Raw genomic sequence first — 115,343 nt, forward strand, 5'->3', positions numbered from 1 at the left:
ACGGCTGTTTGCTCAAGGCCGAAGTGTTTTCTACCCCCTCTGGAGAAGAGCGCCAGACGCCGAGGCACGAATACCAGACTTGTTCACCTCCTCAGGAGGACTATGCCGATGACACGCCGGAAAATGGGGAGACCCTAGTAAATTGCTTGTTTGACAAGCGCGCAGCGATGCGTATATTTCGGCCTCGAGTCGAGCGGGAATAGCTCAGTGGTAGAGCATCGCCTTGCCAAGGCGAGGGTCGAGAGTTCGAATCTCTTTTCCCGCTCCATTTGATGACTTGTTAGGCTGGATGGCAGAGTGGTTATGCAGCGGACTGCAACTCCGTGTACGCCGGTTCGATTCCGACTCCAGCCTCCATTGTCAGTGTAGCGATTGCTGCTAAAGCGCCGATACACTGCCCGGATGGCGAAATTGGTAGACGCAAGAGACTTAAAATCTCTCGGAGGCAACTCCGTGCCGGTTCAAGTCCGGCTCCGGGCACCATGAATTGTTAGTAAGAACATGACGCTGCGAGATCTTCTGATCTACGCGGCTTTTTTGTGTTTAACGCCCACCCGATCAGTTACCTTTCACTTTTTTGCCTGCACCATCGCTAAGCGCCAGTGGTCACGCTATGATGCCATCCTCCCTGTGAAAGCGTGTTGCGCGCGGCTTTTGATAGCAAAAAGAAGGAGCGGGCCCCTATGAGCACGCCAACAACCGACCTACTTATTATCGGCGGCGGCGTCGCCGGCCTCACCCTAGCGCTAGAAGTTGCTGACCACTTGTCAGTCACGCTGGTACGTCCGGCACTGGATGATCAAGGAGCCAGCCGCTGGGCACAGGGCGGCATTGCGGCAGTGCTCTCTCCGGATGACAATCTCGACGACCATGTACGCGATACCCTCATCGCTGGCGATGGACTATGCGATGAAGACGCCGTTCGTTTTACCGTCACCCATGGTCCTGAGGCGATTCAATGGCTCATTGACAACGGTGTGCCGTTTACGCCCGACCCGGACCCAAGTGCCCGCTACCCCTACCACCTGACCCGAGAAGGTGGGCACAACGCGCGACGCATTATTCATGCCGATGACGCCACCGGTCGTGCGGTAGTTGAAACCTTGGTCAATAAAGTCTCCGCCCACCCTGGCATTACTCAGCGCAGCGACCTGACCATTCTCACCCTGCTGAGCAACGCTGAGGGCCACTGCATTGGCGCCCAAGGTGTCGATAGCGAGCAGCGCCGACAAGCGTTTTATGCCCATCACACCGTTCTCGCTACCGGCGGCGCAAGCGGGTTATACCGGCACACCACCACCCCAGCACCCAGCAGTGGCGAAGGTATGATGATGGCGGCTGAGCTGGGAGCAACGCTTGCCAATCTTGAGTTTCAGCAGTTTCACCCTACCTGCCTATTCGACCCGGATGGCCCAGCCTTTCTGATTAGCGAGGCGGTGCGCGGTGAAGGCGGCCACCTGCTTAACGAAGCTGGCCATCGTTTTATGCCCGACCTCGATCCACGTGCCGAGCTAGCGCCTAGAGATGTGGTGGCCAGAGCCATTGATGCACAGATTCAGCAAGGCACGCTGGGGCACGTCTGGCTAGATATACGCCACTTAGGAGAAGTCTCTATACGCCATCACTTCCCTACAATTTTGGCTCATTGCGCCTCGCGGGGAATGGATATTACGCGCCAACCGATCCCCGTTGTGCCCGCCGCCCATTATAGCTGTGGCGGCGTCGCTACCGACCACGCTGGCGCTACCGACGTTGCCAACCTTTATGCCATTGGCGAAACGGCCTACACCGGCCTCCACGGCGCAAACCGTATGGCTAGCAATTCGCTGCTTGAGTGTTTGGTTTATGCGCGTAGCTGCGCCCGGCATCTGCTCTCCTTGCCCTCGCCACCCAATGAGCCGCTGAATACAGGGGATGATCATCAAGCACCTATCATCCAGCCCAACATTAACGTGGAACTAGAGGCACTTAGAAAGCTCCGCTTTAAGATGCGCAGCGTCATGAGTCAATACGTATCGATAGTAAGAAGCGACCAAGGCCTTGCTACCGCCAGTGAAGCACTGGCAGAAATCAAAAAAGAATTGGAAAAGCTAGATAAAGCGATGTCGCACCCAGAAAGTATGCGACTAAGGCAAGCCATTATGCTTGCTCAACTCACTGTGCTGGCCGCCTCTCAACGCCACGAGTCTCGGGGCTTGCATTACTCTATTGACTGGCCAGAACATCAGGCCACCTCCGCCCCTTCTCAACTGACACTAGATAGTTTGCGTTTAGCAGGGCTTCCGCACTAACGTCCTGCCAAACTATCGACCAGGCCGATGGAAACATCGGCGCAGGGCGCGCTGACTGTCACCTGGGAGACTGTCTGGCCATAACCAGAGACGCTGTGATCCCATACGAAGCCCTACTAGCCAAGGCCCTAGATAGTCACAGCTAACTCCTAATGTCGGCCCCGCCTCTCCAGTGGCTAGCAACCAGCATCCCTCTATCTGGCTGCCGTTCTTGGTGAGCTGCAGCGCCCCACATGGCTGCGCACTATAGGAGCAATACACCAGCGCCATCCCAATGCTTAGCGTTAATCCCCCTAACCAATGGCCTATCGCCCAACCTGCTAATATCGCCAGCCCCAGCACCAACGCCCCGCAAAGCCCGCCTGCCAGCTTAGAGCGTGCGATAAGCAGTGTTATCGGTGGTTTCAGCATGCTCAACGATCATTTGCACAAGATGGCGCAAGTCAGGGTCTTCAGGCCACTCACGATGCATCAGCCAAACGAACAAATCTTGATCCTCTTCTTCAATCAAACGCTGATACGTCAACTGCTCCTCTTCGCTCAGCGTGTCGAAGCGTTTTTCTAAAAAGGGAATTAACAGCAGATCCAGCTCCCACATACCGCGCCGGGAGTGCCAGTAAAGCCGCTTACGAAGCACAGCGGCGGGGGAAGTATCGTCGCTCAACGTCAGCCTCTCCGAGTAGATGAAAATGAAAAGCCAGTATACCGAAGCTGTGGGGTCGCGCCAGGGCCAAGCTTCGCCTATGCTGTTAATCAGCTTCGTACTAACTTGCCTAGTACCTTGTTTTATCTGAATTGTTTTATGCGGTTATGCGCAGTATGCTGATTTCAAAGTTATCGAGGTCGCATGTGCATTACGGCCTTTAAACGCAAGGAGCCAACCGATGACCAAGTCTGAACTAATCGAACAAATTGCGATGCGTCAACCGGAGCTATCCGCCAAGGATGTCGAAACAGCGGTGCGTATTATCCTAGATGATATGACCGATGCTCTCGCCACTGGAGGACGAGTAGAGATCCGTGGTTTTGGCAGCTTTTCGCTTCATTATCGCAAGCCGCGCACGGGGCGTAATCCTAAAACCGGCGACCCGGTAGATTTAGACGGCAAATACGTACCGCACTTTAAACCGGGCAAGGAGCTGCGCGAACAAGTCGATGCGAGCCGCGCTTTAGGTTACTAAAGCGAGTTAATAGCGCCATCCGACCTTCTGCGGGATGACGTCGCGCCCAGACTCAGACACAATAGCATCATCGTGAACGTCACTGATTAGGAAACTCTCATGCGTTGGATCAAAGGGCTGATTCTGGCCGTCATTTTATTGGTAGTGATGCTGGTGGGCATTCTGTTTGCTGTGAATAACCAGCAAGCCATTGCCTTAAACCTAATTTGGGCTGAACTGCCTGCCGTATCACTCTCCGTATGGCTACTAGCCACCCTAGCGGTGGGCGTCATTGTCGGCATGCTGGCCATGCTGGGTGTTTATGTTCGCCTGAAAGCACGGCTTACCCGCAGTGAGCGTCACAATAAACAGCAGCGCAAAGAGCTAGACCGGTTACGCACTCAGGGGTTGAAGGAACTGGCGTAAATGCATGATGCTGTGCTGCTAGGCGTACTCTTGGCAGCCATTGCCATCGGCTTTGGCCTAGGCATCCGTTACGCCTACCGCCGCCAGCAGCACTCCCCCGCCTCGCGTACTCCCGGCTTATCACGGGAATACTTCGTCGGGCTGAACTATCTGCTGAACGAGCAGCCCGACGAAGCGATTAACACCTTTATCCATGCATTGGATGTTAATAGCGACACCATTGATACTCATATTGCCCTTGGCAAGCTTTTCCGTGCCCGCGGTGAAGCAGATAAAGCCGTTAGCATTCATCAAAACCTGCTAGCCCGCCCAGCACTCTCTACCACGACTAATGAAATCATTCAGCTTGAGCTCGCCCGCGACTTTATCGCCTTGGGTGTGCACGACCGAGCCCAGCGGCTACTGCGCAGCCTGCTAGAACACTCGGTGAACGAAGCGCTCCGTCTAGAAGCGAAGCGGCTGCTGATTGATTTACTTGAGCGAGAAAAAGAGTGGCAAGACGCGCTAGACGTTGTTCAACCGCTGATTAAGCAGCAACCCGCCATGCGCCGCCCTGCATCACACTGGCTCTGTGAACTTGCCCAACAGGAAATTGATCAATCTAGCCGCGCAATGGCGCGTAAGCACCTCAAAAAAGCGCTCCAGTTAGATGAGCGCTGTATTCGCGCCACCTTAATGCTGGCTGAATTAGAGATGGATAATGGTCACTATGCAAAAGCTATCGAGCGGCTTAATCATATACCCCAGCAGGATATCGCTCACGTACCGACCATGCTACCAGCGCTCCAGCGCGCTTATACCCGCAATAACAACTTACCCGGTCTGGAAAGCCACCTGTATAAACTACTAGGCCAAGCGCCGTATACCAGCGTCATTGTGACGCTAGGGGAACTCGTTCATCAAAGAGATGGAGTAGACAGCGCTATCGAGCGAACCGGCAAGTGGCTGAGTGAAGCACCCAGCCTAGGAGGGCTTGATTACCTAGTTGATCTCTACCTGGAAAGTGAACGGCTCGCTGGTAAAGCCACACCGGATACCCGACTCCTCTTACTAAAACACCATACCGATGCCCTGCTGAAGGGACGCCCCCGCCATCGCTGCCGCCGCTGTGGGTTTAGTAGCGACAGCCTGGCTTGGCAGTGCCCCAGCTGCCGCCGCTGGGGCACTATTAAACCAATTACCGGCGTCGAGGGCGAATAGCTATTGCCCACCTACCAGCTCGGCCTCAATAGCCGCTAATGCTGCCATAGGGTCTTCTGCTTGCGTGACCGGACGACCTACCACTAAATGCGTGCTACCCGCCTGCATTGCGTCAGCAGGCGTCATGATGCGCTGTTGATCGTTCGCCGCCGCAAAGCTAGGACGAATACCGGGCGTTACTTTTAAGAATGCGCTGCCGCACTGCGCCTCGATCTGCGCCGCCTCCTGCGCCGAGCACACCACGCCGTCTAATCCGCTTTGCTGGGCCAGGGCTGCCAAGCGCATGACGTGCTCAGCAGGGCTTGCAGTAATGCCCACATCCGCCAAGTCTTCCGCCTGCATGCTAGTCAGCACCGTGACCGCAATTAAGTGCGTAGTAAGCTGATGGTCGGATAAGCGCTTTGCCGCTGCCTCCATCATTTTGCGCCCGCCAGAGGCGTGAACGTTTACCATCCAAACACCCTGCTCTGCCGCCGCCTGAACAGCACTGGCCACGGTATTAGGAATATCGTGAAATTTAAGATCCAGGAACACATCGAAACCACGTCCATGGAGCGCTTCCAGTACGGCAGGGCCACTTCGCGTAAACAGCTCTTTACCGACTTTGAGACGGCACCGAGTAGGGTCAAGCTGGTCTGCCATGCACAGAGCTGCATCAAGCGAAGGGTAATCCAGGGCAATAATCAGTGGGGAATCGGTGGACACGCGCTTACTCCGTGTTCGTGAACGCTTAAAGGGAAATTGCGCCATTGACGCGATGGGTATTGATTAGTGTACCAGCCCCACAGAGCTTGCAGTGTAAGCGATTGGCCATTTCCCTGTAGCAAAAGGCTTACAAAAACCATCGTCGATGACTTACAGCATTCACTGTTCTAAATGCTAATTTCAACTAAGGCGGCGAATAAAGCTTCACTCCTATCGCTGCGCTCATGGCCTTTCGTGCTGAGTACGCGACTGGCTCAATGGAAAAAACAGAAGGATGTTAACGATGCAGACAACGTTTAAGCGTATCGCAGCCGCACTACTTATTAGCCTCAGCCTTGGCCTATCAGGAACAGCGATGGCTCAAGCCATTGCGCCGATTAACGTCAACAGTGCCGATGAGGAACTGCTTGCTGAGCTGCCCGGTATTGGCCCAAGCCGCGCGACAGCGATTATTGAAGAGCGCGAAGCCAACGGTGCCTTTGAAAATGCCGATGACCTGACCCGCGTGAACGGCATTGGGCCAGCCACCGTTGACCGTATGCGTGATCAAATCAAATTTGAAGAGTAAATTTAAAAAGCAACCCACCACATGCCACCGCACGGTTACACATCGGCGGTGGCGGTGCTGACAAGCCGCTTAAATTGTATCGCCGGGCACTCGCACTCGCCCTTCCATTAACACTCGTGCACTGCGGCTCATTACCGCCTGATCAATCTGCCAGCGCCCGTCTACCAGGCTGGCTTTCGCCCCAACCCGAAGTGACCCTGAAGGATGGCCAAACGTCACCGCTTCACGCTCAATGCCACCGGCCGCTAAATTCACCAACGTACCCTGAATCGCCGCTGCCGCGCCAATAGCGACCGCCGCCGTGCCCATCATGGCGTGGTGTAGCTTGCCCATCGAGAGCGCCCGCACCACTAGGTCAATATCTTCAGCATTGACGGCTTTCCCACTCGATGCCATATAGCTAGCTGCGGGGGCCACAAAGGCCACTTTGGGAGTATGCTGACGGCTGGCAGCCTCCTCCACATGGCTAATCAGCCCCATGCGGACGGCCCCGTGGGCGCGAATCGTTTCAAACATCTCCAGCGCCTTGGCATCCCCGTTAATCGCCTCTTGCAGCTCACACCCGGTGTAGCCCAGCGCCTCAGCATTGACGAACACCGTTGGAATACCGGCATTAATCAACGTTGCTTTCAGCACACCAACACCCGGCACCTCTAGGTCATCGACCACGTTACCGGTGGGAAAAATCGCGCCCTCACCATCGGCAGGGTCTATAAACGCGACGGGGATTTCTGCCGCCGGAAAGGTCACGCCATCCAGCTCGAAATCACCGGTCTCTTGCACTTCACCCTCCGCCATGGGTACTTGGGCAACAATGGTTTTCTGAATATTGACCTGCCAAATACGTACTTCTGCGATGCCGTTTTGCGGCACCTTGGCAGGGTCAACTAAACCATTGGCGATAGCGTAAGGCCCCACCGCCGCGGATAGGTTGCCGCAGTTGCCGCTCCAATCCACAAAGGGCTTATCGATGGAGACTTGGCCGAATAGGTAATCCACATCGTGATCGGGCGAGTCACTCTTCGAGAGAATCACCGTTTTGCTGGTACTGGAAGTGGCGCCCCCCATGCCATCAATTTGTTTTTCATAAGGGTCGGGGCTGCCTATCACCCGCAGCAGTAGCTTATCCCGCGCCTCACCGGGCACCTGAGCGGCGGGGGGTAGGTCGCCCAGAGTGAAAAACACCCCCTTACTGGTGCCGCCCCGCATATAGGTGGCGGGAATACCGATTTGTGCTTTATGAGCCATGACGCACCTCTTAAAAAATAGCCTGGCAACTGCCAGGCTATTCACTATCAATCACACCCTTACCATTGCGCTGAGACCACTAGGCAACGGAGGATTCCAAAAAGTCCTGGGCAAACCGCTGCAGCACGCCACCGGCTGAATAGATGGTCACTTCTTCGGCCGTATCCAATCGGCAAACCACTGGCACGCGCTCGGTGCTGCCGCTAGTGCGGTGGATAACCAGCGTGAGCATGGCGCGGGGTTCAGGCGTGCCTTCCACATCGAAGACCTCCGTGCCGTCCAACTCTAGGGTTTTCCGCGTGGTCCCTTCCTCGAACTGCAGCGGCATAACACCCATACCGATCAGGTTCGTGCGGTGAATGCGCTCGAAGCCTTCGGCGACAATGGCTTCCACCCCTGCGAGCGCGACGCCTTTGGCGGCCCAGTCACGAGACGAGCCTTGGCCATAATCCGCACCGGCGATAATGATCAGCGGCTGCTTGCGGGCCATGTAGGTCTCGATGGCTTCCCACATGCGGGTCACCTTGCCCTCCGGCTCGATCCGCGCCAGCGACCCCTGCAGCACCTTGCCCTGCTCGTCGTGGACCATTTCGTTGAACAGTTTCGGGTTCGCCAACGTTGCCCGCTGGGCGGTCAGGTGATCCCCGCGATGGGTGGCGTAGGAGTTAAAGTCCTCCTCCGGCAGGCCCATTTTGTGCAGGTACTCCCCCGCCGCGCTATCGAGCATGATGGCATTGGAAGGCGAAAGGTGGTCGGTGGTGATGTTGTCCGGCAGAATCGCCAGCGGGCGCATGCCCTTCAGCCCACGCTCTTTAGCCATGTTGCCTTCCCAGTAGGGCGGGCGGCGAATGTAGGTGCTCTGGGGCCGCCATTCGTAGAGCGGGCTTACCTGCGTACGCGCACTTTTATCCAGATCGAACATCGGGATATAGGTTTGGCGGAACTGCTCGGGCTTCACCGCCGACTTCACGATAGCATCGATTTCGCTATCGTCGGGCCAGATATCCTTGAGGGTGACCGGATTACCCTGCGTGTCATACCCCAGCACGTCTTTTTCGATATCAAAGCGAATGGTGCCCGCAATGGCATACGCCACAACCAACGGCGGTGAGGCCAAAAATGCCTGCTTGGCGTAGGGGTGAATACGCCCATCGAAGTTACGGTTGCCGGACAGCACCGCTGTGGCGTACAGGTCGCGGTCAATGATTTCCTGCTGGATGTGCGGCTCCAGCGCGCCAGACATCCCGTTACAGGTGGTACAGGCGTAGGCCACCACACCAAAGCCGAGGTTTTCCAACTCATCCATCAAGTGCGCTTCTTCTAAGTACATCTTGACGGTTTTGGAGCCAGGGGCCAGCGACGACTTCACCCACGGTTTGCGGGTCAGCCCTAACCGGTTGGCGTTGCGAGCAATCAACCCAGCCGCCACCATATTGCGCGGGTTAGACGTGTTGGTGCAGCTGGTGATGGCGGCAATAATCACCGCACCATCCGGCATTCTGCCTGCCTGCTCATCGGCCTGGGCTTTATCCAAGTCGATGGCGATACCCCGCTTTGCCAGCTCGGAAGTAGGCAGGTGGGCATGGGGGTTAGAAGGGCCAGCCAACGTGCGCTCCACGCTTGAGAGATCAAACGTCAATACCCGTTCGTAATAGGCACTCTTGAGATCATCTGCCCATAGCCCAGTATGCTTGGCATACGCTTCCACCAGCGCGACTTGCTCATCTTCACGCCCAGTGAGCTTGAGATACTCAATGGTTTGGTTATCGATGTAGAACATCGCCGCCGTAGCACCATACTCCGGCGTCATATTGGAAATCGTGGCGCGGTCGCCCACGGTCAGCGCGTCAGCGCCTTCGCCGTAGAACTCTAAGTAAGCGCCCACTACGCGCTCTTTACGCAGAAACTCGGTAATCGCCAGCACCATATCCGTGCCGGTAATCCCCGGCTGTAGTTTGCCGGTAAGCTCGACCCCGACAATATCCGGCAGGCGCATCATCGAGGCGCGGCCCAGCATCACGCTTTCCGCCTCCAGGCCACCGACACCTACGGAGATCACCCCTAGCGCATCCACCATCGGCGTATGGCTGTCGGTACCCACACATGTATCTGGATAGGCAATACGCACGCCGTGCTCATCAGGGCGGCACTGCACCACTGGGGACATCTTCTCCAGGTTGATCTGGTGCATGATGCCGTTGCCAGGAGGAATCACGTCGACGTTTTCAAACGCCAGCTTGGTCCAGTTAATAAAGTGGAAGCGGTCGTCGTTACGACGATCTTCCACTTGGCGGTTTTTCTCGAAAGCGTCCTTCTCAAAGCCCGCATGTTCGACGGCCAGCGAGTGGTCGACGATAAGCTGAGTGGGCACAACCGGGTTGACCTTGGCCGGGTCACCGCCTTTATCGGCAATGGCATCACGCAGGCCAGCTAAATCTACCAGCGCGGTTTGGCCAAGAATGTCGTGACATACCACCCGCGCCGGGTACCAGGGAAAATCTAAATCCTGCTTGCGCTCAATGAGCTGTTTTAGAGCATCAGTGAGCAGCTCCGGGTCACAGCGACGTACCAGCTGTTCGGCCAATACGCGCGAGGTGTAGGGCAGTTTGGCATAGGCACCGTGCTGGATATCCTCGACCGCTTGGCGTGCATCGAAGAACTCTACCGGCTCGCCCTCTACCAGAACGCCCGGTAGCGGCTTGCGATAATTCGTGTTCATAACGCCTCTCACTTAGTCACCACGCAACCGATCAGTCACGCGCTTCGATGGGTACCCATTCGCTCTTCTCAGGACCGATATAATCGGCGCTGGGGCGAATAATGCGGTTGTTGGCACGCTGCTCGAACACATGCGCTGCCCAGCCAGTCACCCGGGACATGACGAAAATCGGTGTAAACAGCTTGGTCGGGATATCCATGAAGTGGTAAGCGCTGGCATGGAAGAAGTCCGCATTACAGAACAGCTTCTTCTCCCGCCACATTACCTCTTCACAGCGTACCGACACCGGATAGAGCACCGTGTCGCCTACATCTTCAGCTAACTTTTTGGACCACTCTTTGATAATAGCGTTGCGCGGGTCCGACTCACGATAGATGGCGTGACCAAAGCCCATGATCTTCTCTTTACGCTCCAACATACCGAGCATTTCCCGCTCTGCTTCCTCTGGCGATGCCCAGTTCTCGATCATCGCCATGGCAGCTTCGTTGGCACCGCCATGCAAAGGGCCGCGCAGCGAGCCAATCGCGCCGGTGATACAAGAGTGCATATCGGAAAGCGTAGAAGCGCATACCCGAGCGGTGAAAGTTGAAGCATTGAACTCGTGCTCGGCATAGAGAATCAGCGAGACGTTCATCACGTGAGCATGAAGCTCAGAGGCTGGCTCGCCGCGCAGCATATGTAGGAAGTGGCCACCTACCGAGGCATCATCGGTTTCGGTATCAATACGCACGCCGTCATGGCTGAAGCGATACCAGTAGCAAATAATCGAGGGCAGCACCGCCAGCAGACGATCCGCCACATCCTGCTGCTCGTCAAAACTCTCCTCGGTTTCCAGGTTACCCAGCATGGAGGCCCCCGTACGCATCACGTCCATCGGGTGAGCGTCTTTAGGAATCTGCTCCAGCACGGTTTTCAGCGCATCAGGCAGGCCACGCAGGCCTTTTAGCTTGGCAATGTAGTGGTCAAGCTCCGCCTGGTTGGGCAGTTTGCCTTTCAACAGCAGGTAGGCGACTTCTTCAAATTTGGCTTTTTCAGCCAGCTCCTTAATATCAAAGCCGCGATAGGTGAGGCCGGAACCGGTTTTACCCACGGTACATAGGGCCGTCGCACCTGCGCTCTGCCCCCGAAGTCCTGCGCCTGCTAGCGGTTTATCAGCCATGTTATCTCTCCTGACGTACTTATTAGTTTTATAAGTGTTGTTAGTAAATTAGCGCTGTTAGCTAAAGAGCTCGCTTTCGTTAAACGTCTTTTTGCTCGGCAAACAGCGCGTCAAGCTTTTGCTCAAAGTCGTGGTAATTCAAAAAGTCGTACAGCTCATCGCGGGTCTGCATGGTGTCGACCACCTCACGTTGATGACCGTTATCTAGAATGCTCTGGTACACCTTCAACGCGGCGGCATTCATGGCCCGGAACGCCGAGAGCGGGTAGAGCACCATGCGGCAACCCACTTCACCCAGCTCCTGCTGGCTAAACAGCGGCGTCGCGCCGAACTCGGTAATGTTGGCCAAAATGGGAGCATTTACTCGCTGGCAGAATGCCTTATAGTCATCCAGCGTATGTACCGCTTCGGCAAAGATAGCGTCGGCACCTGCTTCCACGCAGGCGTTCGCCCGCTCGATGGCAGCGTCCAGCCCCTCTTTTTGGAACGCATCGGTGCGTGCGATGAGGTAGAAATCGGGGTCCAGCTTGGCATCGGCGGCGGCTTTGATGCGGTCTACCATTTCCTGCTGCGAGACAATGGCTTTGTTCGGCCGGTGGCCGCAGCGCTTTTGCGCTACTTGGTCTTCCAAGTGAACAGCCGCCACGCCTGCCCGCTGCATCTCTTTCACAGTGCGGGCAATATTAAACGCACCGCCCCACCCTGTATCGATATCCACCAGCAGCGGCAACTCAGTGGCGCCACAGATGCGGTGTGCATCTTCCACTACGTCGTTCATGGTGGTCATACCTAGATCCGGCAGGCCAAACGATGCATTCGCCACACCACCACCCGAAAGATAAATGGCTTGATGGCCTACACGCTCAGCCATCATGGCCGTATAGGCGTTGATGGTGCCTAAAATCGGCAGCGGGCGATTGGCTTCAAGCGCGGCACGAAACCGTGCCCCAGGGGTAAGCTTGGATGATGGTGTGGTAGACATGGGCGTTAGCTCCTTTAGTCGGCAGATGTTGTTGATTGTTGTTCGAGAATGGCGGCATAGCGGTCAGCGACATTGGCACGAGAAGCGCTGACATGGCGGCGCATCAATAGCTCGGCAAGCTCAGCGTCACCGGCTTCAATAGCGTCCACAATACGGTGGTGTTCTACAAATGCCCGCTGGGGGCGCGTACCGCTGGCGCTAAACTGGGTACGATAGAGGCGCACTAGGTAGTAAAGGTCATCGCAAAGCAGGTTCATCAGCATCTTGTTGTGGCTGCCTTGAACAATGCAATAATGGAAATCCAGGTCGCCTTCACGCTGGTAATAGGCTTCACCGCGCTTTAAGTCGCCCTGGCTTTCATGCACCGCCAGTACATCGCGTAAGCCCTGAATCTCCTCAGGCGACATATGCTCGGCGGCCAAGCGGGCAGCCATGCTCTCTAAGGCTTCGCGTACGTCGAAGAGCTCCAGCAGCTCTTTCATGGAGAGTTTGACCACCCGCGCGCCCACGTGGGGCACGCGTTCAATCAAGCGGTGAGCTTCCAGGCGTCGCATGGCTTCACGCAGCGGCCCACGGGAGATACCGTAGGTTTTGGATAGCCCTGGCTCGGTAATTTTACTGCCTGGCGCTAGCTCGCCGCGCACAATGGCGCTTTGCAGCTGATGAAACACGCGCTCTGCGAGCGTACGCACCTCAGGTGAGACCGGCTCGGACGAGGCTTCATCGGAAGGCGAGGAGGTTGTAGCAAGTAACGTCATGGCTTATTGTCGACAATCAAGGAATAGAGGAACTTTATCCCTCTCTATTTCCCTCGTCAACCATGCAAAATAGGCGTTTTTATACGTCTTTCGTTGCAAGCGGGTATGGACCCGGGAAGCAACTGTCAACAATCAAATAAATTAGAATAGCTCGCACCTCAAGCGTGAGAAAGTCGTCGATGGCTTCTGCTGGTGCGATGGTGGTACGACCTATAAAATATGGCGCCCTCACTGGCCTGGCGTTTGCTTCATGACAACGGCGTTGACGATTACAGCCCTGCCCTACTCTTCCGACCCTTTGGCACTGTTTGCCAAACTCAGGCAACGCCCCGGTGCGGTGTTGCTCGATAGCGGCCGTCCGAAGGCCACAACCGGGCGTTACGACATCCTTAGCAGTGACCCCCTCGCTACGCTAAAAATATCGCCAGATGGCCACACAGCGTTTGAGTCTGACACGCTGACACTCCCCCCATCGTTGATGGGCAACAGCCATGCACAGCAGCAGTGGCTTTTAGAGCAGCTACCCACAGCCAACCTCAAGAGCGAGCTCCCCTTTTTAGGTGGCCTGATGGGTTACTGGAGCTATGACCTTGGCCGCAACCATGCAGACATACCCAGCCAGCACCCGCCCGTCACCCAGTTACCTTTAGCGCGTTTAGGGCTGTTTGATTGGTGTATCACATTTGACCACGTCACCGAACAAGCGTGGCTGGTAGGCAGCGAACAGCGGCGCAAGCAGGTAATGGAGTGGTTAAACGAACCAGCAACACCTAGCCACGCCTTTCGGCTCACACAGCCGTTTATAGCCGAACTTAGCCAGGCAGAATATACCGAGCGTTTTGCGGCGGTACAGCGCTATATCCTTGCGGGGGACTGCTACCAAATCAATTTGGCCCAGCGCTTTTCGGCCCGCTATCAAGGAGACGAGTGGCAGGCATACCTTAAACTGCGTGAAGCAACGCCTACGCCCTTTTCAGGCTTTATGGCATGGGGTAGCCAAGCTGTTTTATCACTCTCTCCTGAGCGCTTTATCCAGTGCCGTGACGGCTTGGTGGAAACCCGCCCGATAAAAGGCACCCGCCCACGAGGAAGAACCCCAGAAGAGGATCGTGCCCTGTCGGACGAGCTGCTCAGCAGTACTAAAGATCGCGCGGAGAACGTGATGATTGTGGACTTGCTGCGTAATGACCTAGGGCGCGTATGCACACCTGGCTCTATTCGCGTGCCGCAGCTGTGCCAGCTTGAGAGCTATCCCAACGTGCACCACTTAGTCAGCGTGGTACAGGGCCAACTTGCTGCCCAGCACTCACCGCTTTCGCTGCTCACCGCCGCGTTTCCTGGCGGCTCGATTACCGGCGCGCCAAAAATACGGGCGATGCAGATTATTGATGAGCTGGAACCCTGCCAGCGCAGCGTTTACTGCGGCAGCCTAGGTTATATCGATGTTCGCGGCAGCATGGACACCTCCATTGCCATACGCACAATGGTGGCTGACGATGGCGCTCTCCACGTGTGGGGTGGCGGCGGGCTGGTGGCGGATTCAAAAGCAGATGAAGAGTACACCGAAACGCTGGATAAGATCCGCCACTTAATAGACGCTTTGGAATAAGCGATCAACGTTCTTACATCAAAAAGAAATATAAAAGCCTAACCAAACGGTATTGGGGAGAAGCCCCCCGCCTTTGGTAGCCTAGGGGCATTGCACACTTTTTCACTTAGGAGGCCGCATGTCCTCAACGCTTGAACAGATTAATCGCGACTTTGCCAACAACCCTCAAGAACTGATTAAGTGGGCGTTCAGCCAGGGCGAACGCCCTATCTGCACCACCAACTTCCGCCCCTTCGAAGCGGTCATTCTGCATATGGTGACGCAAGTACGCCCTGATATCCCCATTGTCTGGATGGATAGCGGTTACAACACCGAGGCGACTTACCAGTTCGCCGATGCGCTGATCCAGCGCCTCAATTTAAACATTGTCAGCTTTTTGCCAAAGCGTACTCGCGCCCACCGCGAAGCGCTGGAAGGCCCCATGCCCGGCATTGATGACCCGCGCCATGATGCCTTTACTCAAGAAGTGAAGCTTGAACCATTTGAGCGTGCACTACGCGAGATGCAACCCGATGTGTGGTTTACCGCGCTACGTGCCGAAGACACGCCCGAACGAGCTAAAATGCAGGTGGTTAGCCGCAATAGCGACGGCTTACTAAAAGTCGCCCCACTGCTGCAGTGGACCGCTAAAGATATGTACTACTACTTAGAGGCCCACGACCTACCCAACAACTTCGACTACTTTGACCCCACCAAGGTAGAAGAGAAACGCGAATGCGGGCTACACCTTCAGCACTAAGCTACCAATAAAGCTACCAATACCCAGCACGACGCCCAGGCTTCCCGCCTGGGCTTAAAATGAAATAGCACTTAATACTCAGGCAGTTCTACACCCTCAAACAGCGCTTGTTCAAAGCGCGGCCCGGCCATGAGTGCTTCGTCCACCCGGTCACGGGTTAAGTGAGGCGCAAAGCGAGCCAAGAAGTCGTACATATAGCCGCGCATAAAGGTGCCACGCCGAATGCCGATTTTAGTGGTGGAGCTGGCAAATAAATGGCTGGCATCCAGAGCCACTAGGTCACTATCTAGCACCGGATCTACGGCCATGTGAGCGACAATGCCAACGCCCATACCTAGGCGAACGTAAGTCTTGATCACATCGGCATCGGCAGCGGTTAGTACCACATTGGGTGTTAAGCCCTTCTCTTTGAATGCATCGTCTAACTGTGAACGCCCGGTAAACCCGAACACGTAAGTCACCAGCGGATGCTCGGCCAGGGCCTCAAGCGTTAGCGGGCCATCCAGCGTTGCCAGTGGGTGCTCTTTGGGCACCAGTACGCAACGGTTCCAGCGGTAGCACGGCAACAGCACTAAATCGGTAAATAGCTCTAATGACTCCGTCGCAATAGCAAAATCTGCCAGCCCTTCGCTCACCATCTGGGCAATCTGCTTAGGCGTGCCTTGCTGCATATGCAGCGCCACTTCGGGGTATTTCAGAGTAAATTCACTGATAATCGGCGGCAGCGCATAGCGAGCCTGAGTATGGGTCGTGGCAATCGCCAGGCTCCCGCGGCGCTCGTCGCTATGCTCTTGCGCCACCTGCTTGATATTTTCGGTCAGCTTAAGTACCTGGCCTGCTAGCTCGATAATCGACTGCCCAGCAGGGGTGACGCGGGTTAAATGTTTTCCACTGCGAGCAAAGATTTCAACGCCTAGCTCATCCTCCAGCAAACGAATCTGCTTTGAGATACCCGGTTGAGAGGTAAACAAACTCTGCGCCGTTGCCGAGACGTTCAGGTTGTGTCGATTGACTTCCCAGATATAGCGAAGTTGCTGTAGCTTCATATCCTCACCCTATAATCTATGCAGGAAGCACGTAAAAGCGCATCCTCACGCTGCCACTGTGTGCTTAGCCAAGCGCGCGGTTTCGTGGCTCAATTTCATGGCTCAATGAGCACATTTTTGAATAAAAAAACGCCTCGTAATTCACTTATAATATAAAAAATAGAGACTATGAACATCTATTAATTTTTTCTATTTAACGACAAATCGCATCAGGAATTTGCCAGCACCCTTCGCGCACGCTAACATCTGGCACCTTGACGCGGTGAAAATGCGCTAATATATCGCGTAATGACCGTTGCTCCACTTGAGGCAACGAAACAGCAAGAGCAACGCAAACGGGAGAAGCAAATGGCTAACAATGTTGATGTCACCAACGCCAATTTTGAGCAAGAAGTCCTCAACGCCGAACAGCCTGTCCTGCTGAAGTTCTGGGCCCCCTGGTGCGGCCCGTGTAAAGTCATGGCACCTGTTGTTGATGAAGTGGCCGCTGAGCGTGGCGATAACCTGAAAGTCGTCAGTGTGAATGTTGACGATGCACCTGAAATTGCCGCAGAACAAGGCGTCCGCGGTGTACCCACCGTCATGCTGTTTAAATCCGGCACTAAAGTCGCTTCACTGGTTGGTGCGCAATCTAAGTCGCAGTTGACCCAGTTTATCGACCAAAACGCCTAAGCTGGTAACGTTACCGCTGGCACTGCCAGCGGTATCTCTGTTCTTATTGGCATTGCCTGCCTAAGCGTCGCTTTCTTCTCGCTTCGCCCACTCACCCCGCTTCCAAGGCGGCCGACGCGCGTCTCCAGGGCGTCTCATCTGTACATTACGCTGCTTACCCGGCCCTAATAGATGGGCTATCCAGCGCGTTTGAGGGTGGCTATCCAGAGCAATCTTTAGCGTCATCGTTAGCACCACCGACAGCAGCATGCCCGCCGTGCCAAAGACCCACCCCCACACCACCAGTGAAAGAAACGCCACAAAGGTGGATAACCCCAGCGCCTGCCCCATCACTCTAGGCTCAATCAAATTGCCCAAAATAAAGTTGATGACCAAGTACGCCGATGCCAACAGCAACGCCTGCAGCACACCGCCATCCTGAGAAACCAACAGCAGCAGTACCGGCGGAATCGCAGCCAACGCCGAGCCAATATTAGGAATAAAGTTAAGCGCAAATGCCAATACGCCCCACAGCAGCGGAAACTCAACGCCCACCAGCAGGCACGAGAGCCAGACCAACACACCGGTTGCCAAACTAATCACGGTTTTAACCGCCAAGTAGCGTTTTAGCGTTAGGCTAAATTCACTAAACCGCTCCAAGCTCGGTGCCGGATTTTCAAGCGCCCGGGACACCTTATCGCGAAAATTCAGCGTCTCGAACAGCATGAAAATCACCAGCAGCGCGACGATACTGCCCTGCATAAGCAGCGAGCCAATCTCACCCAGCAGTGTGGCCACCCAGGAGCCGTTCTCCTCCATGGCAAACATCGAACTGAGCTGGTCGGGGTCGATGGCCAACCCACGAGAGGCCAGCGCATTGAGCAAATCCCAGTAGTGCTCGTAAAGCCTGGATTCAATATCAGGTAGCGCTTCAACAAAGGTACTGAAGCTATTGACCACCAACAGGCCAATCAGCGAAATAAAACCCGCCAACACCAGTAGCGTAATCAACGCCGACATCCGCCGACTCAAACCGCAGCGATGCAGCCACTGCACGGGTGAGGTGCACACCACGGCAATAAACACCGCCAGCAGTAGCGGCACCAACAGGTCCGCGCCCACTTTCATTCCCGCAATAATCACTACCAACGCGGCAAGCGCTAGTGTGGCATTGAGCGGGATACTTCGATAATCCTCATCTGACAACTTCGACATAGCCCTTTCCTTAGCGTGTTATCCATACATAATGGCTGCTTGCCTGTTATTGCACAAACCATGCAAACATTAAGGAGTCAACTGATCGCTCACTACAAGCTTTAGCAAGGCCAGGGGGTTTGTCAAAGATGGGGAAGCGGCCATTTTGCCATGATTCCGGCGTGCCCGGGCGGATTGTTGGCCGTGCGACTGCCCATATCGTCAGGGCCGATAAATATCAACCCGCCCGGCGCCTTTCGAATCCGGGCGGGTTTTTGTGTTTTCTCCAGGTTACATTTTGTCATCCATCGGAAGAATGGCAAGGAATGGCCGTTCACTGTGGGCACCCAGAACGATATTCCACTGCAGCAATACTTCCATGCCGCTGTCGCCGCCATCAACGTCAAGACGACGCGCCTGTACCTGCAATCGTGCATGGGGCGAGTAATACCAGCTGTAATGCGCCGAATAAGCCCTGGACGTCAGCGATTTATCCAGTCGCCCCTGAGTGTATTCGGCACCCGCGCCCAGATGATGCGCAGGTTTGAATTGGTAATCCACGAGTGTCCAGGCGCCGTTGGCGTTGTTGCTGACGCCAGGGGCGATTTCCCGCTGGTTGAACAGGACCTCGCCCATCCAGGAAAAACGTGCCGGGTAATCGTAGCCCCGGGCAAATTCCGGTTCGAGCAGGACGCGGAAATCCAGCGCCTGTATATCGGTTGTACCGCCCGTATCGTTCTTGCCGGTCAGGGCACTGAGACCTAACTGGTAGGCCGTGTCACTGGCCTGACGACCAAAATAGAGTTTGCCGCCAAAGGCCTTGTCACCGGACTGGCCGGCATCAAACGCCGCATCGTTGTCGGAATTGAACACGGCGCCGCTGATGCCGGCACGGTAGCCGTTGCCCAGATCGGTGAGACGACCCAGGGTGACAGCCGTCTCCCGAAGCTGTTCTTCGCCGAGAAACTCCTCCACTGGCAAGGGAAGTGAGACTTGTGGCCGTTCCGGTTCATGAACGGTGTTGAGCAATCCGAACTCGTTACGATACTTCCCTGCTTTCAGCCTGAACCCTCTTCCCAGGTCGGCGATCACTGCGGCCTCCTCGACACTTATGTCCTCATCGGACGGCCGGGTCAGGAATATCATCCCATAGAGCCAAGGATTGATCTGCGATTCCAGGGAAACCTCCACCTCACGCAGGTCAAGCACCTGGCGGTTCATATCAGCACCGAAATCCCGGGCTTCGGCGATCAGATCCATATTGGCGCCCACCCGCAGGTCCCCCACTGTAGGCAAGCGGAACAGCCCCTGCTGTTATGGATAAGCCGAGCATTACGATGGCTGCCGGCGATAACCGGTTATAGTTGCTAATCATTACGTATTCCTGAATTGATTTATCGTGCGAATCCCCGAGCAGGCACGCAGTAACCGTGCACTGCGCACTTGCTCATCAATTAAACGGGTAAACAGAGACAGATCAGAACAGGGGTGGTGCGCGGGCCAGCCAGGGGTGGATAAAAATCCGGTGGAAGTGTTGGCTGTACGGTATTTCCAGAAACAGCGCCGGAATCAGTAACGGAAGACCGGGTAATGGCGGGGATAACTGAGCATAAGGCAGGTGATTGAGCAGACATTCCTGATGCCCGACCGGGCCTCCGCCAGCACCATCGATGTCATGCATGGCAAGGTGCTGCGCGGCAAGCAGCAACAAAAGCACCAGCAACAGCCTGAACAGGCGATTGCCGTGTTCTTTTCTTGTGGCTAGCTGATTACGCACTACTTTATCGACGGGCCAATATCCTGGGGTAATTACAACATCCTTCTGCTCTTAAAATGGCCCGGATTTCTCATGGGGGACAAAAGAAAACGGCGGCAGGAGCTATAATTTCAAGCTCCTACACGCGAAACCAACACCAACCGCCGCTGCCCGGGACTATACCTGAAAAACTTCCCTTCGCTCCACCGTCCGCCGCCAGATTGAAACCGATTACTCCGGCGGCCATATCACCTCCGATGCCGAATTGCCTGGCCTTAGGAAACCCGATAGGCAACATCGCCTGACCGGTTGCTATGGGTTAATTTCTTGTGGCATTTGGGGAGCTCTGCTAGTGTCCCGTCTGGGTAATCCGTTTATTTATTATCAATAACACTCAGCTTTGCTCGCGTCACTGAAGTCATAATCGATTCTGCACTCTTGTGCCAGCGGAACGGCTTTGCCAGTTTCTCATTATGAGTTTGGATAAAGCGACGAATCGCCTTCTTAAGTTCGCCGACACTGGTAAAAATGCCACGGTACAAAGCGCGGCGTTCCAGTTGACCAAACCAGCCCTCCACGGCATTCAGCCAAGAGGCGCTGGTGGGTGTGAAGTGAAGCTTGAACCGGAAATGCTTTTCCAGCCAGGCCTTCACTTCTGGTGTTTTGTGAGTCGAGCTGTTGTCCAGAATCAGATGAAGGTCCTGCTCTTTCGGTGTTTCTCGATCAATTTGTCGCAGAAAATCGAGAAACTCTTTGGCGCGGTGGCGTTGTGTAATGCGCCCAATCACTTCGCCGTTCAGGATATTCAGGGCCGCGTATAAGCTGGTCGTCCCGTGCCTCTTGTAATCGTGGGTACGGCGCTCGATCTGGCCGGGTTTCAGTTGCAGCTTTGGTTGAGTGCGATCCAGTGCCTGGATCTGCGTTTTTTCGTCAACCGACAGCACCAGCGCGTTATTCGGCGGATTCAGGTACAGGCCAACGACATCGAAAACCTTCTCAGCAAAGTCTGGATCGTTGCTTACACATTAAGTGACAAGCATCTGCCAGAGAAAGGAAAGTTGAGCGGGGCTGCGTTATATCATAACAGTCGGCACGGGGCACGGTAGAGTTTTTCACCTCCGAGCCTCATTGCTGCCGGGATTTCCACTGGCGAAACTGTTTCCATTCCAGCCATTTCTCAAATTCCCTGTATTCTTGTGAGTCTGGGTCCATCCGCCTGAAGGCTTCGAAGCTTCTGTAGGTGTCAGAGTCCGGGGCCGCCTTCCCTCCGGCGCGTTGACTGGTCGCACAATCTGAGCAACGACCCGACAGGATAGAATATCCCTCCCGGGCGCTGTCATCGGGACTGCTGGCAAACAGGCCTGGTCCATCAGGCAGGCGGTCTTCTCCCGGCATCGGCGTCGTGTCAGCGGGTCGGACCACATTAAGTCCGCAGCCCGACAGAGCTACTACCAGCACGGGAATTATCCATAACCGCAGTTTGTGCATATTTTACTCCTGTCTGTTATTCAGGTCAGACCCGTTGGTTAAAAGGCGATCCGGATACCGGCATAGAGCTGGCTGATATCGTTGGCATCGCCCCATCCTTCAGCGGTCTTGACCGACGAAGGCAGGTCAAGCGAATACAGGTGATACGAGGAGTACAAGCGGACCGCGCTCGACCAGTCGTACACGTATGCCAGACCAATCTGGCTTCCCTTGGTTCCCTCAACAATCAGATCTTTGGTCTCGCCATAGTTGACTGCAAAGTGATGAGCGCCAGTCGAGTAGCCTACCTGACCGAATAGGTTGGTCGCATCATAGCCTTCTTGATTAGCCTGCCCCGCATTGGCCATTGCGTCGGTTTCCTCATTACCGTAGGAGACGGTAAAGTTCAGGCCACCGTCCAGCAACAAAGACGCCGAAGCACCAAGGACTTGCTTCTCTTTGAATTCCGACCCAGGGGTGAGTGGCTGTCCATCGGTGGGCGAGGTCGGAATCTCCAGATCATTAGCATCAACCCAGCTCAGCCCCGTGGCCAGTTTGGCACCCGGAAAATCTACGTGGTACCGGGCCGCCAGTTCATAGGCATTGCCGTTGTCGAGACTGGTCGACAGCACCAGACCGCCGATCGACGGGCTGTCGTAGCGGATACGCTCTTGTCGACCAACGGCATTGAAGACGCCGTTGGTTTCACCAATTCTGTAAAGTTTGTTGCCGTTATCATCGACAAAACTGATGCCGGAAGAATAAAGGGTATACCAGGCACCGCCACCGAAGTAGAGCGTTTCGGAGTAATCCATCATGTTGGCGTAGTAGCCAGCACCATCGCCTTTGCCGAAACTCACCTTACCAAAGTCACCCTCGAGATAGATGTCAATTTTCCGGGTATCCAGGTCAACGCCACCCTCACCCCCCCCGGAGGTATTGTTGCCGATATCGAACTCCGTGGATCCGTACTGAACAACTGACATTTCATAGATAAAACCGAGGTTCATGCCGTTGGCCATCATCTCATTGCCAGTGAACCGGAAACGTGAGTTGGAACCGATGCTGTCGACACTCGCGTAATCAGTCTCATTCCCGTTATCCGCGACGGTGATCGCACGATTCACCTGGCCGGACACCTTGAATTCCATGGCGTGACCCGGCGAAGATAACCCCGCCACCACCAGTGCGAGCGCTGAACTCAGTGCCGCTTTTTTATTTGCCATTAGCATCATAACCCCCCCTCATTATCATTGATTTATTACTGAACGTGTCATATTATCATTGATTTATTACTGATTTATTACTGAACGTGTCATGCGTATTACGTCCATTATCTTAAAGTGCTGTGCCCTCCTGTCCCGAAACTCAAGTGGCTTCAGGTCTTGCGTCAGCACTGGGCACAGCAACAATATTGACCACACTGATAGTAGCACAAGCCCGACGACTGAGAAGTCAATTAACATTAGACTTTAGTGCAACCGGGAGCCTCTTCAGGCACTTTCAGGAAGGCAATCAGCACCGCACGTTCAGTCCTGAATCGTGCCTTGAACTGTTCCCTGGATATCTCGGCTTCGCCCCCGTGCCACAAAATGGCTGGGCCAGATCGTCTGGTCGCTGAGGTTTGGCCGGTCAGCGACCAGACCGGTCGTGCTTTGGTGTGTGGCAGGCGGCACACCCCGTGTTGCTAACGAGTCTGGCGCCTTGCTGCACTTCCGGGTTTTCCATGGCGCGACGGGCGGGAACTGCAAGGCTGCTGGCGTAGAAGGTGATAAAGCCTGCCACTTTGTCGCTGACTTCGGGGTCGCCGCCATTAGCAAACTGGCCACAATCTTGCGTCCACTACCTCGCCAAGAACCTCGGCCGTTGTCACCGCATCCTGGAACGTGGCGTGCGCCAGATCTGCATAATGGCTAACAACGTCAGTTTTGGTCGGCGTGGATGCGGGTGCCTTATCTGCCGTTGGCTCTCTGCTGTGTTGTGCGTTGGCAGCGTCCTGATTGCCGCTGCATCCGGCCATCAAAAGCAGGGTGATTGACAGGGCCAGAGGTCGCGGACGAGTATTGACGTCATGTGCAAATCCTTTGAGGTAAATTAAATATAAATCATTATTATACGCATTAGAGATTGATGGGCGTGTATTGCATGAGTTAAACGACACAAGACTGCGGACCTGTAATAATTCATGGCTGATAGCGGCGGTTGCATTTAATATTGTGTCAGCAACAGTACTAAAAGCCCGTAAAGCGCCGCGCCCCCAATGCGGTCAATGTTCACTGTTGTTGACAGTTGGGGGAGGTCTGAGTTGTCGGGGGCGGGATGAATAGGGCAATCCGGCGCCGCAGCATTCCTTTGTGGTGGTTAGCATTAGCAGCGGCGTTAAGCCTGCTGCTCACCATTCATGATACGTTTGTCATTGCTGTCTTCGAAGGCTACATATCCTGGTGCATACCCTACTGGGACAGTTGCACCAGTATCAGCCGTACAGGGCGTTACTGGCGGTGGGAATTCTCTCCGTTATCCTCACTGCCGCAGTACCTGCCTTGTACAGTCAACTAGACAATGCCTTTGAATGGGTATTGGCGCTACTCATAAACCTTCATGCGCTCTGGGTTGCGCTGCTCTGGCGGCAAAGCTCTTTCCGGGCAAGATTGTGGACGGAGTAAGGGATCGAACCGGGTTACCATGATCACCGACATTGCGAGCAGACCACCGGCGGCTTGTTTGGCCTTCAGAAAAGCTGGCCCCGGATTGCGGGCCAGCTGATACCCTCACCCTCCGCCCAACCCGCTCCGACCTCCGAATTGCCCGTTTGAGAGAAATTCAACCTTTTCAGCCTGGTGACACTCTCTCATTATCATTAACATTGGTTATTGACTTGATTATGAGAAGTCCTTAAATTCGTATCCGCAAATGGAACGCGTTTCTATTTAGAATTTCAAATACGAATAATTGCGGAGAAACACATGTTTAAACCTTCCCGCTTATCACTGGCCGTGGCTGTCAGCCTTGCCCCGGGCGCCAGTTGGGCAGTCGGCGATGATCAGCCCCAGATGCTTGAACCCATGGAAATCATTGGCGATGCGTCTGCCGCCCAGACCTTGCCGGGGTCAGGCTACGTTGTTGGCGATCAACAGTTGAAAACCGAGGTTGAGGCCGACATCAACCAGGTACTGAAAACCGTCCCGGGCGTGTATGTACGGGAAGAGGAGGGTCTGGGCCTGCGCCCTAACATTGGCATTCGCGGTGCCACGGCCGAGCGAAGCAGCAATGTTACCCTGATGGAAGATGGCATTCTGATCGCGCCGGCCCCCTATTCTAACCCGGCCGCCTATTATTTCCCGACGTTCAAGCGCATGTCCTCGCTGGAAGTACTCAAGGGTGCCCCGCTGCTGCGCTATGGTCCGCAAACCACCGGCGGCGTGATCAACCTGATTTCCACACCCATTCCCGACGAGCAGAAGGGCTACGTCGAAGCCGTCACCAACGAGCGCGGCTCCACCGACGTTCATGCAACCTATGGCGACACGAACGGTGACTGGGGCTATCTGGTTGAAACGGTCCAGCGCTCAGCGCAAGGCTTCAAGGACATTGACCGAAGCAACCGCAACAGTGGCTTCGACATCAGTGATTATGTCGGCAAGCTACGCTGGCAGGGAGAGCGCCAGAGCGTAACCGCCAAGCTGCAGTATTCCGAGGAAACCTCCAACTCGACCTATGTCGGACTGACGGATGCGGACTTCAACCAGGACCCCAACCGGCGCTACGGGCTTTCCAGTCTCGACCAGATGGATAATACTCACTCCGGTGTCAGCCTGACTCATCAGTTCGAGTGGAGCGACAATGTAAGCAGCACCACGACTCTCTACCGCAACGACTTCAAACGCAATTGGTACAAGCTCAGTGGCGCCGGAAACATCATCGGCCAGGCAAACGCCGGCGACGCCAATGCCCAGGGTATTCTGGACGGCACAATTGACGCCAGCGGTCTGGAATACAAAAACAACGCCAGGGACTACCTGTCCCAGGGCGTGCAGACAAACTTCGATGTAAACATTGGCAACCACGAATTCGACTTCGGCGCCCGCATCCACGAAGATGAAATGGATCGCTTCCAGCCGGTGGATGTGTACGACCAGGTCAATGGCTCCCTGGTGTTCCAGAACAGCGTGGCCCCAACGGGCAGCAACAACCGCTTTGAGACCGGCGAAGCCCTGAGCTTCTGGGCACTCGACAAGTGGCAGGCGACGGACAAGCTCAATATCAACCTCGCTCTGCGCTACGAGGATGTACAGACCAGCCGCACCCAATACGCGGATCCCGGTCGCACGACCGTCGACAGCACCCGCGCCAATGACAGCGCCGAACTCCTGCCTGGCGCTTCCTTTACCTATGACCTGTCCCAAAGCTGGCAGGTTCTGGGTGGCGTGCACCGGGGTTTCTCCCCTCTCGGAGGTGGTGCCAGGGCAAACGAAGATCCGGAAACCAGCAAGAACTGGGAAGCCGGCGTCCGCTACTTTGGCAATGCGTTCTTCGCGGAAGTGATCGGCTTCTACAGCGACTTCTCCAACAAGGCTGAAAACTGTTCAGTGGGCTCGCCGTGCAGCAATGGCGCCACTTCTGGCAGTTTCGTAGCCGGCGAGGCTGAAATTGCCGGTGCGGAATTCCAGCTCCAGACCGGCACCGAGGCGGGCGAGTTCTACCTTCCGGTCAGCCTTACCTACACCTTTACCCAGGCGGAAATCAGCAAGGACAATGCTGCCTCTGGCCTGAAAAAAGGCGAGCAACTCAAAGACGTTCCGGAAAACCAGATGAGCCTGCGGGTCGGCATGGAGCACCCGAGTGGCTGGGACAACTACCTTGTGGCCACCTACGTCGATGAGATGTGTGTCAGCGCAGGATGCAACAACACCGCGACGAAACTGGACGAGACCGAATCCCTGTTCCTGGTCGACTTCATCAGCCGTTACGCGCTGACCGCCAGTGCCGATGTCTTCCTGAAAGTGGACAACCTGTTCGATGAACAGCAAATTGTCTCACGTTGGCCCGATGGCGCCATGGCGAACCTGCCGCGCACCGCTTCACTGGGGATCAGCGTTAATTTCTGATGAGTGAACGGAGATTGCTGAAAATCCGGCTTCCACTCATCGGGAGCCGGATTTTTGGATCACTCCGATAATCCTTTTTTCACACTCAGGCGCCACTTCGCCTGAGAACGTCGCGCCATTGATGATCTGGACCGCAGCGTCGCCAACCTCGGAAGAGCCAATCTGGACAACGCTAACAACCGGCTTTTCTGATCCTGATTCCTTCGTTACTGTTACAATCAACAGAGGACGAGCGAAACTTTCCCACCACGAAAAACGGCGCTTACAAATGAAAATTCTGATTGTTGAGGACAATGCGGTACTTGCCAAAAGAATATCGGACTGGCTTGCGCAGGCGCACTACACAGTCGATATCGCCAAAACCGGCAAAGAAGCGGACTCGTTGATTGAAACAAGCTCCTACCAGGCCGTTATTCTCGATATCGGACTGCCCGATGAAAATGGACTGTCTTTAATGCAAAGATGGAGAAAAAACGGGAAAAAAGAGGCCATCCTTATTCTGACCGCACGCTCCAACTGGACTGAGAGAGTAGAAGGGTTGAACGCGGGTGCCGACGATTACCTTCCCAAACCGTTTGAGTTTGATGAACTGAAAGCCCGGCTCAGTGCGATTATCCGCAGAAAGGACGGCAGAACGACAGACCAGATCAGTGTTGACGGATTCAGTCTCAACGCCACCTACCGAACGCTTACCACGCCCGACCAGAAAGAGTTCAGACTGACAGCTACGGAATTCCGCCTTTTACAGTGTTTCCTCCGTTCACCAGACAGGGTATTTTCCCAGGACGAACTGGTTGAAACCCTCTACAACATAGAAAGATGCCCCACCAGAAATGTTGTTCAGGTCTATATAGCCAGGCTCAGAAAAATAATAGGGGGCAATAAAATCAAGACTTTGCGTGGCCAGGGCTACTTCTTCGAAAAAGATCCTACTGGCTGAACGCCCGAACGAACCAGGTCAACATATGCCAGCTCCAAAGAGTATCCGAAGAACAGCCATTCAGTATGGGGCTGTTTTCAGCCTCGTCTATTTCACCCTGATATTCTTTTCACATGCCTACGTGATAAAACAACTATCGGACGAGTCCAGGAAACAACACCTGAGTAAAGAGCTGGAAAACTTTCAGGCAATCATTGAAGCCGAGTCCCCGACAACTGACGACCTCAGGAACATGATCCATCAGTTTGAAATGCTTCTGGGGCATGCCATCATCATCGAAACGGCAGGCGGGAGCGTCCTGACGAGCAACAACTTTGACCTGAGCCAAATGCAGGGCGTTGTGGATAAGCCCGAGGGTTTTATTCACATAGCGCAGGGCGCGAACACGCTTTTTGGGCTTAGACGTACGTTCACTGCTACTGGAAAGCTGGCCTCAATCACCGTTCTTGAAACCGAGGGGGCGCTCTCTGAACGACCGCTGAAGGCCCACCTGACATTGCTCGGTGCCTCGGCCGTTCTTCTGGCGATACTGCTGGCTCTGATTGGAACCACCACACATCTGACGTTAAAGCCCATCAGTAAGATAAAAGAGGACCTGAGACGGCTCCAATCCGGGAAACAAAGTCGTCTGAACCCTCACGTGCCGGAAGAGTTTCGTCCGCTGATCCGGCAGCTCAATGATTTGCTCGAGCTGTCAAACCGGCGGCTGGACCGCCACCGCCGCCTGAACTCCGACCTCTCTCACCTGGTCAAAACCTCTATTTCTGCCAATCTTGCCATTTTGTCGGATATCGATACCTTGCCTCCGTCCCGGGAGGATGTTGTGTTTATGGCCTCTAACTTGCGGGAGCTTGACAAATCCCTGAAATACCGGATGAGCAAAGCAGACATATCAGGCAGACAGATGGGACGGACGTGCATGCCGGTTGAAATCACGGCAAGTGTCATCACCGTTATGGAAAAAATCTTCCCTGACACGGTTTTTCGCCTCCACACCAACTTACCTGAAAACTTCAGCTGGCCAATGGAGCGACAGGATCTTTCAGAGCTACTTGGCAATTTACTCGAAAATGGCGGGAAGTGGTGCCAGACAACCGTCGACGTTACAATCGCCCGCACGTCATCAGGACTCTCCATAGAAGTAGCGGACGATGGCCCCGGAATTTCTCCCGAGGCGGCAGCCACTGTCATGAACAGGGGTACCAGGCTGGATGAAACGGTCGCCGGTTTTGGGCTCGGATTGTCCATCGTGTCCGAGATTGTCGAAGACAACCTCGGACAGATGAACATGGGTACCTCAAAAAACGGAGGAGCCAGCATTGTCATTCTACTGCCACTTCCGGATTAGAAAACCTCCAGAAAGGCAACCGTCGATGACGCAGCGCGGCTTCTCCCATTTTTTACCGTTGGATATCACTCACCTTGGCTCTTGAAAAGCGACCGAACAGAACCGGCAAAACAAAGAGTGTCAGGAAAGTTGCAGTCACGAGACCACCAACAATCACGCTGGCCAGTGGCTTCTGGATTTCCGCTCCCACGCCCGTCGACAACAGCATCGGTATCAAGCCGAGCGCCGAGGTTATTGCTGTCATCAAGACAGGACGTAAACGGGAGACGGCACCTTCAAACACCGCGGTATCCACGTTCAACCCATCCTGTATTCGCTGATTGATGCTTTCGACCATAACGACCCCGTTAAGCACCGCCACACCAAACAGTGTGATAAATCCAACGGAACTGGGGACTGAAAGGTACTGGCCGGAAATCCAGAGCGAAAAGACGCCACCAATGACAGCAAGCGGCACGTTGACCAGAATTAACAGTGCCTGACCAACCGAACTGAAAGCGAAGTACAGCAACAGCGCAATCAGTCCCAGAGATACAGGAACCACGATAGTCAACCGCTTCTGAGCTCGCTGCTGGTTTTCAAACTGACCACCAATATCAACCGAATAGCCGGGGGGAAGGTTCACTTCTGACGCGATGGTATCCTGAATGTCGGCAACCACACTGCCCATGTCACGACCCTGCACATTAGACTGAATGACCACACGGCGCTGAACGTCGTCGCGGCGCACCTGGGGCGGGCCGGACTCAATAGACACATCGGCCACATCACCGAGTCTCACCCAGGCTCCGGAAGGCGCCTGCAACCTGAGATCAGCAATGGCATCCCGGTCTTCCCGGAAACGTTTGGCCAGGCGCACATAGATATCGTACCGCTCATTTCCGTTGATGATCTGGCCCGCGGCGGCACCACCCAGTCCGTCCCGGACGACACTCATCACATCAGACACGGCGAGTCCGTACCGGGAGAGTGCCTGACGGTCTGGCTGAACCACCAACTGCGCTTCACCGGCAATCTGCTCCATGGCCACGTCTCGGGTCCCCTGAACAGTTCGGACCGCCGCTTCGATCTGCTGACCTTTCTCGGCCAGCACCTTGAGATCCGGGCCAAAGAGTTTGATGGCCAACTGCGCGCGGACACCTGACAACAATTCGTCAACCCGAGTTGCAATAGGCTGAGAAAAGTTAAACAGTAGCCCCGGGTGCTGTTCGAGCTTCGCCTCAAACAGGGCCTGCAATTCATAGCGATTACTGGCGCTGGTCCACTCGGCTGTTGGCTTAAGGCCGATATAGATCTCTATATTGTTAACGGGCTCCGGATCCCCGCCTATTTCCGGTCGGCCCGCCCGGGACAGGGCGTAGGTCACTTCTGGAAATTCCATCAGCATGGCTTCCAGTTTTGGCGCCACTTCAAGCGCCGTATCAAGGCTTGATGAAGGGGCCAGGGTCACCCGGAGGTTAATCGTTCCCTCTTCCAGTTCAGGAACGAACTCCGTGCCGAGTCGTGGCACAACCAGCGCCGCCAGCACAACAAGAACAGCCGCCGCGCCAACAACCACGCGGCTATGCTTCAGTGACCAGGCAAGCCCCATGCGATAGAGCTTTTCCAGGGGTTTTAGAATGAAGCTTTCCCGCTCCCGGATACCCTTACGGAACATGTATGACGCCAGCGCGGGTACAACCACCAGAGCGACGATCACAGCGGACACAATGGCCAGCATGATGCTGATCGCCATTGGCTGGAAAAGCTTGGCTTCCACACCTTCAAAGCTGAACAGAGGCATGAAAACGACCAGGATAATCGCCGTCGCGAAAAAGATCGGCCGCGCCACTTCCCGGCCCGCTTCCTGCAGTCGAAGTGCAATGCCACGATCATCGTGCGATGCATCCAGCGGATCGGGGTCGCCTTCAGCCAACTCATTCCGGTGGGCGTCATGCTCAGCATCGGGATGGGTCAGATGCTTGAAAATGTTCTCAACCATAACAACAGAGCCATCCACCAGCATGCCAATTGCCACAGCAATACCGCCCAGAGACATCAGGTTGGCCGAGAGACCGAACCAGGCCATGATCATCAGGGCAATCCCGATGGAAATCGGTATTGAAAGCAGCACCAGCGTTGTTGCCCGCAGATTCATCAGGAACAGGGCAAGCACGATCGCAATAAACACAAAAGCCAACAGAAGCGCATTGGTCACCGTCTCTACGGCCTTGGTCACCAGATCCGCCTGGTTGTAATAGGGCTCAAAACGAACCCCACTCGGAAGCGCCTGATTTATGCGATCAATGCGGGCCTCGATGCCGTCGATGGTGGCTTTTGTGTTGGCCCCCATTCGTTTGAGTACAATGCCAGAAACCACTTCACCCAGTTGTTCAACCTGACCGGCTTCATCCTTCCGGGTCATGGTTACCGCACCCTGGCGAATTTCAGTGCCCAGCGCTACCTCGGCGACATCGTTCACTGTCACTGTAATGCCATCACTGGTTTTAACGGGCACCTGACGGATCTGCTCGAGCCCCTGCTCGCCATTACCCAGCCAGCCCATACCGCGAATAACCAACTGCTCCTGCCCGCGGCCCATATACCAGCCCCCAACATTGGAGTTGTTGTTCTCCAGGGCTTCCATGACATCGTTCTGTGATAAGTCATAGGACAGCATTCGCGCCGGGTTCAGGTTAACCTGGTACTGGCGGACCTCTCCGCCAAACGACAGGATTTCCGTAACCCCTTCAGCCGGTATCAGCAACAGTTTGACCAGCCAGTCGTGCAAGCTGCGCAATTCCATTGCGTCGTACCCCGAATCCGGGTCCGCTATCAGCAAGTACTGGTAGACCTGGCCAAGACCGGACGTATTCGGCCCCATTTCAGGCACCCCGACCCCGTCCGGAATCAGCTCCCGCGCGGCCTGCAACCGCTCGAAAACCAGTTGGCGCGCGAAATAGATATCCGTGCCCTCTTTAAAGACCACGGTGACACCAGACAACCCGGTTTTGGAGATGGACCGAACCTCCTCAACATCCGGCAACGCATACATCACCGCTTCAATGGGATAGGTGATCAGCTGCTCGACTTCCTCAGCCGCAAGTCCGGGCGCCTCTGTATTAACAGCGACCTGGACGTTTGTAACGTCGGGGAAAGCATCAAGATTCAGTTTTGGTATCTGAAACGCGGCCGTGGCGATAAGCACTGCAAGCGCAATAAGAACCAACAGGCGGTTCTGAACCGCCAAGTCGACAACTCGGTTGAACATAATGACTCCCGGAATCAGTGGTTGTGCGGATCAAAGCCGCCTTTGGCAATCTCAGAGGCCACAAAAAATGCGCCCCGCAAAACGACTCGTTGGCCCGCAGCCAGGCCGGAAACCTCACGGAGCCCGCCAATTGAGCGGCCCAGTTCCACTTCCACGGGTTCATACTCGCCTTCGGCCTCTTCCACATAGACCGTCCAGTCGCCGTCCGCGCCACGCATCAATGCAGTCTCCGGCACGGCAAGCACCGGCTCGCTGGTCTTAAAACGAAAATACACATCTGCGAACATTCCTGGATGAAAACGATCTTCAGGATTGTCCAGCTCCAGCCTGACAATCCGCGTGCGGGTCACAGGATCAATGGTGTGGGCTTCCTGGGACACCGTTGCCACGCCCACACGACCCGCTGCCCTGACTTCGGCTTCCGCGCCCTTCTCTAGAACAATGTCGGAGCTTGCTGGCAGATGGGCTTCTACCCAAAGCTCACTCTCATCAGCAAGAGTCACCAGCGGCTGGCCAGCCTCAACTCTTTGTCCTTGCTCAAACTCATCGGTCAGTACTGCACCATCCACGCGAGCCCTGAGCATGTATTCACCGAGACTATCCACCCCGCTGGCCTTCAACGCACCAATGTCATCATCGTTCAGCCCGTAAGCAAGCAGAGTCGCCCTTGCTGCTTCAATGTTGGCTTTCGCTGTATTGAACCGCTGATCGCCAACCACGGAACGACCCAGCCCGCTGATTCGCTTCCATTCAGGAAAAGCTTTCCTGTAATCCGCCTGCGCCTGTGCCACCGTCTCACTGAACAGGGTTACCAGCGGCTGGCCCTTGGTTACGTGCTCACCCAGTTCCACGTGACGCCGCAGCACCACTGAGGCAACCCGGGGGGACACGTGATAGCTGGTATAGCCGTTGGTCAGCAGCTCACCGGGCGCGTAAACTTCATAGTCAACGCGCTTGCTCTCAAGGGTTGCTACTTCAATGCCGGCGAGCTCTTTCTGTTTGGCATTGATGCTTGCGGTGGCCGCTTCTTCATGGCCACCGTTCTCGTCTTCGTGGCCGTGCCCCCCTTCCTCTTCATGATCACCTTCCTCCTCATGCTCACCTTCCTCCTCATGCTCACCTTCCTCCTCATGCTCACCTTCTTCACCATGATCTTCCTTATGCTCGCCCTTCTCACCGGTGACTTCCTGATGATCGTCGCCACTGGCAGCATGATCATGACCGGCTTCCTGATGAGCATCTTCCTCTGCCTGTACAAAAGAAAGTGGGGCTGTAAGCAACGTCAATGCGAATACTGAAATCAGAGCTTTTTTCATAATGAATATCCAGTTTCCAGACTAGTATTGGAAGAGGGTGATCAGTTCGCCAGACTGGCTCAAGAGCTCAATCAGACCCAACTGCGCCTGCTTTTCCAGTTCAATACCGGTTTTCAGGCTCTCCGCGCGCTGGCCCAGCGCCTGGAGATACTCAGAGGTGGAGAGGTCGCCGACCTGCCACTGCTTCTCAAGCAAATCGGCACTTCGCTGTACACGCCCCTGGGATAGTTCTTTCCATCGACGGAGTTGCTTGTCGTATCGCTTCCAGGAAGCGCGAGCGCCTGCCAGGTCATATTGTCGTTTCCGGTAGAGCGCCTGAAACCGCGCTTCCGCCTCCAGAGCCCGTCGATTCGCAGCCCGGGTTTCAGCGCTGTAGTTATTACGGACGTTCAGAGGGATCGAGAACGTCAGGCCAACCAGGTTCTCACCGCCATCACGCCCTCCGCTCAGCCCGACCGTGGGAGATGCCGTCGCTCTGCGACTGACCACCTCGGCTTCGCTCCGCAGCACCTGCCACCTCGCGCGGGCAGCAGCAATTGACGGATGATCCAGCAAATTGTCGTTATCGACCCTGGAAGCAAGAGCCGGCCAAATGTGCCCGGGGATTCCCCCATCCTGAGGCCTCCAGTCCGGCAGACGTTCTCTAACTTGAGTTTCTGCTCGATCAACTGCGGCCTTTGCCTGGGCGAGTTCACTGAGCTGCTGAGAAAGGCTTAAAAAAAGCAACTCTGCATCGGTACTCCCCAGGTCGCCCGCCTGCTGGCGTTGCTCAACCTGCTCCAGCAAGGCATTCAGACGGTGTTGCTGGGATTCCGCAATTTCTTCGGCACGCGTCGCCGCGCGCCACTCGACAAGCGCAAACAGCGACTCGGACGTTTGTGCCAAAACCGCCTCGTTCAAATCAGCTTCAGCGGAAAGCCTGATCAGCTTTGCCTTGTCCTTTAGCGCACCCTGTTGATCAGACCAATCGATCGTTTGTGATAGCCCTGCCACAAAGTTGTTGTCACTGCCCGTTCTGTCTGCTCCAACAGACAGCTCCGGGTTATACAGCGGTTGTTCGCTTGCCTCAGCATCCTGATTCCGGGCTGCCGCCTGCTCTGTCGCCGCCATAACATCCGGATGTTTGCTTATCTGGCCAGTGAGCCAATTTGTCCAATTCACAGTCTCCGCTTGACCGAACAGAGGAATGGACAATAGTACTGAACACAACAACGCTCTGGGCGAGTGCTTGCTTGCCTTCATCGACTTTCTCCCGAAGGGGTAAATAGCCACAATTCATGGGCGCGAGGCGTCCATGACAAAGTAGGAACAGGCTAGGATAGTAAGTGAAAAGGTTAAAATGAACTTGAATTCGAAGCGTCATCCACAAAAAGCAACTGTTTTCCGTCTACTCTTTGCCAGCGAACTTTATGGCAACCTTTCCTTCCAAACAGCGATACACAATATTAGTTAGCCTACTCTGCTCATTGGCTCTCTTAGCAAGGAAGTGACCTATGAATACAGCAATGCAACACTTTAAACGCCTCCGCTACGGCATCGTGGGTAGCGCTTTGTTTGCCCTATTGACTACCCCTATGGCTTACGCCGCGCCGCCTGCTCCGCCAAGCCTTCACGTTCAGGCGCAGTCATGGGTGGAAGTTGAACCCGATAAAGCCACGCTCTCTGCACGTTTGTGGGAAAACACCCCAGCGGTTTCAACCTTAGAAGACACCGATAGCGAAGCCCTGGGCAGCGCCCGCGAGCGGCTTGAGCAGCGTGCCAGCGAGCTGATTGCCGCCATGGAAGAGATCGGCATTGAGCAACGCGCCATCAATGCAGGCTCCCTGAACGTGTATCCTGAGCATGTCGCAGGCCCGCGCAACGACAACGGCGAACAAGAGACGCTGATGCGCACCCGCTTAGAACGCCCCTTCAGCGTTGAGCTAACTAATATAGACCAATTAGGCGATGTGCTGGACGCTTTGATTGACGCTGGTGTAAATGCGTTAGATGGTGTGCAGTTTGACCTGCAGGATCGCGACGCCGCCACCGACGAAGCACTGACAAAAGCGTTAGAAAAAGCCCGCCATAAAGCCGACCTTATGGCGAGCACGCTAGATGTCACGCTTGGCCCTGTTCAACACATTGAAGAGACCCAAGCGCCGGTTTTTCAACCCCGCATGATGGCCATGCGCGCCGAAAGTGACGCTATGGGCAGCGGTTCAGCCAGCGACTACCGCCCCGGCACCATTCGCATCGATGCCGGGGTGAACGTCGAGTGGGCGCTTAGAGGGCAAGACGGTCGAGGCCGCCTAGATAGGGCTGCAGGGGAGCAGGAATAGTCACTGACCCATCGGCCTGCTGGTGATTTTCAAGCACTGCCAGCAGGCAACGCCCTACTGCCAAACCCGAACCATTGAGCGTATGCAGTAGCTGAGGCTTTTTGGAATCAGGGTGGCGGTAACGGGCTTGCATCCGACGCGCCTGGAAATCTTCGCAGTTAGACACAGAGGAGATTTCCCGGTAGGTGTTTTGGCTCGGCAGCCACACTTCCAAATCGTAGGTTTTTGCCGCGCCAAAGCCCATGTCGCCCGTACACAGCGTCACCACCCGATACGGCAACTCAAGCGCCTGCAGAATGGCTTCTGCATGGCCGCGCATCTCTTCCAGCGCTTCATAGCTCTTCTCCGGCTCCACAATTTGCACCATCTCGACTTTATCGAACTGGTGTTGACGAATCATGCCACGGGTATCGCGCCCATAAGCGCCAGCTTCCGAACGGAAACATGGAGTATGCGCCGTGAGCTTCATCGGCAGCGCAGCCAGCTCGACGATCTCATCACGCACGAAGTTGGTCAGCGGTACTTCTGAGGTGGGAATCAAGTGGTACTCCCGCTCGTCGTTCAGCTTGAACAGATCCTCGCCGAACTTGGGCAGCTGGCCCGTACCCATCAGCGAATCCCGATTCACCATGTAAGGCACATAGCACTCTTCATAGCCGTGCTGCTGGGTTTGCATATCCAGCATAAACTGCGCCAGCGCGCGATGCAGGCGAGCGATGGGCCCGCGCATCACTGCAAAGCGCGCGCCGGTTAGCTTGGCCGCCAGTTCAAAATCGAGATAGCCGGATTTCTTACCCAAATCCACATGGTCTAGCACCTCAAAGTCGAACTCACGCGGCGTGCCCCAGCGGTGCAGCTCCACGTTATCGTCTTCGTTCTTGCCTTCCGGCACGCTCTCATGGGGCAGGTTGGGAATACCGCTAATCGCGTCATCCCACTCAGCCTGTACCTCGGCCAGCTCGCGCTTAGCAGCATCCAAACGGTCACCAAGATCGCTCACCTCATCCAGCAGCGGCTGGATATCTTCGCCACTGGCTTTGGCCTTACCAATCGCTTTGGAGCGCATATTACGCTCGTTCTGCAACTGTTCGGTCTGGGTTTGCAACTCACGACGGCGCGACTCTAGCGCCTGCAGTGCCGCTTTATCGAGTTCGAAGCCCCGGCGGGCCAGTTGTTGCGCAGTTGCATCAAGATCGCCGCGCAGCAGTTTCGGATCGAGCATGAGTTATCCCTTGGCCAGAATTCAGTGAAACACGGCTCTCAAAGGCCGTGACAAAGGGGTCTATTGTAGGCAAAAGCGCGAGTTGGGGCTATGGCAGCGCACCACCATGCTGAACTTAGTCGTTGACGGGTATGCACCATGACCCTTACGCATATCCCCCCTTATTAGCCAAAAGTGATAGAGTGCCCGCCGCTTTAAAGCAAGAATCACTAACAACGGGTTATAGAAAAGGAGAAAGTTTATGCAGGAGACCGCAACGCAAGAAAAATTTGGTTGGTGGCGACGTATCGCTCTATGGCAGAAAATCCTGGCTGGTTTGGCGCTCGGGGTGTTGGCAGGCGCACTGCTCGGCGAAACAGCGAGTGTATTTAAGCCACTGGGCGACATCTTCATCAACGCCATTATGATGCTGATTGTGCCGCTGGTCTTTTCGACGCTGGTGGTGGGTATTACCTCCATGCGCGATCCACAGAAGATGGGCCGTATTGGGGCTCGCACCATTATCCTTTACTTGGTGACCACTGCCTTTGCCATCAGCATTGGCCTTGTGCTCTCTACCCTGCTGCAGCCTGGGGTGGGTGTCGGGCTAAGTTTCGACGCTGAAGTCTCGGCTAACGAAGCACCATCGCTAATGTCGATTCTCATTAATCTCGTGCCGCGCAATCCGATTGATGCCCTGGCTAATGGCAACATTATGCAGATCATTGTGTTTGCCATTGGCTTGGGCATCTCGCTAACGCTTATCGGTGAAAAAGGCGAGCCGGTGATGAAGGTCTTCGATAGCTTCGCGGAAGCCATGTATAAACTCACTGGCCTCGTGATGGCGTTTGCGCCATTCGGGGTGTTTGGTTTGATTGCCCATGTATCGGGCCAGTATGGCTTAGAAATTTTGCTCCCACTCGCCAAACTGATCGGCGTGGTCTATCTCGCCAGCATTTTACATGTGCTTGTTATCTACTCTGGCTTTATTTCTCTGATGGGACGTTTGAACCCGGTGCGCTACTTAAAAGGCAGTCTGGATGCCATCGTGGTGGCGTTTTCTTCTGCTTCCTCAGCAGGCACCCTGCCCGTCTCAATTCGCTGCGCACAGAAAAACCTGGGCGTATCGGAAGGGGTGTCCGGCTTTGTACTGCCCGTAGGCGCCACCATCAATATGGATGGCACCGCACTGTATCAAGGCGTGGTGGTGCTATTTATTGCTCAGATGACCGGCACTGATTTGAGCATGATGGATTACGGCATGATCGTAGCCACCGGCACGCTGGCCTCGATTGGTACTGCAGGCGTTCCTGGTGCAGGCCTGATTATGCTCTCCATCGTGATGGCACAAATTGGCCTACCCCTTGAAGCTATTGCCGTGGTTGCGGGTATTGACCGCATTCTGGATATGGCGCGTACCAGTGTTAACGTCGCAGGCGATCTGATGGTCACCACGCTGGTAGGTAAAAGCGAAGGCGAACTCAACGAAGAAATCTACAACACCAGCCGCTCTTAATAATCGATTAGGCTATCCCTCGCGCCCGCTGCCCTTGGTAGCGGGCGCTTTTTTATACCGAACTACAAGCTGCTAGGATGTCACTCTGACCACTGAACCAAGCGAGCCGATATGTCTTCTGCCTTTGAACACACCCTTGCCGCTATTGATGCGCTTCATGCTCAAGACCCACGGCCAACCACTCTCGCAGATGGCACTTCTCATCCACAAGAGCTTATCTATGCCCAGCGTATGAGCCGGTGGTTAGAGCGACTGCAGGAGGCGCCGAGCGAACTGTTGCGCATTGCCGTGCGCGCCCAGCACCTGCAGCGCTGGCAGCTGCCGCGAAGCGATTACCCAGAAGGCCGTATTGGCTACTTAACTTGGCGGCGGGACCAAAGTGCCCAGGCTGGTGATACCACGGCGGCACTCATGGAAGAGGCGGGCTATTCCCAAGAGGAGGCCAAACGCGTCGCCAGCATGATTCTCAAGCAAGGCTTGGGCCGAGATAGCGATGTTCAAGCCCTAGAGGACTGCGCCTGCCTAGTGTTCTTGGAAAACTACTTCGCCGATTTCTCCCGCAAGGTGGAGCACGACCACATGGTGCGCATTGTGCAAAAGACCTGGGGCAAGATGTCGCCGCAAGCGCATGCGCTAGCCCTGACGCTGCCCATGAACGACGCCTGTGCAACGCTCGTCAAAGAGGCGTTAGACAGCCACTGAGATGCCCCATCAAGATGCACCGCCGCAGTAGCTGCGGTAAAGTAGCGCTATCCCCTATCCGCTTCCAGCAGTGACGGCTCAACCTCCTATGATTGCATCCTTGGATTCTCGCACGGCCCCTTTCGAACGAATTGGCAGCCACTACGTGCGTTTTATCGAAGACCTCCGCGCGCGCGGGTTCGAAGGTGAAATAGCACCGGATTACGCCAACCGCACTGTGCTGGCGACGGATAACTCGATTTACCAGCGCCTTCCCCAGGCGGCGGTGTTTCCGAAACACGCCGAAGACTTAGAGCGCCTTGCCAAGCTCGCCTCCGAGCTGCCCCACCGGGATATCGTCCTGACCCCAAGGGGCGGCGGCACCGGCACCAACGGCCAGTCGCTGACCGATGGCATCGTGGTGGATGTCTCCCGCCATATGAACCAAATCATTGAGATTGACGTGGAAGCCCGCCGGGTGCGGGTACAGGCAGGCGTGGTCAAAGACCAGCTCAACGCCGCGCTGAAGCCCCACGGGCTGTTTTTCGCCCCCGAACTATCGACATCGAATCGCGCCACCATTGGCGGTATGATCTCTACCGATGCCAGCGGCCAGGGGAGCTGCCAGTACGGCAAAACTCGCCACCACGTGTTAGAGCTGGATACCGTCCTTCTCGGCGGCCAGCACTTGCATAGCCGCCCACTTAGCGCAGAAGAGGAGCAGCAGGCGCTGGCCCAGGAAGGCGTGTTGGGCAAGGTACACCGCACCGCCGCGACGATTATCGACCAACAGCGCGAACTGATTGAGGCAAAATTCCCACCGCTCAACCGCTGTTTGACCGGCTACGACTTGGCGCATCTGCGCGAAGAGGGCCAGCTCAACCTGAATAGCCTGCTGTGCGGTTCGGAAGGCTCCCTGGGCTTTTTAAACGAAGCCGTGCTCAACGTCTTGCCGATCCCCAAGCACTCCACGCTGGTCAACGTGCGCTACCCGAGCTTTATGGATGCCTTGCGGGATGCCAAAGCGTTGATGGCCAGCAGCGCGAAGCCAACGTCCATTGAAACCGTGGACGACACCGTGCTGCAACTAGCGATGGAAGACTTCGTTTGGGACAGCGTGGCGGAATTTTTCCCGGCGGGCAGCACGCCCATTCAGGGCATCAACCTGATCGAGTTCAACGACGATGACCCGGAACAGCTCGCAGGGCGTGTAAAAGCGTTTACCCAGCACCTGAGCCAGGATGCCACCGTGGAGCGGCTAGGCTACACCCTGGCGGAAGGCCGCTCGCAGATCCAGAAAGTCTACGCCATGCGCAAACGCTCGGTGGGCCTGCTGGGTAACGTTCAGGGGGAGAAACGTCCGCTGCCGTTCGTGGAGGACACCGCCGTTCCGCCGGAACATTTGGCCGACTTCATTACCGAGTTCCGCGCCGCGCTGGATGCACGCAAGCTCTCCTACGGCATGTTCGGCCATGTGGATGCGGGGGTGCTACACGTTCGCCCGGCGCTGGATATGAAAGACCCCGCCCAGGAAGCGTTGATTCGCGAGATTTCTGATGAAGTCGCTGCGCTCACCCAGAAGTACGGCGGGCTGCTGTGGGGCGAACACGGTAAAGGCGTGCGCTCCGAGTACGGGCCGAAGTTTTTCGGTGAGCTTTACCCCTGCCTGCAGCAGGTCAAGGCGGCCTTCGATCCGCACAACCAGCTCAACCCTGGCAAGATCGCGTCACCTTCTGAAATTACCACGCTGATTGCGAAGGAGAGTGACCCGGAACTGCTCACCGTCGATGGTGTTCCTATGCGCGGCCAGCTCGACCGCACCATTGACGAGCGGGCCTGGCAGGCCTATGACGCAGCGGTGTACTGCAACGGCAACGGCGCTTGCTACAACTACGATGTGGACGACCCCATGTGCCCCTCGTGGAAGGCCACCCGCGACCGCCGCCACTCCCCTAAAGGCCGCGCCAGCTTGATTCGTGAGTGGCTGCGCTTGCAGTCGCAAGCGGGCATCGACGTGGTGGAAGAGTCGCGCAAAAAGAAAGCCGAGCGCAGCTGGGGCTTTATTAAAAGCTTCCCCAAGCGGGTGATGAACACCGTTAGCCGCCAGCAGCACCACGACTACTCCCATGAAGTCTACGACGCCATGGCGGGCTGCTTGGCGTGTAAGTCCTGCGCGGGCCAGTGTCCGATCAAAGTCAACGTACCGCAGTTCCGCTCACAGTTTTTAGAGGTGTATCACGGCCGCTATCTGCGCCCGCTGCGGGATTACGTGATTGGCGGCACCGAATTTATGCTGCCTGCGTTAACCAAGATGGCTCCGCTGTATAACGCCGCACTTGGCCAGCGCTGGATAGAGCAACTGATGCAGAAGGGGCTCGGCATTAGCGACTCCCCCGCGCTCTCTCGCGCCAGCGTGAAAAAGCAGCTGCGCGCCTGGGGCATTGCGGAAGCCACGCCCACATCGCTTGCGCTACTCACCGAGCAGCAGCGGGCCAACAGTGTCGTGATTGTGCAAGATGCCTTCACCACCCACTTTGAAGCCAAGCTGGTGATGGATGTGGTAGAGCTGCTAGCGCGGCTGAACCTGCGCGTGTTTGTCATGCCGTTTTCCGCTAACGGCAAGCCGCTGCACGTACAGGGCTTTTTAGGTGCCTTTGAGCGCACGGCAGAGAAGCAAGCCAAACGCCTTCGCGCGCTTAGTGAGTTTGAGGTGCCCATGGTAGGCATCGACCCAGCCATGACGCTGACCTACCGCCAGGAGTACGTCAAAGCGCTGGGCGGCGATAAGGTGCCGAACGTACTGATGCTGCAGGAGTGGTTAGCGACCCGCGTCAACACCCTCGCCCCCGGCCAGCTAACGCTCAAAGACCCAGGCTTTAAGCTGCTTTCCCACTGCACCGAAAAAACCAACGCGCCGGGCAGCCCGAAAGCGTGGCAGCAGGTGTTTGCGGCGTTTGGTTTAGAGCTTGAGCTGATGGCTACCGGTTGCTGCGGCATGTCCGGTACCTACGGCCATGAGACCCGTAACGTCGCTACCTCCAAAACAATCTACGCTCAGTCGTGGCAGCCCCAGGTCGAAGCAGAGGAGAACAGCGGTAAGCTACTGGCCACCGGCTACTCCTGCCGCAGTCAGGTGAAGCGCTACTCAGCGCAAACCCTGCCCCACCCGCTGCAAGCTCTGCTGACCAGTATCAAACAGGCCAGCCGCTAACGCGGCTGGCCTGCTGGGGCTTGCTGATATCCGTGTGGGCGTTTAGAAAAACAGCCGCTTGAGGGCCAAACCAGGGTCCTCTTCGCGCATAAACGCTTCCCCCACCAAAAAGCCATTGACCTCGTGGTCACGCATTAGCTCTACGTCATCACGCGTGTGAATGCCGGATTCGGTAATCACGGTCACGCCTTCAGGGATACGCGGCAGCAGATCCAGAGTGGTATTCAGGCTGGTGTCAAAGGTGTGCAGGTTGCGGTTATTGATACCCACCAGCTTGAGGTCCAGCGCCAGAGCCCGCTCTAGCTCCTCTGCATCGTGAACTTCCACCAGCACATCCATCCCCAATGCGTTGGCCTGCTGGTGCAGGTCGCGCAGCTGAGCGTCATTGAGCGCCGCCACAATTAATAGGATGCAGTCCGCACCGATGGCGCGCGCTTCAGTGACCTGATAACCGTGGGTGATAAAGTCTTTGCGGATCACCGGCAGGTCGCAGGCATCGCGAGCGGCAATTAGGTAATCCTCGTGGCCCTGGAAGAAGTCGGCATCAGTCAGCACGGAAAGGCACGCTGCGCCGCCCTGGGCGTAGCTTTTTGCAATATCCGCTGGGTGAAACTCTTCCCGCATCACGCCTTTAGAGGGCGAGGCTTTTTTCACCTCGGCGATGACTGCCGCGTCGCCTACCGCAATACGCTGATTCAATGCATCAATAAAGCCACGGGGCGCGCTCTGCTTCTCCGCTAGCGCTAGCAGATCCGCTTCAGATACTGCTTGCTGACGCTCAGCGACTTCCTGGTCTTTACGGGCCAAAATGCGCGTTAAAATAGTCGGCGTTGCCTGGTCACTCATTGGAAGTTTTACCCTTTAAAGACGCTAGTAAAGTGCGAAAGCTCTCTGAGCTTTTCAAGCGGTAGTTTGGAGGCCTGGGCATCCTGGGCCACCATCACGCCCTCTTTCAAGCTATCGGCCACGCCCGCGCAGTAGAGCGCCGCCCCGGCGTTGAGTGCCACCATATCTGCCGCCGCTCCTTCACCGCTAAGTGCGGCTTTCACCAAACGCAGGCTATCTTCCGCGCTGGATGCTTTAAGGGTGGCGAGGCTTTGGCGCTCGATGCCCAGGGATTCCGGCGTAATGGTGTACTGGGTAATCTCGCCATCTTTTAGCTCTGCCACCAGAGTGGGCGCTGCCAGAGAGATTTCATCCAGTCCATCTTCAGAATGCACCACCATGACATGGCGGCTACCCAGCTTGCGCAATACCTCGGCCATCAGCGGCACCAGCTCCGCAGAATACACGCCCAACACTTGATTGGGCGCGCTGGCGGGGTTGGTGAGCGGGCCAAGAATATTGAACAGCGTACGCACGCCCATTTCCCGCCGTGGCCCAATGGCATAGCGCATGGCGGGGTGGTGGTTAGGTGCGAACATAAAGCCAACGCCGACCTGCTCAATACAGCGCGCCACTTGTTCAGGCTTGAGGTCGAGATAGATGCCGGCAATATCGAATAAATCAGCGCTGCCAGAAGAAGAGGAGACGCTGCGATTGCCATGTTTAGCCACATGGGCACCGCCAGCGGCGGCCACAAAACTAGACGCCGTGGACACATTAAACAGGTTCGCGCCATCGCCGCCGGTGCCGACGATATCCACCACGTTCTCGGTGTGTAGCTCGACGCGTTTCATTAAATCGCGCATCACCTGGGCGGCGGCGCTAATCTCTTCAGCGCTTTCGCCTTTCATGGCCAGCCCCACCAGCAGGCCGCCAATTTGCGCGTCGGAGGCTTCGCCGGTCATGATTTGGCGCATCAGTGCGTGCATCGCATTGAAAGAGAGGTCTTCGCGGCGCATCACCGCGTTAATTGCGTCTCGCATTTGCATGAGCAGGAAAGCCCCTAAAGCGTATGAATTTGGCGATCAGCCGCGTTGTAAAAAATTGGCCAATAACGCATGGCCCTGGCGCGTGAGTATCGACTCAGGGTGAAACTGTACCCCCTCCACATCAAGGGTACGATGACGAAAGCCCATGATCAGCCCGGGCGTTACGTCATCCTCGGCGGTCCAGGCGGTCACTTCTAGGCAGTCGGGCAGGCTCTCCTGCTCAACGACTAATGAGTGATAGCGCGTCACTTCCAACGGGTTTTCCAGCCCGCTGAACACTCCCTGCCCACGGTGTACCACGGCCGAGGTTTTACCGTGCATCACCTGGGGTGCCCGCACCACTTTGCCGCCGTACACCTGGCCGATGGCCTGATGCCCCAGGCAAACGCCCAAAATAGGCAGTTTGCCCGCAAAATGCTCGATGGCCGCTAGCGAAATGCCCGCCTCGTTGGGCGTACACGGGCCGGGCGAAATCACCAGATGGGTAGGCGCCAGGGCGTGCATTTGCTCCAGGGTAATCTCATCGTTGCGGTAGGTCACCACCTCGGCATTCAGTTCACTAAGGTACTGGACGATGTTAAACGTGAAGCTGTCGTAATTATCCAGCATCAACACCCGTTGCACTGCCTGCGCTTGCGCCATCGCCCCGCTTACTCCATCACATAAATAAAACCGCACAGGCGAGATGATACCCCAACCCAGACGCTCCTTGCAGGGGCAGCACACGCTTAGTGGGGCTGCGACACTGCTGCCCGCTCCAGTCGGCAGGCGGCGTACTTGAACTCGGGTATTTTGCCGTAGGGGTCCAGGGCTGGGTTGGTGAGCAGATTGGCGGCGGCCTCGGCGTAGGCAAACGGCACGAAGACCATCCCATCGGGGATTTTATCGTCCACTCTGGCGGTCAGCGTTATTGTGCCTCGCCGCGTGGTAATGGTGAGCTTCTCGCCCGGTACTACCCCCAGACGGTTGAGCTCGCCCGGTGAGAGGCTGGCGACCGCTTCTGGCTCTAGGGCGTCGAGCACCTGAGCACGCCGCGTCATGGAACCCGTATGCCAATGCTCTAACTGGCGACCGGTGGTCAGTACCGTCGGGTAATCATCATCCACCGGCTCGTCCGGCGGTAGCGGGCGCGTGGGGGCGAATTTCGCCAGCCCGCCAGCGCGCGGAAAGGCGTCGCTAAAGACCACGTCCTGGCCAGGGGCGTCCTCGGCTGGGCAGGGGTACGTGACGGAGTTCTCCCGCGCTAGCCGCTCCCAGCTAATGTGGTTGAACGAGTGCATTCCCTGCTGCATTTCGGCAAACACGTCTTGCGGGTGCTGATAGCGCCAGCCCAGCCCAAAGCGGTTAGCGATCTCTTGGATGATCCACCAGTCCGGCTTGGCTTCTCCTGGCAGCGGTAATGCCGCCCTGCCCAGCTGTACTTGGCGGTTAGTGTTGGTCACGGTGCCGTCTTTTTCGGGCCACGCAGAGGCAGGCAGAATCACGTCGGCGAACTGAGCGGTTTCGGTGATAAACAGATCCTGCACCACCAAATGCTCAAGCTTACCCAGCGCGGCGCGGGCGTGGGTAAGATCCGGGTCAGACATCGCTGGGTTTTCACCCACAATGTACATACCACGCACCTCGCCTGCGTGAATCGCATTCATCACTTCCACCACCGTTAGCCCAGGCTCATCGCTCAGCGGCGTGTTCCATAGCGCTTCAAACGCGGCGCGTAGCTGGCTATCGCCTACTGGCTGGTAGTCCGGCAGCACCATGGGAATCAGCCCCGCATCCGAGGCACCCTGCACGTTATTCTGGCCGCGCAGCGGGTGCAAGCCCGTGCCGGGGCGACCGGTATGGCCGCAGGCCAGTGCCAGCGAAATCAAACAGCGGGCATTGTCGGTACCGTGGGTGTGCTGAGAAATACCCATGCCCCAGAAAATCATCGCTTTCTCGGCGTTGGCGTAGCGGCGCGCCACCTCACGAATAGTGTCGGGGGCTACGCCGCACAGCGCGCTCATGGCCTCCGGTGTGCTGTGCGCCACGCTCTGCTTGAGCGCTTCAAAGCCTTCGGTGTGGGCATCGATGTAGGCTTGGTTATACAGGCCTTCCTCGATGATCACGTGGAGCAACGCGTTGAACAGCGACACGTCTGCCCCCGGTGTAAAGCGCACACTCATGCTGGCGTAAGCGTCCAGCGACTGCCCGCGAGGGTCGAGAATGATGATCTCAGTACCCCGCTTGGCTGCCTGCTTGAAGAACGTCGCCGCCACGGGGTGATTCACTGCCGGGTTGCAGCCGGTGAGGATAACCACGTCTGCTTCCAGCGCCTGCATAAACGAAGCGGTCACCGCGCCAGAGCCTAAGCACTCCATCAGCGCCGCAACGGAGCTGGCATGGCAAAGCCGCGTGCAGTGATCCACGTTATTGCTGCCAAAACCGGTACGCACCAGCTTCTGGAACAGCCACGCCTCTTCGTTAGAGCACTTGGCACTGCCAAAGCCCGCCAATGCTTTGGGGCCTTGCGCCTGCTTAATCGCCATTAGGCCACCCGCCGCGATTTCCAACGCTTCGTCCCAGTTGGCCTCACGGAAGTGGCTAAATGGATTGGCAGGGTCAAAGGTAGAGTCGAGCGCCTTAGGAATACCCGGTAAGCGTATCAGCGGCTTGGTCAGGCGTGTCGGGTGGCTCACGTAATCAAACCCAAACCGGCCTTTCACGCACAGGCGGTTCTGGTTAGCGGGGCCGTTGCGCCCTTCCACATAGGCCAGGGCATCGTCGTTAATATGGTACGTCAGCTGGCAGCCCACCCCGCAGTAGGGGCACACGGAATCCACCTGTCGCTGGCTTTGAGAATCGCCCTGACCTGCGGTATTGACCACGGTGGCGGGCATCAACGCGCCGGTAGGGCACGCCTGCACGCACTCGCCGCAGCCCACGCAGGTGCTTTGGCCCATCGAATCGGCAAAATCAAATACCACGGTGGCGGCAGCACCCCGCTGCGCCATGCCGATGACATCGTTACTCTGCACCTCGCGGCAGGCGCGCACGCACAGGTTGCAGGTAATGCAGGCGTCCAAGTTGACGTGCATCGCCGGGTGGCTGGTATCTGGCTGGCTCACCGTAGGCATAGCCGCTGCATGGCTGACGGCGACTGAGCGGCGTGCTGGCAGCCACGACTTAACGGCCGCTTCGTCGACCGCTAACTGGTCGGCTACTTCCCAGAAGTGGCTGGAGCGGTCAGGGCTTTGAGCGCGGCTGGGCTGGTCGGCCATCAGCAGTTCCAATACCGTTTCACGCGCTTGTATGGCACGGGGCGAGTGGGCGCTGCGCACCACCATGCCGGGTTTGGCCTCGCGGATACAGCTTGCAGCCAGCACTCGCTCGCCTTCCACTTCCACCATACAGGCACGGCAGTTGCCATCGGCGCGGTAGCCAGGGGCGTCTTTGAAACAGAGGTGGGGAATGCTCTCTCCAGCGCGCTTGGCCACCTGCCAAAGGGTTTCTCCGGGGTAGGCAGTGACTTCTTGATCATCCAATACAATAGTGAACGAAGCGGTCATGGTGCACTCCCTTCAGCGGCATCGCTGACGATAATCTGCTGTTGCGCGAGCGCAGGGCGGAAATCCTTGAGTAGCCCCAATACAGGATTTGGAGCCGCTTGCCCCAGGCCGCAAATCGAGGCGTCTTGCATCACCTGCGCCAGCCGTGTGAGCGCCTGTACGTCCCATTGAGGACGCTCTAGCAGGCTGAGCATTTTCTCGGTGCCTACCCGGCAAGGCGTGCACTGCCCGCAGGACTCATCGGCAAAAAAAGCCAGCAGGTTGGTGGCCACCGCCTGAAGATTGTCTTGCTCAGACAGCACGATAATCGCCGCTGACCCGATAAAACTGCCGTGCGCCTGCAGCGTGTCAAAATCCAGCGGCACATCGGCTTTGCTGGCGGGCAGAATGCCACCCGAGGCGCCGCCGGGCAGATAAGCGACCAGCTTATGCCCGTCTGCCATGCCGCCCGCATACTCCTCTATCAACTCGCGCAGCGTGATGCCTGCTGGCGCCAAGTACACGCCGGGCTTGTTCACTCGCCCGGAGACAGAAAAACTGCGCAGGCCTCGTCGACCATTGCACCCATGCCCAGCAAACCACTCAGCCCCTTTGTGCCAAATGGCAGGAATCCAATAAACGGTTTCAACGTTATTGACCAGCGTGGGGCGGCCCAACAGCCCCTGCTGGGCTACGTAAGGCGGGCGGTGGCGCGGCTTACCCGGTTTGCCCTCCAAGGATTCAATCAGCGCCGACTCCTCACCGCAGATATAAGCGCCCGCGCCCCGGCGCATGATGATGAATCCAGGCGCGACGATGCCCGCCTGCTCAAGCTCTGCAATCGCTTCATGGAGCACGCGGTGAAGGCCGGGGTATTCGTCGCGCAGATAGATATAGAGCGCCTCGGCCTCGATTGCCCAAGCGCTGACCAGCGCGCCCTCAAGAAACTGATGCGGCGCACGCTCTAAGTGATAGCGATCTTTAAACGTCCCCGGCTCGCCCTCATCAGCGTTAATCACGCAGTAGCGCGGCCCGGCGGCTTGGTGCACGGCCTGCCACTTTTTAAAGGTAGGGAAACCCGCGCCTCCCAAGCCTCGCAGGCCCGAGACTTCAAGCGCCTGCAGCACCTCATCAATGCTGACCTTACCGCTGCGGACATTGGCCAGTAACTGGTAACCGCCAGCCTGCTGATAGGCTTCAAGCCGCTGCCACAAAATCGCTTCAGGGTGAAAGTGGCCGGTATCCACCACGGCTTCGACGCCTTCTGCGGTGGCATACAGCACATGGTGATGGCCCACCTCGGCCACCGGCGCGGTATCGCAGCGGCCCATGCAGGGCGCACGGATCACCCGTACACAGTCAGGATCGACGCGAGCTTCCAACGCTTTGTGTAGCGCACTGGCCCCCGCTAATTGGCAGGAAAGAGAATCACAGACGCGAATTGTGGTATCCGGCGAGGGCGCTTGGTGGTCGTGCACCACATCGAAATGGGCATAGAACGTCGCCGTCTCGTACACCGCTGCCATGGGCAGGTTCATATAGGCTGCCAGGGCGCGCAGTTCCACAAGCGATAAGTGGCCGTGGGCATCCTGAATGGCGTGTAGATGCTCTATCAACAGGTCGCGACGCTTCAGGCTTGGCGTCTGGCGCTCATCGCCTAACAGGTCACGCAGCGCCGCCAGTGCGACAGGTGCTACATCACGCCCTTTAGGGTACCCGCGGCGGCGAGAGGACATACCATTTTGAGAGGTCATGACACGCTATCCAGAAAGCTGTTCAAAAGAGTGATTTAAAAAAACTACGCTTGTCAAAAGAAGACTAGGCTTAGGGCTAGGCGAACATAGATAGTAGCTATTTTGTCCACCATGTCGTTATTAAGCGGCATTTTTTTAAAGCATAGAGGTTAACAGGCGTGGGTGAAACCACTTCGTTTGCAGGAGTTGGCACTACGCTTTGCTCTAAAGCAAAGCGCGGCAATGGCTCTAGCAACAAAGCAGGACACTCTTTATGATTTGCCGTCATTTTAATAGGTTAGGAGCGTGGTATGGACAAGCGGACACCCTGGATAATCACGCTCTTATTAGTGGCGACATTCATCACCCCCCAGGCATTCGCAGCCACTTCGATTAAAGTGATAGCGTCATTTTCGGTCATCGAAGATTTAGTCAAGCGTGTCGCAGGCGATGATATCAGCATCACGACGATTGTACCGGTGGGCGATGATGTTCACCGCTGGGAGCTGACGCCCCCTAACGTACTTGCAGTGGAAGAGGCCGATATTGTGTTTTACAACGGCCACGGGCTAGAGCCATGGATCCGTCATGTAGAAGCGATGGCCAACGACACGCTAACGCTAATGGCTCTGGCCGAAAGCGCCAACTATGCGCCGCTGACGATTCCAGTGGGTCAGCATAAAGGCAATCCGGACCCCCATATGTGGATGGACCCAAAAGGGGCTGCCGCTTATATCGAGGTAATCACTCACACCCTAAGCGTACGCTATCCCGACAAAGCAGCCGCTTTTCAGGCTCGAGCGGTGCAAGCCAGGGAGGCGCTTGCCCTACTCGACCAGCAGATACAAGAGCGCCTGGAGGGGATTCCACAAACCAATCGTATACTCACTACCAGTGAAGCGGCTTTTGGCTATTTTGCCCACGCTTACGGCTTTGAGTATGCCGCGATTTGGGGCCTAGGCAGCGAGACACTGGGCAGCGCCCAGGCTATGGAAATCATGAGCAAACGCTTAACCGACAAACGTCCGCCCGCGCTGTTTTATGAAAGCACGACACCTTATATCCATATGGATGCCCTAGCGCGAGAGGCTGGCCTTACGCTAGCAGGCCCGCTCTATGTGGATACGCTGAGTGATAGCGATGGCCCCGCCTACAACTACCCGGCAATGCTGCGCCACAATGCCGAGCTGTTGCATGAAGCGCTGGGAGGTGCCAGGGCCGAGGAGTAGGCGCTAGCTAACCAGCTCGCGAAGCGATGCCACTATCAGATCCGGGTGGCTCTGCTCGATGGGGTCGCCGTGGTTATAGCCATATGGCAGTGCCACCGTCGTAAAGCCCGCCGCCTTACCCGCCGCGATATCATGGCGAGAGTCCCCCACCATCACGCTCGCCGAGGGGGCAATATCCAGCGTATGGGCAACATGCAGAAGCGGCAACGGGCTGGGTTTTTTCTCGGCTAGCGAGTCGCCGCCCACGGTAGACGTGAACAGCGCCAGCACACCAAAGTGGCTTAAAATAGGCGCAATGAACCGCTCGGGTTTATTGGTAATCAAGGCCAGCACAAAACCCGCCTCATGCAGCGCATGAAGCGCTTCAGACGCGTCCGGGTAGAGTTTGGTTAATGCATTGGGCGCGGCCCCGTAATGGCGCATAAACGCTTCGTAGGCGTTTTGTTGCAACGCTGCCTCCGGTGCGGCGTTGAGTGCCCAGGACAGCGCTCGCTCTACCAGTACCTGTGCGCCGTTGCCCACCCAATCGCGCACCTGATCTTCACTCGGCTGCGCCAGCCCAACTTCTTGCAGCGCCCGCTGCACGCCAACGGCCAAATCGGGCACTGAGTCGATTAACGTGCCGTCTAAATCAAAGGCGATTAACCGCTTTGCTTGCAAAATGGTATGCACGCGTGGCCTCACTTATGTGCTTAGGCTGCTAGTTGGCAACAGTGTCGATTAATTTGATCATCTTACCTACTTAGCCCTTCGTCATACACCACATAAAGTTCTATGCTGTGGCTATATTTGCCAAGGAGAGAGTAATGGCCATTCCCCGAATTGTGATTGTGGGCGGCGGCGCGGGCGGGCTAGCCCTAGCCACCCGTCTTGGACACACGCTAGGTAAAAAAAAGCGCGCTGAGATTGTCCTGCTTGACCGCAACGCCACCCACGTATGGAAGCCGCTGCTGCATGAGCTAGCCACCGGGGTGCTAAACTCCAGCATGGATGAAGTGGATTATCGCGGGCACTCCTCAGCCCACTACTACCGCTACCAGCGCGGCTCGCTCAACGGTCTTGATCGGGAACAGAAGGTCATTCACCTGGCACCTATTGAAGATGAAGATGGCGTGGAGGTACTGCCCGCCCGCCAGCTCACTTATGACTATTTAGTACTGTCACTTGGCAGTATCTCGAATGATTTTGGTACCAAGGGAGTCGCAGAGCACTGCCACTTTATTGACTCTCCCCAGCAGGCCAAAGCCTTCCAGCGGGACATGATCAATACCTTCCTGCGCTATACCGACCCCAAGCTGCGTCAGAACACCCAGCTCACCATTGGCATTGTCGGCGGCGGTGCAACGGGGGTGGAGCTTTCGGCGGAATTGTTAGACGCCTCGCGCCTGCTCAATGCCTACGGCGTCACGGCTGTTGATCACCAAACCATTAGCGTGCATTTGATTGAAGCGGCACCGCGCCTGCTCCCCGGCTTATCTGAGCGCATCAGCCAAACCGTTCAGCAAGAGCTGGAGAGCATGGGGGTCACCGTACATGTGGGCACGGCAATTCAAGAAGCTCAGGAGTATCAGCTGGTCACAGGCGACGGTGAGGTGATCGAAACCGATCTCAACGTATGGGCCGCTGGCATTAAAGCGCCGCCGTTTCTTACTGAGCTGGGCTTAAGCACCAACAAGCGCAACCAGATCAACGTCAAGCAGACACTGCAGAGCGTAGACGACCCGCATATTTTTGCAATGGGCGACTGCGCTTGCTGCCCCCAAGGCGATAATGCAACGGTGCCGCCTCGCGCTCAGGCCGCCCATCAGCAGGCCAAGCTATTGGCTAAAAACCTGGAGCATTGCCTGGAGAAGAAGCCGCTGCGCGAATTTCACTATCGCGATCACGGCTCGCTTGTATCCCTGGCCCGTTACGACGCGGTAGGTAACCTCATGCGCAGCTCCGCCTCTCGCGGGCTTTTTCTGGAGGGCTGGCTGGCGCGCCAAGCCTATGCATCGCTCTACCGCATGCATCAACTCTCTATTCACGGTGCGCCAAAAACCGGGCTTGCATGGTTGGTGGATAAATTAAACCGCTACCTCAAACCACGCATGAAACTTCACTAAAGACATGCAAAGGGCGGGAGATCTACCCTAATACCATTCAGTTAAGCATAGTTAGCGGTCATGGGAGGGAGCTTCAGCTCGCGACGGGGGCTCTGCTAAGGCGCCTAGCGGCGCCATTCGCCCGCTAAAGCGGCCTCCCACTCAGGCTTACTCAGCATAATGGGTAGGTAAACCCGATAACTATCAGCGAACCTTGGCCAGCTTCGCGCGCATCTGCTGAATCACGCTGTCGTAGCCGTGGGGGTCGCTTGCCTGGTGGGCGTTAAAGATCGCTGAACCCGCCACAAAGGTATCGGCACCGGCGGCGGCGATATCCGCGATATTGTCGACTTTCACGCCCCCATCGATTTCCAAGCGAATGGGCAAGCCCGAAGCGTCGATACGCGCCCGTGCCTCGCGCAGCTTGTCCAGCGTACCGGGGATAAACGACTGGCCGCCAAAGCCGGGGTTGACGCTCATCAGCAGCACCATATCGACCTTGTCCATTACGTAATCAAGATACGAAAGCGGCGTTGCCGGGTTAAACACCAACCCCGCCTTACAACCACCGTCACGGATCAGCTGCAACGAGCGGTCGATATGCTCGGAGGCTTCTGGGTGGAAGGTGATGTAGCTGGCACCCGCCTCAATGAAATCGCTGATCATGCGATCCACCGGTTTCACCATCAGGTGCACATCAATGGGTGCCGTCACGCCATGGTCGCGCAGCGCCTTACATACCATCGGCCCAATAGTCAGGTTCGGCACGTAATGGTTATCCATAACGTCGAAATGAACCACATCGGCGCCGGCCGCCAGCACGTTATCAACCTCCTCGCCCAGCCGCGCAAAGTTAGCGGAGAGTATCGAAGGGGCAATCAAAAAATCCTGTGCAGCGCTCATGAAGGGGTCCTCAGGTAATAAAAATAAAGGGGCCATCTTACCAGAGCCACACACGAAGCCCTATTACACGTGACGGACATGCAGCACGCTTGCCGTCAGTGCATATCCTTAAACAGATATTTCCAAATAGAATATAAAACACAATTGTAATTCCACAATCCTAGGTTTAACCTTAGCGACATCGCGACTAAATCGCCCCCAGAATTAAGGAGTCTGCAATGACGCTATCCTCTGCATTCCGTACTGGCCTTCGCCGTAGCCTACTGGCCGTTGCCGTTGGCACCGTCGTTTCTGGCATGACCTTCTCCAGCGCCGCCGTTGCTCAGGAGCGCGAGCTGCTGAACTCCTCCTATGACATCGCCCGTGAGCTATTCGCCGCGATCAACCCGGAGTTCCAGGCGTGGTGGGAAGAAGAGCATGGCGAAGAGATCGCTATCAGCCAGTCCCACGGTGGCTCCTCTGCCCAGGCGCGCGCCATTATGCAGGGCCTACGTGCGGACGTAGTGACGTTTAACCAAGTCACCGACGTTCAAGCACTAGCCGATGCAGGCTTGGTGGCTGAGGATTGGCAGGATGCGTTTGAGAACAACGCTTCGCCCTACTACTCCACCACCGCTTTCCTGGTGCGCAAAGGCAACCCGAAAGGCATCGAAAGCTGGGATGACCTCGTTAAAGAAGACGTACAAATGGTCTTCCCGAACCCGAAAACCTCCGGTAACGGCCGCTACACGTACCTGGCTGCCTGGGGCTTCGCCGAGAATGAATTCGACGGCGATGAAGAGAAGATCCAAGACTTCATGCGCACATTCCTGCGCAACGTAGCGGTGTTCGACACCGGCGGTCGCGGTGCCACAACCAGCTTTATCGAGCGCGGCATTGGCGACGTACTGATCAGCTTTGAGTCTGAAGTGAACAACATCCGCAGCGAATACGGCAGCGATGACTACGAAGTAATCGTCCCGCCGGTGAGCATTCTGGCGGAATTCCCGGTCGCGGTGGTGGGTGAAAACGCCGAACGTAACGGCAACAGCGACTTAGCCCAAAGCTACTTAGAGTACCTCTATACCGAAGACGCCCAGCGTCAGCTGGCAGGCTTTAACTACCGTGTCCATAACGACACTGTGGTAGAAGAGTTTGCCGACCAGTTCCCCGACACCGAGCTATTTGAAGTCGAAACCGTGTTCGGCAGCTGGGAAGAAGCGATGGAGAACCACTTCGAAGGCGGTGCTCTGCTTGATCAACTGCAACGTCGTTAACGGAACCCCATGAGCCAATTAGCATTTTGGCGATCCGGCAGCACGCGCGTGCTGCCGGGTTTTGGCCTATCTATGGGTATCAGCGTGCTATTTATTTCGCTGGTACTGCTACTCCCCATTACCGGACTATTTGGCCAGCTTTCTGAACTAAGCCTGGCCGAGTACTTTGCCATCATCACCGAAGGCCGCGTCGTCGCCAGCTATATGGTCACCATCGGCGCGGCAGCCGTAGCGGCGCTGGTGAATGCGGTGTTTGGCCTGCTACTGGCCTGGGTACTGGTGCGCTATGAGTTTCCTGGCAAGCGCCTGCTCGATGCCTTGATGGACCTCCCCTTCGCCCTGCCTACTGCCGTGGCTGGCATCACCCTGGCCACGCTCTATGCGGGCAATGGCTGGGTCGGCAACATCATCGAGCCCATGGGGCTTCAGGTCGCTTACACCTGGGTGGGGATTGCCCTGGCGATGGCCTTCACCAGTATTCCCTTTGTGGTGCGCACGGTGCAGCCGGTGCTGGAAGATTTGCCTGCCGAGGTGGACGAAGCCGCGATGTCCCTGGGCGCCACCGATGGCGTGGCGTTTCGCCGAGTGATTATGCCGCACCTTTGGCCCGCGCTCGTCACTGGCACCGGGCTTGCCTTCGTGCGCTCGCTGGGTGAGTTCGGGGCGATCATTTTCATTGCGGGCAACATGCCCTATGAAACCGAAATCACGGCACTGATGATCTTCGTCAAACTGCAGGAGTATGACTACGCGGGGGCGTCTGCCATTGCCTCGGTGGTGCTGTTTGTCTCGCTGGCGCTGCTGCTCGCCATCAATATCTGGCAGGGCCGCTTTGTGCGTCGTCTGCATGGAGGTAAAGGATAATGCGCCGGATTGGTGATGCGCCTTTAGTGCGGCGCTTATTAATTGGCGCAGCCCTACTGCTGTCTGCGCTATTTCTGCTGCTGCCGCTGGTGGCTATTTTTGCTCAGGCGTTCTCCCAGGGCGTCATGGTATTTTGGGAGAACGTGAGCAATGCGTTCACCCTCCACGCCATTGGCCTTACGTTGGTCATTGCGTTAATGACCATCCCCATTTGCTTGGTATTTGGCGTCGCGCTAGCGTGGCTGGTGACGCGCTTTAGCTTCCCAGGGCGGCGCATTCTGCAAACGCTGATTGATATTCCGTTTGCCGTTTCTCCTGTGGTCGCTGGCTTAATTTATCTACTGCTGTATGGCCGCAACGGCTGGATTGGCGGATGGTTAGATAGCCACGATATTCAGCTGATGTTTGCCTGGCCGGGCATTTTGATGGTCACCATCTTCGTCACCTGCCCGTTTGTGGCGCGTGAATTAATCCCGCTTATGCAGGCCCAAGGCTCACGGGAAGAAGAAGCCGCCGTAACGCTGGGCGCTTCTGGCTGGACAACGTTTTGGCGGGTCACGCTGCCCAACATTCGCTGGGCACTGCTCTACGGCATCATCCTTACCAACGCCCGCGCGGTGGGTGAATTTGGCGCGGTCTCGGTTGTCTCAGGGGCCATTCGTGGGCAAACCAATACGCTACCGCTGCACCTTGAGCAGCTCTATCAGGATTACAACGCCGTGGGTGCGTTTGCGAGCGCCGCCCTGCTGGCCCTGATTGCCCTGTTAACTCTTGCGGCCAAGGCAGGCCTTGAATGGCGCGCATCGCGCCGGGAGGCATACACATGAGTATTCGCTTACAGAATATTGCCAAGCACTTTGCCAACACCCAGGCGCTTGAACCCATCAACCTGGACATTCACGAAGGTGAATTGGTGGGCTTGCTAGGTCCTTCCGGTTCGGGCAAAACCACCCTGCTGCGTATCATTGCTGGCCTAGAGAACGCCGATAGCTCGCCGCAGCCGGGTAAAATTCTATTTGGCGACCGTGACGTGACTAATGTGCATGTGCGTGACCGCCGTATCGGCTTTGTTTTTCAGCACTACGCCCTGTTTCGTCATATGAGCGTTTATGACAACGTGGCGTTTGGCCTTACGGTGATGCCGAAAAAGCGCCGCCCCTCCAACGGTGAAATTCGGGCGCGGGTCTTCAGGCTCCTTGAGATGGTGCAGCTACAGCACTTAGCCAACCGTTTGCCTGCCCAGCTCTCGGGTGGGCAACAGCAGCGCGTATCGCTGGCTCGCGCACTTGCTGTAGAGCCTGACGTCCTGCTGCTAGACGAGCCGTTTGGCGCCCTGGATGCCAAGGTTCGCCAAGACCTTCGCCGCTGGCTGCGCCGCTTGCATGACGAACTGAACTTTACCAGCGTGTTCGTCACCCACGACCAGGAAGAAGCGCTGGAGCTTTCTGACCGTGTGGTGGTGATGAGTAACGGCCGTATCGAGCAAATCGACACGCCGGATACGCTCTACCGCGCACCGAAGAACCGCTTTGTATTTGAGTTTTTGGGTGATGTGAACCACCTAGAGGGCCGCGTTCGCGATGGCGTGCTGACCTGCGGCGATGCGCACCTCAACGTGGACTTACCCGATGGCGATGAAGAGCTGCAGCTGCGCCCCCATGAGGTGCGCCTGGCGGAAGAACCCAGCGCTGAAAGCCACCTGCCGGTGACGATTACCGCTATCTCCCCGGTCGGTGCCGAAGTACGCGTAGAGCTAGAGGCCGACTGGCTGGCAAAACCGTGGCTAGCCACCGTTCGCCACGCCGATTTCGAGCGCCTGCACATGCGCCGGGGGCAGCGCTTGTTTGCTCACCCGCGCCAGTGGCATCGCTTTAAAGAAGACGCTAAAACACCTGAGCAGCAGGCACGAGTGGCTTAGGGACTGCTAGCGCGGCAGGCTAGCACAACGCTATACTGCCGCGATTATTGCAATGCCTTGTTTCTTAACGCTTTGCTTTTTAATACCTTGTTGCGACAGGTATGTTTATCGTTTAACCACAATGATTGCGGAGAGTTTTATGCGTCGGCGTCACTTTTTACGCGCGTCTGGTGCGTTGTTAACCACCCTATTGCTGGCAGGCTGTGCAAGTCCTCAATACCTACAGCTAAACCCCACCCGTAGCGCTAACGTGCCGCAAACCGGCTCGGGTCAGCAAGTGACCGTGGTGGCCGTCGACGCCCGGCCGAGTGAAGTCATTGGTACGCGCACGGGCGGCAACATGTCGACGGCGCAGATTATAGTAAGCAGCCATGAATTGATTCCGCGCCTACAGGCCGAAGCGGAGCGTGCCGCACGCGATATGGGGTTTACCCCCACCCGCGAAGCCGCCCAAGGCCGCCCCAGCCTGACTCTGGAACTTGCCAGCTTGCACTATGGCCGTGGCGACAGCGGGCAGCCGCTAATTGATGAAGCGCGCATTGAAGGGGTTTTCCGGGCCATCGCGCAGAACCAGGGCACGACGTATACCGGGACATATACGTCACGTCGCACCCAAGGTTATGCGCTTAAACCGGGTGAAGATGCCAATACGCGGATGTTGAACGACTTGCTTAGCGATGGCCTAAACCGGGCATTCAGCGACCCAGAGCTGGGTCGGCTTCTCGCCCGTTAAGGGGATAATTAAACCCGTGGCCCGCGCCGCTCAAGCGCCCAGATGCTTTCACTTCGGCCACGGGCATCGGCGGGCAGGTGCGCTAACCGCTCTATGCGGAAATTGGGCGCCATCAGGCGCTCAATTTCCTCATCCGGCACGCTAAATGGCGGCCCGGCATCGCCATCGGCGTGGGTTAACCCCACCAGCAGCCCTTTCGCTCCCGGTGGCACCAACTGAGCCAAGTGGAAAGCGTAGCGTTCGCGGGTAGCCGGTGGCAGCGCAATCAGCGATGCACGATCGTAAAAAGCCTCCACTTCAGCCGCCTGCTGAATATGCAGGTGAAAGAAGTCACCGCACCAGAGCTCGATGTTACCCTGCCGGCACACCTCAAAGCCTGCCTGAGTATAACGAGAGATACCGCCACTACGCTGGGCCAAAAATTGCTCGATAGCCTCCGGGGCAAGCTCTATGCCCAACACCGGGTGCCCTTGGTCCGCGAGCCAGCGCATATCTAAGCTCTTCCCACATAGCGGCACCAACACCTTGGCTCCAGAGGGCACGCCTAGCGTTGGCCAATACTTCAACAGTGCCGGGTGGGTCTCCTCCAGGTGAAAGCCTATCCGTCCCTCTTGCCAACGCTGCCGCCAGGAATTCTCCATGGACATGCCCTCTTACTATCCTAAAAACCTAACTGTTTAGAACCAGCGGTCACGCTTTTTACGACGGCGCGGCAAGTGCGGCACAATCAGCCCCACCAGCAGGCCAGCGCCCGCCACACCGCCACCGTACATAAAGTAGCGCATCAGCAAGTCTTCCTCTTGAGTGTCCAGACGTGCCTGCAGCGCTCGCACCTGTTGGCGTGACTGCTCTGCCTCGTTATCCAGCTCAAGGTTCCTCGCTTCCAGGTCTGCGATGCGCTGCTCGCGAACATCAAGCGTGGCGGTCATGGAAGAGACCCGCTGCTCCCAGGTATCGTTGATACCGTCAAGCTCTTGGGTCAGCTCTTCCACCTGGGCCTGCAGCTCGGGCAATTGCTGACGAGCACTAGGCGTTTGCTGAAGCTCATTGCTCAAAACCCACACCGTATCGCCGCTATTGCTGCGCACCCGGGTGTAATCACCGCTGGTTTCCAGCACTTCCACCTGCTCGCCTGCATTGAGCGTTCCCACAATGCGATAACCATCTGTCGGCCCACTGCGCACGTAGGTACTTAGCTCATCGCTGACCCAGGCTTGGTTATCGGATTGAGCGAATGCCGCTTGGCTGCTCATGCTTAGCAGCACGCCAACTGCGGCGGCATAACAATTACTGCGAAATTTATCTACTTGCATGACGTCATGTCCTGATCATAAAAACGCGCATGGCCGACGAAGCCACCGCGCGTATCGCTCAAAGCGTTGCGCGTGTCTAAAGCGCTTACCCTTCCCCGCGGGGCGGTAACGGGAAGGGACGAGGAAACTCTGCGACGCGAGCATCACTTTTCACGGCCTTCAGGGGGCCTTCACGCTCTACCTCATCAATCCGCACAATGGCGTTAAGAGGCAGGTAACTACGCTTCACACCCTCAAAGGTTCGCTGCAGTTTTTCCGCTCCTGGATCCACCACCACTCGCGACGCATCGTCAAAGACAAACTCCTCGACTTCAATAAAGCCCCAGAGTTCGCTCTGAAAGATCTCTCTGACGTATAAATCCCAAATTTCACCCTGCTGGTGAACCACCACACGGTAGATCGGCTTGGCCGCCATCTTGGCCTAATCCTCTTGCCACTTGAAGGTAACGTTACCGCGCCTAGCCTACCATACTCCGGGGTTGCCCCTTTAGCAGACATCATCGAAAACGGCGCTTTCCTTATTTGACAGCCTCACAGGCCACTAATTAGCCGGTGGTAGCGCCTATTGTGTATGGTACCCACTGGGGCTTGATCTACTTTAAAGGTGAGGACGCGCATACCATCCGTGATCTTTTAAAACGCCAAGAGGATCTCGACTTCTATGTATAATCCCCGCTACGGCAAGGGTAAGGAGTCTATGTGACAAACCACCAAGAGGTCTCTTCACCTGAAGATGCCAAGCTCAACGAGCTAGCACGTCCGGCAACGGCGAGCGCTTTGGCGAAGCCTCTCTGCCATTTGAGCAGTTCACTTCGCGGCTCTATATCTACCACTACGCCCCTCTAGAAAGAGGCGAGCTGGCCACGGTGACCGATGAAGAACTAGAGCGCGTTAAGGGCTTTCTGCACCGTAGCTGGGGAGCCACACGCTTCCCCCTACTGAGCTGCAGGCCGACTAATGGCCCCAGTAATACGGGGCCTCCCAAACACTACAGATACGACCAAGATGATACGACTCGATCAATTACTGGTCAGCCAAGGACTGGCCAGTTCTCGTACCCGTGCCCAGCGGCTGATCAAAAACGGGCGCGTTTTTTTAAGCGACGGCACCTTGCTGAGCAAACCCTCTGAAAAATGGCCGACCAATGCCCCACTCCGCGTGGAGGAGGACCCAGAAGAGCGCTACGCCTCACGCGCAGGGCTAAAGCTAGAAGGCGTTCTACAGGCGTTAGCCATGCGCTTAGAGGATAAAGGCGTGCTGGATATTGGCCAGTCCACAGGCGGGTTTACTGACTGCGCGCTGCAATTTGGCGCACGCCATGTAGTAGGCGTGGAAGTCGGCCACGACCAGCTTGCCAGCCACTTACGCAGCGACCCACGAGTAACCTGCCTGGAAGGCCTCAATGCCCGTCATATGAGCACCTCAGAGGCACTTTTGAGCACGCTTGCCGAACGGCCGATTGATCTTGCGGTGATGGATGTATCGTTTATATCCCAGACGCTGATTCTGCCTGAGATTGCCGCCCTACTGCCGCCTAGCGGGCAGCTGCTTTCGCTGGTAAAACCACAGTTTGAGCTAGACCCCGGTGCGCTGGATAAACGCGGCGTCGTGCGCGACCCTCGTCGCTACGCAGAGGTGGAGCAAAAAATACGCACCGCCTGCGAGCAGTGCGGCCTCGTCATCAGCCACTGGCAAGAGAGCCCGATTACCGGCAGCGACGGCAATCGGGAGTTTCTTCTTCTCGCCAGCAAGCCCTAGCGGTTAGCTCAACGAAGCAGGCGGGAGGGTCGGCTTGGACTGCACTTTCACCGACTCCCCTTGCTCAGGATGCAGCCAAACATCGAGCTGTTCAAAGGCGATCTTCACTCCCGCCTCCTTGAACAGCTCGTCCACTCGGCAGTTCACCTCATCGGCGGCAAATAAGCGGTCCAGTAGGTCATTGACAAAAATACGCAGTTCGAAATTCAGGCTGTGTGGCCCATAGCTCAAGCAGAACACCTGCGGCTCCGGGTCATCCAATACGCGTGCGTTCTCATCGGCAGCCTGACGTAACAGTCTATGCACGAGTGGTAAATCCGAACCGTGGGAGACGCCGTAGGTGAGCACCACGCGGGTCACGTTATCGGAGAGCGACCAGTTGATCAGTTGGTCGGTCACGAACGTTTTGTTGGGAATGATGATCTCTTTGCGGTCGAAGTCGGTCACCGTGGTCGCCCGAATGCGAATCCGGCTGACCGTGCCGTGAAGGTTCCCTAGCGTAATGGTGTCGCCGATACGAATGGGGCGCTCGAACAGAATGATCAATCCCGAAATGAAGTTGGCAAAGATCTCTTGCAAGCCAAACCCCAAACCCACACTCAGCGCCGCCACCAGCCACTGCAGCTTGTCCCAAGAGACCCCCAAAGTCGCCAGCGACATAACGATCCCGGTGCCTACGATGGTGTAAGAGAGCAGTGAGCTAATCGCATAAGCGCTGCCCTGCTTGAGTGCCAAGCGAGAGAGCACCATGACTTCGAGTAGTCCTGGCAGGTTCCTCGCCATGATGAACGTGACAGCCACTACCAGCAGCGCCGTAAAAAAATCCGAAATGGAGAGAGCATCATCGACCAGATCGCCTTCGCCCGCGTCCCAAAGCGATACCTGGTCCAAGTAACCCAATACCGAGAGCAGATCCGACCACACCAAATAGAGCAGCGCACTGAAACCAACCAGCAGAATCAGCTTGGAGAGCCGCAGCGACTGAGCGTTGATCTTTTCCATATCCAGCGGCGGCTCTTCGACTACCTCGAGCCCGCCTTCGGCACCCTCTTGCACCTGGGCGCGCCGTCTAGCCAGCGCTCGGCGGTAGGCCAAGCGGCGGGCGGCAACGGCCAAACTACGCACCACCGTCGCCTCCACTACCACCCAAAGCCCTAATAGGTAGAGCGTAATGGCAAAACGCGCTACCAGCCTGAGCGCCGTGTACTCGTAGCCCCAGGCAACCAGCCCCATCAGCACCAGTGGAACAGCGGCCATGGCGAGCCCCAAGATCAGCCTGAAAAGCCGCACACCAAAGATTGGGACATGGGCCAGGATGAGCTGCGTCAGCGACCACGCCATGGCAAGCAGCCCCCCCATGAACAGTGCCATAGCGACAGGGCGCTGGGCCAAGGGGGTCTCCATCTGTTCAGACATGGCCGCAATGGCCACGACCGGTACCAGCGCCATGCCCAGCCCAATCAACAAGCGACGCAGCCGCGCGTTGTACGTCGGTGACCAGGTAAAGTGACGCTCGGCGACGCCGTCGGGCACCAGCAGTCGCCGCCCAAGGGCTACCACAAACCAGCTCAAACCAAGCTGCAGCAGCGCCGGTGCCAGTCCAAGGGCCAGACCACCTTCCGCCGTACGTAGGGCTACGCCCGTGCCAGCCAACGCCAGCGGGCCTGGTACCGCCAGCAGTGCATTGAGCAAAACGGCCTTGGGGGTATGCAGCTGGGTATCGCTCTTCAAACGGCCAATTTGTGAATGAATCAGCGCCAAACGCGCTTTGATATGCCCGCGCAAAGCGATTAAAACCACGCTCAACAGAAGCAGTGGCGCGCCCACCAACATGTCCCATGAGAGCCCTTTCCAACGGGTAGGCAACACCGCGCGCCACTCCCCTTCCCGCCACTCCTGCTGAAGATGCTGGGGCAGTTGGCGCAGCCAGTTCACATCTAGAGGACGACTGTTGGCCACCCAAAACAGCTGCTCATCGATAGTAGTGCGTAAATCTTGTGTCGTGCTGAGCAGCTGCTGCTGATTGAGCTGTAGCTCGATAGCCGAGCTCAATAGGTTGCCGTATGCTTGTTCGAGCTGCTCGACCAGCTCGCGTCGGGATTGATACAAGCGGGTCAGAGAATCCACCAGCCCTGGCGTGATATCGACGCCAGCCTCTTCCAGGCGCTGGGTTGCCAGTCGCTCGCCCTGCCGGAGTTGATCGCGCTGGCGAATGAGATCGAACTGCTTCAAACGCAGATCGGCGATTTCATCTTGCAAATCCCGGCGCGGCACCACAACGGGTAGCGATTGACGCTGTTCGCGAAGAATACGCGACAACAGTTGGCTGCCGCGAATCGCCTCCATCTGCTCGTTGAGGCTGCGCTGGAGCTGGCGAACATGTTCCAACTGGCGCTGCGCCTCGATGTTCTCGCGCACGATGCCATTGGCACGGTCCGTCGCCCGCAATAGCTCCAGGCTAAGCGTTTGGTTGATCTGCTGTGCATTCAGCACGACAGGGTGCCCCTCGGCGATCAACGGATCGTTCTTGGCGGCGTCGGCAATGGCCTGTTCAGACTGAAGACGGCGCTGGCGGTCGATCACGCCCTGGAGCAGGTTGAGCTGCTGTTCTTGCTGGTCGATTTGCAAGGCAATCAGGTCACGACGCTGCTGAGCCAGCTCGCGCAGACGACTGTTAGCGCTCAACTCCCGCTGGTTCAGGGTGACCTCTTGCTCGGCCACCGCTCGCTCTAAGCGCCACTGAATGAGCTGGGCATCCTCACGGGCCGAAAGCTGGCGGTCGGCGAGCAGCGCGGCTCGGGTATCGTGCTCACGACGCAGTGTTTCAGCCCGCTGCAGCGCCTCGGAAATGGCCTGTTGCGCCCGCTCGGGCAGCGTTTGCGCCGCAAGGAGTTGGGAATTTACCTCGGCCATTTGGCTCTGGAGCTGCTGCAGTTCGATCACGGCATCCGCCAGTTCGGCTTCCAAAGCCTCTAAAGGCATATCGCTAAGGTTATCGACCGACAGCTGCAGACTCTCCTCTTGCGCAGCGTTGAGCTCACGCTCCAGGCGTAGCAACTGCTCAGGCGCCTGACTGACCCGCTGCTCGAGTGCCTGCTGACGCTCTTCAATCGCTTGGAGCCGCTCATATGCCTGCAATGCAGCGGTCAACGCCGCTTGGTCACGCTGCTGGTCAGCGGTAGGCTCAGTTTCAAGAGACTCAATGACTGCCAAGCGTTCGGAGAGCTCAGCTTGAGGAGGAACGCCCTCGATCAAGGTGCTTTGAGCGATGGCGGTTTCCGCCAACAGCACTACCACAAACAGGCAGCCGATGGCGGCTTTCAGGGCATTTCTAACCACGTGACGGATGCCTCATAGACATATCGGCCCGCGATGCCGGGCGAGATGGCCATTGTCATAGGTAAGACAGCTCGACGCAATATTGTCAGCACGTCGCCATACGGAGTTGACTTACACAAGCGGCATGTATAGAAACAGTGCTGACATCTCTCTACTCTTAATTTGCGAGCCACGTTGATGGTTACCCGAAAACTGCTGTTCACCGGTTTGGCGACATTTGTGAGCGCGACCGTGCTCAGTCAAAGCGCCATAGCCGATTCCCGAGAAGACATTGAAGCCCGCATTCAAGCGCTCAGTACCGAACTCTACCAGTTGCGCCAGCAGCTTCAGCAAATCGAAGCACCCGAAGATGCCGCCCTGGGTATCGAACCAGCGCCGCTGCCGGTCGAAGTAGCGCTCGAAGACCTGAGTGAACGGCGACAGTTGGAACAAGAGTCGTCACGTAACCCCTTCGCCATCACGACGCATCGCACCAACTATCTGTTCCCCATTAGCTACAACACGAATCAAAACGTCGAGAATTTCCGCAGCATCACAGACGACGTTCAACCGGATAGTGGTGAGGTCAAATTTCAATTCAGTGCCAAGTTCAATTTGGCCGAAAATGTCTTCGGTGACATAGGCGACGTTTACTTTGCGTATACCCAGCGTAGCTGGTGGCAGGCGTACAACACCGATGCCTCCTCGCCGTTTCGCGAAACCAACTATGAGCCCGAAGTGTTTATCGACTTCGACAATGCCTGGAGTGCCGTGGGATGGGTGAACACCCGCAATCGCGTGTCGTTCATCCATCAATCAAACGGACGCTCCGATCCGCTCTCGCGCAGTTGGAACCGAGTGTACTTGGAAAGCACCTTCCAAAGCGGCGATTGGGCGCTCACCCTGGCGCCTCACTGGCGCGTGCCCGAGTCGGATAGCGATGATGACAACCCCGATATCGAGCGCTTCGTCGGCTATGGCGACATTCGCCTCGCCAAGCGCCTGCAAAACAACCATGAATTTGCCGGTCAACTGCGTGGCAACCCTAGCGCCGGCAACTACGGCACGCAGATCGATTACAGCTGGCCAGCGTTCAACGGCGTGCGCACCCATGTGCAGTACTACTACGGTTACGGCGAGAGCATGATCGATTACAACCACCGCGTGCATCGCCTGAGCCTTGGTTTTAGCCTCAACCCACTATTCAGCGCCACTGGGCTGAACCGTTAAGCCAGTAAGGTTGTCTATATGGTGATGACTGCTATGCTGAAGTCGTTACTCAAAGTCGTAACTCATTCACTCGTCAAAGGAAGACATCATGGCAAAACGTAATACAGACACCTCTGCCCGTGCTGACCAGCTGAAAGAAGACCTGCGCCATCTCAGCGAAACAGTCGAAGAGCTGGTGAACGCAACCTCCAAAGACGCCAGCAGCGAAATGCGCGATCTGCGTGAGCGTGCCGAGCGACGTTTAAAAGATACTCGTACTCGCCTAGAAGCCCGCGGAGAACGTTTCTACGAAGACACCCGAGAAACGCTCTCCGAACAGGCAGCGTGTTGTGACCGTTATGTCCATGAAAACCCCTGGACCAGCATCGGTATTGGCGCCGCTGCTGGCCTTGTCGTTGGTATGCTGCTCGGGCGTCGCTAATGGCTTTGGGTCCCACCCAACGCGTCTTTTCTGCCGCCAAACGCCTGCTGAAATCACTGGTAGCCAACAGTGAGACCCGCCTGCGTTTGGCGGTTTTGGAACTAGAGGAAGAGCGCGCCCGCTTATTAGTCTTACTGCTGCTTGCTGGTGCCAGCCTGCTATTACTGCTTCTTGGCATTGCTACGCTAACGGCTCTTGTCATTGTGCTTTTTTGGGACACGTATCGTCTCACGGCCATCAGCGTGAGTGCTGGTGTACTGATTGCACTCAGCGTACTACTCGCCGTAATAGCACTTCGTCAAGCCAAGCGTCATACGCTGCTCAAAGAAACGTTAAAGCAGCTTGCAGCGGACCGGGCCTTGCTAGAGGTGAATGAGGATGACCCGTCACGATAGCGTCGTTAAACCACTCAGTCGCGCAGAGCGCAAGGCGGCGCTGCTCGCCGAACTGGAGCAGCAGCGTATCGACATACTGGTCGATAGCGACACGCTGCTACATGCCTCTTCCCCGCTGGAACGTCATTGGAAAAGCGTCAAACTGCCGCTTTACGCCATTGGCGGCATTGCTGCGTTACGCATTGCACGTCATCCAGGCGGTGCCATGGTGCTAGGTCGTAAGGCACTGGCAGGTTACATGCTCTTTCGAAAGCTGAAGCTCCTTGCCAAAGTGGCGACATAATCGTCCGTTGACCGCTACGCCTGCGACAAGGATTATCCGACAAGCCGCTGCGGCTCACTTACCACAGCGGCTTGTTTAATGCGTGTCGATGACACCTAACACGCTTGTCCACAGGCCACACCGCTTGCCCAGGCCCACTGAAAGTTATAACCGCCTAGTTGGCCCGTCACATCCAGCACTTCCCCAATAAAGCGCAGTTGAGGTAGATCCTTTACTTCAAAGGTTTTGGATGAAATGGCGTCGGTGCTGACACCCCCCATCGTCACCTCGGCCGTGCGCCACCCTTCGGTGCCTGCTGGTTTTAGCTGCCACTGATTTAGCCGCTGGGCCCAAATATCTAGCGCTTCGTTACTGTATTGCGCTAGCGGGCTAGTTAAATGCTGATCGGGATACCACTCCAATAGCGCCTGGGCAAAACGTTTAGGAAAGCGCTCACCGAGCCAAGTCGATAGCAGCCGCTTGGGGGTTTCCTGGCGCGCATAGCGCAACGCGCCAGCCGCGTCTTCACCCGGCAAGAGGTCAATGGAGATTGCGCTGCCCGGCTCCCATACGCTGGAAATTTGTAGCATAGAAGGGCCGGATAGCCCCCGATGGGTAAACAGCATCGGCTCGACAAAGCGCTTCTCTTTGCAGCTCACCGCCGTGGGTACGCTAACCCCGGAAAGCCCGGCAGCCCGCTCTTTCCAGCTATCGCTTAGGGTAAACGGCACCAAACCTGGGCGGGTAGGCAGCACCTCTAAGCCAAACTGGCGGGCAATATCGTAGCCAAACCCTGTGGCCCCCATAGTGGGAATGGAAAGCCCTCCGGTCGCCACGACCACCACCCCTGCATCAATCGTGCCCAGGGACGTGGTCAACCGCATCCCCTCACCCTGCCGCTCCAGCCGAGAAACGGATGTGCTCAGTTTAATCTCCGCCCCGGCCCACTCACATTCGGTCAAGAGTACCCGCACGATCTCTTTGGCAGAATCTGCGCAAAATAGCTGCCCTGGCGCTTTTTCCACATACTCAACGCCATGGGTTTCTACCAGCGATACAAAGTGTTCTGGGCGATAACGTTTTAATGCAGAAATGCAAAAATAAGGATTTTCAGAGTAAAAGTGTCCAGGCGCTGTATCAAGATTGGTAAAGTTACAGCGGCCTCCCCCAGACATAAGAATTTTTTTACCCGCTTTGTTCGCATGGTCGACCACCAAAACGCGTCGCCCGGCATAGCCAGCCTGTGCCGCGCACATTAAACCAGCGGCACCTGCGCCAATGACTACGACGTCGTAGACCATAACTGAGGCTCCCAGAGTGAAAAGGCGGGCATTTTAACAGGTAAGAAGCGCCAAACTACTGTACATTTTAAAAACTCATGTATAAGAAATGCACAAGATACTACCTATTCGCCTCAACAATGTTGCAGGTAATGACTTACTATCATCGCCGATTGCGGAATATTTCAATAATACTGAGACACTTATGATCGCTTTTAAACGCTCCTTTTGCTGCCTCGTGCTACTCCTTGGATGGGCTTCTATTGCCAGCGCACAATCAAAGCCGCCTGTGATTGGTTATTACGTTGAGACAGAGACCTGGTCCGACCCGCTGGAAGCACTAGGCACCTTACGTGCTGATGAAAGCGTGACCTTATCGGCCACCGTAACCGACACCATTGCAGAGATTAACTTCGATGATGGCGAGCAGGTAGAGCGCGGTCGTTTACTGGTTCGTTTGGAAGACGCCGAAGAGCAAGCACTGCTAAGAGCCGCCCAGGCCATTACCGATGAGCGGCGAAACGCTTCTGACCGCGCTTCGCAGCTGCAGCAGCGCAACTTAGCGGCTAGAGCAGACGTAGAAGACACTCAATCCCAGCTGCGCCAAGCACAAGCCGATGCCCAAGCCCTGGAAGCTAGACTGGAAAATTACCGGATACACGCGCCGTTTAGCGGCCGCGTAGGATTTCGTGACGTCAGTGTGGGCACCCTCGTCACCCCCGGCATGGCGTTGGTGACGCTAGATAAGCTAGATGTAATGAAACTCGATTTTACCGTACCCGCGGTATTTTTGGGGCGGCTATCCGCCGGGTTAAGTCTTAGTGCCACCACGGCGGCGTACCCAGACGAGGTATTTCGCGGCGACGTTGCCAGCATTGGCACAAGGATTGACCCGGTATCCCGTAGCGTTAGCGTGCGTGCCGAGTTGACCAATCCTGATTTAAAGCTGCGCCCTGGCATGCTGATGGAAGTCATCGTGCAGCAGCGCGTACGCGATGCGTTAGTGCTGCCTGAAGCCGCGATTCAGCCTAGCGGCAACCGCCACTTTGTGATGGTGATTCAACAGCAGGAGAATGCGCCACGCTTAGAGCGCCGAGAAGTAGCTATCGGCGAGCGCCGCAGCGGGGAAGTAGAAGTACTAGAAGGCATTAGCGAAGGCGATTTGGTGGTGATTCATGGTCTGCAGCTAGCCCGTGAGGGTCAAGAAGTTCGCCTGCTAGGCGTTGCCGACGACAGCACGAACATTCGCTCGCTGCTGGAGGCTGACCGCTAATGCGTTTATCCGATATTTCCGTTCAGCGGCCAGTGCTGGCCATGGTGATTGCCGCACTGATTATTGCTTTTGGCTTGCTGGCCCTTAACCGCTTGCCGCTGCAAGAGTACCCCACGGTTGACCCGCCTATTGTCAGTATTGATACACGCTACCCCGGCGCCTCGGCCAGCGTGGTAGAAACACGTATTACCCAAGTGCTGGAAGACCGCATTGCCGGGGTCGAAGGTATCGAACTGATCACCTCTCAAAGTGAAGATGGCCGTTCACGTATTGAGATTGAGTTCGCCATCACCATGGATATCAACGCCGCCGCCAACGATATCCGTGACCGCATCTCCGGCGCGCTGCGCAACCTCCCAAACGACGCCGACAACCCAGAAGTCACCAAAGCCGATAGCAGCGAAGAGATCGTCGTATGGCTGAGCCTATCGGGGGCGGACTACTCGATTGCCGAACTCACCGACTACGCCAACCGCTTTCTCGTCGATAGTCTCTCAGTACAGCCTGGCGTTGCGCGGGTGCGCGTGGGCGGCGGCCAGGATTACGCCATGCGCGTGTGGCTCGACCGTAACGCACTGGCGGCTCGCGGCCTGACCGTAGGCGATGTGGAGGACGCTCTACGTGCTGAAAACGTCGAGCTGCCTGCGGGTTCTATCGAATCCGATGACCGCCAGTTTATTGTCCGCTTGCCGCGCAGTTTCGCCACTGCTGAAGACTTTCAAGGCTTAGCGCTTGCCCAAAGCAATAACGGCTATCTAGTGCGCTTATCGGATGTCGCCCGGGTGGAAGTAGGCTCTGTGGAAGACCGCTCCGTTTTCCGAGCCAATGGCGTGCCTATGGTGGGGCTGGGGGTGATCATGCAGTCCACCGCCAACGTGATTGAGCTTTCTGAGGCGGTTCAAGAAGAGCTTGGGCGGCTTCAAGGCACTCTGCCTGAAGGCATGTCGCTCACGCTGAACTATGATGCCTCAGTGTTCGTTTCCGGTGCCATTGAGCAGGTGGTGATGACGCTGTTTATCGCCATGGGGCTCGTCGTGGTGGTGATCTTTCTATTTCTTGGCAATTTCCGCACTACCCTTGTCCCCGCCGTCACGGTGCCGATTGCCGTCATCGGTGCATTTACAGCACTGGCAGCCATGAATTTCTCCATCAACCTGCTCACCCTGCTCGCACTGGTGTTGGCCATCGGGTTGATTGTTGATGATGCCATTGTGGTGCTCGAAAACATCAACCGACGCATGCACGACTACGGTGAAACACCGCTGGTGGCCGCCTTTCGCGGTACGCGGCAAATCGCCTTTGCGGTGATCGCCACCACCCTAGTGTTAGTCGCCGTCTTTGTGCCACTGAGCATGCTGCAAGGCGATATTGGTCGGCTGTTCTCTGAATTCGCCCTGACCATGGCAGCAGCAGTGGTCGTCTCTACCTTGCTCGCATTGACCCTAACGCCAATGATGGCCTCCAAAATACTCAAGCCCGGCATGCACGATAGCCGCATTGGGAAAGGCGTGCAGTGGCTGCTAAACGGCACTAAACACCGATACCAGCGAGCCTTGGAAGTCGTGCTGGCGGCTAAGTGGCTGGTGGTCGCTCTATTTGCGCTGCTAATTGCCGGTACGGCGTGGCTCGCCTCGGTGCTGCCCAATGAATACACACCGCAAGAGGATCGCGGCAACTTTATTGTGCTGGTCAACGGCCCGGAAGGAGCCACGTTCGACTACATGATGGACTACATGGATGAGATCGAAGCGCGGCTCACCCCCTTTGTAGAGAGCGGTGAGCTTGAGCGCGTGGTGGTTCGTGCCCCGCGTGGCTTCGGTAATATCGAAAACTTCAACAGCGGCTTTATCATCGTCAATATGGCGGACTGGGGCAGCCGTCGCAGCGCCTGGGAGATTATGGCCGATGTGCGCCAGCAGCTCAGCTCGCTCCCTGGCGTCCAAGCCTTCCCGGTGATGCGCCAGGGCTTTGGTCAGCGCACTCAGAAGCCGGTGCAGTTTGTGCTGGGCGGCGGCACTTATGAAGAGCTGGCCCGCTGGCGCGACCGGCTGATTAATCATGTGCGGGAAAACAACCCACGTCTAACCGCCATCGAAAGCAATTACGATGAAACCCAGCCTCAGCTGCGTGTCGATATTAACTATGAGCGCGCCGCTGCGTTAGGCGTCACCGTGACTGAGATTGGCCGCACGCTGGAAGTGTTGCTGGGGGGCCGTAACGTAACGCGCTATGTGGATGATGGCGAAGAGTACGATGTGATTGTGGAAGGTGACCGCAGCCGCCAAAACAGCCCGCGCTCACTGGATAATATCCAGGTGCGCTCGGCGCGTTCCGGCGAACTCATCCCACTGGCAAGTCTGGTAACGCTGTCCGATTTTGCTGGTGCCAGTACGCTGAACCGCTTCGACCGCGTGCGCGCGATTACCATTGAAGCGAACCTCGCCGATGGCTACCCGCTGGGCGAAGCGCTGGCATACCTGCAAGACACCGCCGATACCATTTTGCCGGAAGAAGTACAAACCAACGTGGCGGGGCCATCCCGGGATTTCCAGCAGGCGAGCGGTGCGACGATGTTCCTGCTGGTGCTGGGTGCCGTGGTGGTATTCCTGGTACTGGCCGCCCAGTTCGAAAGCCTCATCCACCCGTTTGTGATTATGCTCACGGTACCGCTGGCTATGAGCGGTGCCCTGCTGGCTCTACTGCTGAGCGGCCAGTCACTGAATATTTACAGTCAGGTAGGCTTGGTGCTGCTGATTGGCTTGGCGGCTAAAAACGGCATTCTCATTGTCGAATTCGCTAACCAGTTGCGGGATGAAGGGCAGGCATTTCGCTCGGCGCTGATTGAGGCCTCGGTGACCCGCCTACGACCCATCTTGATGACCGCCGTGACCACCATGGCCGGTGCTATTCCGTTGATCATCTCCAGCGGCCCAGGGGCGGAATCGCGGTTGGTGATTGGCACGGTGATTATGGCTGGTGTCGGCGCCGCTACCGTCTTCACGCTGTTTGTGGTGCCCGTGGCGTACGACCTGCTGGCCCGCCACTCTGGCTCGCCTGGAGCAGTGAAGCGCCAGCTCGAAGAGGAGATCGCCAACGCGCCCACAGCCCAGCACACGCCGTTGGAGTCACCAGAGCGATAAGGCTTGACCGCCAGATACACCTTAATCGCTAGAAACACTAAGGGCGCCAACGAGGCGCCCTTAGTGTTTAAACGTCACAACGGCTGTACTTATTCGCAATCGCCGATACGCTCACCTTCAATCACGGTGTTCATAGTCAGCTCCCCCATGGGAGACTGAGTCAGAATATCCACAGTGCCTTCAATTTGCTCGCCCATAAAGCGCATTTCGCCGTCGATCGTGGCTTCGCCACCTTCAGCGCGGCATACCATGCTGTAGGAGAGGCCGTCGGCATTCATATCCTGGTTGAGCAGCTCGCAGCCCTCTTCCTCTTCGATGAAGCCAAAGTCAGCGCCTTCCAGCTCTTCCTGAGTGATGCACTGACGCTCGGTTTCCGTTTGATCGGGAATCTGCATATCGCCGCTGACGCTAGTCACGCTGACAAACTCCCACTCGCCGGGCGTAACATTAGGTGTTTCCGCCTGGGCAACCATCGGGAAGGCCGCTAAGGCCGCAACTGCCATGTACCGTTTCATCATCGCTTTTATCTCGCTAGGTGGTTCGGGAAAACTCGTCATTATCCTACCTGATTCGTTGATCAGGTGCCTGCTTGCAAACAGCACTGCTACGCTAAGCTGTCAATGACATTGAGTGTAACGCTGAAAAGGGCAACAACCATGCACGACGACGCACTAATTACTCATGATTTCCACTGCCCTTACTGTGATACGCCGCTCACCTTTGTGGTCGATACCTCTCAGGGTAGCCACGACACCTGGGAAGATTGCCATCAGTGCTGCGCGCCCATCCAGCTACAGGTCATTGTGTCACCAATGACCGGAGAGCTAGACGCCGTCATCACTGGCCGTGACGACGACGTGCTGTAGTGTTGGGTTAAAAAGCTTAAGCCCCCTCCCCTTGTTGTATCAATGACTGGCGCTTGGCCTCGCTGCGGCGCATGAAGTACCACGCCAGAAGTGTCGCCAACGATACGGTCAGAATAATCAGCGTTGCCAGCGCGTTGATCTTCGGCGACACGCCCATCCGCACCGAGGAAAACACCACCATCGGTAGCGTATTGGCCCCCGGCCCAGAGACAAAGCTGGCAATCACCAAATCATCCAACGACAGCGTAAAGGCCAGCAGCCAGCCTGCAGCGAGGGCGGGTGCAATGACCGGTAGCGTGACAAAGAAGAAGGTTTTGACCGGCGGTGAGCCTAAATCCATCGCCGCCTCTTCAATAGAGCGGTCCACTTCCCGCAACCTAGCCGCCACCACCACCGCCACGTAGGCGCTACAGAACGTAGTGTGGGCAATCCAAATAGTGGCCATGCCACGGTCAGCGGGCCAGCCGATCAGCTGCGCCATTTGTACAAACAGCAGTAGCAGCGAAAGGCCGGTAATCACTTCCGGCATCACCAGCGGTGCGGTCACCATGCTTGAGAGCGCTGTTTTACCCCGGAAATGGCCGTAGCGCGTCATCACGAACGCGGCGACCGTGCCCAGGCACACCGCCATACTGGCCGCAAAGAAGGCAATCTCAAGGCTGGTCCATACCGCCGACAGAATCTGCTGGTCGCGGAACAGCTCGCCATACCATTGGGTTGAGAAACCGGCCCATACGGTTACTAGGCGCGACTCATTAAACGAATACACCACCAGCACCATCATGGGCAGGTACAAAAACAGCAGGCCCAACACCAGCATCACGGTGGTAAAACTTGGGCGCCGACGCGATCTCATCATTCTTCAAGCTCCCGTGACTGGTAGCGGTGGAACCACACAATGGGAATGAGCAATAGCAGCAGCATCACCATGGCGAGCGCTGACGCGACCGGCCAGTCACGGTTGAGGAAAAACTCTTCCCACAGCACCTTACCAATCATCAACGTATCGGGGCCGCCTAGTAGCTCAGGAATCACAAACTCCCCAACGGCAGGAATAAACACCAGCATTGAGCCTGCGATAATGCCCCCCATGGAGAGTGGCAGCGTGACTTTCAAGAAGGTGTTGAATTTACGTGACCCAAGGTCCGAGGCCGCTTCCAGCAGCGAGTTATCCAAACGCGTCAGGTGGGCATACAGCGGCAGTACCATAAACGGTAGGTAGGCGTAGACAATGCCCACAATTACCGAAAACTGGGTATTCATCATCCGCAGCGGTGAATCAATCACCCCCATCCCCATCAATAGGTTATTGATTAGGCCACTATTGCTAAGAATACCCATCCAGGCGTATACCCGAATCAGAAACGATGTCCAGGATGGCAACATCACTAACAGCAGCAGAATCAGCTGCAAGCGCCCTGGGGCACGAGCCATGGCATACGCCATCGGATAGCCAATCAGCAAACACACTGCCGTTGCGACAAATGCGGTTTTAATCGACCCCCAGTACGCCGCCACATAGAGTGAATCGGACAACAAAAACAGATAGTTGCCCAGATTCAAAAAGATGTTCAACGTTTGGTCGGCGTACTCGACCAGTGGCCCATAGGGCGGTATGGCGATCACTGACTCCGACAGGCTGATTTTCAGCACCAGCGCGAACGGGAGCAGGAAAAACAGCGTCAGCCACACCAGCGGAAGTGCAATCACGGCGCGACGGCCTAGCTGCATCCGCTTGATCACGCCTGAAACGCGAGATGGCGTCATCATAGGCAATCTCCTCTCATCCACCTGGGCATTAGCGGTTCAGCACGATAGCGCTGTGGTCTTCCCAGTAAACGTACACGCTATCCTCCCAGGTAGGGCGGTCGCCGCGACGCTCGGTATTGGCCATGCTGACCTTGATCATCTGCCCGGAGGCGGTGCGCACGTAGTAGAGCGAGTAGCCACCCAAATAGGCGATATCGTCCACTTTGCCCGCTTCCCAGTTGTACTCACACGTTGGCTGTTCGCGGGTGAGCCAGATTTTCTCAGGGCGCAACGCTGCCCACACCCGGCGATCGACCGCTTGGGTCGTAATACCGTGATCGATATAGATAGGTCGCGACAGCGCGGGGGATTCGATGCGGCAGTGATCGGCGGCGTCTTCGATGATCTCCCCTTCGAACAGATTCACCGTGCCGACGAATTCAGCCACCATTCTGCTCGCGGGGCTTTCGTAGATATCCACCGGTGAGCCCACCTGCTCGATCCAGCCGTCGGCCATGATCGCCACGCGGTCGGCCATGGTCATGGCTTCTTCCTGGTCGTGGGTCACCATGATGCAGGTCACACCCACCTGCTCAATGATCTCAACCACTTCCAGCTGCATTTCGGTGCGCAGCTTTTTATCCAGCGCGCCCATGGGCTCATCAAGCAGCAGCAGCTTGGGTCTTTTGGCAAGCGAGCGCGCCAAGGCGACCCGCTGGCGCTGACCGCCAGAAAGCTGGTGGGGTTTACGCTTAGCGAAGCGCTCCATATGCACCAGTTTGAGCATCTGGGCAACCCGCGCTTCAATTTCAGCTTTAGGCAGCTTGTCCTGCTTTAATCCAAAGGCAATATTCTGCGCCACGGTCATGTGCGGAAATAGCGCATAGGACTGGAACATCATATTGATGGGCCGCTTGTGTGGCGGCATCTCAGTGATGTTTTCGCCACTCAGCAAAATGCGCCCTTCGCTGGGCGCCTCAAAACCGGCAAGCATGCGCAGTAGGGTGGATTTACCCGAGCCAGACCCACCTAGCAGGGCAAAAATCTCGCCGCGCTTTACCTGCAAATTCACATCATCGACGGCAAGCGCATCATCAAACCGCTTGCTCAAGCGCTTAACCTCTAAAACGATATCCTCGGCAAATCGAGGTGCTTTCCCCTGAGAGCGCACAGGCGGGGGAATGGCAGACGAAGAGGATGAAGAATCGTTCGACAGGGGCGTAGTGACCATTCGCCACTCCCATCAAAAGGCCCGGTTAACCGGGCGATAAAAGACAAACAGCGAGCCGAGCAGCTACCCGGCTCGCCGTCAGGCGACGATTAGAATTAACGGCCAGACTTAACGCGGTTCCAGGTGCGCGTACGGGCACGCAGGATATCCTGGGGTTTTTCTACCTGGACATACAGGTTCTGCATGACGTCGGTTTCCGGGTAGATGGCCGGATCGTTAATCAGCTCATCTGAGAGGTACTCGTTCGCCGCCAGGTTGGGGTTGGCATAACGCACGTACTCGCTGATCTCAGCAGCAATTTCAGGGTCGAGGATGAAATTAATAAACGCGTGGGCGTTTTCGGGATTCGGAGCATCTGCCGGAATCGCCATCATATCAAACCACAGCGCAGCGCCCTCTTTCGGGATGCTGTAGCCAATGGTGAAATCACGGCCCGCTTCTTCCGCACGCGCGGCAGCCTGGAAGATATCACCAGAGTAGCCTGCCGCCACGCAGATATCACCGTTGGCAAGGTCAGACACATAGCGCGAAGAGTGGAAGTAGGTAATGTTATCGCGCACTTTGGAGATTAGCTCACCGGCAGCCTCAATGTCCTCAACGCTTTCATTGAGCGGATCAAGGCCAAGATAGACCATCGCGGGCGACAGCATTTCATCGCCAGAATCGAGCATCGCAAGGCCACAGCCTGCTTCACTCAGCTGAGTGGTAATTCCCGGGTCAAACAGTAGCGCCCAGCTATTTAACGGTGCGTCGTCACCCAAAATTTCGGTGACGCGCTCAACGTTATAGCCAATGCCGTTGGTGCCCCACATATAAGGAACCGAGTATTCGCTACCCTGATCGATGGTTTCCAGATTAGCCATCAGCTCTGGGTTAAGGTTATCCAAATTGGGCAGCAGCTCATGGTTAAGCGGCTGAAAAACGCCTGCTTTCAACTGGCGGGTGAAGTAGTAGGTCGAAGGCACGACCACATCGTAGCCGGAACGGCCGGAGAGCAGGGCCGCATCAAGAATTTCGTTACTATCGTAAACGTCGTAGGTCACTTCTATACCGGTGCGCTCGGTAAACTTCTCCAGCGTTTCCGGAGCAATATAGTCTGACCAGTTATATACCCGCACTTCATCAGCGTGGGCAGCAGCGGCCGCTACGGCAAAAGAGATGGCCGTAACGGCCCCTGAAAGTTTTTTAATGTTCCCCACTTACCTGCTCCTTATCTCGAAAGTCTACATCACCCAAAAGCCATGTACTGCAACCGGCTGTCGCTGGCTGGTTAGCCACCGATGCAACTAGCGCCAGCTGAAAACAGCTTAGGCGATTATCGCAACCGTGCGAATTTTGCGGTGCAGTGCCGTCTACCGCAAGAGCCACCGAAAAATTCTTGTATTCAGCTCCCTATGCCCCCACTTTCCACCTGCGCGAAAGGTAGCAAGAAAGCTTCATAGCCAACACCTATTGGAAAGATTTAGTTTTCCAACTTTAGCTATTAGTCGCAGTCCGCTACCATGAGCAGCAACTTTTTCTACTGCCACTCACCTATTATGGAGACGTTCTGAATGTCTTTGATTAACACTGAAGTAAAACCGTTTAAAGCCACAGCTTACCTGAACGGCGAATTTATCGATGTCACTGAAGCGGACCTGAAAGGTCAGTGGTCCATTTTCTTCTTCTACCCGGCCGACTTCACCTTCGTTTGCCCGACTGAGCTGGGCGACCTGGCTGACAACTACGAAGCCTTCAAGAAGCTGGGCGTTGAAATTTACAGCGTATCTACCGACACCCACTTTACTCACAAAGCATGGCACGACAGCTCTGAAACCATCGGCAAGCTGCAGTACCCGATGATTGCTGACCCGACCCTGCAAATTTCTCGCAATTTCGAAGTGCTGATCGAAGAAGCCGGTCTGGCCGAGCGCGGTACTTTCGTCGTTGACCCGGATGGTAAAATCCAGATTGTCGAAATCAACGCTGGCAATATCGGCCGTAACGCTGAAGAGCTGCTGCGTAAAGTGAAAGCTGCTCAGTACGTTCGTGCAAACCCGAACGAAGTATGCCCGGCTAAATGGAAAGAAGGCGAAGAGACACTTGCTCCGTCTCTGGACCTCGTAGGCAAAATCTAAATTGCCTACCGCTGCCGCTTAGGGTTCGAATCACATTAAGTTGAATCCCTACAGGCAGCGCAACACCCGGGCACTTGGCCCGGGTGTTTCGTTTAAGCACCCGTGTAACCGCACCCCCTGTTTTCCCTAGCGCTTTTACCGACTGCCCTACTGATCCGGCAGCGGGCGTTTTAGGTTGAGAACAACTTACTGCTGACTGCGAGGAAGCCACTGTCATGCTGGACGCCAATTTAAAAAATCAGTTGAAAGCTTACCTGGAAAAAGTGACTCAACCGTTCGAGATCGTTGCGTCCCTCGATGACGGTGCCAAGTCACGCGAATTACTGGGCCTGTTGGAAGATATCAGCAGCCTCACCGATAAAATTACCCTGCATACCGACGGGCAAGATAGCCGTACCCCGTCGTTTGCGATTAACCGCCCCGGCGAAGAGACCGGCGTGGTGTTTGCAGGCATCCCCATGGGCCACGAGTTCACCTCGCTGGTACTGGCACTGCTGCAAGTCGGTGGTCACCCACCAAAGACCTCTCAAGAGCTGTTAGATCAAATCAAGGATCTCGACGGCGAGATGCTGTTTGAGACCTACTACTCGCTCTCCTGCCAGAACTGCCCGGATGTAGTTCAGGCGCTGAACCTGATGGCGATCTTCAACCCGAACGTGCGTCATGTCGCTATCGACGGTGCGCTGTTCCAGGATGAAGTCGAATCGCGCGAAATCATGTCCGTGCCCAGCATCTACTTAAACGGTAAGCCGTTTGACCAGGGCCGCATGACCCTTGAGCAGATTCTGGCCAAAGTGGACACTGGCGCTGCCGAGCGTGAAGCCAAGAAGCTGAGTGAAAAAGCTGCCTTCGATACGCTGGTGATTGGCGGCGGCCCAGCAGGTGCAGCGGCAGCCATCTACTCCGCACGTAAAGGCATTAACACCGGTGTTGCCGCCGAGCGCTTTGGTGGCCAGGTATCCGACACCATGGGTATTGAGAACTTTATCTCTGTTACCCACACCGAAGGCCCCAAGCTGGTCAGCGCACTTGAAGAGCACGTTAAAGAGTACGAAGTCGATGTGATGAATCTGCAACGTGCTACGTCGTTCAAAGCAGCTGAAGCCGAAGGCGGCCTGCATGAGGTCACGTTTGAGTCTGGCGCGAAGCTGAAGAGCAAAACTCTGGTACTGGCCACCGGTGCCCGCTGGCGTGAAATGAACGTGCCCGGCGAGCAAGAGTACCGCAACAAAGGTGTTGCCTACTGCCCCCACTGCGACGGCCCGCTGTTCAAAGGCAAGCGTGTCGCGGTGATTGGTGGCGGTAACTCCGGCGTTGAAGCCGCTATCGACTTGGCTGGCATCGTCGGCCACGTAACGCTGGTTGAGTTTATGGGTGAAATGCGCGCCGACGCGGTACTGCAGAAGAAGCTGAAGAGCCTGCCTAACGTCGACATCGTGCTAAATGCCCAAACCACCGAAGTGACCGGCGACGGCAGCCGCGTCAACGGCCTGACCTACAAGGACCGCCAAACCGACGAAGTCAGGAACATCGCGTTGGAAGGCATCTTTGTACAGATTGGCCTGGTGCCTAACACCGAGTGGCTGAAAGGCTCGCCAATTGAAATGTCACCCCGTGGCGAGATCATCGTCGATGCCCACGGTATGACCTCGGTGCCCGGCGTGTTCGCCGCTGGCGATGTCACCACCGTGCCCTACAAGCAGATCATTATTGCGATGGGTGAAGGTGCCAAAGCGTCACTGGGTGCCTTCGATTATCTGATTCGTAACTAATCTGCTAGATGACTGGCTGATAGGGCGGCAGCGCCGCCCTACTGAGTTCGTTCCCTTTGACGTGAAGACCGTGACGTCGCGCCCGCCTCCCTGCGGGCTTTTTTTTATGCGCGGGCGCTACACACCGGGCAAGCCGGATCTCTAGGCACTTGAAAATGGCGCCACTGGCCGCTTAAGCCATCAAACGTAGATAACCCCTGATGCGCACTCCCTGCACCGCTTAGCAGCTTAAATGCCTCTACCGCCTGGAAGCAGCCAATTAGCCCCACTAGCGGGGCCATGACACCGCTCTCTGCACAGCTCAGTGCCTCATCCTCACTATCCCCTGGCGGGTATAAACAGGCGTAGCAGGGGCACGCGTCATCACGCGGGTCAAACACTGCCAACTGGCCCGAAAAACGAATCGCCGCGCCGGAAATCAGCGGCACACCTGCCTGCTGAGAAGCCGCATTGATGGCATAGCGGCTGGAAAAACGGTCGGTGCAGTCCAGCACTACATCAGCCGAGGCCACCAGGGCGGTGAGCGCTTCGCCTTCTACATGCTGCTCAAGGGCCACAACGTGGCACTCTGGGTTAAGCGCCTGCATGCTCTCCTTCGCGGAGCGCGCTTTGTTCACCCCCAGGCTGGCCTGCTGATGGGCAATTTGGCGCTGCAGGTTGGAAAGCTCGACATGGTCAGCATCAGCGATAGTGATGGTGCCTACACCCGCCGCCGCCAAATAGAGCGCCACCGGCGAGCCAAGCCCGCCGGCACCGATAATCAGCGCATGGGCAGCGTGCAAGCGTTCCTGCCCTTCAATGTCCACCTCAGGCAGCATGATTTGGCGGCTATAGCGCAGCAGCGCCTGATCGTCCATCATCGCGTTACTTATCCTCAAATTCCTCAAAGTCGGGGATGTGCAGGCTGAAGCTCTCCTTCACCTCCTCCATCACTACGTAGCTTTTCGACTCTTTCACCCCTGGCAGGGTTAAGACCACATCCCCCAATAGTTGGCGATAAGCGGCCATTTCCGGGATGCGGCATTTCAGGATGTAGTCGAACTGCCCGGACACCAGGTGGCACTCCTGAATCTGCGGCAGCTTCTCCACCGCACGCCGAAATTCGTCAAACACAGCAGGCGACTGGGTTTCCAGGCTGATCTCAACAAATACCAGTAAGTTAGCTTTTAATGCTCTGGGGTCGAGAATGGCTTGATAGCCGCGGATAATGCCCGCGCGCTCCAAGCGCTTCACTCGCTCTAAGCAAGGGGTTGTGGATAAACCAACTTCAGAGGCAAGGTCTACATAGGAAATGCGCGCGTTCTCTTGCAGGCAACGCAAAATTTTCAGGTCGATACGGTCCAGCGTTCTATTTTTTGGTTTCATGGCAGGATCCAATACTGATGAATCAGGCAGTTATTCGAGGTGCCCCAGGGTAACCCGTTCATGGCCGCCCATGTCTTGCACGCTTTCAACGCTTTGATAGCCCGCCAGCTTTAGCGCTTGGCGCACACTGGGAGCCTGCTGATAGCCGTGCTCCAGCGCCAGCCAGCCGCCGGGCGAGAGAAATGCCTGCGCGGTGGTAATCAAGTGCAGCAGATCCGCCATACCGTCGGCCTCGGCCACCAGCGCCGAGCGTGGCTCAAAGCGCACATCGCCTTGGCCCAAATGCGGGTCATCGGCGGCAATATAGGGCGGATTACTGACAATGATCTCAAATGTTGAACCAGGTGAAGACGCACTAGGAGAAGAAAGCGTGAAAGCGCTGAACCAATCGCTGACCAGAAACGTGGCGTTAGTGATATTAAGTGTACGGGCATTGTCAGCCGCCAGCGCCACCGCCTCTGGGCGAACATCCACCCCGACCACCTGCCAATCCGGCTTTTCACTGGCAAAGGCCAGCGCGATAGCCCCGGTGCCCGTACCCAGGTCAAGCAGCCTGCCGGTTGGCGTGCCTGCACGCGCTAGCGCGGTCTCTACTAGAGTTTCGGTATCGGGACGGGGAATCAGCGTGGTAGACGAGGTAGCCAACGGCAGCCCCCAAAACTCACGCTCTCCGGTTAAATAGGCCACCGGCTGGCCCTGGGCGCGGGCGGCAATTAGCGCGTCAAAGCGGGCATGCTCCCAAGTCGGGCATTCGCTATCGCCCCAGGTATAGAGCCATGTGCGGCTGCGGCCAGTAGCGAACTCCATCAGCACCTCGGCATCTATTCGAGGCGATGGCGAACCTGCCAGCTGCAGCCGCTGGGCGGCGCTCTTCAGAAGGGCGTCGAATGTCATTAAGCGTCCTGCAGCGCCGAGAGCTGTTCCGCTTGGTACTCGTGAATCAGCGGCTCGATCACGTCGTCCAACTGCTCGCCGCTCACCACTTCGGTCAGCTTATATAGCGTGAGGTTAATGCGGTGATCGGTAATGCGCCCCTGAGGGAAGTTGTAAGTGCGGATACGCTCACTGCGGTCACCAGAGCCTACCAACGAGCGGCGGGCATCGGCCTGCTCCTGGCGCTGGGAATCCACCGCGTTACGCTTGAGCTTGGCGGCCAGCAGCGACATCGCTTTGGCGCGGTTCTTATGCTGGCTACGCTCTTCCTGACACTCCACCACCACGCCGGTAGGCAGGTGGGTAATACGGATCGCGGAATCTGTGGTGTTAACGTGCTGACCACCGGCACCGCTGGAGCGGTAGGTATCGACCCGCAAATCCGCCGGATTGATATCAATATCCCCCACCTCATCCACTTCAGGCATCACCGCAACGGTACAAGCGGAGGTGTGGATTCGGCCCTGGGATTCGGTCGCCGGTACGCGCTGTACCCGATGAGCGCCAGACTCGAACTTGAGGCGGGCATAGACGCCGTCGCCCTTCACGCGGGAAATGACTTCTTTATAACCGCCCTGCTCGCCGTGGCTAGCGCTAACAATTTCTACGCGCCAGCCGCGCTTTTCCGCATAGCGGGAGTACATGCGGAAGAGATCACCCGCAAAGATGGCCGCTTCATCACCACCCGTGCCCGCGCGCACTTCCAAAAAGACACCGCGACCGTCGTCCGGGTCTTTCGGAATCAGCAGGCGCTTGAGCTCAACGTCGAGCGCTTCCAACTGCTCGCGGCCGTCGAGAATTTCCATCTCCGCCAGCTCGCGCATCTCCGGGTCACTGTCGCGGCTTAGCTGCTCGGCTTCGGCAATGCTGTTTTCCACCTCAAGGTAGCGCTTCCAAGCGGCGACCAGCTCTTCCAGCTCCGAGTACTCGCGAGAGTAGTCGCGAAAGCGCTGCTGATTGTTGATCACCTCAGGATCTGACAGCAGCATGGCCAGCTCTTCAAACCGGTCGGAGAAGCTGTCTAAACGTTGGCGCAAAGTCTCTTTCATGCGGGCGTATCATCCTTCTGGCGTTTTGCCGGGGGCGCAGGCTGCTCAAAGGCGGGCTTCGGTGGCAGCAACAGGCGCGGTGCGGCGCTAAGCAAATCGTGGTTTTCCTGAGAGGCCGCTTCGCGAATGGTGAGCGTTGGCTGATGCATTAGGCGGCTGGCCAGCTGATGCGCTAGGCGCTCAACCACTTTGGCCGGGTCTTCGCCTTTTGCCAAACGCTCAAGCGCCTGATCCCGCGCCTGATCGCGCAGCGCCTCACCGTGGCGGCGATAGTCGCGAATTACCTCACCGCCATTACGAATACGCCGCTCATGCTGCCAGCTACCCACGCCGTGCTCAATGAGCGACTCGGCCTGGTCGGCTGCCACTTGGCGATGGCGACGATTCTCTTCGATCACCTCTTCCAGGTCATCGACGGTATACAGGAACACATCCGCCAGCTCACCCACTTCTGGCTCGATATCCCGGGGTACGGCGATATCGACCATAAACACGGGACGATGGCGACGCTTCTTCAGCGCCCGTTCGACCATCCCTTTGCCCAATATAGGCAGCGGAGATGCGGTAGAGGAGATAACAATATCGGCATGCTCTAAGGCATCAGGAATCTCCGGCAGCGTAATCGCCGTACCGCCCAGCGACGATGAAACCTGCTCGGCCCGCTCCCGGGTACGATTCGCCACGGTGAGCTGACGGACACCAGCTTCATGAAGATGGCGCGCCACTAGCTCGATGGTCTCACCTGCGCCAATCAGTAACGCGTTGGCGCGGCTGAAATCATCGAAAATGCGGCTGGCCATGCTGACGGCAGCATAGGCAACGGACACCGGATTTTTACCGATGCCGGTTTCGGTGCGTACCTGCTTAGCCACGGCGAAGGTGTGCTGAAAAAGACGCTCCAGCTCGCCACCCAGGCCCTTGGCCTGACGCGCTTGCTGATAAGCATCTTTTAACTGGCCCAGTATTTGCGGCTCACCCAACACCATGGAGTCCAACCCCACGGCCACGCGCATCAAATGACGAGCAGCGTCGTTGTCGTGGTAGTGGTAGGCGCAGCGGGCGAGCTCTTCAACGCGTAAATTATGAAAACGACCCAGCCAGTCCAGCACAGTCTGCTCACCGGCGGCATCCGTCACACAGTAGAGTTCCGTGCGATTACACGTCGAAAGCACCGCCGCTTCGCTAATGTGTGGCAGGCTACGCAGTTCAGCCAACGCGCTTTCCAGCTGCGTCGGCGTAAAGGCCACCTGCTCACGCACAGCCACGGTGGCAGTACGATGATTGATTCCCAGGGCAAGAAGCGTCATGGGTTATGCGTCTTCGCTAGTGGATCGGTCGTCACGTCACTGTCGGTCATGGTTTCTTGGCTTGTTAATACAAGTCTAAGAGAGCAGCTCATCAAGTGAATTGCGCTGACTCGGCTCTTTTCAAGGTGGGACATTCTATCACAGCCGAGCATCTTCTGGCGCACACCACTTTGCCGCAGGCAACCAAGCCGCTATGCTGAACACTCGGCCACTTGATCGAGATACGCATGCCCCATCGCGCAACACTACTGGGTATTCCCTGTTCGTTTTCGGGTTTTCCACTTTTGCCCTTGGCCGCCACGCTGATACTGAGCGGCTGCCAGCTGTCACCCTCTCTTTTTGACGGTGAAACCAACGCTCATGTTGAAGACCCAATGGTGACGGCACCGCCTATTACCAGCGGGCTGGATGCCGCTGGGTTACGTACCCTGCTAACCGCAGAGCTGGCCGGACAACGCGGCGATTACCGCTATGCGGGCCTGGGATATCTTGAGGCCGCCCAGCGCTACACGTCACCAGGGCTGGCCGAACGGGCCACGTTCGCCGCACGCTTTGGTAATGATGCCGCACTAATGGAAGCCGCCGCGCTGCGCTGGCGTGAATTAGACCCTCGGGCAGAAACACCCAACCGCCTGCTTGCCTCACTATCACTCCAACGGGGCGACTGGCTGGATAGCCTAGAGCAGCGGCTAGCCATTGCTGAATCAGGCGGCAATGGTGAAATTGCCCCCTTCGCTGAAATCGCCGTCGCCGAAGAGGCACCGCTTAACCTGTTAGCACAGCAGCTACGCAGCTATCTTTCACAGCCGGAGGTTTCCCAGCGCGAGTTTCACAGCGATGTGCTGCTGGGTACCGCCCTGATCGAAGCTGCCCTGGGAGAAACGCAAACCGCCCAGCGCTATTTAGATGAAGTAGAACAGCAAGAGCCAGAGTCAGCCGCCCTGTGGCTAGCTAAAGCACGCCTTGCGCTGGAAACTGGCGACCACCGCGGCGCACAGCAGGCAGCCCAGCAAGGCCTTAGCCTAGCGCCTGACGACGTGCGCTTTATCTTAATGCTGGCCCAAGCAGAAATACGCCTCAACAACATTACCGCCGCCGAAGTGCAAACCAATGCTCTATTAGAGAGCCACGGTGGCAACCAGGATTTACGCATTGCCTTGGCGCAGCTCTATTTAGAAGAAGGGCACAGCGAGCCTGCCTACCGGCTGCTGCAGCCGCTCATTAGTCAAGAGAACATACCCAACATTGCCTACTTCTTATTAGGTGCTATTGCCCAATCCCAAGGAGAGGTCGACAACGCCCTCCTCTACTACCGCCAAGTGTATGAAGGTGATGAATTTTTAGCCGCCAGGTCGGCGGCGGCTCGCATGCTCATTGAGGATGATCGTTTACTCGACGCCCGCGCTTTTCTACGCATTGAGCGCATGCGCCACGACGCCTATTTCGGTGACCTAGTAAGGTTAGAAGTGCAACTGCTGGACGAGTTGTCGCTTCAAGAAGATGCCACCGCCCTGCTGGATCGAGAAATTACCCGCACCCCAGATGACACTAGCCTGCTGTACCTTCGCGCCATGCGCGCCTGGGAGATGGGCGACTTAACAGGCATGGAGCGGGACTTACGGCAAATCTTACGCACCGAGCCCAACAATGCTGACGCGCTAAATGCCCTAGGTTACACGCTCGCTGACCTTAACTTACCCGGAAGACTAGAAGAAGCTCGTGAGCTTATTGAGCGTGCCTACGAAGCGGACCCAGATAACCCGGCGGTATTAGACAGCATGGGCTGGGTGTATTTCCGCCTCGGCAAACCCGACGATGCGCTGGCATGGCTAGAAAGCGCCTACGCGCAGATGCCCGACCAAGAAATTGCCGCGCACTTAGCCGAGGTGCTTCATTCACTAGGACGCAGTGACGAAGCGCGCCTGCTGATTGCACGCATTCTGCAACGAACCACTTACCATCCTCACATTGATGATTTACTTGAGCGTTACCCTGAACTTACGCCACCCAGCGCGCCCTAAGGCTTACTTCTTTACCGTTGCTAGTTTTTACCCTTAATAGACAGCACTGACATGGAGCCAGTTATGTTGACTTCTTTTTTGAACAGCGCGCCAGTGAGCACCCCTTCCGCATCACTCTATCGTTCTTCCCGCCTATGGGTGGCCGCCCTGGCGGTGGCTGCCCTTACCGGGTGTGCCAGCCAAGCGCCGACGGATGAAGGCGGCCGCCAAGCCGGCCAGTGGGAGCGCCAACAGGCAGATGTGGAAGCGTTCGAGAGCTGGACCCTGGTCGGCAAAGCGGGCCTACGCACTCCAGAAGAGAACACCAGCGCCAACCTGGACTGGAACCAAACCCCCTACTACTTCCGCATGCTGATTAGCGGCCCCTTTGGCGGTGGTCGCAGCGTACTGGAAGGCCGCGAGGGTCGCTTCTCACTGACCACCAGTGAAGGCCGTTTTGAAGCAGAAACCCCGGAAGCCTTAATGGAAGAGCAGCTTGGCTGGTCGTTGCCAGTGCGCGCCATGCCTGACTGGGTGCGCGGCCTGCCCGGCGACCACGCCAGCTACCAGCTCGAAACTGACGAACTCGGCTTCCCGAGCCACCTTCAACAAGACGGCTGGGAAATTGACTACCGTGACTGGGAGCAGGCTGAAGGTATGTGGCTACCGCGCCGCTTGGTCATGAACTACGGCGATGTACGCATTACCCTGGTAGTTAATCAGTGGCAGGCCTCCGAATAGAGCGCTCGGGCTGGCAAGCACCAGTCCTCTTTCATACGTTTACATACGTTTAGCCAATAGAGAACCGGCATGCCCGCAACACCCCGCACACTCACTCTACCCGCCCCAGCCAAGTTAAACCGCATGCTGCATATTGTGGGCCGCCGTCAAGACGGCTACCACGAACTGCAGACGCTGTTTCAGATTATCGACCTCTGCGATTATCTAAGCTTCAACCTGCGCCAAGACGGCGTTATCGAACTGACCACATCGATGGATGGCGTAGCGCACGATGACAACCTTATTGTGCGTGCAGCAAAGCGGTTGCAGCAGGCCAGCGGCACCCACCTTGGTGCTTCTATATCAATTGAGAAGCACCTGCCCATGGGCGGCGGCCTGGGTGGCGGCAGCTCCAACGCGGCCACCGTACTTAAAGGACTCAATCAGCTCTGGCAGCTTGGGCTCAGCGATGCCACCCTAGCAGAGCTGGGCTTAGCGCTAGGTGCCGATGTACCCGTCTTCGTTTTAGGCAAAAGCGCCTGGGCCGAAGGCGTGGGCGAGAAATTAACACCCGCGACCCTCGACACCCCGTGGTTTGTGGTCATCCACCCAGGCATTAGCGTCTCAACCCCCGCAATCTTCCAAGACCCGGAATTGACACGCGACAGCCTCCCCATTACTATGGCGCGCGCACTGCAGGGGGGAGTGGCCGAGTGGCGTAATGACTGCGAAGCTACCGTCAAAAAACGCTACCCGCGTATCGCGGAAGCACTTGACTGGCTCGCGCAGCACGCACCTAGTCGGCTGACGGGCACTGGCGCCTGTTTGTTTGCAGCTTTTGAGTCACAAGAGGCTGCGCAAACGGTGGCTGAACTGGCTAATCAGCGCTGGCAAGCATGGGTCGCGCGCGGACTTAACACCTCTCCCCTACAAGATGCTCTGGGCTGCTGAAAGCGCCCGGTCATCGCATTAGGTTATTGCTGGGGTATCGCCAAGTGGTAAGGCACCGGTTTTTGGTATCGGCATTCCCAGGTTCGAATCCTGGTACCCCAGCCAATTCTAATGTTGATCTGCGTTTTCTCCCCTGATCCCCAACACTGCAAAGGTGGCTGCGCGTGTCAAAATTGATGGTTTTCACCGGGAACGCCAATCCCGAACTCGCTCAAAAGATTGCCGAGAGCTTAGACAGCCGTATGGGTAACGCCACGGTGGGTCAATTTAGCGACGGCGAAATCGCGGTCGAGATCAATGAGAACGTGCGTGGTAAGGATGTCTTCATCCTGCAATCCACCTGTGCCCCGACGAACGACAACCTGATGGAACTGATCCTGATGGTCGACGCTCTGCGTCGCGCCTCGGCTGCCCGTATTACGGCAGTGGTTCCCTACTTTGGTTATGCCCGCCAGGACCGTCGTGTACGCTCCGCCCGCGTTCCCATCTCAGCAAAAGTTGTGGCGGATATGATGGTGAAAGCAGGCGTTGATCGCGTAATGACCATGGACCTGCACGCCGACCAAATTCAAGGTTTCTTCGACGTACCGGTTGATAACGTGTACGGCTCACCGATCCTGCTGGACGACATCGAGCGTCAAAACTACGACGATCTCGTGGTTGTTTCCCCCGATGTTGGCGGCGTTGTGCGTGCCCGTGCCATCGCCAAACAGCTGAATGCTGATTTGGCTATCATTGACAAGCGTCGCCCCCAGGCCAACCAAGCCCAGGTGATGCACATTATCGGTGAAATCGAAGGCCGCACTTGTGTGGTCGTCGATGACATGATTGATACCGCTGGCACACTGTGTAAAGCCGGTGAAGCGCTGAAAGACCACGGCGCTGCGCGCGTCGTCGCGTATGCTACGCATCCGATTTTGTCCGGCCCTGCGGTCGACAACATCACCAACTCTGTACTGGACGAGGTTGTCGTGACCGACACCATTCCGCTCGCCGACCATGCGCGTCGTAGCGGAAAGATTCGCCAGTTGAGCGTTGCTGGCTTGATTGCGGAAGCGATTCGCCGCGTCAGCAACGAAGAATCCGTCAGCGCGATGTTCCACTAACGCCTGACGTTATAAGCCCCCAACTGGGGCCCTGGAAACGTCGTCGTCTGGTCGCGGACGGCGGCGTTTCCTTACTTAAACCAAGAGGCAAATTCCATGTCTGATTTTATCCTGCAAGCCAGCGTTCGTAACGACCTGGGGAAAGGTGCGAGCCGCCGCCTGCGTCGTGCGAACCAACAAGTACCGGCCGTTGTATACGGCGGTGAGAAAGGTGCTCAGTCTATCTCTGTAGAAAAAACTGCGTTCTACAAAGCGATTGAAGACGAGGCCTTCTTCTCCTCTGTCATCAAACTGGTGATCGACGGTAAAGAAGAGCAAGTGGTTGTTCGTGACCTGCAGCGTCACCCGTTCAAGCCGCTGCTGACCCACGCTGACTTCCTGCGTGTTGATGCTACTCACGAAATCACCATGAACGTGCCGCTGCACGTGGTGAACGAAGAGAAGTGTGTAGGTATCAAAGACCAAGGCGGCGAACTGCACGTCCTGGCTAACGAAGTCGCCATCAGCTGCTTGCCGAAAGACCTTCCGGACTTCCTGGAAGTGGACATCAGCAACGTTGAGCTGGGTACTACCCTGCACCTGTCTGACCTGACCCTGCCGGCTGGCGTCACTTCTGTTGACCTGTCCCACGGTGAAGAGCACGACAACGCCATTCTGAGCATCACCAAAGTGAAAGTACGTGGCGGTGACGAAGAAGAAGGCGAAGGCGACGCAGAAGCCAGCGCCGAGTAAGCCTTGCTAAAGGTGCTGCCAGCGTATGCTGACCAGTGCCGCCTGGGCCATGCCCGCATGGCCCAAGGATGTTAAAATCAAGCGCTTCGGCGCTTGATTTTTTTTTGCAGCGTGGCGCCACCCTGCTTATCTGCAAAGCAGCTGCCAGTGAGTCAACGATATATCTTCCAGAACCGTTGGAGGTGGGAAAATGAGCCAGGTAACGGCCATTATAGGACTGGGCAACCCAGGCGCAGAATACGACGCCACCCGCCATAATGCGGGCTTTTGGCTAGTGGACGCCATTGCACGCAGCGCCCACACCGAACTGCGTCCTGAGAAAAAGTTTTTAGGGTTATACGCCAAAGCCCGCGTGGGTGACCATGAGCTGCACCTGCTCAACCCCACCACCTTTATGAACCGCAGCGGTGCGGCTGTGGCAGCGCTAACCCAGTTTTTTAAGCTTACCCCAGACAACCTACTGGTCGCTCACGATGAGCTTGACCTCCCCCCTGGGCAGTCACGCTATAAAACCGGCGGCGGGCACGGCGGCCACAACGGGCTGCGGGATATTATCAGCGCCCTTGGCAACCAAAATCAGTTTCATCGGCTGCGGATTGGCATCGGCCATCCCGGCGAGGCGCGCCAAGTAGTGAACTATGTACTAGGCCGCCCTGGCAAAGCCGAACAAGAAGCCATTGAGCGCTCGTTGGATGAGTGCCTAGCCACGCTTCCGCTTGCGCTTTCCGGCGACTGGGCTAAAGCCATGAACCGCCTACATAGCGTAAAATAGCAGCACGTTTTCAGCACACATTCTCTACGCGTTACGCACGCGCTTTTTTCACACTTGGCAGGCGCTTTATTGGTAGCGCCGCCCTAGCGGCCAGGAAGTTACTTATGGGCTTTAACTGCGGTATTGTCGGCCTACCCAACGTAGGCAAATCCACGCTGTTCAATGCGTTGACGAAGTCAGGGATTGATGCAGAGAACTTCCCGTTCTGCACCATCGAACCCAACGTTGGCATCGTCCCGATGCCAGACCCACGCCTGGATGCGCTAGCGGCCATCGTAAAGCCTGAGAAAGTGCTGCCCACCACCATGGAGTTTGTGGATATCGCAGGCCTCGTGGCGGGTGCCTCCAAAGGTGAAGGCCTGGGTAATAAGTTCCTGGCCAACATTCGTGAAACCCAAGCCATTGCCCACGTGGTGCGCTGCTTCGATAACGACAACGTGATCCACGTCGCCAACCAAGTAGATCCCCGCGCCGACATCGAGACCATCAATCTTGAGCTCGCCTTGGCCGACCTAGACACCGTCGAGAAAGCCAGCCAGCGCCTACTGCGCTCAGTGAAAGGCGGTGATAAAGACGCCATTGCCACCAAAGCCGTGCTGGACAAAATCCTGCCGCATCTTGCCGAAGGCCAGCCGCTGCGCAGCTTTGGCCTGGATGACGACGAAAAACGTCAGGTAAAAAGCTTTGGCTTTTTGACCCTCAAGCCCACTATGTACATTGCTAACGTCAATGAAGATGGCTTTGAGAACAACCCCTACCTGGATATCGTCAAAGAGATCGCCGCCGAAGAAGGTGCAGTCGTCGTGCCGGTGTGCAACCAGTTAGAAGCCGAAATTGCCGAACTCGAAGATGAAGAGCGCAGCATGTTCCTCTCCGAAATGGGCATGGAAGAGCCGGGCTTAGACCGCGTAATTCGCGCGGGCTACGCCCTGCTTGGCCTGCAAACCTACTTCACCGCAGGCGTGAAAGAGGTGCGCGCCTGGACCGTGAAACAGGGCGCTAGCGCACCCGAGGCCGCCGGTGTGATTCACACCGATTTCCAAAAAGGCTTTATCCGCGCTGAAGTCATCGCCTATGACGACTACATCACGCTGGGCGGCGAGCAAGGTGCCAAAGATAACGGCAAATGGCGCTTGGAAGGTAAAGACTACATCGTCAAAGATGGCGACGTGATCCACTTCCGCTTCAATGTATAAGCGAGAAAAGAAACAAATGCTTGACGGGCGGCGTACCCCTGGGTAATATTCGCACCCGTTGAACGGCTACGTAGCTCAGCTGGTTAGAGCACATCACTCATAATGATGGGGTCCCCTGTTCAAATCAGGGCGTAGCCACCAACACCGAATACCGCTAGCAATAGCAGAAGCCCGCTGACTCAGTCAGCGGGCTTTTTCGTTTCTAGACTTTTCTTGGTTAGCTCAGGAGAGCGTCGGGCGGTTCAGGAACACCGTCAGCGCCCGCGTCAGGTAATCCACATCTCGCGTACCGGACGTTTCACGAATCGAGTGCATCGCCCACTGGGGCAACCCGACGTCGATGGTCGGCACGCCCACTTCCGTGGCGGTAATCGGCCCTATGGTGCTGCCACAGCCCATATCCGCCCGTGTGACGAACGACTGTACGGGCACATCTGCTTCGCGACACACGTCCCGGAACAGCGCGCCGGTGACGCTATTGGTAGCGTAGCGCTGGCTGGCGTTCACCTTGATCACCGGGCCGCCGTTAATGGCCGGACCGTGGCGTTCATCGTGTTTGTCGCGGAAGTTTGGATGCAGCGCGTGGGCGTTATCGCAGGAAATCATCAGCGACGATTGAATCAGCTGGATCAACGACTCCTCGCTGCCACCGCCCACCTGGGCATTCAAGCGTTTCAGCACGTCGCTCAAGAACGGCCCCTGGGCACCGCACGCGCTGGCACTACCCACCTCCTCATGGTCATTCGCCACCAGCAGCGCGCCCTGGCTACCATCGCTTTCCAGCAGCGCTTCCAGGCCCACGAAGCACGACAGTAGGTTATCCAGCCGCGCGCTGGCCAGCAGCTCCTTGCGCAGCCCGACCAGTGATGGCGGCTGAACGTCGTAAAAACCCAACTCGAAATCCACCACCTCGACCGCGCGTAGGCCATGCTGCTCTTCCAACCACTGCCCCAGCAGTTCGTGCAGCTTGGCGGTATCGCTCTGCATCAGCACCGGCGCCATCTGTGTTTGCGGATTGATCGAGCGCCCCGCATTTACATCGCGGTCCATATGGATCGCCAAGCTCGGAATCATCGCAATCGGACGCGCCACGTTGAGCAGCACGCTCTCCAAGCGACCATCGGCATGGCGCACGTGAACGCGGCCCGCCAAGCCCAAATCTCGGTCAAACCAGGGGGCCAACAGCACGCCGCCGTAAACCTGCACGCCCAACTGCAGCCAACCTGCTGAATATTGGGTGGCGTTGGGCTTCAAGCGCAGCCCTGGACTATCGGTGTGAGCACCCAGCATGCGCAGGCTGGTCACCTTGCCAGCGGGCAGCTGAAACGCGATCACCGACGAGTCGTTGCGCGTCACGTAGTAACGCTTTCCTGGCGACAATTGCCAGTTCGCGGTCTCTTCCAGGCGCGCAAAGCCCGCCTGCTCCAAACGCTCGACCATGCGTTGAGTCGCATGCCATGGCGTGGGCGACTGCTGCAGAAAATCGCACAGCCGCGTTAAACGTTCCGCGTTGAAAGCCTCGGACATGGAATTCCTCATAACAGTAATGATTGAGTCTCACAGGGGAAATGACCTGCTACAATGCTCCCTCGGCCTACGCAACTCATAGGCTGACTGCGGGTCTAGGGAAGAATGAGTGTACACAAATCCGGGAGAGCTTGACTGATGAGCTTGTTTGCAACGCTTTCGCGCTCGGTCGCCCTTGCCGTAATGCTGGTGATCACCAGCCCGGCAGCGCTGGCGCAACTTGCGCCGACCGACGAACAACGCCAAGCGGCGGTGGAAATTGCGGAAGCCCTCCGCTATGGCCATTATGCCGATATTGATTTCGACGAACAGTGGTCACAGGAAGCTTTCCAGCGCTATCTGGACATTCTTGATGGTCAGCGCAGCTACTTACTGAACCGTGACATCGAACCCTATCGCCACCTCGAAGACGACATGGCCGACGCGCTGTTCGACGGCGACCTAGACGATGCGTTTGCACTTTACAACCGTCTCAGCGAGCGGCACACCAACCGCTTGGAATGGCTGCTTGCCAAATTGGACGACGGTTTATCGTTGGAGTTCGATAGCAACGAACGCTTGGAAGTCAACCGCGAAGACGCTCCCTGGGCCAGCCGCGAAAGCGAGCTGGATGAGCTATGGCGCAAACGGCTGAAAAACGACGCCCTGACCCTCGCCCTCACCGACCAAGACGCAGAGCAGATCGAAGACAACCTGCGCCAACGTTATGAAGGCCAGCTTTCGCGGTTACGCCAAACGGAATCGGAAGATGTCTTTGGGCTGCTGATGGCGGCTGTCTCCGGCACCATCGACCCGCATACCGGCTACCTCTCCCCTCGCCAAGGCGAATCTTTTGACATTCAAATGAGCCTCTCGCTGGAGGGCATAGGCGCGCTACTGCAATCCGACGGCGAGTACGTCAAGGTCTCTAGCCTCGTACCCGGCGGCCCCGCGGATCGCGCAGGCGTATTAGAGCCCGCCGACCGCATTATCGCCGTGGGCCAGGAAGAGGGAGAGATGGTCAACGTGGTGGGCATGCGCCTGGATAACGTCGTCGACCTGATTCGCGGCCCGAAAGGCTCCGTGGTCCGCCTGGACGTGGTGCCGGCCCAGGCGGTGGATATGACCCGCTCGCAAATCGTCGAAATCACCCGCGATACGGTGAGCCTTGAAGATCAAGCCGCCCACAGCGAAGTGATCGAAGTGATGCGTGACGGCGAGCCACACCGCATCGGCGTCATCAATGTGCCCACTTTCTACGTGGACTTCGACGCCTGGCAGGCCGGTGAAGAAGAGTACCGCAGTACTACCCGCGACGTGGCCCGTGAAATCGACAACCTCAAAAAAGAGGGTGTTGAAGGCATCGTGCTGGACCTGCGCAATAACGGCGGCGGCGCACTGCAAGAAGCCAACTCGCTGATCGGCCTGTTTATTGACCGCGGCCCCACCGTGCAAGTACGCGATGCCCAGGGCCGCATTCAGCTGTACGGCGACACCGAAGCAGGCACCGTGTACGACGGCCCGCTCACCGTGCTGGTGAACCGCCTTTCGGCCTCGGCGTCTGAAATCTTCGCCGGTGCCATTCAGGATTACGGCCGCGGCATTGTGGTGGGCGCGTCTACCTTTGGCAAAGGCACCGTTCAAACCCTAAACGAGCTTAGCCACGGCCAGATCAAGCTCACCCGCGCCAAGTTCTACCGTATCTCTGGCGACAGCACCCAGAACCGCGGCGTAGAGCCGGACATCACCTTCCCCAGCCTGATTGACCCAGAGCGGATTGGCGAGAGCAGCCTGGACAACGCGCTGGCCTGGGACACCGTGAAAAACGTTCAGTACCGCCGCTACGGAGAGCCGGAACGTGTACTGCCGACGCTGATTACTCGCCATGAAGAGCGCGCCAAAGAGAACCCCAACTTCCGCTACCTGGAGCGCCAATCCACGCTGGCTCGCCAGCTGCGTGAACAGCACACCAGCGTCAGCCTGAACCGGGAGCAGCGCCAACGCGAGCTAGAAGCCCAAGAAGCCGAACAGCTCTCGCTGGAAAACCAGCGCCGCCGCGCCCTGGGGCTGCCTGAACTGGAAGAGTGGATGGATGCGCGTAGCGACGGCACCACCCCGACAGAAGACGCTGAAGTAGAAAGCGAAGGCGAAACGGAAGGCAACGAAGAAGAAGTGCCGGTCGACCGTGCGCACGTGCTCGAGGCCGCCGAAGTGCTGCTTGACTATGTACACCTGCAAAACCAACAGCGCATGGCCAAGCGTTAAGTAAACGGCTTGAGCTACCCTAAGTACGAAGACGCCAGCCCTCGGGCTGGCGTTTTTGTGTGTGCTGACTAAATCATAACCGCTAGCAGAGCGCGGCACGCCGCGCAGGGCGATCTCCCATACGCGTCAAACGCTGCGTCAGCGCGTTAAGCTGCACGGCACTCCCCTGCGCAGCGGATTCAATAATCGACTGCGCCCAGGCAGGTAGCTGCGGCGCTAAACGGTAATAGACCCACTGCCCTTCCCGCTGATCCATCAGCAGGCCGCACTGGCGCAGCTGCGCCAAATGGCGAGACACCTTGGGCTGAGACTCCTCCAGCGCATAGGTCATCTCACACACGCACAGCGACTGCTCTTTAGCAATCAGCAGCACCAGCATCAGCCGCGTTTCATCACTCAAACACTTAAAGACCTGCAGCGCCTGCAGGCTAGCCGCTTCTCCCACGACACCTTCCCACGCCATGAATTGGAAACATAGTGTACGCCATACGATAGGCAGGCGTTAAGAAGGGACGGACAGCTAACAAATACACACGTAAAAACACCCAAGATGCCAGGTGGCAATGGGCGATAAAATCATTCAGATAGGAAAGGTGATACGCTAGATGGCTCCCCGAGCAGGACTCGAACCTGCGACCCAATGATTAACAGTCATTTGCTCTACCAACTGAGCTATCGGGGAACAACAGAAAATCTTTAGCAGAACAGCAGCTTGGCTCCTCGAGCAGGACTCGAACCTGCGACCCAATGATTAACAGTCATTTGCTCTACCAACTGAGCTATCGAGGAACATCATTTGCTGTTGCGTTTGAACCAGAGCCTATCACTTATTAACACTTACTTAAAGCAGTCTAAGCAATTGTGCTAACAAGTGTTTTGGCTCCTCGAGCAGGACTCGAACCTGCGACCCAATGATTAACAGTCATTTGCTCTACCAACTGAGCTATCGAGGAACTGCTCAAACACGGTGCGTAGTATACTGATTGAAACGCGCGGGTCAAGTATCGATTACGGGGGAATGCCTAGCCCCTGGTTTCGTGTATCCGTATAATGCAGGCATTCAACGGCCGCACCAATCGCTGCCCAACCGTTATTTCATTCATCCCTCGTCTCCCCCGACGACCCATAGATGACAGGTACCGATGGCGAAGAAGCTCTTCATCAAAACGCACGGCTGCCAAATGAACGAGTACGACTCCTCGCGTATGGCGGACCTACTCGGCGAATCTCACCAGCTGGAGCTAACCGATAACGAGAAGGAAGCAGATGTGATTCTGCTGAACACCTGCTCGATTCGTGAAAAAGCTCAGGATAAGGTCTACCACCAGTTAGGCCGCTGGAAAAAGCTCAAAGACGCCAATCCGGACCTTGTGATTGGCGTGGGCGGCTGCGTGGCCAGCCAAGAAGGTGAAGCGCTGCGTAAACGCGCTCCTTTCGTAGATATGATTTTTGGCCCGCAAACCCTGCACCGGGTGCCAAAGATGCTCGACGCCCGCAAGAACAACCAGATTGCGGCAGTAGATGTCACCTTCCCCGAAATCGAGAAGTTCGACCACCTGCCCCAGCCCAAGTCGGATGGCGCCACGGCGTTCGTATCGGTGATGGAAGGCTGCTCCAAGTACTGCACTTTCTGCGTGGTGCCCTACACTCGCGGTGAAGAAGTCTCCCGCCCGTTTGAAGCGGTGATGGATGAAGTCATGCACTTAGCCGACCAGGGCGTGCGTGAAATCAACCTGCTGGGCCAGAACGTGAACGCCTACCGTGGCGACAACGAAGACGGCGACGAGATTGACCTTGCCGAGCTAATCGCCTGTATCGCAGCGGTGGATGGCATCGACCGTATTCGCTTCACCACCTCTCACCCGGTGGAGTTTACGGATAGCTTGGTAGACGCCTATGCGGATATTCCTGAGCTGGTAAGCCACCTGCACCTGCCGGTACAGTCTGGCTCTGACCGTATTCTGAGCGCCATGAAGCGCGGCCACACGGCGGAAGAGTACATCGAGAAGATGGAACGTATCCGCGCTAACCGCCCGGATATCAGTTTCTCCTCTGACTTTATTGTCGGCTTCCCCGGTGAAACAGAAGAGGATTTCGAAGCCACGATGAACCTGATCCACCGTATCGGTTTCGATCACTCGTTCAGCTTTGTTTACTCGGCGCGCCCCGGCACCCCTGCTTCCGGCTTGCCAGACGACACCCCTGAAAGCGTGAAGAAGCAGCGCTTGGCTATTCTGCAAGAGCGCATCCTTCAGCAGGCCGCTCAGATTAGCCGCCGTATGGTGGGCACTACTCAGCGCATTCTGGTGACCGGGTTTTCTCCGAAAGACCCCGGCCAGCTTTCTGGGCGTACCGAGAACAACCGCGTGGTGAACTTCCGCGCTGCCAATCCTACCGAGTTAATCGGCTACTTTGTCGATGTAGAGATCACCGAAGCGCTGCCCAATTCGCTGCGCGCTGAACTCGCCTCTGCCGAGCGTTATTGATCGCTTGCTTATCGTAGGTAATTGCCCCGGCACCGCCGGGGCAGTAAGCTGAGTCTCACACACATCAACTGACGGGTTTCTTACTCTTGAGCCAGCCATCACCTCAGGCCAATCGCATTATCACCCTAAGCCTTGAACCCAATGACCCGCAGCGTCTCGCTAGCCTCTGCGGCCAACAGGACGAGCATCTAAAGCTGATTGAGAGCCGCCTGGATGTGACGTTACGCAACCGTGGCAACGTATTTCAGCTGGCCGGTGCCGCTAACCGTATTAAAGCGGCGGCTAACGTACTGGAACACCTTTACCGTGAAACCGCCGCCGACGAGCTATCGGCGGATACCGTGCATCTGTTCCTCCAAGAATCCGGGCTTGAAGCCCTGGAAGAGGAAGACGATGGCGAAGGCGGTAGCGATGAAGTCATCATGCGCACGCCGCGCACTATGATTAAGCCACGCGGGCTGAATCAGCAACGCTACGTGCAGAGCATTCGCGAACACGATATCAACTTCGGCATTGGGCCAGCGGGTACCGGTAAAACCTACCTGGCCGTGGCCGCTGCGGTAGAAGCGCTCAATCAGCAAGAAGTGCGCCGCATTCTGCTGGTGCGCCCAGCGGTAGAAGCCGGTGAGAAACTCGGCTTCTTGCCGGGCGACCTTGCTCAAAAAATCGACCCCTACCTGCGCCCGCTGTACGACGCGCTGTATGAAATGATCGGTTTTGAGCAGGTGGCGAAGCTGATCGAGCGTCAGGTGATCGAGATTGCTCCGCTGGCCTATATGCGTGGCCGTACGCTGAACAACTCCTACATCATTCTGGATGAGAGCCAGAACACCACGCCGGAGCAGATGAAAATGTTCCTGACGCGGATTGGTTTTGGTTCCACCGCCGTGATTACCGGGGATATTACCCAGGTCGACTTACCGCGCGGGCAGCGTTCAGGCCTCTCGCAAGTGCTCGACGTGCTCAAAGATACGCCAGGAATCGGCGTGACCCACTTTGCCGCGAAAGATGTGGTGCGCCACCCGCTGGTTCAGCGCATCATTGAGGCTTACGACGAGTTTGAATCCGAGCAGGAAGTTCAAGAGCGCGCCCGCCGCGAAGCACGCCAGCAAGAGCGTGAAGCGCGTATGCAGGCGTTAGAGCGAAATAGCGAACGTTCGGGAGAAGCCTAACGATGAGCGACATCATAATCGACCGGCAAGCGGCGATTGATGAGCCACTGCTACCCTCGCTTGAACAGCTCACCCATTGGGTGGGCTGTGTCTTTTCTCGCCACCCGGATGATGACCGCCTAGAGCTCACCATTCGTTTTGTGGATGAAGAAGAGAGCCAGGCGCTTAACCGTGACTACCGGGAAAAAGATAAGCCCACCAACGTGCTCTCTTTCCCGTTTGAAAACCCACCCGGCATTACCCTGCCGCTGCTGGGCGACCTGATTATTTGCCATGCCGTAGTCGCCCGTGAAGCCGAAGAGCAGCAGAAGCCGCTGGCCCACCACTATGCCCACATGGTCGTACACGGCACCCTGCACCTGATGGGGTACGACCATATCGAAGAGCAGGAAGCCGAAGAGATGGAGCAGCTAGAACGCGAGCTGCTGGCCACCCTTAATATTCCTGATCCTTATCACGTGTAAGCTGCTACCTTGAGCCAAACGTACGTTTAGGGTGGTGTCTGCTGTCACTCAGTGATAAAACGGTCACTTGAAGCGTGGTCACCCATTCGTGACCGCTTCTCCGTACAATATTTTCCGAACTACCTTTTCCGTAACATTCTGTCCGTAACTGAGAGAGATTTGACGCAATGAGCGAAGACCGATCGAGCAACCCCAATCAAAAATCATGGCTCGAGAAACTCTTTGGCGCCCTTTCCGGAGACAATGACGAACCCAGCTCGCGAGACGAGCTGATGACGTTTTTACGCCACACCGCAGGGAAACTGAAGCTGGATCAAGACGCCATCATGATTATTGAGGGCGCGCTTGAGATCAGCGATCAGCAAGTGCGTGAAATCTTGATCCCACGCTCTCAGGTATCGGCGATTACCCTTGACCAAACCCGGGATGACTACCTACCGTTGATCCAAGAGACTGGCCATTCACGCTACCCGGTGGTGGGCGAAAACCTGGACGACGTAAAAGGCATCCTGCTGGTCAAAGACCTGCTGCCGCTGCTGTCGCAATCGCAAGAGAGCCGCGATGCGTTCAAGCTGGAAGACGTGCTGCGCCCTGCCATGTTTATTCCTGAGTCAAAGCGTTTGAACACGCTGCTCAAAGAGTTCCGCGAAACCCATAACCATATGGCGATCGTGGTGGATGAGTACGGCGGCACGGCGGGCATCATCACCATTGAAGATATTCTTGAGCAGATTGTCGGGGATATCGAAGATGAGCACGATACCGATGAAGAGGACGATATCCGCACGCTGGAGAACGGCCACTTCGCGATTCGCGCCCTCACCCCGATTGAAGATTTCAACGAGCGCTTTGGCACCGAATTCTCTGATGACGAATTCGATACGGTGGGCGGCCTTGTGATGCAGCAGTTTGGTCATCTGCCAGGCCGAGGCGAGCACACCAGCTTAGGCGGCTGGCGGTTTGTGATTCTGAACGCCGATAACCGCCGGATACGTCTACTTGAGGCCTATCGCGATAGCGAACCTACGGAAGACGAAAGCCAAGACGACTAGCCTGTCGCCCTCACCTTGCCTACCTCACACTGTTGATAGGATATCGTTATGGGGTTCACACCCACGTTGACGTTTCAGCTGCTAGCCGCCTTAGTGGCTGGCGGCTTTACCACGCTTACCGCTTCCCCGTTTGAGCTTTGGTGGCTTGGCCCTGTGGCCATTGGCCTGCTGTATGTCGGGCTGCATACCTTAAGCCCTGGCCAAGCCGCGTTAAAAGGCTGGCTGTATGGCGTGGCGCTGTTTGCTAGCGGCACCTCATGGGTTTACGTATCGATTCACGACTACGGCTACACCGGTGTGCCGCTCGCGGTCTTTTTAACCGCGCTGTTTGTGAGCGTGCTGGCGCTGTTCTTTGCGGGCACGTTCTGGCTCTACCGCCGCTTCATCGGCCCCCGCTGGGCGCTGCTCACCTTTGCTGGTGCGTGGGTGCTGGGCGAGGTGCTGCGCACTTACTTGTTCACCGGCTTTCCCTGGCTGTTGGTGGGGTCCAGCTACGTGGATTCTCCGCTGGCCAGTTGGGCACCCGTTGGAGGTGTGTACTTACTCTCGCTGCTGGTGGTGCTTACCGGCACGTTAGGGGCGGAACTGCTGCGCCGCCAGTGGTGGGCAGCGCTACCGCTGGCCGCTATCTGGCTAGCTCCTGTCGTACTGCCAAGCCAGTGGACAACGCCGGTAAGAGAACCCACTCGCGTCGCGCTGCTGCAGGGCAACCTGCCCCAGCTGTTAAAATGGACGCCTGAAGGCCAGCGCACCGCTGCGAATATTTACAGCGACTTAACCCGCGAAGTGGCGGATGAAGCGGATCTGATCTTATGGCCTGAAACCGCGCTACCCATGATTGATAGCCAAGCACGGCCAGTGCTTGAGCGCGTGCAGGCCAACCTGCCGCCAGAAGCCGCCCTGTTGACCGGCATCGTTCAGCTAGATGAGAATAACCGCTACTTTAACAGCGTGATTGGCGTAGGCGACGTGGAAGGCAGCTACCAGAAAGAGCACCTGGTGCCGTTTGGGGAGTACCTGCCGCTAGAGAGCCTGCTGCGCGGGACCATCGACTTCTTTGACCTGCCGATGTCCAGCTTTAGCAAAGGCGCATCGGAGCAGGTGCCGATGCAAGCAGCAGGAGTGGCGATCGGTAACGCCATTTGCTACGAAATCATCTACCCACAGCTCGTCGCACAGCGGGCCGCCGATAGCGGCGTGATCGTGACGGTTTCCAACGACACTTGGTTTGGTGCCTCCATTGGCCCGCACCAGCACCTGCAAATGGCCCGCCTGCGTGCGCTGGAAAATGGCCGCTACGTAGTTCGCGCTACCAGCAACGGCATCACCGCCATTATTAACCCCCGTGGCGAACTGGTAGACCGCGCCCCACAGTTTGAAACCACCTACCTCACGGGCGAATTCTACGCCATGGAAGGGCTCACCCCGTTTACCCGCATGGGCAGCCTGCCCATTTGGCTACTCGCTGGGCTGTTCCTGCTGCCGGGGTTTGTGCGTCGGCGTTGATGCCAACAGCACCTCGGCCATGAAAAAGCCCCCTGCCACATTCGTGGCAGGGGGCTTCGTTTTAGGCGGCTTCTTAAAAAGCCGTCTGCTAAGCGCCGGATTAAGTGCTGCTGGGGATTTCCCCTAGCACCTCGGGAATCGTCATCCGCACATAGCGGCCCGGCGCGGGTTCGATCACTGTTAGCTCCCCTTCCCCTGGCTGGCGGGCAGGTACCAGTTTCTTCGGGTCTGTATCCACGTAGCCGTTGTCGGTCATCCAGGCTTGCCAATGGGGCCACCAGGAGCCTTCGTTAAACGTAGCGCCTTCCATCCACTCCTCGTGGGTCTCGGGCAGCGTGTCGTTGGTCCAGTAGCCGTACTTGTTTTTATGGGGCGGGTTCACGATACCGGCAATATGCCCAGAGCCGCCCAGCACGAAGGTTACCGGGCCTTTGGGTAGCAGTGCACCGTAGTAGGTACTGTTCCACTTGGCGATATGGTCTTCTTTGGTGGAGACAAAGTAGCTGGGTGTTGAGACTTTGCGCAGGTCGATTTTGACCCCGTCTAGCTCGATACCACCGGGCTCTACCAAGCGGTTTTCCAGATACATATGGCGCAGGTACCAAGCGTGGGTGCCTGCCGTCAGGTTGGTGCCATCAGTATTCCAGTAGAGCAAATCGAAGGCGGTGGGAGTCTCGCCCTTCAGGTAGTTATTGATATAGAACGACCAGAACAGATCATTTTCCCGCAGCAGGTTGAAGGTGTAGGCCATGGAGCGGCCATCCAGGTAGCCCTTCATTTGCATGGTTTGCTCAATACCCTGCACCACGCGCTCGTTTAGGAACACGCCGATATCGCCCGGATCGCGGAAGTCCTGCAGCGTGGCCATGTAAGTGACCGACTTCACCTTACGGCCACGGCGAGTGCTGGTGAGATACGCCACGGTGGAGGCGGTCAGCGTGCCGCCTACGCAGTAGCTCAGCAGGTTGACTGACTTCTCGCCGCAGGCCTGCTCAATCGCTTCCATCGCACTGATGGGGCCCATCTGCATATAGTCGGCCCAGGTAATGTCGCGCTGCTCGGGGCCAGGGTTACGCCAGGAGATCAGAAATACCGTGTGGCCTTGATCCACCAACCACTTCACCAGCGAGTTATCTTGCCGCAGGTCTAGGATGTAGTACTTATTGATCCAGGGCGGCACAATCAGCAGCGGCGTTTTAAAGGTGTTTTCGGTGGTTGGCGTGTACTGAATCAGCTGAATCAGCTCGTTTTCATACACCACAGAGCCAGGCGTTACGGCAATGTTCTCGCCCACGCCAAAGGCGCTGCGGTCGGTCATGCGTACGTTGATGCCTTCCGCTGAGTTGGCTAAATCTTCCCGCAGCCGAGTGAGGCCATCGACGAGATTCTGCCCCTTGGTTTCCAGGGTGCGGCGCATCACTTCCGGGTTGGTGGAGACGAAGTTGGTAGGCGACATCGCATTCACCAACTGGCGCGCGTAGAACGTTAAGTTGCGCTTGAGGGTAGGGTCTACATCCAGATCGTTAATCAGCTCTTCGACCATCTGCGAAAACAGCAAATACTGCTGCATGATCGCCATGTAGTAGGGGTCTGTGGTCCAGGCCTCATCTTTAAAACGGCGGTCGTTCTTGGGCGGCGTTACTAGGGGGGCCACCTGCTCACCGGCCATGGTGCGTACACCCTGCTGCCACAGCAACCACTGGTCTTGCATCAAGCGCGACTGGGTTTGCCACAGCAAATTCGGGTTACTCATCAGCGAACGAGCAGCGGCTTCAAAGCTTTCGCGCATGTCGCTATAAACGGAGTCAGCGGCTTCGCTGGGCGCCATACGTGACAGCAGGTCCTCTAGCAGACCTTTGTACTGTTCACTTATGTCGTCAAGCTGTGCCTTCCATGCCTCCATATCTTGCTGGGACAACGGTTGAGACGGCATTTTCCACCCTGACTGCATACGACTTTCCCCCTCACCAACTGAGCAATGGTTGCCCTGGCAACACGCTTAAGAACGCTGTAAAAGAACGCGGCGCCTCAAAGGCGCCGCGGACACTACTGACGATTAGCTTTTACGAGACGACTGGCTTGAGGCCTTCGCGGGCTGTTCACCCTTGGCTGTAGCGCTCACTTGTTCGCTCATTTTTTGTCCGGCTTCGCTAAACAGCTTTTCCATTTCAGATTTGAACTGCAAGCTCATCTCGCTCATCACCCGTGCGTCTTCCTGCATCTGCTGAGAAAGCTCGTTCATCATTTCCGCTTGCTTGGTACCGAAATCGCGCAGGCTCTCGGCATCATTAATTTCTGTCGCGCTGCGGATGCGCTCGGTGCCCATCTGGCTGTAGCGTTTCATCGCTTCCAGCTGGTACTGGGTCATTTTTTCCATGTTATTGAGCATCAGCGAGTTCATCTTGCGCATCGGCTCAAACATCTGGCGAGTTTGGGCGTTAAAGGCGTCCATCATTTTGTCTTGCATTGTGGTTGCTCCTGTCTCTCATTCCTTGGCATGAGCCTGGAGTGGCTCATCACATCGCAAATTGCTGCACTGCAAAAAGAGTAATGCTTAGCATGCTGCTTTGCAACAAGGAGCTTCCTACGGCCCCTCTGCATACCCTACAGCCGCCTCTGACTCAGCCTCACAGTGCCACGTATTTGATAGCGCCTTTATCGCCTACTCTTTGGCGCGAGAGCGAGAAGAGGCCGTGGCTTTCGCCTTGGTACTTTTCTCGTTTGCCGCTGACGATGGTTCGCTATCTTGGGTGCCGTTACTGGCACCACCCGTATGGGTACTACCGGCCTGACGCAGCATATCCAGCATCATTTGCTGATAGGTGCCAAAGTTAGCCAGCCCCTGTGAAAGCCCCTGCTGCATCATGGGTTGCTGCAGGAAAGGGCGCATTAAGCTCATGGGGTCATAACCTTCTACCCCTGATTCCATCTGCCGCTGAATATTATCCAGCAGGCTCTGCTGGAACGCCTCTACATCCGGCAACCCTAGCGACTGCCGAAACTCAGCCGGCGTCAGGTCAAACTCAACGTTAATTTTCATAGGCGACTCCTTAACCGTCTTCCTTGAGTGTAGCAGCGAACCACTCAGCACACCTTGGCGTTATCGCTGACCTAATCGCGGTGTATCAACGCTAACATCAGCGTTTTGGCCCCGGTGGCGCAGCCAATGATCCAACAGCGTAATCGCCATCATGGCTTCGGCAATGGGCGTCGCTCGAATGCCCACACAAGGGTCGTGACGCCCTTTGGTAATCACTTCGACTGGTTCACCATGGACATCAATGGAGCGGCCCGGCGTGGTAATGCTGGAGGTAGGTTTCAGTGCCAACCGAGCCACAATGGGCTGCCCGCTGGAAATACCACCCAGCACGCCGCCCGCGTGGTTGGAGAGAAAGCCTTCCGGTGTCATCTCGTCGCGGTGTTCGCTGCCGCGCTGAGCAATACAGCCAAAGCCCGCGCCAATCTCGATCCCTTTTACCGCATTAATGCTCATCAAACCGTGCGCTAGGTCAGCATCCAGACGGTCGAAGACTGGCTCGCCCAGGCCCACGGGTACGCCATCGGCAATTACGGTAATTTCCGCGCCCACGGAGTCTTGGTCCCGTCGCAGTTGATCCATGTAGCTTTCCAGCTCGGCTACTTTATCGGGGTCGGGGCAGAAGAAGGCGTTCTGATCGACAGCCTCCCAGCTTTTAAACTCGATCTTGATCGGGCCAAGCTGGCTCATATAGCCACGGATTTGAATGCCCTGTGCCGCCAGCACCTTTTTGGCAATGGCACCCGCCGCCACGCGCATGGCGGTTTCGCGGGCGCTGGAACGGCCGCCACCCCGGTAGTCACGATGGCCATACTTGTGATGGTAGGTGTAGTCCGCGTGGGCGGGGCGGAACTGGTCTTTGATCTTAGAGTAATCTTTCGAGCGCTGGTCGGTATTCTCAATCAATAAGCCAATCGAGGTACCGGTGGTTTTGCCTTCAAACACGCCGGAAAGAATGCGCACCTGATCCGGTTCTTTGCGCTGGGTAGTGTGGCGCGAGCTGCCGGGGCGGCGGCGATCTAAGTCGCCCTGCAGGTCCTCTTCGCTAATCGCAATGCCAGGAGGGCAACCATCCACAATGGCCCCTAATGCGGGGCCGTGGCTTTCGCCAAAAGTGGTGACGGTAAATAGTTTGCCAAACGTATTGCCAGACATGGGCGTTAATTCCTCACGCAAAAGACGCCGCATGGGCGTCGAGTTCAGCGGCGCTCAGGGCAAACACGCCCTGGCCGCCACGCTCGAATTCAAGCCAGATAAAGGGCACCTCGGGGAAGGCGGCCTCCACATGGCGGTCAGAGTTGCCAACTTCAACAATCAGCCAGCCCTCTGAAGTTAGGTGCTGGCGGGCCTCGCGCAGAATACGCCGCACGATATCAAGACCGTCGCTGCCCGCTCCCAGCGCTAGGGCTGGCTCATGGCGGAACTCGGCGGGCATCGTGGCTAAGTCGCGCTCATCCACATAGGGCGGGTTGGAAACGATCAGGTCAAAGCGCTGCCCTTCCAGGCCGTTGAACACGTCCGATTCCACGGCGCGCACGCGGTCGCCGACATCGTGGCGGGTAATATTCTGCCGTGCCACGGCCAAGGCATCCTGGCTGATATCCGCCAGGGCCACTTCGCAGGTCGGCAGCACCAGCGCCGTGGCGATGCCAATGCAGCCGGAGCCGGTGCATAAATCCAGCACGCGGGCGGGTGGTTCTTCTGGAAACCAGGCCGCAAAGCCATCTTCGATCAGCTCGGCAATCGGCGAGCGGGGAATCAGCACGCGCTCATCCACGTTAAACGGGTAGCCTGCAAAGAAGGCCTCTCCCAGTAGATAAGGCAACGGGCGGCGCGTGGTGACACGCTCCCGGGCTAAGCGAATAATCCGCTCGCGCTCAACTGGCAGCAGCCGCGCATCCAGCACGGCGGGGTCGACGTTCCAAGGCAGGTGCAGCGCGCCTAAGCAGAGCGCGACCGCCTCATCCCAGGGTGACTGCGTGCCGTGCCCATAGTGCAACCCCGCCAGATAGAATTCGCTGGATACCCAGCGCAAATAGTCCCGCAGTGTGTAAAGATCGCTTATCAGCGCCGTATCAGGCAGTGATAACGTTGAGGGGGAGGACTCATCAGAGAGGTGCGTGGTCACAAGGGCTCCTGGCGTCAAAAGTTCGTTGGGGGATTGTACCTTTGACGCTGCCCGGTTCACAGCAGCGCCAAGCTCGCTATACTGTCTCGCCTTAGCGTTTTCTTATCCACCGCCCCTTTTTTCACCACTACTTAGTTGATTCGAGCCGACCATGACGCGACACCTGCCCAACGATGACGATATCAGTGCCTTTCGCCAAGCGCTGCAGGCGGCAGGCGTACGCCGTATTGCCACCAACCAAGCCGACCCCGGTAAGCCCAAACGCCAGTCAGACGCCAGCGAAGCGCGCCGCCGAGCGGCGGTAGAGAGCAATACACTGCAAACCAGCGGGCGCACGTCTGATGGTCGGGTGGAAGCCGTACGGCCATCAGAGTATTTAGAGTTCAGCGTGCCCGACCTGCCCTGGCGCACGTTTAGCCAGTTGAAGCGCGGCCAAATGGCCTGGCAGGCAGGGCTAGACCTTCACGGCTATACCCTGGAAGAGGCGCGGTTAGAGCTAGAGAGCTTTCTTCGCGATGCCGCAGGCCAAGGGCTGCGCTGTGTGCTGGTGGTGCATGGCAAAGCCTGGGGCACCACCTCTGATTTCCCGGTACTGAAAAGCCACACCAATGCGTGGCTGCGCGAGTGGCCCGGCGTGCTGGCGTTCTGCTCTGCCACGGATATCGATGGCGGCACCGGGGCGGTGTATATTTTGCTGCGCAAACGCGGGCAGTAATTCATGTTGTTTATTTAGTAGCGTCAGAGGCAATGCTAGGCATGCGCCGCTCCAAGGCTTCATCGGCCAAATGGCGGCCTAAGCGGATGAGCTCCTTCGCCCGGTGAAACTCGTAGGTGCTGCATACCGTTTTAGGAATTTCGATCAGCACGTCCGGTGGGTAGCCGGCTACCTTATATTTCGCCAGCGCTGCCTGGGTAATATCAAACGATTCCAGAATCATATCCAGCTTGCCCCACTCGCGCTTGCCGCGCAGGTCTACTGTTTCATCGTCGTCGCTCTCTTCACTGCTGCCGCCTAGGCCACCCCATAGCCGCCGCGTGGTCGCGCGCACCTCCTCCATCCAGCCGCCAATATTGGCGTCGCGATCCCGCTCCAGGGCGGTGCGGCTGTCGCTACTCTCTTCTTGTGGCAGCAGCTCCTCCAGCGTGACCGGCTGCGGGCTGTGCGCGGTGACGTTCACCGCCACCACGAAATCCGCCTCATGGGCAGCCAACACTGGCATCATTGGCAGCGGGTTGAGTAACCCGCCATCCACCAGTACCTGTTCGCCAATGTGCACGGGGGTAATCACTCCTGGCACCGCAATCGAGGCGCGAATGGCGCGTAGCAGCGGGCCGTTTTGAAACCATACTTCCCGCTGGCGCACGAGGTCGGTGGCCACGGTGGTCACTGGAATGGGCAGGTCTTCAATCAGCCGGTCGCCCACTAGCTCCTCCAGCTTGCTCATCACTTTGTTGGCACGCATCGCCCCCATGGGGCTCCAGGTCACATCGACCAGCTTGAGCACGCCCAAGTAATCAAGGTTACACACCCACTCCCGGTACTCCGGCAGCTTGCCCGAGGCGTAAATGCCGCCGATCAGCGCCCCCATGGAGCATCCGGCAATCGAAATAATCTCGAAACCACGCGCCTCCAGCGCTTCAATCACGCCAATATGCGCATAGCCCCTGGCACCGCCGCTACCGAGCACCAGCGCTACTTTATTGCCACCGCCCGGCGTCCTCCCCGTTAATTGGCTGACCACGTTCTGCCCCTCCTTTGTGGCATGGCGTCTCATACGCACGCGCTTTTCTTTCGATGCGACGTTAACTGGCCGTGCAGCCTTCTAAGCAAATCACCTCGGCCACACGCTCAACGGCCTGTGGTTCCAAATGCAGATGGTGACCACCTGCCAGCACGTGCCGGGTGAGCCGCGGCATCGCCTGCCTTGCCTGGGCTGCCCAGGCGCGCTCGCCCAAAATCCCTTGTTCTCCTTCTATTAATAGCACGGGGGCTTGGATCTCAGCCAAAACGGCCAGCACCTGCTGCGGCGTAAAGCGCACCAGCGAGGGCTTGAGCAGGCGGCTATCGGTACGCATTTGTACTTTGCCATCGGCGGTGGCCTGGGTATTACGCTCCACTAACGGTGTAGCAGTGAGGCTATCCAGCGGCGTGACACCACCTGCGACGCGGGCCGCCACGGCGCTCTCAATATCTAGGTAGCGGGGCGCGCGGGAAGGCGGCCGCCGATGAGCGATTAAGCCTTTGCGCAGTTGGCTGGGCGTCTCTTGTGCCGGTGTATTCAGCGCACCTAACCCGTCAATCAGAATTAACCGGGCGACCTTCTCCGGTAACGCCGCGGCCAGCAGGCAAGAGACCGCCGCCCCCATGGAGTGGGCAAGCAGCGTGGCCTGTTCAAGGCCCAACGCCTCCATGGCATCCAGCACATCATGGGTGTAATCCCATAGCGCGTAGTCGTTGCCAGCAGGGGCATGAGCGGAGTGCCCGTGGCCACGAAAATCAATCGCTACAATCCGAATGCCCAGTGCGCTCACCAAGCGCGGGGCCAAGCGTGTAAAGCTGGCCGCGTTATCCAGCCAGCCATGTAGCGCCAGCCAGGTGGGCGCATCTTGCCGCCCCCAGCTCAGCGCTGCTAGCCGTCCATTGGCCAACGAAAGCGGTTGAGGAGCCGTGCCTACTCGGGAAGCGTCGTTCATAAAAGTGGGTCTCACTGCGAAAATCTGGCGCGTCAGGTGACGCTCGTAAATGTGAACATTACGATGCACATAGTATGGTGCAAACGTTACCATGCTCGACGCAGCGCTTGTGCTGCTTTTACACGGCCATGGGCCACGACGCCGTTAATTTTTGATGGAGATTGCCATGAAACCTCGCCGCGATACCCGTGTTCGCAACCTTGTGTTCTTTATTACCGTCGTGAGCGCCCTAGTCGTGGGGCTATGGTTAACCCGCTGAGGGCAGTGCTTGCAATTTCTCCCCCATGAATAAATACTGTTTAAACACACTGTACATAAACACACCATTTATTCATGAGGATGCCGACGATGCCGTCTCAACCCATCCATTTTGCAACAACCGTGGTTGCGACAGCCTTGCCGTTAACTTCTCAGCCGCTGCCTTTTCCTCTGCTCACAGGCCGTGCAGGCTTTAGCGGCTTTCCCTCTCCTGCCCAAGATTACGAGCAGCGCACTCTCGACCTCAATGCGCGGCTGATCAAGCACCCTACCCAAACGTTTTACCTCACCGCGACAGGGGACAGCATGGAGGGTTGGGGCATCTTTGACGGTGATTTACTGGTCGTCGACCGCAGCGTCACGCCGCGCCTAGGGCATATTTTGGTCGCCATGCTGGATGAAGAAGTGCTGATCAAACGCTATGCGCTGCATCGCGGCACGCCGCACCTCTGCTCGGCCCACCCCCACTATCCGCCGCTGCCCCTGGAAGGTACCGACTGCCAGCTATGGGGTGTGGTGCGCGCGGTGATTCACGAGTATCTGCCGTGATCGGGCTGGTGGATGCCAATAATTTTTATGTCTCCTGTGAGCGGGTGTTCAATCCGGCGTTGGAAGGCAAACCCGTTGGCGTGATGTCGAATAACGACGGCTGCGTGATTGCCCGCTCAGCAGAGATGAAAGCCATGGAGATCGCCATGGGCACGCCCGCATACCAGTTAGAGGGGCTACGCCGCCGCGGGGTAATCCACCTGCTCTCTTCTAACTACGAGCTGTACGGCGATATGTCAGCGAGGCTTGCCCAGCTGCTGCGCGATACGTGCCCCGAAGTGGCCCCCTACTCGATTGATGAGATGTTTATTTATCTGGATGGCCTCAGTGACACCCAGTGCCAAGCGCTGGGCACAGCACTGCGCCGCCGCATTCGTCGCTATTTGGGGCTTCCGGTGTGTATCGGGCTGGCCCCTACGCATACACTGGCGAAGCTCGCCAATCACCTAGCCAAAAAACAGCCTCACTACGCAGGAGTGTGTTTACTCCACGGTGAAAGCGCTACCACCCAAGCAGTGCTGAAACAGCTGCCGGTAAGCGATGTGTGGGGAGTAGGCAGGCGTCTTGCCGAACGACTAGCGGTCAGCGGCATTCGTACCGCCTGGGATTTGCGGGAGCACGACCCCAAACGGCTACGCAAATGCTTCTCGGTGGTTCTAGCCCGCACCGCCTTAGAGCTGCGCGGTACGCCCTGCCTAGAGTTGAATGCCGTTGAGCAACCCCGCCAGCGTATCATGACCTCACGCTCGTTTGGTAAAGCCACCGGCGTAAAAGAGGAGCTTCACGCGGCGCTGCGCCGCCACGCCCAGCGCAGTGCCGAAAAGTTGCGCCAGCAAGGCAGCCTTGCCCGCGCCGTCCTGCTGTTTTTAAACACCAACCGCCACCGCAAGGACCAGCCCCAGCTGTCGCCTAGCGCGATGATTCCGCTTGAAGCGCCCACCGACGATACTCGCGTCATTCTGGAAGCCGTTCGCGAAGGGCTCGACCAGATGTATCGCCCTGGCTTTCAGTTTATGAAGGCAGGCGTGATGCTGCTGGACTTGGTGGATGCACAGCAGTATCAGCTCTCTCTGCTACAGCCAACCACCAAGGCGCACCCTCACTTGATGAAGGCGGTAGACGAGATTAATCAGAAGATGGGGCAAGGCACGTTGCGCTTTGGGATGACTGACGCCGACGCGCCTTGGCAGCTGCGCTGTGAGCACCGCTCAAGACGCTACACCACCTGTTGGGATGAGTTAATGGAGGCAGGCACTCACCCTGGCGCGATTGCCGCCGCCAGGGTGAAGCGTGAACAGCAGCGCTTAGCGGGCGGAAAGCGCTTGGCGAAGGCGCGGGCTAATGGCTTCGCCCACCACTGCCACCAGGAGCAGCAGCGCTAGCAGCACCGGCCAGTGGGCAGCAAAAGAGACTTGGTACAGGCCAAGGGCATCGACAAAAATCACCAAAATACCCAGCGGACTCACGTAGCGCACCATGGCCAGCCACAGCGTATAGGGCAGCGGCGCCAGCCCCAGCTCGTCGCGGAAGGTTTCGCTTTTCAGCACAAAACCGGCCAGTAGCACCATGCCCAGGCCACCCAGCGGCATCATCCAACGGGAGGTGAGGTAGTCCAGCCAATCAAAGAAGTTCTTGCCTGCCAGCGTCCAATCAGCGCCCAGGTTGAACGACAGCATCGCCAGCGTGCTGATCAGCCACAGCACAATACCGGTGGCCCACGAGGCGGATTTACGGCTCATGCCTTTGTTATCGCACAACCAAGAGACCGTTGCTTCCACCATGGAAATTGAGGAGGTTAGTGCGGCCATGGAGAGCATTAAGAAGAACAGCGCTCCGAACAGCGTGCCCAGCGGCATCGCCTGGAACGCTAACGGCAGGCTCATAAACAGTAACCCTGGGCCTTCACCGGGGTCCATGCCGTTGGCAAAAATCACTGGAAAAATTGCTAACCCTGCCATCAGTGCTACCACGGTATCCGCCACGGCCACGCTCAGCGTCGTGCGGCCAATGGAGGCATCTTTAGGCAAGTAGCTGCCGTAAGTCAGGATGGCACCCGACGCCAATGAGAGCGTAAAGAAAGCGTGGCCCAAGGCCGCCAACATCCCTTCACTAGAGAGGCTGCCCGCCTTAAAAGAGAACAGGAAATCAACCGCGTCGCCGAAACCGCCGGAAAACATGCCGAATCCAATCAGCAACACCAGCATGAGCACCAGCCCCGGCATCATCCAGCTAACGCTTTTCTCGATGCCTTCCTGAACGCCTTTACCGACAATGATCATGGTCAGCAGCGTGACCAGGGTACTCCAGCCACCCAGCGTGATGGGGTTAGCGTTATTGGCACCAAACACGGCCGCCATCTCGTCCACACTGGTGCCCGCCAAGCCGCCGGTGAGCATTTTCCATAAATAGGAGAAGGACCAGCCGGCCACCACGACGTAAAACGATAGCACCATAAAGCCACACAGCATGGCCATCCAGCCAATCAACGACCACATAGAGGAGCGGCCAGACTCATTCACTACACGGCGAATAGCATCAATGGGGCTACCACGCCCCCGGCGACCAAACGCAATTTCGGTCATCATTACCGGTACGCCCACCGCTAAGATGCACGCTAAATAGACCAGTACGAAGGCGCCGCCGCCATACTCCCCAGTGATATAAGGGAATTTCCAAATATTGCCTAGCCCCACCGCCGAGCCGGTGGCTGCCAACATAAAGCCCCAGCGGCCTAGCCACTGAATGCGAGGTTGCCCAGAAGACGCCATGACCTTCCACCCTGTCAGAAAAAAGCGCCTATCCTAGTGGATTTTGTCGCGAATGCCCACGTATCACGGCGTGGCATAGCTTGCTTTTGCCTCGGCATCTAGCCGCTGGGCGGTTTGATCCACTCTGCGCAACCACGCCAACAGCAGCGCCCCAGCCCCCACAAAGCCACCAGCCAGCCATAGGCCCACATAATAATGACCAGAGGCTTCCGCAAGCATGCCGGTGAGCGCAGGGGCCACAATCTGCGCTGCGCCGTAGGCCAACGTCATTTGTCCCATCAAGCGGGCGGGGCTGGCGGGGTACAGCCTACCCGCCATGGTCAGCACTAAACTGACGCAACCCAGGAACGTGCCGCCGTAGAGCACTGCGCTAATCAACACGCCCGGTAACGTTGGGCTGATCGCAGGCAGCACAATGCCTACTACCTGCACCAGCATGGCCACAATCAGCGCGCCTAAGTAACCAATCCGCCGCGCGATTAAATCCCACAGCATCACGGCGGGTGCTGCGGCC

100 protein-coding genes, 8 tRNA genes and 1 pseudogene (1 of these 109 running past the window's edge) are annotated in these 115,343 nt (G+C 56.9%); 54 read left to right on the forward strand and 55 right to left on the reverse strand.

Going from position 1 to position 115,343, the window contains the following annotated elements:
- The 5 genes from AC13CY_RS07675 to nadB form a co-directional block, all read left to right on the forward strand.
- On the forward strand, window positions 1-203 hold a 203-nt coding region (locus AC13CY_RS07675), incomplete at its 5' end, for a hypothetical protein (protein WP_483052431.1).
- A tRNA-Gly gene (locus AC13CY_RS07680) sits at window positions 194-268 on the forward strand. The genes AC13CY_RS07675 and AC13CY_RS07680, both read left to right, overlap by 10 nt.
- A gap of 15 nt (window positions 269-283) precedes the next feature.
- A tRNA-Cys gene (locus AC13CY_RS07685) sits at window positions 284-357 on the forward strand.
- A 39-nt stretch (window positions 358-396) separates the two neighbouring features.
- Window positions 397-483: transfer RNA gene (locus AC13CY_RS07690), tRNA-Leu, on the forward strand.
- A 200-nt stretch (window positions 484-683) separates the two neighbouring features.
- Window positions 684-2,291, forward strand: a complete 1,608-nt coding sequence (gene nadB, locus AC13CY_RS07695; RefSeq protein WP_074210771.1) for an L-aspartate oxidase — start codon at window positions 684-686, stop codon at window positions 2,289-2,291.
- A gap of 370 nt (window positions 2,292-2,661) precedes the next feature.
- Here nadB and AC13CY_RS07700 read toward each other — a convergent pair whose 3' ends face one another.
- A complete protein-coding gene (locus AC13CY_RS07700; RefSeq protein WP_044628108.1) occupies window positions 2,662-2,955 on the reverse strand; it encodes an FAD assembly factor SdhE in 294 nt (97 codons plus the stop codon).
- A 172-nt stretch (window positions 2,956-3,127) separates the two neighbouring features.
- On the opposite strand from AC13CY_RS07700, the gene AC13CY_RS07705 reads away from it, so the two are divergent.
- From AC13CY_RS07705 to lapB, 3 genes are all read left to right on the forward strand, one after another.
- Window positions 3,128-3,472, forward strand: a complete 345-nt coding sequence (locus AC13CY_RS07705; protein WP_255319113.1) for an integration host factor subunit beta — start codon at window positions 3,128-3,130, stop codon at window positions 3,470-3,472.
- 99 nt (window positions 3,473-3,571) lie between these two features.
- Complete coding sequence (locus AC13CY_RS07710; protein ID WP_074210773.1) at window positions 3,572-3,877, forward strand: LapA family protein; 306 nt, start codon at window positions 3,572-3,574, stop codon at window positions 3,875-3,877.
- Entirely contained in the window at window positions 3,878-5,077 is a 1,200-nt protein-coding gene (gene lapB, locus AC13CY_RS07715; RefSeq protein ID WP_474188819.1) for a lipopolysaccharide assembly protein LapB, read from the forward strand.
- Here the strand turns inward: lapB and pyrF are convergent, their stop codons facing one another.
- Window positions 5,078-5,782 carry an orotidine-5'-phosphate decarboxylase gene (pyrF, locus tag AC13CY_RS07720; RefSeq protein WP_058576291.1) on the reverse strand — a complete coding sequence of 235 codons (705 nt, stop codon included), beginning with the start codon at window positions 5,780-5,782 and terminating at the stop codon, window positions 5,078-5,080.
- Between the two features lie 283 nt (window positions 5,783-6,065).
- On the opposite strand from pyrF, the gene AC13CY_RS07725 reads away from it, so the two are divergent.
- Window positions 6,066-6,350 carry a ComEA family DNA-binding protein gene (locus AC13CY_RS07725; RefSeq protein ID WP_044628113.1) on the forward strand — a complete coding sequence of 95 codons (285 nt, stop codon included), beginning with the start codon at window positions 6,066-6,068 and terminating at the stop codon, window positions 6,348-6,350.
- A gap of 69 nt (window positions 6,351-6,419) precedes the next feature.
- Here AC13CY_RS07725 and prpF read toward each other — a convergent pair whose 3' ends face one another.
- The 5 genes from prpF to AC13CY_RS07750 form a co-directional block, all read right to left on the reverse strand.
- Window positions 6,420-7,598 (reverse strand): 2-methylaconitate cis-trans isomerase PrpF, encoded by a 1,179-nt coding sequence (prpF, locus tag AC13CY_RS07730; protein WP_483052432.1) that lies wholly within the window; start codon window positions 7,596-7,598, stop codon window positions 6,420-6,422.
- A gap of 79 nt (window positions 7,599-7,677) precedes the next feature.
- The gene (acnD, locus tag AC13CY_RS07735) at window positions 7,678-10,317 is read right to left on the reverse strand and encodes a Fe/S-dependent 2-methylisocitrate dehydratase AcnD (RefSeq protein WP_483052433.1); all 2,640 of its coding nucleotides are present in this window, start codon (window positions 10,315-10,317) and stop codon (window positions 7,678-7,680) included.
- Between the two features lie 31 nt (window positions 10,318-10,348).
- Entirely contained in the window at window positions 10,349-11,476 is a 1,128-nt protein-coding gene (prpC, locus tag AC13CY_RS07740; protein ID WP_062375736.1) for a bifunctional 2-methylcitrate synthase/citrate synthase, read from the reverse strand.
- A 79-nt stretch (window positions 11,477-11,555) separates the two neighbouring features.
- Window positions 11,556-12,458: a methylisocitrate lyase gene (prpB, locus tag AC13CY_RS07745; protein WP_058576287.1), complete on the reverse strand. Its 903-nt coding sequence runs from the start codon at window positions 12,456-12,458 to the stop codon at window positions 11,556-11,558.
- A 14-nt stretch (window positions 12,459-12,472) separates the two neighbouring features.
- Window positions 12,473-13,216, reverse strand: coding sequence for a GntR family transcriptional regulator (locus tag AC13CY_RS07750; protein ID WP_044628118.1), 744 nt, complete (start codon window positions 13,214-13,216; stop codon window positions 12,473-12,475).
- Between the two features lie 250 nt (window positions 13,217-13,466).
- On the opposite strand from AC13CY_RS07750, the gene pabB reads away from it, so the two are divergent.
- Window positions 13,467-14,825 (forward strand): aminodeoxychorismate synthase component I, encoded by a 1,359-nt coding sequence (gene pabB / locus AC13CY_RS07755; RefSeq protein WP_044628119.1) that lies wholly within the window; start codon window positions 13,467-13,469, stop codon window positions 14,823-14,825.
- Between the two features lie 118 nt (window positions 14,826-14,943).
- Window positions 14,944-15,564, forward strand: a complete 621-nt coding sequence (locus AC13CY_RS07760) for a phosphoadenosine phosphosulfate reductase domain-containing protein (protein ID WP_058576286.1) — start codon at window positions 14,944-14,946, stop codon at window positions 15,562-15,564.
- Window positions 15,565-15,635: 71 nt separating this feature from the next.
- On the opposite strand, the gene cysB is transcribed toward AC13CY_RS07760, so the two are convergent.
- Complete coding sequence (gene cysB, locus AC13CY_RS07765) at window positions 15,636-16,610, reverse strand: HTH-type transcriptional regulator CysB (RefSeq protein ID WP_062359131.1); 975 nt, start codon at window positions 16,608-16,610, stop codon at window positions 15,636-15,638.
- Window positions 16,611-16,898: 288 nt separating this feature from the next.
- Here cysB and trxA point away from each other — a divergent pair, with 288 nt between their 5' ends.
- Window positions 16,899-17,282, forward strand: coding sequence for a thioredoxin (gene trxA / locus AC13CY_RS07770; protein WP_074210775.1), 384 nt, complete (start codon window positions 16,899-16,901; stop codon window positions 17,280-17,282).
- A gap of 60 nt (window positions 17,283-17,342) precedes the next feature.
- Here the strand turns inward: trxA and AC13CY_RS07775 are convergent, their stop codons facing one another.
- The 7 genes and pseudogenes from AC13CY_RS07775 to AC13CY_RS07805 form a co-directional block, all read right to left on the reverse strand.
- A complete protein-coding gene (locus AC13CY_RS07775; RefSeq protein ID WP_483052434.1) occupies window positions 17,343-18,476 on the reverse strand; it encodes an AI-2E family transporter in 1,134 nt (377 codons plus the stop codon).
- A 270-nt stretch (window positions 18,477-18,746) separates the two neighbouring features.
- Window positions 18,747-19,715 (reverse strand): hypothetical protein, encoded by a 969-nt coding sequence (locus AC13CY_RS07780; RefSeq protein ID WP_228219084.1) that lies wholly within the window; start codon window positions 19,713-19,715, stop codon window positions 18,747-18,749.
- Between the two features lie 217 nt (window positions 19,716-19,932).
- Window positions 19,933-20,232, reverse strand: coding sequence for a hypothetical protein (locus tag AC13CY_RS07785; RefSeq protein ID WP_128082445.1), 300 nt, complete (start codon window positions 20,230-20,232; stop codon window positions 19,933-19,935).
- Between the two features lie 353 nt (window positions 20,233-20,585).
- Window positions 20,586-21,233 (reverse strand): annotated as a pseudogene (locus AC13CY_RS07790) (IS630 family transposase); the annotation flags it as partial.
- Between the two features lie 504 nt (window positions 21,234-21,737).
- Window positions 21,738-22,913, reverse strand: coding sequence for a porin (locus AC13CY_RS07795; protein ID WP_483052435.1), 1,176 nt, complete (start codon window positions 22,911-22,913; stop codon window positions 21,738-21,740).
- Between the two features lie 230 nt (window positions 22,914-23,143).
- Window positions 23,144-23,356 carry a di-heme oxidoredictase family protein gene (locus AC13CY_RS07800; RefSeq protein ID WP_074210778.1) on the reverse strand — a complete coding sequence of 71 codons (213 nt, stop codon included), beginning with the start codon at window positions 23,354-23,356 and terminating at the stop codon, window positions 23,144-23,146.
- Window positions 23,311-23,463 (reverse strand): di-heme oxidoredictase family protein, encoded by a 153-nt coding sequence (locus AC13CY_RS07805; protein ID WP_197746112.1) that lies wholly within the window; start codon window positions 23,461-23,463, stop codon window positions 23,311-23,313. Before AC13CY_RS07805 ends, AC13CY_RS07800 begins: the two co-directional genes overlap by 46 nt.
- A gap of 1,181 nt (window positions 23,464-24,644) precedes the next feature.
- Between AC13CY_RS07805 and AC13CY_RS07810 the strand changes: the two genes are divergently transcribed.
- From AC13CY_RS07810 to AC13CY_RS07820, 3 genes are all read left to right on the forward strand, one after another.
- Complete coding sequence (locus AC13CY_RS07810) at window positions 24,645-26,786, forward strand: TonB-dependent receptor family protein (RefSeq protein ID WP_062359135.1); 2,142 nt, start codon at window positions 24,645-24,647, stop codon at window positions 26,784-26,786.
- Between the two features lie 268 nt (window positions 26,787-27,054).
- Complete coding sequence (locus AC13CY_RS07815) at window positions 27,055-27,726, forward strand: response regulator transcription factor (RefSeq protein WP_044628127.1); 672 nt, start codon at window positions 27,055-27,057, stop codon at window positions 27,724-27,726.
- A 25-nt stretch (window positions 27,727-27,751) separates the two neighbouring features.
- Window positions 27,752-29,074 (forward strand): ATP-binding protein, encoded by a 1,323-nt coding sequence (locus AC13CY_RS07820; RefSeq protein WP_213477900.1) that lies wholly within the window; start codon window positions 27,752-27,754, stop codon window positions 29,072-29,074.
- A gap of 52 nt (window positions 29,075-29,126) precedes the next feature.
- Here AC13CY_RS07820 and AC13CY_RS07825 read toward each other — a convergent pair whose 3' ends face one another.
- Genes AC13CY_RS07825 through AC13CY_RS07835 form a run of 3 tightly spaced genes read right to left on the reverse strand, consistent with a single transcriptional unit; the run spans window position 29,127 to window position 34,882 of the window.
- A complete protein-coding gene (locus tag AC13CY_RS07825; protein ID WP_483052436.1) occupies window positions 29,127-32,324 on the reverse strand; it encodes an efflux RND transporter permease subunit in 3,198 nt (1,065 codons plus the stop codon).
- A 14-nt stretch (window positions 32,325-32,338) separates the two neighbouring features.
- On the reverse strand, window positions 32,339-33,640 hold the full coding sequence (locus AC13CY_RS07830; RefSeq protein WP_483052437.1) for an efflux RND transporter periplasmic adaptor subunit: 1,302 nt from the start codon (window positions 33,638-33,640) through the stop codon (window positions 32,339-32,341).
- A 21-nt stretch (window positions 33,641-33,661) separates the two neighbouring features.
- Window positions 33,662-34,882, reverse strand: coding sequence for a TolC family protein (locus tag AC13CY_RS07835; protein WP_172416038.1), 1,221 nt, complete (start codon window positions 34,880-34,882; stop codon window positions 33,662-33,664).
- 251 nt (window positions 34,883-35,133) lie between these two features.
- Between AC13CY_RS07835 and AC13CY_RS07840 the strand changes: the two genes are divergently transcribed.
- Entirely contained in the window at window positions 35,134-35,961 is an 828-nt protein-coding gene (locus AC13CY_RS07840) for an SIMPL domain-containing protein (RefSeq protein WP_054640871.1), read from the forward strand.
- Here the strand turns inward: AC13CY_RS07840 and serS are convergent.
- Window positions 35,906-37,183: a serine--tRNA ligase gene (gene serS / locus AC13CY_RS07845; RefSeq protein ID WP_483052438.1), complete on the reverse strand. Its 1,278-nt coding sequence runs from the start codon at window positions 37,181-37,183 to the stop codon at window positions 35,906-35,908. The genes AC13CY_RS07840 and serS overlap by 56 nt on opposite strands.
- A 241-nt stretch (window positions 37,184-37,424) precedes the next feature.
- Between serS and AC13CY_RS07850 the strand changes: the two genes are divergently transcribed.
- The 3 genes from AC13CY_RS07850 to ydiJ all read left to right on the forward strand — a co-directional run bounded on the left by AC13CY_RS07850 (window position 37,425) and on the right by ydiJ (window position 42,570).
- Window positions 37,425-38,678, forward strand: coding sequence for a dicarboxylate/amino acid:cation symporter (locus AC13CY_RS07850; protein ID WP_044628133.1), 1,254 nt, complete (start codon window positions 37,425-37,427; stop codon window positions 38,676-38,678).
- Window positions 38,679-38,789: 111 nt separating this feature from the next.
- The gene (locus tag AC13CY_RS07855; protein ID WP_483052439.1) at window positions 38,790-39,380 is read left to right on the forward strand and encodes a DUF4202 domain-containing protein; all 591 of its coding nucleotides are present in this window, start codon (window positions 38,790-38,792) and stop codon (window positions 39,378-39,380) included.
- An 88-nt stretch (window positions 39,381-39,468) separates the two neighbouring features.
- Window positions 39,469-42,570 carry a D-2-hydroxyglutarate dehydrogenase YdiJ gene (ydiJ, locus tag AC13CY_RS07860; protein ID WP_483052440.1) on the forward strand — a complete coding sequence of 1,034 codons (3,102 nt, stop codon included), beginning with the start codon at window positions 39,469-39,471 and terminating at the stop codon, window positions 42,568-42,570.
- 42 nt (window positions 42,571-42,612) lie between these two features.
- Here ydiJ and trpC read toward each other — a convergent pair whose 3' ends face one another.
- The 5 genes from trpC to AC13CY_RS07885 form a co-directional block, all read right to left on the reverse strand.
- Window positions 42,613-43,416: an indole-3-glycerol phosphate synthase TrpC gene (gene trpC / locus AC13CY_RS07865; protein WP_062359140.1), complete on the reverse strand. Its 804-nt coding sequence runs from the start codon at window positions 43,414-43,416 to the stop codon at window positions 42,613-42,615.
- An 8-nt stretch (window positions 43,417-43,424) separates the two neighbouring features.
- The gene (gene trpD, locus AC13CY_RS07870) at window positions 43,425-44,444 is read right to left on the reverse strand and encodes an anthranilate phosphoribosyltransferase (protein WP_044628137.1); all 1,020 of its coding nucleotides are present in this window, start codon (window positions 44,442-44,444) and stop codon (window positions 43,425-43,427) included.
- A 36-nt stretch (window positions 44,445-44,480) separates the two neighbouring features.
- On the reverse strand, window positions 44,481-45,086 hold the full coding sequence (locus AC13CY_RS07875; protein WP_058577632.1) for an anthranilate synthase component II: 606 nt from the start codon (window positions 45,084-45,086) through the stop codon (window positions 44,481-44,483).
- 86 nt (window positions 45,087-45,172) lie between these two features.
- Window positions 45,173-47,989 (reverse strand): formate dehydrogenase subunit alpha, encoded by a 2,817-nt coding sequence (fdhF, locus tag AC13CY_RS07880; RefSeq protein WP_483052441.1) that lies wholly within the window; start codon window positions 47,987-47,989, stop codon window positions 45,173-45,175.
- Window positions 47,986-49,722: an NADH-ubiquinone oxidoreductase-F iron-sulfur binding region domain-containing protein gene (locus tag AC13CY_RS07885; RefSeq protein ID WP_483052442.1), complete on the reverse strand. Its 1,737-nt coding sequence runs from the start codon at window positions 49,720-49,722 to the stop codon at window positions 47,986-47,988. The genes fdhF and AC13CY_RS07885 overlap by 4 nt, the downstream gene beginning before the upstream one ends.
- Window positions 49,723-50,012: 290 nt before the next feature.
- Here AC13CY_RS07885 and AC13CY_RS07890 point away from each other — a divergent pair, with 290 nt between their 5' ends.
- The gene (locus AC13CY_RS07890) at window positions 50,013-50,930 is read left to right on the forward strand and encodes a metal ABC transporter solute-binding protein, Zn/Mn family (RefSeq protein ID WP_289143204.1); all 918 of its coding nucleotides are present in this window, start codon (window positions 50,013-50,015) and stop codon (window positions 50,928-50,930) included.
- A gap of 3 nt (window positions 50,931-50,933) precedes the next feature.
- Here the strand turns inward: AC13CY_RS07890 and AC13CY_RS07895 are convergent, their stop codons facing one another.
- Entirely contained in the window at window positions 50,934-51,602 is a 669-nt protein-coding gene (locus AC13CY_RS07895) for a phosphoglycolate phosphatase (protein WP_058577628.1), read from the reverse strand.
- A 134-nt stretch (window positions 51,603-51,736) separates the two neighbouring features.
- Between AC13CY_RS07895 and AC13CY_RS07900 the strand changes: the two genes are divergently transcribed.
- A complete protein-coding gene (locus AC13CY_RS07900; RefSeq protein WP_062359145.1) occupies window positions 51,737-53,035 on the forward strand; it encodes an NAD(P)/FAD-dependent oxidoreductase in 1,299 nt (432 codons plus the stop codon).
- Between the two features lie 183 nt (window positions 53,036-53,218).
- On the opposite strand, the gene rpe is transcribed toward AC13CY_RS07900, so the two are convergent.
- Entirely contained in the window at window positions 53,219-53,917 is a 699-nt protein-coding gene (gene rpe / locus AC13CY_RS07905; protein ID WP_483052443.1) for a ribulose-phosphate 3-epimerase, read from the reverse strand.
- A gap of 218 nt (window positions 53,918-54,135) precedes the next feature.
- On the opposite strand from rpe, the gene cysP reads away from it, so the two are divergent.
- The 5 genes from cysP (at window position 54,136) to AC13CY_RS07930 (ending at window position 58,688) form a co-directional block, all read left to right on the forward strand.
- Complete coding sequence (cysP, locus tag AC13CY_RS07910) at window positions 54,136-55,173, forward strand: thiosulfate ABC transporter substrate-binding protein CysP (RefSeq protein WP_062374274.1); 1,038 nt, start codon at window positions 54,136-54,138, stop codon at window positions 55,171-55,173.
- A 9-nt stretch (window positions 55,174-55,182) separates the two neighbouring features.
- The gene (gene cysT, locus AC13CY_RS07915) at window positions 55,183-56,037 is read left to right on the forward strand and encodes a sulfate ABC transporter permease subunit CysT (RefSeq protein WP_044628199.1); all 855 of its coding nucleotides are present in this window, start codon (window positions 55,183-55,185) and stop codon (window positions 56,035-56,037) included.
- Window positions 56,037-56,864, forward strand: coding sequence for a sulfate ABC transporter permease subunit CysW (gene cysW / locus AC13CY_RS07920; RefSeq protein ID WP_044628200.1), 828 nt, complete (start codon window positions 56,037-56,039; stop codon window positions 56,862-56,864). The genes cysT and cysW overlap by 1 nt, the downstream gene beginning before the upstream one ends.
- Complete coding sequence (locus tag AC13CY_RS07925) at window positions 56,861-57,955, forward strand: sulfate/molybdate ABC transporter ATP-binding protein (RefSeq protein ID WP_284453303.1); 1,095 nt, start codon at window positions 56,861-56,863, stop codon at window positions 57,953-57,955. The genes cysW and AC13CY_RS07925 overlap by 4 nt, the downstream gene beginning before the upstream one ends.
- A gap of 139 nt (window positions 57,956-58,094) precedes the next feature.
- Window positions 58,095-58,688 (forward strand): YajG family lipoprotein, encoded by a 594-nt coding sequence (locus AC13CY_RS07930; RefSeq protein WP_044628202.1) that lies wholly within the window; start codon window positions 58,095-58,097, stop codon window positions 58,686-58,688.
- A gap of 8 nt (window positions 58,689-58,696) precedes the next feature.
- On the opposite strand, the gene AC13CY_RS07935 is transcribed toward AC13CY_RS07930, so the two are convergent.
- The 3 genes from AC13CY_RS07935 to AC13CY_RS07945 form a co-directional block, all read right to left on the reverse strand.
- Window positions 58,697-59,329, reverse strand: a complete 633-nt coding sequence (locus AC13CY_RS07935) for a thiopurine S-methyltransferase (RefSeq protein WP_044628259.1) — start codon at window positions 59,327-59,329, stop codon at window positions 58,697-58,699.
- Window positions 59,330-59,365: 36 nt separating this feature from the next.
- The gene (locus AC13CY_RS07940; protein WP_054644975.1) at window positions 59,366-60,001 is read right to left on the reverse strand and encodes a TIGR04211 family SH3 domain-containing protein; all 636 of its coding nucleotides are present in this window, start codon (window positions 59,999-60,001) and stop codon (window positions 59,366-59,368) included.
- Window positions 60,002-60,086: 85 nt separating this feature from the next.
- Window positions 60,087-60,416: a DUF1820 family protein gene (locus AC13CY_RS07945; protein ID WP_009100748.1), complete on the reverse strand. Its 330-nt coding sequence runs from the start codon at window positions 60,414-60,416 to the stop codon at window positions 60,087-60,089.
- A 590-nt stretch (window positions 60,417-61,006) separates the two neighbouring features.
- Between AC13CY_RS07945 and AC13CY_RS07950 the strand changes: the two genes are divergently transcribed.
- Window positions 61,007-61,759, forward strand: a complete 753-nt coding sequence (locus AC13CY_RS07950; protein ID WP_058577626.1) for a TlyA family RNA methyltransferase — start codon at window positions 61,007-61,009, stop codon at window positions 61,757-61,759.
- Window positions 61,760-61,762: 3 nt separating this feature from the next.
- Here the strand turns inward: AC13CY_RS07950 and mscK are convergent, their stop codons facing one another.
- A complete protein-coding gene (gene mscK, locus AC13CY_RS07955) occupies window positions 61,763-65,098 on the reverse strand; it encodes a mechanosensitive channel MscK (RefSeq protein ID WP_058577625.1) in 3,336 nt (1,111 codons plus the stop codon).
- Between the two features lie 177 nt (window positions 65,099-65,275).
- On the opposite strand from mscK, the gene AC13CY_RS07960 reads away from it, so the two are divergent.
- From AC13CY_RS07960 to AC13CY_RS07975, 4 genes are all read left to right on the forward strand, one after another.
- A complete protein-coding gene (locus AC13CY_RS07960) occupies window positions 65,276-66,307 on the forward strand; it encodes a phospholipase A (protein WP_483052444.1) in 1,032 nt (343 codons plus the stop codon).
- Between the two features lie 88 nt (window positions 66,308-66,395).
- Window positions 66,396-66,728: an ElaB/YgaM/YqjD family protein gene (locus AC13CY_RS07965; RefSeq protein ID WP_044628207.1), complete on the forward strand. Its 333-nt coding sequence runs from the start codon at window positions 66,396-66,398 to the stop codon at window positions 66,726-66,728.
- On the forward strand, window positions 66,728-67,123 hold the full coding sequence (locus tag AC13CY_RS07970; RefSeq protein ID WP_044628208.1) for a phage holin family protein: 396 nt from the start codon (window positions 66,728-66,730) through the stop codon (window positions 67,121-67,123). Before AC13CY_RS07965 ends, AC13CY_RS07970 begins: the two co-directional genes overlap by 1 nt.
- Window positions 67,107-67,406, forward strand: a complete 300-nt coding sequence (locus AC13CY_RS07975) for a YqjK family protein (RefSeq protein WP_137093870.1) — start codon at window positions 67,107-67,109, stop codon at window positions 67,404-67,406. Before AC13CY_RS07970 ends, AC13CY_RS07975 begins: the two co-directional genes overlap by 17 nt.
- A gap of 95 nt (window positions 67,407-67,501) precedes the next feature.
- Here the strand turns inward: AC13CY_RS07975 and AC13CY_RS07980 are convergent, their stop codons facing one another.
- The gene (locus AC13CY_RS07980; protein WP_044628210.1) at window positions 67,502-68,686 is read right to left on the reverse strand and encodes a BaiN/RdsA family NAD(P)/FAD-dependent oxidoreductase; all 1,185 of its coding nucleotides are present in this window, start codon (window positions 68,684-68,686) and stop codon (window positions 67,502-67,504) included.
- A gap of 184 nt (window positions 68,687-68,870) precedes the next feature.
- Here AC13CY_RS07980 and AC13CY_RS07985 point away from each other — a divergent pair, with 184 nt between their 5' ends.
- Together AC13CY_RS07985 and AC13CY_RS07990 are read left to right on the forward strand one after the other, a co-directional pair.
- Window positions 68,871-69,938 carry an efflux RND transporter periplasmic adaptor subunit gene (locus AC13CY_RS07985; protein ID WP_058577624.1) on the forward strand — a complete coding sequence of 356 codons (1,068 nt, stop codon included), beginning with the start codon at window positions 68,871-68,873 and terminating at the stop codon, window positions 69,936-69,938.
- Complete coding sequence (locus AC13CY_RS07990) at window positions 69,938-73,078, forward strand: efflux RND transporter permease subunit (RefSeq protein WP_058577623.1); 3,141 nt, start codon at window positions 69,938-69,940, stop codon at window positions 73,076-73,078. Before AC13CY_RS07985 ends, AC13CY_RS07990 begins: the two co-directional genes overlap by 1 nt.
- Before the next feature lie 89 nt (window positions 73,079-73,167).
- Here AC13CY_RS07990 and AC13CY_RS07995 read toward each other — a convergent pair whose 3' ends face one another.
- Window positions 73,168-73,581 (reverse strand): DUF3617 domain-containing protein, encoded by a 414-nt coding sequence (locus AC13CY_RS07995; RefSeq protein WP_249934482.1) that lies wholly within the window; start codon window positions 73,579-73,581, stop codon window positions 73,168-73,170.
- 153 nt (window positions 73,582-73,734) lie between these two features.
- On the opposite strand from AC13CY_RS07995, the gene AC13CY_RS08000 reads away from it, so the two are divergent.
- On the forward strand, window positions 73,735-73,944 hold the full coding sequence (locus tag AC13CY_RS08000) for a zinc ribbon domain-containing protein (RefSeq protein WP_058577622.1): 210 nt from the start codon (window positions 73,735-73,737) through the stop codon (window positions 73,942-73,944).
- 16 nt (window positions 73,945-73,960) lie between these two features.
- On the opposite strand, the gene AC13CY_RS08005 is transcribed toward AC13CY_RS08000, so the two are convergent.
- The 4 genes from AC13CY_RS08005 to AC13CY_RS08020 form a co-directional block, all read right to left on the reverse strand.
- Complete coding sequence (locus tag AC13CY_RS08005; protein WP_044628214.1) at window positions 73,961-74,803, reverse strand: ABC transporter permease subunit; 843 nt, start codon at window positions 74,801-74,803, stop codon at window positions 73,961-73,963.
- Window positions 74,800-75,711, reverse strand: a complete 912-nt coding sequence (locus AC13CY_RS08010; protein WP_058577649.1) for an ABC transporter permease subunit — start codon at window positions 75,709-75,711, stop codon at window positions 74,800-74,802. The genes AC13CY_RS08005 and AC13CY_RS08010 overlap by 4 nt, the downstream gene beginning before the upstream one ends.
- 31 nt (window positions 75,712-75,742) lie before the next feature.
- Window positions 75,743-76,924, reverse strand: a complete 1,182-nt coding sequence (locus AC13CY_RS08015) for an ABC transporter ATP-binding protein (RefSeq protein WP_074210851.1) — start codon at window positions 76,922-76,924, stop codon at window positions 75,743-75,745.
- A 95-nt stretch (window positions 76,925-77,019) separates the two neighbouring features.
- Window positions 77,020-78,123, reverse strand: coding sequence for a polyamine ABC transporter substrate-binding protein (locus AC13CY_RS08020; RefSeq protein WP_074210852.1), 1,104 nt, complete (start codon window positions 78,121-78,123; stop codon window positions 77,020-77,022).
- Window positions 78,124-78,477: 354 nt separating this feature from the next.
- Here AC13CY_RS08020 and ahpC point away from each other — a divergent pair, with 354 nt between their 5' ends.
- Window positions 78,478-79,041, forward strand: a complete 564-nt coding sequence (ahpC, locus tag AC13CY_RS08025) for an alkyl hydroperoxide reductase subunit C (protein ID WP_044628218.1) — start codon at window positions 78,478-78,480, stop codon at window positions 79,039-79,041.
- 215 nt (window positions 79,042-79,256) lie between these two features.
- Window positions 79,257-80,813 carry an alkyl hydroperoxide reductase subunit F gene (gene ahpF, locus AC13CY_RS08030; protein WP_044628219.1) on the forward strand — a complete coding sequence of 519 codons (1,557 nt, stop codon included), beginning with the start codon at window positions 79,257-79,259 and terminating at the stop codon, window positions 80,811-80,813.
- Between the two features lie 104 nt (window positions 80,814-80,917).
- Here the strand turns inward: ahpF and AC13CY_RS08035 are convergent, their stop codons facing one another.
- The 5 genes from AC13CY_RS08035 to hemA are packed head-to-tail and all read right to left on the reverse strand — an operon-like array spanning window position 80,918 to window position 85,467.
- The gene (locus tag AC13CY_RS08035; RefSeq protein ID WP_089674934.1) at window positions 80,918-81,673 is read right to left on the reverse strand and encodes a HesA/MoeB/ThiF family protein; all 756 of its coding nucleotides are present in this window, start codon (window positions 81,671-81,673) and stop codon (window positions 80,918-80,920) included.
- A gap of 4 nt (window positions 81,674-81,677) precedes the next feature.
- Window positions 81,678-82,178 carry an Lrp/AsnC ligand binding domain-containing protein gene (locus AC13CY_RS08040; protein WP_044628221.1) on the reverse strand — a complete coding sequence of 167 codons (501 nt, stop codon included), beginning with the start codon at window positions 82,176-82,178 and terminating at the stop codon, window positions 81,678-81,680.
- Between the two features lie 30 nt (window positions 82,179-82,208).
- The gene (prmC, locus tag AC13CY_RS08045; RefSeq protein ID WP_089674938.1) at window positions 82,209-83,072 is read right to left on the reverse strand and encodes a peptide chain release factor N(5)-glutamine methyltransferase; all 864 of its coding nucleotides are present in this window, start codon (window positions 83,070-83,072) and stop codon (window positions 82,209-82,211) included.
- Complete coding sequence (gene prfA, locus AC13CY_RS08050; protein WP_137093881.1) at window positions 83,072-84,160, reverse strand: peptide chain release factor 1; 1,089 nt, start codon at window positions 84,158-84,160, stop codon at window positions 83,072-83,074. The genes prmC and prfA overlap by 1 nt, the downstream gene beginning before the upstream one ends.
- A complete protein-coding gene (gene hemA, locus AC13CY_RS08055; protein WP_137093883.1) occupies window positions 84,157-85,467 on the reverse strand; it encodes a glutamyl-tRNA reductase in 1,311 nt (436 codons plus the stop codon). Before hemA ends, prfA begins: the two co-directional genes overlap by 4 nt.
- Window positions 85,468-85,694: 227 nt before the next feature.
- Here hemA and AC13CY_RS08060 point away from each other — a divergent pair, with 227 nt between their 5' ends.
- The 9 genes from AC13CY_RS08060 (at window position 85,695) to AC13CY_RS08100 (ending at window position 93,085) form a co-directional block, all read left to right on the forward strand.
- Window positions 85,695-87,488, forward strand: coding sequence for a tetratricopeptide repeat protein (locus AC13CY_RS08060; RefSeq protein WP_483052445.1), 1,794 nt, complete (start codon window positions 85,695-85,697; stop codon window positions 87,486-87,488).
- A gap of 63 nt (window positions 87,489-87,551) precedes the next feature.
- Window positions 87,552-88,208: a lipoprotein insertase outer membrane protein LolB gene (gene lolB, locus AC13CY_RS08065; protein WP_054640861.1), complete on the forward strand. Its 657-nt coding sequence runs from the start codon at window positions 87,552-87,554 to the stop codon at window positions 88,206-88,208.
- A gap of 69 nt (window positions 88,209-88,277) precedes the next feature.
- Complete coding sequence (ispE, locus tag AC13CY_RS08070) at window positions 88,278-89,138, forward strand: 4-(cytidine 5'-diphospho)-2-C-methyl-D-erythritol kinase (protein WP_058577614.1); 861 nt, start codon at window positions 88,278-88,280, stop codon at window positions 89,136-89,138.
- Window positions 89,139-89,168: 30 nt separating this feature from the next.
- A tRNA-Gln gene (locus tag AC13CY_RS08075) sits at window positions 89,169-89,243 on the forward strand.
- A gap of 59 nt (window positions 89,244-89,302) precedes the next feature.
- Window positions 89,303-90,244: a ribose-phosphate pyrophosphokinase gene (locus tag AC13CY_RS08080; RefSeq protein WP_172416021.1), complete on the forward strand. Its 942-nt coding sequence runs from the start codon at window positions 89,303-89,305 to the stop codon at window positions 90,242-90,244.
- A gap of 96 nt (window positions 90,245-90,340) precedes the next feature.
- Window positions 90,341-90,976, forward strand: coding sequence for a 50S ribosomal protein L25/general stress protein Ctc (locus AC13CY_RS08085; protein WP_044628228.1), 636 nt, complete (start codon window positions 90,341-90,343; stop codon window positions 90,974-90,976).
- Window positions 90,977-91,166: 190 nt separating this feature from the next.
- Entirely contained in the window at window positions 91,167-91,748 is a 582-nt protein-coding gene (gene pth / locus AC13CY_RS08090; RefSeq protein WP_054644979.1) for an aminoacyl-tRNA hydrolase, read from the forward strand.
- Window positions 91,749-91,852: 104 nt separating this feature from the next.
- Complete coding sequence (ychF, locus tag AC13CY_RS08095; RefSeq protein WP_058577613.1) at window positions 91,853-92,944, forward strand: redox-regulated ATPase YchF; 1,092 nt, start codon at window positions 91,853-91,855, stop codon at window positions 92,942-92,944.
- Between the two features lie 64 nt (window positions 92,945-93,008).
- Window positions 93,009-93,085: transfer RNA gene (locus AC13CY_RS08100), tRNA-Met, on the forward strand.
- 81 nt (window positions 93,086-93,166) lie between these two features.
- On the opposite strand, the gene AC13CY_RS08105 is transcribed toward AC13CY_RS08100, so the two are convergent.
- Window positions 93,167-94,471 (reverse strand): M18 family aminopeptidase, encoded by a 1,305-nt coding sequence (locus AC13CY_RS08105; RefSeq protein ID WP_286702145.1) that lies wholly within the window; start codon window positions 94,469-94,471, stop codon window positions 93,167-93,169.
- A gap of 138 nt (window positions 94,472-94,609) precedes the next feature.
- Here AC13CY_RS08105 and AC13CY_RS08110 point away from each other — a divergent pair, with 138 nt between their 5' ends.
- Complete coding sequence (locus tag AC13CY_RS08110; RefSeq protein ID WP_483052446.1) at window positions 94,610-96,715, forward strand: carboxy terminal-processing peptidase; 2,106 nt, start codon at window positions 94,610-94,612, stop codon at window positions 96,713-96,715.
- Window positions 96,716-96,797: 82 nt separating this feature from the next.
- Here AC13CY_RS08110 and AC13CY_RS08115 read toward each other — a convergent pair whose 3' ends face one another.
- The 4 genes from AC13CY_RS08115 to AC13CY_RS08130 form a co-directional block, all read right to left on the reverse strand.
- The gene (locus AC13CY_RS08115) at window positions 96,798-97,178 is read right to left on the reverse strand and encodes a metalloregulator ArsR/SmtB family transcription factor (RefSeq protein WP_170968105.1); all 381 of its coding nucleotides are present in this window, start codon (window positions 97,176-97,178) and stop codon (window positions 96,798-96,800) included.
- 143 nt (window positions 97,179-97,321) lie between these two features.
- Window positions 97,322-97,397, reverse strand: a tRNA-Asn gene (locus AC13CY_RS08120).
- A gap of 31 nt (window positions 97,398-97,428) precedes the next feature.
- Window positions 97,429-97,504 (reverse strand) — tRNA-Asn (locus tag AC13CY_RS08125).
- 88 nt (window positions 97,505-97,592) lie between these two features.
- Window positions 97,593-97,668 (reverse strand) — tRNA-Asn (locus AC13CY_RS08130).
- 189 nt (window positions 97,669-97,857) lie between these two features.
- Between AC13CY_RS08130 and miaB the strand changes: the two genes are divergently transcribed.
- From miaB to lnt, 5 genes are all read left to right on the forward strand, one after another.
- On the forward strand, window positions 97,858-99,201 hold the full coding sequence (miaB, locus tag AC13CY_RS08135; protein ID WP_483052447.1) for a tRNA (N6-isopentenyl adenosine(37)-C2)-methylthiotransferase MiaB: 1,344 nt from the start codon (window positions 97,858-97,860) through the stop codon (window positions 99,199-99,201).
- A gap of 86 nt (window positions 99,202-99,287) precedes the next feature.
- Window positions 99,288-100,373 (forward strand): PhoH family protein, encoded by a 1,086-nt coding sequence (locus tag AC13CY_RS08140; protein ID WP_044628234.1) that lies wholly within the window; start codon window positions 99,288-99,290, stop codon window positions 100,371-100,373.
- Between the two features lie 2 nt (window positions 100,374-100,375).
- Window positions 100,376-100,837 (forward strand): rRNA maturation RNase YbeY, encoded by a 462-nt coding sequence (ybeY, locus tag AC13CY_RS08145; protein WP_062359162.1) that lies wholly within the window; start codon window positions 100,376-100,378, stop codon window positions 100,835-100,837.
- A gap of 167 nt (window positions 100,838-101,004) precedes the next feature.
- Window positions 101,005-101,889, forward strand: coding sequence for an HlyC/CorC family transporter (locus AC13CY_RS08150; protein ID WP_044628236.1), 885 nt, complete (start codon window positions 101,005-101,007; stop codon window positions 101,887-101,889).
- Between the two features lie 48 nt (window positions 101,890-101,937).
- Entirely contained in the window at window positions 101,938-103,395 is a 1,458-nt protein-coding gene (lnt, locus tag AC13CY_RS08155) for an apolipoprotein N-acyltransferase (protein ID WP_074210856.1), read from the forward strand.
- Between the two features lie 100 nt (window positions 103,396-103,495).
- Here lnt and phaC read toward each other — a convergent pair whose 3' ends face one another.
- From phaC to prmB, 5 genes are all read right to left on the reverse strand, one after another.
- A complete protein-coding gene (phaC, locus tag AC13CY_RS08160; protein ID WP_483052448.1) occupies window positions 103,496-105,346 on the reverse strand; it encodes a class I poly(R)-hydroxyalkanoic acid synthase in 1,851 nt (616 codons plus the stop codon).
- Window positions 105,347-105,451: 105 nt separating this feature from the next.
- A complete protein-coding gene (locus AC13CY_RS08165) occupies window positions 105,452-105,862 on the reverse strand; it encodes a phasin family protein (protein ID WP_044628239.1) in 411 nt (136 codons plus the stop codon).
- A gap of 195 nt (window positions 105,863-106,057) precedes the next feature.
- Window positions 106,058-106,435: a hypothetical protein gene (locus AC13CY_RS08170; RefSeq protein WP_172416017.1), complete on the reverse strand. Its 378-nt coding sequence runs from the start codon at window positions 106,433-106,435 to the stop codon at window positions 106,058-106,060.
- Window positions 106,436-106,495: 60 nt separating this feature from the next.
- Window positions 106,496-107,587, reverse strand: a complete 1,092-nt coding sequence (gene aroC, locus AC13CY_RS08175) for a chorismate synthase (RefSeq protein ID WP_062374301.1) — start codon at window positions 107,585-107,587, stop codon at window positions 106,496-106,498.
- Between the two features lie 13 nt (window positions 107,588-107,600).
- Window positions 107,601-108,560, reverse strand: a complete 960-nt coding sequence (gene prmB / locus AC13CY_RS08180; RefSeq protein WP_137093894.1) for a 50S ribosomal protein L3 N(5)-glutamine methyltransferase — start codon at window positions 108,558-108,560, stop codon at window positions 107,601-107,603.
- Window positions 108,561-108,711: 151 nt separating this feature from the next.
- Between prmB and AC13CY_RS08185 the strand changes: the two genes are divergently transcribed.
- Window positions 108,712-109,275, forward strand: a complete 564-nt coding sequence (locus tag AC13CY_RS08185; RefSeq protein ID WP_062359166.1) for a Smr/MutS family protein — start codon at window positions 108,712-108,714, stop codon at window positions 109,273-109,275.
- A gap of 10 nt (window positions 109,276-109,285) precedes the next feature.
- Here AC13CY_RS08185 and AC13CY_RS08190 read toward each other — a convergent pair whose 3' ends face one another.
- Complete coding sequence (locus AC13CY_RS08190) at window positions 109,286-110,302, reverse strand: patatin-like phospholipase family protein (RefSeq protein ID WP_058577559.1); 1,017 nt, start codon at window positions 110,300-110,302, stop codon at window positions 109,286-109,288.
- Between the two features lie 61 nt (window positions 110,303-110,363).
- Window positions 110,364-111,254 carry an alpha/beta fold hydrolase gene (locus AC13CY_RS08195; protein WP_074211620.1) on the reverse strand — a complete coding sequence of 297 codons (891 nt, stop codon included), beginning with the start codon at window positions 111,252-111,254 and terminating at the stop codon, window positions 110,364-110,366.
- A gap of 348 nt (window positions 111,255-111,602) precedes the next feature.
- Here AC13CY_RS08195 and AC13CY_RS08200 point away from each other — a divergent pair, with 348 nt between their 5' ends.
- Both AC13CY_RS08200 and AC13CY_RS08205 read left to right on the forward strand, forming a co-directional pair.
- On the forward strand, window positions 111,603-112,061 hold the full coding sequence (locus tag AC13CY_RS08200; protein WP_074210859.1) for a LexA family protein: 459 nt from the start codon (window positions 111,603-111,605) through the stop codon (window positions 112,059-112,061).
- On the forward strand, window positions 112,058-113,443 hold the full coding sequence (locus AC13CY_RS08205; RefSeq protein ID WP_172515623.1) for a Y-family DNA polymerase: 1,386 nt from the start codon (window positions 112,058-112,060) through the stop codon (window positions 113,441-113,443). Before AC13CY_RS08200 ends, AC13CY_RS08205 begins: the two co-directional genes overlap by 4 nt.
- Here the strand turns inward: AC13CY_RS08205 and AC13CY_RS08210 are convergent.
- Together AC13CY_RS08210 and AC13CY_RS08215 are read right to left on the reverse strand one after the other, a co-directional pair.
- Entirely contained in the window at window positions 113,366-114,829 is a 1,464-nt protein-coding gene (locus AC13CY_RS08210; RefSeq protein WP_172515622.1) for a sodium-dependent transporter, read from the reverse strand. The genes AC13CY_RS08205 and AC13CY_RS08210 overlap by 78 nt on opposite strands.
- Window positions 114,830-114,892: 63 nt before the next feature.
- A protein-coding gene (locus AC13CY_RS08215; protein ID WP_172515621.1) for a YbfB/YjiJ family MFS transporter crosses the window boundary here: on the reverse strand, window positions 114,893-115,343 show its 3' end. It continues 776 nt past the right edge of the window; the window shows 451 of its 1,227 coding nt (coding positions 777-1,227); its start codon lies off the right edge, out of view — the gene reads right to left on this strand; it ends in the stop codon at window positions 114,893-114,895.

This window comes from Vreelandella sp. L-15 (genome assembly GCF_056857635.1).

Bases quoted from the DNA above. Each gene is read 5' to 3' on its own strand.
- prmC (WP_089674938.1), bottom strand. From the start codon at position 83,072: ATGACATTCGACGCCCTTCTGAAGAGCGCCGCCCAGCGGCTGCAGCTG.
- ispE (WP_058577614.1), top strand. From the start codon at position 88,278: ATGCCCGCAACACCCCGCACACTCACTCTACCCGCCCCAGCCAAGTTA.
- AC13CY_RS07945 (WP_009100748.1), bottom strand. From the start codon at position 60,416: ATGGCGGCCAAGCCGATCTACCGTGTGGTGGTTCACCAGCAGGGTGAA.
- fdhF (WP_483052441.1), bottom strand. From the start codon at position 47,989: ATGACCGCTTCGTTCACTATTGTATTGGATGATCAAGAAGTCACTGCC.
- AC13CY_RS08005 (WP_044628214.1), bottom strand. From the start codon at position 74,803: ATGATGAGATCGCGTCGGCGCCCAAGTTTTACCACCGTGATGCTGGTG.
- prpF (WP_483052432.1), bottom strand. From the start codon at position 7,598: ATGGCTCATAAAGCACAAATCGGTATTCCCGCCACCTATATGCGGGGC.
- hemA (WP_137093883.1), bottom strand. From the start codon at position 85,467: ATGACGCTTCTTGCCCTGGGAATCAATCATCGTACTGCCACCGTGGCT.
- AC13CY_RS07925 (WP_284453303.1), top strand. From the start codon at position 56,861: ATGAGTATTCGCTTACAGAATATTGCCAAGCACTTTGCCAACACCCAG.
- lnt (WP_074210856.1), top strand. From the start codon at position 101,938: ATGGGGTTCACACCCACGTTGACGTTTCAGCTGCTAGCCGCCTTAGTG.
- AC13CY_RS07795 (WP_483052435.1), bottom strand. From the start codon at position 22,913: ATGATGCTAATGGCAAATAAAAAAGCGGCACTGAGTTCAGCGCTCGCA.
- AC13CY_RS08110 (WP_483052446.1), top strand. From the start codon at position 94,610: ATGAGCTTGTTTGCAACGCTTTCGCGCTCGGTCGCCCTTGCCGTAATG.
- AC13CY_RS08195 (WP_074211620.1), bottom strand. From the start codon at position 111,254: ATGAACGACGCTTCCCGAGTAGGCACGGCTCCTCAACCGCTTTCGTTG.
- pabB (WP_044628119.1), top strand. From the start codon at position 13,467: ATGACAACGGCGTTGACGATTACAGCCCTGCCCTACTCTTCCGACCCT.
- cysT (WP_044628199.1), top strand. From the start codon at position 55,183: ATGAGCCAATTAGCATTTTGGCGATCCGGCAGCACGCGCGTGCTGCCG.
- AC13CY_RS08165 (WP_044628239.1), bottom strand. From the start codon at position 105,862: ATGCAAGACAAAATGATGGACGCCTTTAACGCCCAAACTCGCCAGATG.
- rpe (WP_483052443.1), bottom strand. From the start codon at position 53,917: ATGAGCGCTGCACAGGATTTTTTGATTGCCCCTTCGATACTCTCCGCT.
- AC13CY_RS08060 (WP_483052445.1), top strand. From the start codon at position 85,695: ATGCCCCATCGCGCAACACTACTGGGTATTCCCTGTTCGTTTTCGGGT.
- trpC (WP_062359140.1), bottom strand. From the start codon at position 43,416: ATGAGTGACCAGGCAACGCCGACTATTTTAACGCGCATTTTGGCCCGT.
- AC13CY_RS07850 (WP_044628133.1), top strand. From the start codon at position 37,425: ATGCAGGAGACCGCAACGCAAGAAAAATTTGGTTGGTGGCGACGTATC.
- AC13CY_RS08105 (WP_286702145.1), bottom strand. From the start codon at position 94,471: ATGTCCGAGGCTTTCAACGCGGAACGTTTAACGCGGCTGTGCGATTTT.
- AC13CY_RS08210 (WP_172515622.1), bottom strand. From the start codon at position 114,829: ATGGCGTCTTCTGGGCAACCTCGCATTCAGTGGCTAGGCCGCTGGGGC.
- AC13CY_RS07825 (WP_483052436.1), bottom strand. From the start codon at position 32,324: ATGTTCAACCGAGTTGTCGACTTGGCGGTTCAGAACCGCCTGTTGGTT.
- AC13CY_RS08015 (WP_074210851.1), bottom strand. From the start codon at position 76,924: ATGGTCACTACGCCCCTGTCGAACGATTCTTCATCCTCTTCGTCTGCC.
- AC13CY_RS08200 (WP_074210859.1), top strand. From the start codon at position 111,603: ATGCCGTCTCAACCCATCCATTTTGCAACAACCGTGGTTGCGACAGCC.
- AC13CY_RS07980 (WP_044628210.1), bottom strand. From the start codon at position 68,686: ATGGTCTACGACGTCGTAGTCATTGGCGCAGGTGCCGCTGGTTTAATG.
- lapB (WP_474188819.1), top strand. From the start codon at position 3,878: ATGCATGATGCTGTGCTGCTAGGCGTACTCTTGGCAGCCATTGCCATC.
- AC13CY_RS07985 (WP_058577624.1), top strand. From the start codon at position 68,871: ATGATCGCTTTTAAACGCTCCTTTTGCTGCCTCGTGCTACTCCTTGGA.
- AC13CY_RS08085 (WP_044628228.1), top strand. From the start codon at position 90,341: ATGTCTGATTTTATCCTGCAAGCCAGCGTTCGTAACGACCTGGGGAAA.
- AC13CY_RS07975 (WP_137093870.1), top strand. From the start codon at position 67,107: ATGACCCGTCACGATAGCGTCGTTAAACCACTCAGTCGCGCAGAGCGC.
- ahpC (WP_044628218.1), top strand. From the start codon at position 78,478: ATGTCTTTGATTAACACTGAAGTAAAACCGTTTAAAGCCACAGCTTAC.
- AC13CY_RS08115 (WP_170968105.1), bottom strand. From the start codon at position 97,178: ATGGCGTGGGAAGGTGTCGTGGGAGAAGCGGCTAGCCTGCAGGCGCTG.
- AC13CY_RS08035 (WP_089674934.1), bottom strand. From the start codon at position 81,673: ATGATGGACGATCAGGCGCTGCTGCGCTATAGCCGCCAAATCATGCTG.
- miaB (WP_483052447.1), top strand. From the start codon at position 97,858: ATGGCGAAGAAGCTCTTCATCAAAACGCACGGCTGCCAAATGAACGAG.
- AC13CY_RS07820 (WP_213477900.1), top strand. From the start codon at position 27,752: ATGCCAGCTCCAAAGAGTATCCGAAGAACAGCCATTCAGTATGGGGCT.
- AC13CY_RS07970 (WP_044628208.1), top strand. From the start codon at position 66,728: ATGGCTTTGGGTCCCACCCAACGCGTCTTTTCTGCCGCCAAACGCCTG.
- AC13CY_RS07840 (WP_054640871.1), top strand. From the start codon at position 35,134: ATGAATACAGCAATGCAACACTTTAAACGCCTCCGCTACGGCATCGTG.
- ybeY (WP_062359162.1), top strand. From the start codon at position 100,376: ATGAGCGACATCATAATCGACCGGCAAGCGGCGATTGATGAGCCACTG.
- AC13CY_RS08040 (WP_044628221.1), bottom strand. From the start codon at position 82,178: ATGAAACCAAAAAATAGAACGCTGGACCGTATCGACCTGAAAATTTTG.
- AC13CY_RS08000 (WP_058577622.1), top strand. From the start codon at position 73,735: ATGCACGACGACGCACTAATTACTCATGATTTCCACTGCCCTTACTGT.
- AC13CY_RS07900 (WP_062359145.1), top strand. From the start codon at position 51,737: ATGGCCATTCCCCGAATTGTGATTGTGGGCGGCGGCGCGGGCGGGCTA.
- cysB (WP_062359131.1), bottom strand. From the start codon at position 16,610: ATGAAGCTACAGCAACTTCGCTATATCTGGGAAGTCAATCGACACAAC.
- AC13CY_RS07835 (WP_172416038.1), bottom strand. From the start codon at position 34,882: ATGAAGGCAAGCAAGCACTCGCCCAGAGCGTTGTTGTGTTCAGTACTA.
- AC13CY_RS07935 (WP_044628259.1), bottom strand. From the start codon at position 59,329: ATGGAGAATTCCTGGCGGCAGCGTTGGCAAGAGGGACGGATAGGCTTT.
- AC13CY_RS07855 (WP_483052439.1), top strand. From the start codon at position 38,790: ATGTCTTCTGCCTTTGAACACACCCTTGCCGCTATTGATGCGCTTCAT.
- AC13CY_RS07890 (WP_289143204.1), top strand. From the start codon at position 50,013: ATGGACAAGCGGACACCCTGGATAATCACGCTCTTATTAGTGGCGACA.
- ahpF (WP_044628219.1), top strand. From the start codon at position 79,257: ATGCTGGACGCCAATTTAAAAAATCAGTTGAAAGCTTACCTGGAAAAA.
- trxA (WP_074210775.1), top strand. From the start codon at position 16,899: ATGACCGTTGCTCCACTTGAGGCAACGAAACAGCAAGAGCAACGCAAA.
- AC13CY_RS07725 (WP_044628113.1), top strand. From the start codon at position 6,066: ATGCAGACAACGTTTAAGCGTATCGCAGCCGCACTACTTATTAGCCTC.
- AC13CY_RS07940 (WP_054644975.1), bottom strand. From the start codon at position 60,001: ATGCAAGTAGATAAATTTCGCAGTAATTGTTATGCCGCCGCAGTTGGC.
- aroC (WP_062374301.1), bottom strand. From the start codon at position 107,587: ATGTCTGGCAATACGTTTGGCAAACTATTTACCGTCACCACTTTTGGC.
- AC13CY_RS07950 (WP_058577626.1), top strand. From the start codon at position 61,007: ATGATACGACTCGATCAATTACTGGTCAGCCAAGGACTGGCCAGTTCT.
- AC13CY_RS07960 (WP_483052444.1), top strand. From the start codon at position 65,276: ATGGTTACCCGAAAACTGCTGTTCACCGGTTTGGCGACATTTGTGAGC.
- AC13CY_RS07965 (WP_044628207.1), top strand. From the start codon at position 66,396: ATGGCAAAACGTAATACAGACACCTCTGCCCGTGCTGACCAGCTGAAA.
- ydiJ (WP_483052440.1), top strand. From the start codon at position 39,469: ATGATTGCATCCTTGGATTCTCGCACGGCCCCTTTCGAACGAATTGGC.
- AC13CY_RS07875 (WP_058577632.1), bottom strand. From the start codon at position 45,086: ATGGCGCAAGCGCAGGCAGTGCAACGGGTGTTGATGCTGGATAATTAC.
- serS (WP_483052438.1), bottom strand. From the start codon at position 37,183: ATGCTCGATCCGAAACTGCTGCGCGGCGATCTTGATGCAACTGCGCAA.
- ychF (WP_058577613.1), top strand. From the start codon at position 91,853: ATGGGCTTTAACTGCGGTATTGTCGGCCTACCCAACGTAGGCAAATCC.
- AC13CY_RS07775 (WP_483052434.1), bottom strand. From the start codon at position 18,476: ATGTCGAAGTTGTCAGATGAGGATTATCGAAGTATCCCGCTCAATGCC.
- AC13CY_RS07930 (WP_044628202.1), top strand. From the start codon at position 58,095: ATGCGTCGGCGTCACTTTTTACGCGCGTCTGGTGCGTTGTTAACCACC.
- AC13CY_RS08185 (WP_062359166.1), top strand. From the start codon at position 108,712: ATGACGCGACACCTGCCCAACGATGACGATATCAGTGCCTTTCGCCAA.
- AC13CY_RS07810 (WP_062359135.1), top strand. From the start codon at position 24,645: ATGTTTAAACCTTCCCGCTTATCACTGGCCGTGGCTGTCAGCCTTGCC.
- phaC (WP_483052448.1), bottom strand. From the start codon at position 105,346: ATGCAGTCAGGGTGGAAAATGCCGTCTCAACCGTTGTCCCAGCAAGAT.
- AC13CY_RS07885 (WP_483052442.1), bottom strand. From the start codon at position 49,722: ATGACCTCTCAAAATGGTATGTCCTCTCGCCGCCGCGGGTACCCTAAA.
- cysW (WP_044628200.1), top strand. From the start codon at position 56,037: ATGCGCCGGATTGGTGATGCGCCTTTAGTGCGGCGCTTATTAATTGGC.
- pth (WP_054644979.1), top strand. From the start codon at position 91,167: ATGAGCCAGGTAACGGCCATTATAGGACTGGGCAACCCAGGCGCAGAA.
- AC13CY_RS07710 (WP_074210773.1), top strand. From the start codon at position 3,572: ATGCGTTGGATCAAAGGGCTGATTCTGGCCGTCATTTTATTGGTAGTG.
- AC13CY_RS07750 (WP_044628118.1), bottom strand. From the start codon at position 13,216: ATGACGTTACTTGCTACAACCTCCTCGCCTTCCGATGAAGCCTCGTCC.
- cysP (WP_062374274.1), top strand. From the start codon at position 54,136: ATGACGCTATCCTCTGCATTCCGTACTGGCCTTCGCCGTAGCCTACTG.
- AC13CY_RS08170 (WP_172416017.1), bottom strand. From the start codon at position 106,435: ATGAAAATTAACGTTGAGTTTGACCTGACGCCGGCTGAGTTTCGGCAG.
- AC13CY_RS07780 (WP_228219084.1), bottom strand. From the start codon at position 19,715: ATGGATCTGATCGCCGAAGCCCGGGATTTCGGTGCTGATATGAACCGC.
- AC13CY_RS07760 (WP_058576286.1), top strand. From the start codon at position 14,944: ATGTCCTCAACGCTTGAACAGATTAATCGCGACTTTGCCAACAACCCT.
- AC13CY_RS08010 (WP_058577649.1), bottom strand. From the start codon at position 75,711: ATGACGCCATCTCGCGTTTCAGGCGTGATCAAGCGGATGCAGCTAGGC.
- AC13CY_RS08150 (WP_044628236.1), top strand. From the start codon at position 101,005: ATGAGCGAAGACCGATCGAGCAACCCCAATCAAAAATCATGGCTCGAG.
- prpB (WP_058576287.1), bottom strand. From the start codon at position 12,458: ATGTCTACCACACCATCATCCAAGCTTACCCCTGGGGCACGGTTTCGT.
- nadB (WP_074210771.1), top strand. From the start codon at position 684: ATGAGCACGCCAACAACCGACCTACTTATTATCGGCGGCGGCGTCGCC.
- acnD (WP_483052433.1), bottom strand. From the start codon at position 10,317: ATGAACACGAATTATCGCAAGCCGCTACCGGGCGTTCTGGTAGAGGGC.
- AC13CY_RS07995 (WP_249934482.1), bottom strand. From the start codon at position 73,581: ATGGCAGTTGCGGCCTTAGCGGCCTTCCCGATGGTTGCCCAGGCGGAA.
- prfA (WP_137093881.1), bottom strand. From the start codon at position 84,160: ATGAAAGAGACTTTGCGCCAACGTTTAGACAGCTTCTCCGACCGGTTT.
- lolB (WP_054640861.1), top strand. From the start codon at position 87,552: ATGTTGACTTCTTTTTTGAACAGCGCGCCAGTGAGCACCCCTTCCGCA.
- AC13CY_RS07830 (WP_483052437.1), bottom strand. From the start codon at position 33,640: ATGAAAAAAGCTCTGATTTCAGTATTCGCATTGACGTTGCTTACAGCC.
- trpD (WP_044628137.1), bottom strand. From the start codon at position 44,444: ATGCAAATGCGAGACGCAATTAACGCGGTGATGCGCCGCGAAGACCTC.
- AC13CY_RS07990 (WP_058577623.1), top strand. From the start codon at position 69,938: ATGCGTTTATCCGATATTTCCGTTCAGCGGCCAGTGCTGGCCATGGTG.
- prpC (WP_062375736.1), bottom strand. From the start codon at position 11,476: ATGGCTGATAAACCGCTAGCAGGCGCAGGACTTCGGGGGCAGAGCGCA.
- AC13CY_RS07815 (WP_044628127.1), top strand. From the start codon at position 27,055: ATGAAAATTCTGATTGTTGAGGACAATGCGGTACTTGCCAAAAGAATA.